The sequence below is a fragment of the Enterobacter hormaechei ATCC 49162 genome, from assembly GCF_001875655.1.
GTDB lineage: Bacteria > Pseudomonadota > Gammaproteobacteria > Enterobacterales > Enterobacteriaceae > Enterobacter > Enterobacter hormaechei.
Window position 1 is genome coordinate 3,383,757 of record NZ_MKEQ01000001.1, and the last position, 114,604, is coordinate 3,498,360.

Sequence of the window (114,604 nt, forward strand, 5' to 3'; positions counted from 1 at the left end):
CTGAACTCAGTGAGCAAATCCGCCAGCGCGTTCAACACTGACAAACTGCTGTGGCTGAACCATCACTACATCAATACCATGCAGCCAGAATATGTGGCGACTTATCTGCAATGGCACATTGAGCAGGCAAACATTGATACCCGTACGGGCCCGGAACTGGCAGATCTGGTGAAGCTGCTTGGCGAGCGTTGCAAAACGCTGAAAGAGATCGCCGAGAGCTGCCGCTACTTCTATGAAGAGTTTGACGCGTTCGATGCCGACGCGGCCAAGAAACACCTGCGTCCGGTTGCGCGTCAGCCGCTGGAAGTGGTGCGCGACAAACTTGACGCTATTACCGAATGGACGGCGGAAAATGTTCACCACGCGATTCAGGCTACTGCTGATGAGCTGGAAATTGGCATGGGTAAAGTCGGTATGCCGCTGCGCGTTGCGGTGACGGGTGCAGGCCAGTCACCGGCGCTGGACGTGACCGTTCATGCAATCGGCAAATCACGTAGCGTTGCGCGAATCAACAAGGCTCTGGGATTTATTGCTGAGCGCGAAAGCCAGCAGTAATGCTCGTGTAATATAAAAAACGGCAGGGTGACCTGCCGTTTTTTATGCCTGTTATTCAGCAATACCGAGACGCGTGAGAAAACCCTGCAAACCTTCACGAGCGAGCAATGTGCGCAAACGTTCCTGTTCGACAGTCGTCATGTTTTCAAGTGAGTCAATAATTTGTGGGAGCAAGCTGGATGAGGTTGCCACGCCGTAGTGGGAGGGGCTTTCCTCTACATGGTAAACAGCCCGACGGTTACGAATGGCGGGGAGACTTATGATGTGTTCCTTAACGTGCGCATCAATACATATCACCCTCGCTCTTCCGCCTTTTACGCCATTAATACCCTCCGTTTTCCATCCTTTTTGTCGTATCCAGCGATTAACGGTTTGTCGGGCTACACCCAGACTGTCCGCCAGCTCTTCCGTGGTCATTTTACTGCGTAATCTTTTCATATCAGCGTTGGTCGCGAATCCCTAGACGTTGTAACAAACCGGTAATCCCTTCCCGCAGTAACAGCGAAGTCATCTGCTTTTGCTCTTCCGGCGTCATTTCATTCGCCAGCGTCAGGAGCAGGGCGTGAAGTGAACCTTCCTGGTATGCCTTATCTGGCATTTCCGGCGACTCTGTTGCCCTGCGTGCGCTGCGAATAAAGTCGCGCACTTTTTCATTGACGTGTACCAGACGTGCCTTGCCACCCTGAACGCCTGGTTTTGGCGATGTAATCCAACCCTCTTTGCGTACCCATTTATTGATGGTCTGTCGGCTATAGCCAGTCAGCAGGGCTAACTCCTCTGGCGTCATTCGTTCCTTGATCATACAATTTCCTGAATATCTGTGGGGTTAATTAGTGGTTCATTTTATAGCACCGTTTTACGTGAAAACGTGACAAGCTTAACTCCTGGCTGCGAGCAGGCTCGCAAAGTGATTCATTTGCATGATTTTTCGGCGGTTGAAAGGGGGAGGCTGAATTTGCCGTTGACACTTTGCGGCGGAATTCATATTATGCCGCCCGTCAACATGACAGCTTTACGACGGGGCTATAGCTCAGCTGGGAGAGCGCCTGCATGGCATGCAGGAGGTCAGCGGTTCGATCCCGCTTAGCTCCACCAAACTCTGAACCCAACAGAGTGCGGTAGTAAAGTAACATGTGGGGCTATAGCTCAGCTGGGAGAGCGCTTGCATGGCATGCAAGAGGTCAGCGGTTCGATCCCGCTTAGCTCCACCAAAATTTAAACCCTCGTCGCAAGACGGGGGTTTTTTTATATCTTGTAAAATATTTAGACTGTTTTTGTTGCAATTAACGTCGTTTTCTACACCTCACCTCAATCCAAATCAATAAATAAGTCTATAAATAGACCTGAACTTGATTCGAGTAATTAATAAACCTATTATCCATCCGGTCAATGAGACGATGGTAAAATAGATTAACTGGATTAATGAATAGAAAACTTTACAATAATGTAAAAATATTTATGATTGCCCTGGCACTCAGCCTGATTGCAATACCTTTTTCTCGTTATATCTCTCCACGTGCCATCGTCAGCGAAAATGATGTTTATTTAGCGTGGTTGCCCTTAAGTGCCATGCTCGCCATCGTGTTGTTATTTGGACGGCAGGCAATCATTCCTTTGCTGTTAGCATTTAGCGTTACTAATATTTATAATCTTGATTTAGCACCGCTACAATCCGTCGTGTTATTATGCTGTCAGACGTTTTCCGTCTTCGCCGCCTGTGGCGTTATGCGTCTGGTGCTGGGCAAGCGCTGGCGGCACAGCATACCGAATAAGTATATTGGCATCCGTATTTTCTGGCTCGGATTTATGGTGCCTGTAGGCATCAAATTATCGATGTATCTGGCGGGATATTTATTTGATTTCCCGGTGACAATCTCCTCCTATTTCGGCGAAGGCTCTGCAATTTATAACGTTATCGATATTCAGAGTCTGATTTGTGCCGCCCTGATTTTCACCATGATGTTCTATTACCCGTTAAGAATGATGATTAATCCTCGCTATGCCCGAACATTCTGGCGGCGAAGCGTGAAGCCCCTCTTTTGTAAGAAAAAAGCGTTATTTATCGTTGTATGGCTGATGCTGTTGGTCTCGATGATCGCTATTCTATGCGCGCCTTTTGAGTCGCAGTTTATTGCCGGTTATTTGATGCCGATCGTTTTTATTCTTTTTACCCTGGGTATTGGTCGTCTGAGCTATGCGCTCATCTCTTTATTCTGGGCGGCGTCGGCGCTCATGCTGTTGACCTATAATTATAATTTTCTCAATGGCGTTGAATCGGGCCATTCGCTCTCCTTTATTCTGTCGGTACTCATCTCTTTCGCCATCTGCCTGCTTTACATGTCGCGGATCTACCAGAAGAGTGAATGGCTGAAACAGGGGTGGCAGGAGAGGGCGCTCACCGATCCGCTCACCGGTCTGCCTAACATTCGTGCGCTGGAAGTGTTTCTACAGCACCATCCTGAGGCCAAAGTGTGCTGCCTGCGCCTGGACAATCTGGAATTTCTGAGCCGCCACTACGGCATTCTCATGCGTGTGCACTGTAAAAAGATGATCACCGCGTCGCTGCAACCGTTATTGCAAAAAGACGAGAAGCTCTTCCAGCTGCCAGGCAGTGAGCTGGTGGTGGTCCTGCTGGGGCCGGGCACGGCTGAGCGTTTGCAATATATGGTTGACCATCTGAACAGCCGTAAGATTATCTGGAACAAGACTGAGCTCGACATTGAGTTTGGTGCCTCCTGGGGGGAAGTGCCGGACGGAGAAAGCCTGCATCACACGCTGGGTCAGTTGAGCTGGCTGTCCGAGCAGTCCTGTGCCGGGCATAACGTCCTGGCGTTAACCAACAGTCTGGATGATGTCTCCGGTCAGACGACGGACAGGGTGCTGATGCTGGCCCGCATAAAACGCGCCCTTGATATCGGTGGGCTTCACCTTTACGCCCAGCCAATCCATAACGCGCGGGGAGAAGGGTACTTTGAAATCCTTTCAAGGCTGGAAAGCGATGGCGAAATCATCACGCCTGACCGCTTTATTCCGCTGATTGCTCAGTTCAACCTGAGCCACCGATTTGACCTGAACGTGGTGGAAAAATTGCTGATGTGGATGCGCAGCCATCCGTCCGAACGTGCCGGAACGCGGTTCTCGGTGAATCTGATGCCGCTGACGCTGATGCAAAATGAGATCGCAGCTGAAATCATCGCGCTTTTTGAACGTTACGCCGTTTCGCCGGAGGATATCGTCATTGAGATTACCGAGGAACAGGCTTTCTCTGACTCGGGAAGCAGCATCAACAATATCCAGCAGCTACGGGATTACGGCTTCCGCATTGCTATCGATGACTTTGGCACTGGCTATGCCAACTTTGAGCGCCTGAAGCGGCTGGAAGCCGATATCATTAAGATTGATGGCTGCTTCGTGAAGGATATCTGCACCGACAGCATGGATGCGATGATCGTCCAGTCCATTTGCAACATGGCAAAAACGAAATCGCTTTGTGTGGTGGCTGAATATGTGGAATCGGCTGAACAACGCGAGATGTTGCTGCGATTCGGCGTGGATTATTTGCAGGGCTATTTGATTGGCAAACCACTGCCCCTGACGGCGCTGGAGACATAAAAAAACCGGGAGCGATGACTCCCGGTTTTTATTGCGCGGTATGAATTACAGAACCAGTGCTGCGATAGAGGCAGACAGGACGCTCACCAGCGTTGAACCGTAAACCAGCTTCAGGCCAAAGCGAGAAACGACGTTACCTTGCTCTTCGTTCAGGCCTTTAATCGCGCCAGCGATAATACCGATGGAAGAGAAGTTCGCGAAGGAGACCAGGAAGACGGACAGGATCCCTTCCGCACGCGGGGAGAGTGTGCTGGCAATCTTCTGGAGATCCATCATCGCCACGAACTCATTGGAAACCAGTTTCGTAGCCATAATACTGCCCACCTGCAACGCTTCGTGAGCGGGCACACCCATCACCCAGGCAATCGGGTAGAAGATGTAGCCGAGGATCCCCTGGAAGGAGATACCGAGTACGGCGGCAAACAGGGCGTTCAGCGCAGCGATCAGCGCGATAAAGCCAATCAGCATCGCGGCCACGATAATCGCAACCTTGAAACCCGCCAGAATGTATTCACCCAGCATTTCGAAGAAGCTCTGTCCTTCATGCAGGTTTGACATCTGAATGTTCTCTTCGCTGGCATCAACACGGTATGGGTTAATCAGCGAAAGCACGATAAAGGTGCTGAACATGTTCAGAACCAGCGCCGCAACCACATATTTTGGCTCCAGCATGGTCATATACGCCCCCACGATAGACATGGAAACGGTAGACATTGCGGTCGCCGCCATGGTGTACATGCGGTTACGGGACATTTTGCCGAGGATATCTTTATACGCAATGAAGTTCTCAGACTGACCCAGGATCAGCGAGCTGACTGCGTTAAAGGATTCCAGCTTGCCCATGCCGTTAACTTTCGATAACAGGAAGCCGATTGCACGGATAACCACCGGCAGAACGCGGATGTGCTGGAGGATACCGATCAGGGCAGAGATGAAGACGATAGGGCAGAGTACCTTCAGGAAGAAGAAGGCCAGACCCTGATCGTTCATGCTGCCAAAGACGAAGTTTGTCCCTTCGTTGGCAAATCCGAGCAGTTTTTCGAACATTTCGGAAAAGCCTTTCACGAAGCCGAGGCCTACGTTGGAGTTCAGGAAGAACCACGCAAGTAAAACTTCAATGACCAGCAGTTGGACAACATAGCGAATACGAATTTTTTTGCGGTCTGTGCTGACCAGCAATGCAAGTGCAGTAACGACAACGAGTGCCAGGACAAAATGAAGGACGCGGTCCATATTTGCTCCAAATATGAGGCAGGTTTAATTTCCGTGCACATTCTATGTAACAAGCACAAAGAAAACGAGATCAAGCCCACACTATAGTTACATCCTGTGACGAGTCTCAAAAATAGTGATCAACAATACATTTTTGTTATGTTAGGTAAATGAGTGAAAAGTTAAGTTTGTGTGCTACGCTTCACAAATGTCTGCGCATTTTCACATTCTGTGACCTTGCTCCACCTGCCTGTCTATCGTTCCTGGCTATCAGAGAAATCATGTTAACCGTTACAAATGAACTTGATAATCATTCTCATTTTGATAGCATTAAACATAGCAAAGGCTATATTTCCAGAGGCAGAAATGACGAATAGTCGCGTAGAGAGTAGCAGCGGCAGAGCGGCACGCAAGCTGCGGTTCGCATTAATGGGACCTGCATTCATTGCCGCGATTGGCTACATCGATCCGGGTAATTTTGCGACCAATATTCAGGCCGGGGCCAGTTTCGGCTATAAACTGCTGTGGGTTGTGGTTTGGGCCAATCTGATGGCGATGCTGATTCAGATGCTCTCCGCGAAACTCGGTATTGCCACCGGGAAAAACCTGGCAGAGCAAATCCGCGATCACTATCCGCGACCGGCAGTTTGGTTTTACTGGGTTCAGGCGGAAATCATCGCCATGGCCACCGATCTCGCCGAATTTATCGGGGCGGCGATCGGCTTTAAGCTTATTCTGGGCGTCTCTCTGCTTCAGGGAGCCGTGCTGACCGGGATCGCTACTTTCCTTATTCTGATGCTCCAGCGGCGGGGACAAAAACCGCTGGAGAAAGTCATCGGCGGCCTGCTGCTGTTCGTCGCCGCCGCCTATATCGTTGAACTGGTTTTCTCCCAGCCGAATCTGGTGCAGCTGACGAAAGGGATGGTGATCCCTTCGTTACCGACCTCTGAAGCCGTATTTCTGGCCGCCGGGGTGCTGGGGGCGACTATCATGCCGCACGTGATTTATCTGCACTCTTCGTTAACTCAGAATCTGCATGGCGGGACAAGCAAAGAGCGCTACTCCGCCTCGAAATGGGATGTGGCTATCGCGATGACCATTGCCGGATTTGTGAATCTGGCGATGATGGCGACCGCCGCCGCCGCGTTCCACTTTAACGGGCATACCGGGGTTGCCGATCTTGACCAGGCTTACCTGACGCTGGAGCCGCTGCTGAGCCATGCCGCTGCCACTATTTTTGGTTTAAGCCTGGTTGCTGCGGGTCTTTCATCTACGGTTGTGGGGACGCTGGCCGGGCAGGTGGTGATGCAGGGGTTCGTACGTTTCCATATTCCACTGTGGGTTCGCCGCTCGGTCACGATGCTGCCTTCCTTTATTGTGATTCTGATGGGGCTGGATCCGACCCGCATTCTGGTGATGAGTCAGGTGCTGCTGAGCTTCGGCATTGCGCTGGCGCTGGTGCCGCTGCTGATATTCACCAGCAACAAATCGCTGATGGGCGATCTGGTGAATTCGACGTGGGTGAAACGCGTCGGGTGGGCCATTGTGATGGTGGTGGTGGCGCTGAACCTGTGGCTGTTGGTCGGCACCGTTGCAGGACAATAAAAAAGGAGCCTCGCGGCTCCTTTGTGGTATTCATTATTAATGTCGGCCATGCCCGTGGCCGCCGCGGCCTTTGCCGTGGCCCCAGCCGCCGCGACGGTCATCGCGGTCATTCCAGCCTTCACGGTAGCCGCGTTCATACGCGTTGTTTTTATACCACCCGCGATGCAGACCATTATCATGCCTGCGCCAGCGGTCGCCACGCCATTCATAATGACGATGCCAATAATCACGGTCGCGCCAGTAGCCGCCGTCCCAGTATCTGCCGTAGTCATCACGATCGCCAATTTGTAATTTAATCGATGGCAACAGGGTGATTTCGCCAGCGTTGGCGACCAGCGGGGCCGAAGCCAGTAATACCGCTGCAAGAATCAGTGACCTGAACATACTCTTCTCCTTCACGATCGGGGCCGCTGTGCGACCTGTTAACGCAATTTTACGAGTTGGTAAACATTCGTTTCATCGCCTCAACTCCTAAATCATGAAGGAGAGCACTTTTTGCTAAAAGTGACGTTAATCTGAGCTGGACAGGATCGCGTCTATCGCCTTCAGCTCTTCTGCGGAGAACCGACAATTCTCCAGCATGCCCGCAGCATCATCAATTTGCCCGCTTTTGCTGGCGCCGATGAGCACGGATGTCACCGCATCGTGGCGCAGGATCCAGGCCAGTGCCATTTGCGAAAGTTTTTGCCCCCGTTTTTCCGCCAGCGCATTCAGCTTGCGTACCTTTTCCAGCTTTTTATCGGTGATCTGCTCCGGATTCAGGAACTTACTGCCGCTTGCTGCGCGAGAATCCGCCGGGATGCCGTTCAGGTAGCGATCGGTCAGTTGCCCACCTGCCAGCGGGGAGAAGGGGATGCATCCCACCCCTTTTTGCTGCAACACGTCCAGCAAACCCTCTTCTGGCGCACGTTCAAACATGGAGTACTTCGGCTGGTGGATCAGACATGGCGTGCCCAGATCCTCCAGTATCTCAATCGCCCGTCGTGCCACTTCTGCCGGGTAGTTGGACAGACCGATGTACAGCGCTTTGCCCTGACGCACTACATGGTCAAGCGCTTTCATGGTTTCACGAAGCGGCGTTTCTGGATCGGGACGGTGGTGATAGAAAATATCAACGTACTCCAGTCCCATACGCCTGAGGCTTTGATCCAGGCTGGAAATCAGATATTTACGCGATCCCCAGTCGCCGTAAGGCCCGTCCCACATGGTGTAGCCCGCTTTCGTGGAAATGATCAGCTCATCGCGCCAGGGCAGGAAATCCTCCTGCAAAATACGCCCGAAATTACGTTCGGCCGATCCAGGAGGCGGGCCGTAATTATTGGCAAGGTCAAAATGCGTAATACCCAAATCGAAAGCGCGCTGTAAAAGTTGACGGCTGTTTTCGAGCAGCGTCGCGTCACCAAAATTGTGCCATAGCCCCAGCGAGATGGCGGGAAGCTTGAGTCCGCTTTGCCCACAGCGGCGGTATTGCATTGTCTGGTAACGATTTTTGTCAGGCTGATAACCCATTGGCGAGACCTCTGGCGCTGGAAAGAAAAATCAGTGTATACGTTTACACTAACCTGAAGAAAATGAGCATAGCTCAGCTTTTTTCGTAAAGCATTCTTTCCAGAGCCTGATTGTCGCCAATTCTGGACACGCTTCACGCTTATTTAATACTCAGAGTGAGGTCAACGTCAGAAGGACACCTATAAAATGCGTACCCCCTATTGCGTCGCCGATTACCTGCTGGACCGACTAACAGATTGCGGTGCCGATCATCTGTTTGGCGTGCCGGGCGACTATAACCTGCAATTTCTCGACCATGTGATCGACAGCCCGGACATCTGCTGGGTGGGCTGTGCCAACGAATTAAACGCGTCTTACGCCGCTGACGGCTATGCCCGCTGTAAGGGCTTTGCCGCGCTCCTGACGACATTCGGCGTTGGGGAGTTAAGCGCCATGAACGGTGTGGCGGGCAGCTTTGCCGAACATGTCCCCGTGCTCCACATCGTGGGGGCACCGGGTATGGCGGCACAGCAACGTGGAGAGTTATTGCACCATACGTTAGGCGACGGCGAGTTCCGCCACTTCTATCATATGAGCGAACCCATCACCGTTGCACAGGCGGTGCTTACCGAACAAAACGCCTGTTATGAAATTGACAGAGTCCTGACCACCATGCTGCGGGAGCGTCGTCCGGGCTACCTGATGCTGCCCGCCGATGTGGCGAAAAAAGCCGCTACGCCTCCTGTAAGCGCTCTCACTTTGCACCCCGCGCCAGCCGATTCAGCCTGCTTGCAGGCGTTCCGTGAGGCTGCCGAAAAGCGTTTGTCCATGAGCAAACGCACTGCGCTGTTAGCGGACTTCCTCGTACTCCGCCACGGACTGCGTGCGGCCCTCCAGACGTGGGTGAAAGAGGTGCCGATGGCACACGCCACCATGCTGATGGGCAAGGGCATTTTTGACGAACGACAGCGCGGTTTTTACGGCACCTATAGCGGGTCGGCGAGCGCCGCGCCGGTCAAAGAGGCCATCGAGGGGGCTGATACGGTGCTGTGCATCGGTACCCGCTTTACCGATACGCTCACTGCCGGGTTTACCCACCAGCTGACGCCAGCCCAGACGATAGAGGTTCAGCCCCACGCGTCCCGCGTCGGTGACGTCTGGTTTACGGGTATACCGATGAGGGAGGCTATTGAAACGCTGACAGCGCTGTGTAAAACGCATGTTCGTGATACGCGCGCGCCATCGGATCACAGCGGCTTTGCCTTCCCGACTATCGAGGGGGCGCTGACCCAGGAGAGCTTCTGGCGTACCCTGCAAACGTTTATTCGCCCCGGAGATATTATTCTGGCTGACCAGGGGACGTCTGCTTTCGGCGCTATCGATCTGCGTTTACCGGCGGACGTGAACTTTATCGTCCAGCCGCTGTGGGGTTCAATTGGCTACACGCTGGCAGCGGCGTTTGGCGCACAAACGGCGTGTCCGAACCGACGCGTAATTGTCCTGACGGGTGACGGTGCCGCACAGTTGACCATTCAGGAGTTGGGATCGATGCTGCGCGACAAGCAGCGCCCGATTATTCTGGTGCTTAACAACGAAGGGTATACGGTCGAAAGGGCCATTCACGGGCCGGAGCAGCGCTATAACGATATTGCCCTCTGGAACTGGACGCAGATCCCGCAGGCGCTGAGCCTGGCGCCTCAGGCAGAGTGCTGGCGGGTCAGCGAAGCGGAGGCGCTGGCGGAGGTGCTGGATAAAGTGGCACACCATGAACGGCTTTCGCTGATCGAAGTGATGCTGCCGAAAGCCGATATTCCGCCGCTGTTGAGCGCGCTGACCAAAGCGCTGGAGGCGCGCAATAACGCCTGATTACCTGTCGTTTCGCCAACCCATCAGCATCGGTTTGCCCGCCAGCAGGAGCCAGGCGGGCAACATCACGATACAGAGCAGCGGCAGAAGCGTGGTATCCGGCACCACAACGGCCGCCATAAACAGGCTCAGCCACGCATCGCGCGTGACTACCAGTACCAGCCCCAGAATGGAACAGGAGACGGTAATCGCCGCAGGGACAGCATCGACATGCTCATGCAGCATCAGCCCCAGCGCGACACCAACAAACACCGCCGGGAAGATACGACCTCCCCGGAAGCCACAGGCCGAAGCGACCACCAGCGCCGCCAGTTTTACCAGCGCGAACAGCAAATAATCCGAGACGCTAAAGACCTGGCTGAAGGCCAGCTGCTGCATCTCGTCCAGACCTTTAAACAACGTAACCGTCCCGCCGATGGCGCCTAATACGCCCAGAATAAAACCGCCCATGCCCAGAATCAGCACCGGATGCTTCAGCCTGTGCATCAGGCGATGCAGACGCGGGAGACACCACACCGCAACCATCCCCAGCGCAATGGCGATCGCGACGACCACGGCACCGCTGAAAATATCTGTGAGATGCATCTGACCGTAATGGGGGATGGGCAGCGAAAAATGGGGATGGAAAAACAGGCTGGTGGTGAGAGCCCCCGCAGCGGCGGCCATCAGCGGCGCGAAAAGTTTATCCCACAGCGGCACCTCATGGTCACTGCTGAGCGTTTGCGAAAAGATGAGCGCAGCCGCGACCGGGGTGCCAAACAGCGCCCCGATGGTGCCTGCTGACGCCAGGATCGTCCAGTCCAGCGCGCCAACGCGCGGGAAAAGACGCCCCCCCAGAAAGACCGCCAACGCGATATTAACCGCCATAATGGGATGTTCAGGCCCGAGGCTTACGCCGCCCGCAAGCCCGACAATCAGCGCGATGATAAGCCCCGGCAGAGCAGAAGGAGAAACCGGCGCGCCAATCAAGGGCTCCAGCGCCGGGTCCGGCCCGGCATGGCCCGGGCTATAGCGGATCACCAGGCCGACGACAATCCCGGTCAGGGTCAGCATCATCATGATCCAGCCCGGCGAGTCAATGCTGATGCCGAGTTTTACCGGAAGCGCGGTCCATAAAATTGTTTGCAGCACCGCCGCCACTTTCATGACAACGATGAGCACCAGGCTCGACGCTACGCCAATAATCAGCGCCGGGACAGCCAATAACAGCATGGTTCTGGCTCGCGGATGGAGCATGATGATTTCCTTGTACAAAACGGCTTAACGTTACTTTGCACAATCAGCATTGTGGCAATAGTGCAAAAGGTGCTGAAACGGTAAAGTTATTATGTGACGAAGATCGATAATCCATGGGCAGTCACCTTCTGGTCGTTGTTGTTATCACGCCTTGAATTTACAGTGTCCCAAAGATTTATTCTGACTTTAGCGGAGCAGTAGAAGAATGACAAAGTATGCTTTGGTAGGTGATGTAGGCGGCACCAACGCGCGCCTTGCCCTGTGCGATGTAAACAGCGGTGAAATTTCTCAGGCGAAAACCTATTCAGGGCTGGATTACCCAAGCCTGGAAGCGGTGGTTCGCGTCTATCTGGAAGAGCATAAAGTGAGCGTGGAAGACGGTTGTATCGCCATCGCCTGTCCGATCACCGGCGACTGGGTGGCGATGACCAACCACACGTGGGCCTTCTCAATTGCCGAAATGCAGAAAAACCTCGGCTTCTCGCATCTGGAAATTATCAACGACTTCACTGCGGTTTCCATGGCTATCCCAATGCTTAAACCAGAGCATCTGATTCAGTTCGGCGGTACAGCGCCGGTTGAAGGCAAACCCATTGCCGTTTACGGTGCTGGCACCGGTCTGGGGGTGGCGCATCTGGTCCACGTCGACAGACGCTGGGTGAGCCTGCCGGGCGAGGGCGGTCACGTGGATTTTGCGCCGAACAGCGAAGAAGAGGGCATTATTCTTGAGGAGCTACGCGCCGAGATTGGACACGTGTCGGCCGAGCGCGTGCTTTCTGGCCCGGGTCTGGTGAACCTGTACCGGGCGATTGTGAAATCAGACGGTCGTCTGCCGGAAAATCTGCAACCAAAAGATGTGACCGAACGCGCGCTGGCCGATAGCTGTATTGACTGCCGCCGTGCTCTGTCGCTGTTCTGCGTCATCATGGGACGTTTCGGTGGCAACCTGGCGCTGAATCTTGGCACCTTTGGCGGAGTCTACATTGCGGGCGGGATCGTGCCGCGCTTCCTTGATTTCTTTACCGCCTCCGGCTTCCGTGGCGGCTTCGAAGACAAAGGCCGCTTCAAGAGCTATGTCCAGGACATTCCTGTTTACCTGATTGTCCACGACAACCCAGGCTTACTGGGCTCCGGCGCGCATCTGCGTCAGGTACTGGGTCAGATCCTCTGATGCCCGTCCCCCTCTCCTGCGGGAGAGGGAACGCACTACAGGTGCATGAGCTGGCGGAACTCTTTCACTCTGCTGCGGCTTACAGGTACCTGAAAATCCAGATCCTTCAGACGCAAAATATAGGTGTTATTAAACCAGGGTTCGATTTCGCGGATCTTGTTCAGATTGACGCAGAACGAGCGGTGGCAGCGGAAGAAGTGAGCGGCCGGGAGTTTATTGCAAAATTCGGTGATGTTCATTGCCATGACGTAGGATTCACGCCGCGTATAGACAAACGTCATTTTTTCGTGCGCTTCAGCATAGTAAATATCGTCGACAGGCGTGACGATGATCCGTTCGTCTTTCACCAGATTAATGGTGTCGTTTTCCCGCGCTACCGGGCTGGCGCTGGCGGGTAGTGTCTGCTGTTGCCACGCGGTTTCCAGCTTATGCAGCATGCTGATGATCCGCGACTCCTGGTACGGCTTCAGAATATAGTCAAAAGCTTCCAGCTCGAAGGCTTCCACGGCATGCTCTTTCCACGCGGTGACAAACACAATAAATGGCTTGTGGGCGAACTGATTAATATTTTGCGCCAGCAGGACGCCGTCCAGCGACGGAATATTAATATCGAGGAAAATCGCGTCGACCCGGTTATGCTGCAAAAATTTCAGCACGTCCAGACCATCCTCAAAACAGCCAACAATCTCCATCTGGCTGTGGGTTTTGATAAGCCAGCTCAACTCCTGTTGAGCCAGAATTTCATCTTCTACGATGATGACTTTCATCTGTTACTCCGGCCTACGGCAACAAGGGCAGGGGGGCATTAACGGGCGTTCGTTCATTCGGAACATAAAAAGCAATCTCGGTGCCCGGCTCAAGGCGGTGAATGTGCAGACCATCACCGTACAACAGCTTGACCCGATGGTGTACATTCAGCAGCCCAATCTTATTGCCCGGCATTTCGTTTGATTTGACGCGCTCGATGACTTTCGGATCGATGCCGTGCCCGGTGTCGCGCACGGCGATGCGCACGCGGTTACCGCTTTCCGTTACGCTAATTGTTACCACGCCTTTGCCCTTACACGGCTGAATACCGTGAACAATGGCGTTTTCTACCAGCGGCTGGATCAGCAGGCTTGGGATCACGCAGTTGACCTCTTCATCAATATCGTAAATGACCGTCAGCTTATCGCCAAAGCGTGCCTGCTCAATCGCGATGTAATCCTTGATTTGATACAGCTCTTTTTTGATGTCGATCTGCTCGTCGTCTTTTAACTCAATGTTGTAGCGCAGATAGCGCGACAGATTAAAAATTAACTGCCGGGCGGTATCCGGATTCAGACGGATAGAGGACGAAATAGCGTTCAGCGCGTTAAACAGAAAATGGGGATTGATTTTGCTTTGCAGGGCACGCAGCTCTGCCTTATTTGCCATCTCACGCAGTTGCTCCGCACGCGAAACTTCGAGTTGGGTGGAGATGATCTGCGACAGGCCAATCGCCATCTCCTGGAGGGTGGAGGTGATTTGGTGTGCATGGCAGTAGTAAATTTTCAGCGTGCCCGTGACCACGCCCTTTTCCCACAGCGGGATCACCAGCATCGAGTGGATCTCTGGCGTTCGATGGGCTTCATCATTGTTTTTAATGATGATTTTTCCGTAATTAATCGCCTGTCTGGTGGTCGGGCTGATGGTATCGTCGCTGTCGCGATAATTGTGCTCACCGACGCCAACGTAGGCCAGCACGTGGTCAATATTGGTGATGGCGACCGCATCGGCGTGAATATCCCGGCGGATGATATCGCAAACCTGACGTAAAGATTCGGCGTTAACGTGTCGGAAAAGCGGCAGCGTTTTGTTGGCAATATCGAGTGCCAGCTTGGCCTGACGCGCGGCGCTGGCCTCTTTTTCGCCTTCCACGCTTTGCACCAGCAGCACGATAAAACCGATACAGACGCTCCCGAGGATCATCGGAATACCGATCTTCGAGACGATATCCAGCCCCAGCGCGATGGTTGGCGCCCAGACGATAACCAGGATCATGGTCAGCGTTTCGCAGATCATCCCCGCGATAATCCCCGCACGCCAGTGCTGCTTTTTCGGGATTTTGCGGTTAATCCAGCCCGAAAGCAGCCCCGCAATAATACTGGTGATAAAGCAGGGGACGGCCGTCACGCCGCCAATATCAATCAGGTATCGATGGGTGCCAGCGATAATGCCTGTGATAATCCCGACCCAGGGGCCAAAGAGGATCCCGCCTGACATCACCGCAATGATGCGCACGTTCACCAGCGAGCCTTCTACCGGCACGCCGGACCAGGTGCTGAACAGGGCAAACATCGAAAAGATAAACGTGACGGCCAGCAGCTCTTTTGGCGAATGAGCAGATTTATGCAAAAGTTCGCGGAACAAGCGGATGCGGATGAGGAAAAAGAGACAGATCAGCATTAATGCCGCGCGGTCGAACACCGCCAGGAGCATATTGAAGATTTCGTGCACGGTCAGGCCTGGGAAAACGGGAAAAATCTATGATAGAAAACATGGGGCCTGATGACCAGCTATCCGTCAGATTTATCAAATGCGGAAAAACCATAATTCTCAAAGGGGATTGCTGGCGTTTGCCCGAAAGACGGTGCTTTTCCGTTCAGGGGGAAAAGTCAGGTAACAATACTGAAAATACCGTGTTAAATCGTAGCGCTAAAAACTGCCTGTTCGCGATAAGAGTTCCGCTTTTCACTACTATCGCATTCCCGTTTTAGCGCAATATCGTGTTTTGGCGTTATCCTCTCGACAGCGCCTTTTTCTTCAGGTTATTTTCTCAGCATGCCACACAGGTGGCAGCGTCGCTCGGACGGTCCGGGCGCTAACGTGACTCTGAGGAATCTATGGCTGAATTCAGTCCTGAACGCCGTTTTACGCGTATCGATCGTCTCCCCCCTTATGTTTTCAATATCACTGCTGAACTGAAAATGGCTGCGCGTCGGCGCGGCGAAGACATTATTGATTTCAGCATGGGTAACCCTGACGGCCCAACGCCGCCGCATATCGTTGAGAAACTCTGCACGGTGGCTCAGCGTCCTGATACGCACGGGTATTCAACCTCACGCGGCATTCCCCGGTTACGTCGGGCGATCTCTCGCTGGTATCAGGATCGTTATCAGGTGGATATCGACCCTGAAAGTGAAGCAATTGTCACCATCGGCTCCAAAGAGGGGCTGGCCCACCTGATGCTGGCGACGCTGGATCACGGCGATACCGTGCTGGTGCCGAATCCGAGCTACCCGATCCATATATATGGGGCGGTGATTGCCGGCGCGCAGGTTCGCTCTGTCCCCCTGGTGGAAGGCGTCGACTTCTTTAACGAGCTGGAACGAGCGATTCGTGAAAGCTATCCGAAGCCGAAAATGATGATCCTCGGTTTCCCGTCCAACCCAACGGCACAATGCGTCGAACTCGAATTTTTTGAGAAAGTGGTTGCGCTGGCTAAGCGTTACGACGTGCTGGTGGTACACGATCTCGCCTATGCCGATATCGTTTATGATGGCTGGAAAGCGCCGTCAATTATGCAGGTGCCGGGTGCCCGTGATGTGGCGGTTGAGTTTTTCACCCTGTCGAAAAGCTACAACATGGCGGGCTGGCGAATTGGTTTTATGGTGGGAAACAAAACGCTGGTGAGCGCCCTGGCGCGGATTAAAAGTTACCATGACTATGGCACCTTTACGCCGTTACAGGTTGCAGCCATCGCCGCGCTGGAAGGGGATCAGCAGTGCGTGCTTGATATTGCCGCCCAGTACAAACGCCGCCGTGACGTGCTGGTTAAAGGGCTTCATGAAGCTGGCTGGATGGTGGAAATGCCTAAAGCCTCCATGTACGTCTGGGCGAAAATCCCTGAGCCGTATGCGGCGATGGGGTCTCTGGAATTTGCCAAAAAACTGCTTCAGGACGCGAAGGTTTGCGTTTCTCCAGGCATTGGCTTTGGTGACTACGGTGATACGCACGTGCGTTTCGCGCTGATCGAAAACAGCGACCGTATCCGTCAGGCAGTGCGGGGGATTAAAAGTATGTTCCGCGCGGATGGCCTGCTTGCAGGGAAGAGCGTCGCGGAACAACCCGAGTCGTAACGGACACCAAAAAAAACAGGCGCCAACGGCGCCTGTTTTTTTGACTGCATTTTCTTAACTAGATCATCAGAGCAAACGTTCCGGCCCAAACTAAAACAATAACCGAAATGCCCATAAAGAAATATTTCACGTTTCATCGCTCCGCGTATCTTCCGGTACGCATTAAAAAAACAGAGTCCAACTGAGTATAGAGAGTTGAAATCATACGAAAGGGGAAATCGGAATTATCCCGTTACGTCGCTAACTTCAGCTCTGAATTCTGTGCTTTCCTGTCGCCAGACGGCGCTAATGTACGCCTAAATTTCAGGGGTGACAAGAGGCATTTTTTTAAATAATTTCCTATACTTACGGGTGTCGTGGAACGGCGACAGTTTGATTTCAGCACGCAATAAATGCCTGTTGAGCGACGGTTGATAAAAGCCGTGACGCACTGCGATTACAGGTGTTTGAAAAGGTTAGTTTCTTAGCGAAACTAACCTCCAGGAGGGGTCAGATATAGAGTGAGGCTTCGCCCAGTGGACGGGTTTTAAAGCGGCGGTGCATCCACAAATACTGCTCAGGTGCGCGCATAATCTCAAACTCAATGACCTTATTGATAAAGGTCGCGGCTTCACTCTCATCTTCAGGATAGTTCGCCATTTCTGGGGAGATGTGCAGGCGATAGCCTGACTTATCCGCTTTTCTGACCATGGTCACCGTTAACATGGCGGCGCCTGAGAGACGTGAAATCACAAAGGTGCCGTTCGTCGTAGCGACATCTTTAACCGCAAAGAAAGGAGCAAAGCTGCTGCCTTTAGGGCCGTAATCCTGATCCGGAGCAAACCAGACGGCTTCCCCTTTTTTCAGGGCGCCAACCATACCGCGCAAATTGTTACGGCTGATCATCGCCTTATTTGAACGCATGCGACCCCGCGTTTGTACCCATTCCATCAGCGCGCTGTTGTGCGGGCGATAGGTTGCCATCATTGGCTGACAAAGACCCATAACGCGGCCGCCCAGCTCAAGCGACATAAAATGCACACCCACAACCATCACACCGCGTTTTTGCAGCTGGGCACGTTTCAGGTTATCCAGACCTTCCACGTCGAACCATTTACGGACACGCTCGTCAGGCCAGAACCAGGCCATACCGGTTTCAAGCAGCGCCATACCAATAGATTTAAAGTTTTCCGCGATCAGCGTTTCACGCTGCTGCGCATTGTAATGCGGAAAGCAAAGTTCGAGATTTTTTCGGGCAATGGACTCACGACGCTTAAGGAAGTGACGCGATGCGCTGCCGAGCTTCGAACCCAGGAAACGGATCACGGGATAAGGAAGTTGAACCAGCAGCCAAAGCACGCCAAGGCCGAACCATGTAAACCAGTAGCGCGGGTGCAGAAACGCCCGCTGAAATTTGGATTGAGACAAAATAGTGGAACCTATGTGAAGCCTGTGAAGGTAGCGCAGACTTCGCGATACCACGTGCCATTGAGACCGTAGGACGAGGTCATGGTTGCAGGCTTTACCGTTCTTTACGACGTTGCCTGGCCATTGCTGACTTGGGTGGGCGGCATAATGTAGCACCGTTATACATTATGAGCTATCACTCGTTTTTGATTAAAAAAGCGGCAGTTACGGAGTGGGTTGATTTTGCTCAGGTAATAAATAATGAAGAACCACGCCACGGAAGAGGGGGAAGGCAATCGTAGCCGGAAGCAATGTGGGAATCGGCATGCTAAGGACTGGGTGAATCTGAATAGAGAAGTATAAGGATAAGCAGAAGTGTCCCCTGCAGGAATCGAACCTGCAACTAGCCCTTAGGAGGGGCTCGTTATATCCATTTAACTAAGGGGACGAAGCGGCAAGAGTATAGCGTTATTTACACTTTTCGTTAAGCGCATTGCCGCCTGACTGGTCAAAGAGTCACCGTTCACGCCGATTTTTCGGCTGTTTTATCCTTTTTTTCCTGCGCCTTAAGCTCGGCCTTCCGTTTGTTGGACATGTCATTACGGATTTGCGCATGGCTCAGTAGTGCAAAAATAAAGGTGCCGCCACAAATGTTGCCTGCGAGGGTAGGCAGGGCGAACGGCCAGAAAAAGTCGCTCCAGTGGAGTGTGCCGTTAAATACCAGATAAAGGATTTCAACGGTTCCGACAACAATGTGCGTGGTATCGGCGAGTGCGATAAGCCAGGTCATCAGGATAATCACCACGATTTTCGCGCTGCCCGCTGACGGGAACATCCAGACCATCGTGGCGATTATCCAGCCGGAGATAATGGCATTAGAGAACATTTCAACCGGCGTGTTTTTCATCACATCCATCCCAATCTTGACGAATGCATCACGGGTCGGTTCATCAAATATTGGCATATACTCGAAGGCCCAGGCAGCGATGCCCGTACCGATGAGGTTCCCCAGCAGTACGACGCTCCACAGGCGCATCAGTAAGCCGAAATTACCAAGGGTCGGATTTTGCATGACGGGCAGTACGGCAGTGACGGTGTTCTCCGTGAAAAGCTGCTGTCGCGCCATAATGACGATAATAAAGCCGAACGTGTAGCCTAAATTCTCCAGCAAAAAACCGCCCGGCACGCCTTCAAGCTGAACGTGAAATATCCCTTTTGCGAGCAGTGACGCGCCCATAGACAGACCGGCTGCGATGGCCGACCACAGCAGGGCCATTGCATCGCGCTCCATCTCTTTTTCACCGTCCTGACGAATATGCTCATGAATAGCCATGGCGCGCGACGGCAGGCGATCTTCATCGACTTCTATCTCTTCTCCCCGGTCTTTCTCCTCACTTTCAATCTCATGTTCCTCTTTGCTTTCGCCAATTTTCTCTTCGCTAATGTCTTTCATAACAACTCCTTCGGGGTAATCGCTCATTTAAGCGTAGCGGCTTTTAGCGCCTTGCCCGTGGGGATGCTCTTAAATTGCTGAAAATGGCAATAAAGGTGAGACATCGCTTTCAAAGCCAATATAAAATTGCCAGCGAAACGAATTCTTAAAGACAGGCTATGCTGAAATTAGCGTGATGACACGAGCGGGTCGTCATCGTCCTCGTAGACATCGGTAAGCGTGCTGTTACAATCACTTGCACGTTTCAGACGGAGCGTCACAGGCTCCGTCACAGATGGCATTCAACGATAGCCATATTGAACAGGGAGAAATTTATGAAGCTTCGGCTGTCGGCGCTTGCGCTGGGCGTAACAATGCTTGTGGGCTGCGCCAGCTCTGGCGAGCAAACGGGACGCTCCGATCCTCTCGAAGGATTTAACCGTTCAATGTACAGCTTTAACTATAATGTGCTGGATCCGTATCTGGTTCGTCCGGTTGCCGTGGCATGGCGTGACTACGTTCCGCAGCCAGCGCGTAACGGGCTGAGCAACTTTACCAGTAACCTGGAAGAGCCAGCGGTCATGGTGAACTACTTCCTCCAGGGCGACCCGTATCAGGGGATGGTGCATTTCACCCGCTTCTTCCTGAACTCCCTGCTGGGTATGGGCGGCTTAATTGACGTCGCAGGCATGGCAAACCCGAAACTACAGCGTGAACAGCCGCACCGTTTCGGCAGCACGCTGGGGCATTATGGCGTAGGCTATGGTCCGTATGTGCACCTGCCATTCTACGGCAGCTTCACCGTGCGTGATGATGGCGGCGACATGGTGGATACCCTCTATCCGGTGCTGTCATGGCTCACCTGGCCGCTGTCGATTGGTAAATGGACCGTGGAAGGAATTGAAACCCGTGCGCAATTGCTGGACTCTGACGGTCTGCTGCGCCAGTCTTCCGATCCTTACATCATGGTGCGCGAGGCCTACTTCCAGAACCATGACTTTATTGCCAACGGCGGTAAGCTGAAGCCGGAAGATAATCCGAACGCGAAAGCCATCGAGAATGAATTAAAAGATATCGATTCGGAATAAATAAAAAAGGTGAGCAACGCTCACCTTTTTTAATTGTGTCGGGATTAGAACGCGTAGTTGAAGTTGGTACCAAACAGCCAGGCTTTACCTTCAGAGGTAAACTCGTAAGGGCCTTCCTGGAAGGTCACTTTCTGTCCATGCATGTACGACACACCCGCGTCGATAGAAGCATTCTCGTTGAACGCGTAGGTTGCCCCCGCACTCACCCAGAAACGGTCCTGATCCGGAATCGAGATAGAACGTTTATCTGCCGGTACCGGACTGTCATCAAATGCTACGCCGGTACGGAACGTCCAGTTGTCATCCATATAATAGGTCGTACCGAGCGCGATACGGTAAGCATCATGGAAGCTTTCGTCTTTATAGAACAGCGTCTGGCCGTTGGTGCCGGTGGCTTTCAGCTCCTCGAACTGGCTCCAGCTGGTGTACGCCAGGCTGTAGTGAATTGCCCACTGCGGCGCAACGCGGTTGTAACCGGAGACTTCCCACATTTCTGGCAGATGCAGCGACAGTGAACCCGGTACGGTTTGATTCGAGGTACCCCATGGAATGGTGGTGCCTGCGCCCGGCACCATGCCGTTGACTGGGCTCAGGATGCCGCTTTTGTAATCGCCATCGAAATCAATTTTCACTTCTGAGCGATAGGTCAGACCCCAGCGGTTGTTTTTATCCAGTTCGTACAGGATACCGGCGTTCCAGCCGTAACCCCATTCATCACCTTTCAGGCTGGCAATTTTATTGCTGTTTTTCGGCAGTGCAGCGGTTTGCTCACCGGAATAACGCTCGATTTTGGCATCGGCGTAGACAGCATCAAAGCCCAGACCAAAGCTCCAGTTATCGTTCAGACGATAAGCGCCGCTCAGGTTAAGGTTCAGGGTGGTCAGGTCGGTTTTACCGCCGTATTCCCCGGCTGGATAGTTGTTATTGAACTCCGTTGCCAGGCCATAGTTAGAGGTAACAGAGGCACCCCAACCAAACTGTTCGTTAATCGGCGCAACAAAGTGCAGGTTAGGTACCCACGCCGTCGGCGCAATGTTATCCGCCTTCAGATCTGCGCCGGTGAACTGTGATTTGCCAGAAATGTTGACATCAGGATCGATGTAAACCGCACCGGCAGAGAAGGTAGGGCGATCAAACATCATGATCAGCGCCGGGTTACGACTCGCATTGCCTGCGTCATCGGCAATCGCACCTTCCCCGGAATACGCACGGCCAAGGCCAGAGGAAGAAAATTCGTTTAACTGGAAGCCCGCTGACCAGGCGGACGTTGAGACGATTGCCACTGCAACTGCTAAAGCAGTTTGTTTGAACAGGGTTTTCTGGCTCATGACCATAACCTCATTGAGTTATTTTTATTCAATAATTGTTACATACCGTAACAGGAGCGCGAAGTGTAGGGTCTGAGGTATGACATACAAATCAGACCAGTGGCGAGAGTATAGGTCTGACCAGCTGTGATGTTGCAAGTTTGTTTATTAATATTTTCAGATATGTTTCTTGAAACGAGATCTGGTTGGCAAAATTGTGACCAGTGCGATTCATCTGAAAAGGTGAATTTTGTTTTAGATCATTTTTTAGTGTGATATTGGTCACTTATCCGATTTTGCGCCATTAACGGCTGGAGGGGGCTCGCGAGGGGGCGTAAAATAGCTGCATCGTGTTTTTCTCGCGCCCTGCGCGAATACAGAGGAAATTGAGCTATGAGTAAATGCAGTGCTGATGAAACCCCGGTTTGCTGCTGTATGGATGTTGGCACCATCATGGACAACACCGATTGCACCGCTTCTTACAGCCGCGTATTCCCTAACCGCGCCGAAGCGGAAGAGACGCTGGCCGCGCTGAGCCAGCGCGCGCGTGAAGTTGAATCCGATCCGTGCGAAATCAAATCCACCTTCACGGAAGTGGATGGTGGCGTGCAGCTGGATATCGACTTTGTGTTCGCCTGCGAAGCGGAAACGCTGATTTTCCAGTTAGGCCTGCGTTAATTCCTGCGGCCTGGTGCCCTCACCCCAACCCTCTCCCACGGGAGAGGGCGCAAACACTAAAAACGGTAACCTACGGGTTACCGTTTTGCTTTTACCTCGGGGCATTTTCTTTTTCTTCTCTGTGCCTTAGCTCGCAATTTTTCGCTTCCCCGATTGGCTGAATGTAAAAAAATAGTTAAGACTATTATCAGGTCAGACCACTTAGTGTGCGCGCAAAATTTTTTTACAGGGGAGTGTTATGAGTCAGGCATTACCGCTTATCACCCGACACGGTGACCGCATTGCCATTGTCAGCGGGTTACGTACGCCGTTTGCGCGTCAGGCAACAGCCTTTCACGGTATACCGGCTGTCGATCTGGGAAAAATGGTGGTGGGGGAGATGCTGGCTCGCAGCGAGATCCCGCCAGAGGTTATTGAGCAACTGGTATTCGGCCAGGTGGTGCAAATGCCGGAAGCGCCCAATATCGCGCGTGAAATCGTGCTGGGCACAGGCATGAATGTTCACACCGATGCCTACAGCGTCAGCCGCGCCTGCGCCACCAGTTTCCAGGCAGTGGCGAACGTGGCGGAAAGCCTGATGGCGGGAACCATTCGCGCGGGGATCGCCGGAGGCGCGGATTCCTCATCCGTGCTGCCCATCGGCGTCAGCAAACAGCTGGCCCGCATCCTGGTGGATGCTAACAAAGCCCGCACTACCGGCGCGAAACTCAAACTCTTTTCGCGTTTACGCCTGCGCGATCTCATGCCCGTGCCACCTGCCGTTGCGGAATACTCCACCGGCCTGCGCATGGGGGATACCGCTGAACAGATGGCAAAAACCTACGGTATCACCCGAGAGCAGCAGGATGCGCTGGCGCATCGTTCACATCAGTTGGCAGCGAAAGCCTGGTCGGAAGGCAAACTGACCGACGAAGTGATGACCGCCTATGTGCCGCCTTACCGTGAACCACTCTCAGAAGATAACAACATTCGCGGCACCTCCACGCTGGCGGATTATGCGAAGCTGCGCCCGGCCTTTGACCGTAAACACGGTACAGTTACCGCAGCTAACAGTACGCCACTGACGGACGGCGCCGCCGCCGTGATCCTGATGACTGAATCCCGGGCGAAAGAACTGGGCATCACGCCGCTGGGCTATTTGCGCAGCTACGCCTTTACCGCCATTGATGTCTGGCAGGACATGCTGCTCGGTCCGGCCTGGTCCACGCCGCTGGCGCTGGATCGCGCAGGGCTAACGCTCTCCGATCTCACGCTGATTGATATGCACGAAGCCTTTGCCGCGCAAACGCTGGCAAACGTGCAGCTTATGGCGAGCGAGCGCTTTGCCCGCGACGTGCTGGGCCGCGCACATGCCACAGGTGAAGTGGATCAGAGTAAATTTAACGTGCTGGGTGGCTCCATTGCCTACGGTCATCCGTTTGCGGCAACCGGGGCGAGAATGATCACCCAGACTTTGCACGAGCTGCGTCGGCGTGGCGGCGGTTTTGGTCTCGTCACCGCGTGTGCGGCGGGCGGCCTGGGTGCAGCAATGGTTCTGGAGGCTGAATAATGGAAACGACATCTGCATTTAACCTGGCTGTTCGCCTCGATAACGTGGCCGTTATCACCATTGATGTGCCCGACGAAAAGATGAATACCCTGAAGGCCGAGTTCGGCGTTCAGGTGCGTGCGATGCTCAGACAGATCCGCGAAAACAAAGCCATTTGTGGTCTGGTGTTTATTTCGGGCAAGCCGGACAACTTTATTGCCGGGGCGGATATCAACATGATCGCCCGCGCGACAAGCGCTCAGGAAGCCGAAGATCTGGCGCGTCAGGGACAGCAGGTGATGGCGGAGATCCATGCGCTGTCGATACCCGTTGTCGCCGCGATCCACGGGGCCTGTCTGGGCGGCGGGCTTGAGCTGGCGCTGGCCTGCCACAGCCGCATTTGTACCGACGATGCGAAAACGGTGCTCGGACTGCCGGAAGTACAGCTTGGGTTGCTGCCCGGTTCTGGTGGAACGCAGCGCCTGCCGCGTCTGGTGGGCGTCAGTACGGCGCTGGAGATGATTTTAACCGGTAAACAGCTGCGCGCCCGTCAGGCGTTAAAGGCGGGTCTGGTTGATGAGGTCGTTCCGCACACAATCTTGCTTGAAGCCGCCGTTGAGCGGGCGCTGAAAGGTCGTCAGGCGAAACGTCCCCTGCCGGTGCGCGAGCGTATCCTCGCCGGGCCGCTGGGCCGCGCGCTGCTGTTCAATAGGGTGGGTAAAAAAACCGGGCAAAAAACCAAAGGGAACTATCCGGCAACGACGCGCATTCTGGAGGTGATTGAAACCGGTTTATCCCAGGGGAGCAGCAGCGGTTATGCCGCGGAAGCGAAAGCGTTTGGCGAGCTGGCGATGACGCCGCAGTCGCAGGCGTTGCGAAGTATTTTCTTTGCCAGCACAGAGGTGAAAAAAGATCCGGGCAGCGAAGCTGAACCGGCTCCGCTGCGCGCCGTTGGCGTTCTGGGTGGTGGGCTGATGGGCGGCGGCATCGCGTTTGTCACCGCCAGCAAAGGCAAATTGCCCGTACGTATCAAAGATATCAACCCTAAGGGCATCAACCACGCGTTGCAGTACAGCTGGCAGAACCTTGATCGCAAAGTGAAACGCCGCCATATCAAGGCCAGTGAACGCGATAAAACCCTCGCGATGATCACTGGCACTACCGATTACAGTGGGTTCGCACATCGCGATCTGGTTATTGAAGCCGTGTTCGAAGATCTGGCCCTTAAGCAGCAGATGGTGGCGGACGTTGAGCAGCACTGCGCGCCGCACACCATTTTCGCGTCAAACACCTCATCTTTACCGATCGGCGACATCGCGGCGAAAGCTGCGCGCCCGGAGCAGGTGATAGGGCTGCACTATTTCAGCCCTGTCGAAAAAATGCCGCTGGTGGAGGTGATCCCGCATGCCACAACCAGTCCACAAACTATTGCCACCGTGGTGAAGCTGGCGAAAAAGCAGGGCAAAACCCCCATTGTGGTCGCGGATAAAGCTGGCTTCTACGTTAACCGCATTCTGGCGCCGTACATTAACGAAGCGATGCGGTTGCTGACGGAAGGGGAGAAAATCGAGCACGTCGACGAGGCGCTCGTAAAGTTTGGCTTCCCCGTCGGTCCAATCCAACTTTTGGATGAGGTGGGAATAGACACCGGCACTAAAATTATACCTGTGCTGGAAGCCGCATATGGCGATCGTTTTGCGCCGCCTGCAAACGTTGTTTCTGCAATTTTGAAGGACGATCGCAAAGGCAGAAAAAATGAACGCGGTTTCTATCTTTACGCCGCGAAAGGGCGTAAAAGCAAGAAACAGATCGACCCTTCAGTTTATGCGCTTATTCCTGTTACGGGTCAGGGAAAACTGTCGGCGGTTCAGTGTGCTGAGCGCTGTGTGATGATGATGCTCAATGAAGCGGCGCGCTGCTTTGGTGAGCAGGTTATCAAAAGCGCGCGCGACGGCGACATCGGCGCCGTGTTTGGTATCGGTTTTCCGCCATTCCTTGGCGGCCCGTTCCGGTATATGGATACCCTCGGGGCGGGTGAAGTGGTTGCGATCCTGCAACGTCTGGCCTCGCAATACGGTCCACGGTTTACCCCGTGTGACGAATTATTGCAGATGGCGGAACGGGCTCAGACATTCTGGCCCGCAAGGGAAACTGATTGCGTAAACTGAAGTCAAAGAAGGGTAAATCCTGTGGTGAATGAACCTGTTCTGGCGAAATTGTAAACAGAGATTGACTATACTTACGCCATTGAGGTAAAAAACAGCGTTTCATTCACCGAATGGATCAGGCACAATGCCCGACCATCGGGTTTTCTACCTCAGAGCATTAATCGCGGGTAGTTAACGCCGGTGATTCTGGTTAACAAAAGCGGTGCAATATGCAAGTTTTTATCATGCGTCACGGCGACGCGGCACTCGATGCCGCCAGTGACTCAGTACGTCCTTTAACCGTCTGTGGCTGTGACGAATCCCGTCAGATGGCGACATGGCTTAAAGGTCAAAAAGTGGACATTGAACGCGTTCTGGTGAGTCCGTTCCTGCGGGCAGAACAGACGCTGGATGTGGTAGGGGAGTGTATGAACCTGCCTTCCAGTGTGGATGTTCTCCCTGAACTCACGCCGTGTGGCGATGTCGGTCTTGTCAGTGCTTATCTTCAGGCGCTGTGCAATGAAGGTGTCGCTTCCGCACTGGTCATTTCCCACCTGCCGCTGGTCGGCTATCTGGTATCTGAGCTGTGCCCGGGCGAAACGCCACCGATGTTCACGACGTCCGCCATTGCCAATGTCACCCTCGACGAAACCGGCAAAGGGGTCTTTAACTGGCAAATGAGTCCGTGCAACCTGAAGATGGCAAAAGCGATCTGACGTGACGTGCGATATGGCGGGGTGCGACGGCGCCTCCCGCCATCCTGTCAGGGCAATTCCGGCGGCTGCCACTCCTCCACTTCAATCAGTACCAGCAATGCGGCATCTCCGCCGTACTCTTTTGGCGCCTGATGAAAAGCCATGACGTGTGGATGCTGAGCCAGCCACAGCGGTGTCTGCTGCTTGAGAATATGTTTGCCGTGGCCGTGCATCACGCAGGCGCAAAAAACATGCTCGCGACGACATGCCGCGATCAGCGCCCCCAGCTCCTGTTTCGCCTGCATCTGGGTCAACCCATGCAGATCGAGGAACAGCTCCGGCGAATAATCTCCCCGGCGTAATTTTTTCAGTTCAAAATGGCTGACGTCTTCGCGCACGTATTTCACCGCACCCTGAGTATTAAGCAGCGGCTGAAACTCATCTGAAAAATAGTGGCTGTTATCGACCTGCTCCTGAAGCAACCGTTTGACCGGTACCTCGCTGACTTTTTTACGCTGCGGGCGATGGACAATGGTGTCGTGCGTGATTTGACGCGTCCCGGTCATCAGCTGACGGAAGAGAGCCTGATCCTCCTCGCTGAGCGATGTTTTCTTTTTCATTCGTCATTCTCATCTCGTATTTCCGATAGTGTACCCGACTAAACGCATTTTTTAACCTCAAGCGGTACGTGTCATTGCTGATTTATCGCCGTCTTCATGGCAAACTAGCCGCCGAAAATTATGCGAGCATGCCCTGGAGGAAAGAGTGGATAAAATTTTTGTCGATGAAGCAGTAAACGAGCTGCATACCATACAGGACATGTTGCGCTGGTCGGTTAGCCGCTTCAGCGCCGCCAATATCTGGTACGGTCACGGTACGGATAACCCGTGGGACGAAGCCGTTCAGCTGGTGCTGCCGTCTCTCTACCTGCCACTGGATATTCCGGAAGACATGCGCACCGCGCGCCTGACCTCCAGTGAAAAACACCGCATCGTTGAGCGCGTGATCCGTCGCGTGAACGAGCGTATTCCGGTAGCTTACCTGACCAACAAAGCCTGGTTCTGCGGCCACGAGTTCTATGTCGATGAACGCGTGCTGGTGCCGCGCTCGCCGATTGGTGAACTGATCAACAACCACTTTGAAGGCCTGATTAACCATCAGCCGCAGCACATTCTCGATATGTGCACCGGCAGCGGCTGCATCGCGATTGCCTGCGCGTACGCCTTCCCGGAAGCGGAAGTGGACGCCGTCGATATCTCCACCGACGCGCTGGCCGTCGCCGAACACAATATCGAAGAGCACGGGCTGATCCATCACGTCACGCCTATCCGCTCTGACCTGTTCCGCGACCTGCCGACGCTGCAATACGACCTGATCGTCACCAATCCGCCGTACGTGGATGCAGAAGACATGTCCGATCTGCCGAACGAGTACCGTCACGAGCCGGAGCTGGGCCTGGCGTCAGGTTCTGATGGCCTGAAGCTGACCCGTCGCATCCTGGCCTGCGCGCCGGATTATCTGACCGACGACGGCGTTCTGATTTGTGAAGTGGGCAACAGCATGGTACATCTGATAGAGCAGTACCCGGATGTGCCGTTCACCTGGCTTGAGTTCGACAACGGCGGTGACGGCGTCTTTATGCTGACTAAAGCGCAGCTGCTTGATGCACGCGAATACTTCAGCATTTACAAAGATTAATCCAGCGGGCTTCGGCCCGTTTCACAACGCTCAAACACAAACAACAACATCGGAGCCGTGATGGCAGGAAACAGTATTGGACAGGTATTCCGTGTGACCACCTTTGGCGAGTCGCACGGTCTGGCACTGGGTTGTATCGTTGATGGCGTCCCGCCAGGCATCGAACTGACCGAAGCCGATTTACAGCATGACCTCGATCGTCGTCGTCCCGGAACCTCTCGCTACACCACGCAGCGTCGCGAGCCGGACCAGGTCAAAATTCTCTCTGGCGTCTTTGAGGGCCGCACCACCGGCACCAGCATCGGTCTGCTGATTGAAAACACCGATCAGCGCTCTCAGGACTACGGTGCGATTAAAGACGTCTTCCGCCCGGGCCACGCCGATTACACCTACGAGCAAAAATATGGTTTTCGCGACTATCGCGGCGGCGGGCGCTCTTCCGCACGTGAAACCGCGATGCGCGTGGCGGCAGGGGCGATTGCCAAAAAATATCTCCAGCAGAAATGCGGCATCGTTATCCGCGGCTGTCTGACCCAGATGGGTGACATTCCACTGGCGATCAAAGACTGGGATCAGGTAGAACTTAACCCGTTCTTCTGCGCCGATGCGGATAAGCTGGACGCGCTGGACGAGCTGATGCGTGGCCTGAAAAAAGAGGGCGACTCCATTGGCGCGAAAGTCACCGTGGTAGCCGACGGCGTCCCGGCGGGCTGGGGCGAGCCGGTATTTGACCGCCTCGACGCCGATATCGCCCACGCGCTGATGAGCATCAATGCGGTGAAGGGCGTAGAGATTGGCGACGGCTTCGACGTGGTGGCGCTTCGCGGCAGCCAGAACCGCGACGAAATCACGAAGGCGGGTTTCCAGAGCAACCATGCGGGCGGTATTCTCGGCGGTATCAGCAGCGGACAGCAGATTATTGCCAATATTGCGCTGAAGCCAACCTCAAGCATTACCGTGCCGGGCCACACGATTAACCGCGCTGGCGAAGAAGTTGAGATGATCACCAAAGGGCGTCACGATCCGTGTGTGGGGATCCGCGCGGTGCCGATCGCCGAAGCGATGCTGGCGATCGTGCTGATGGATCACTTCCTGCGCCAGCGCGCGCAGAATGCGGATGTGACGACCACCCTTCCACGCTGGTAACTATGAAAAAAACCGCAATCGCGCTGCTGGCGCTGTTGGCCAGTGGAGCAAGCCAGGCCGCCACGCCGTGGCAGAAAATCACTCACCCGGTGGCGGGGAGCGCGCAGTCCATTGGCGCTTTCTCCAACGGGTGTATCGTCGGTGCGCAGGCGCTGCCGTTGCAGTCAGATAGGTATCAGGTGATGCGTACCGATCAGCGCCGTTATTTCGGTCATCCCGATCTGCTGCTGTTTATTCAGCGTCTTGGGAACCAGGTGCATAACCTGGGGCTGGGGACGATGCTGATTGGCGATATGGGGATGCCTGCCGGTGGTCGCTTCAACGGCGGTCACGCCAGCCACCAGACCGGACTGGATGTGGATATCTTCCTGCAATTGCCGAAAACGCGCTGGAGTTCGGCGCAGTTACTGAAACCGCAGGCGCTGGATCTGGTCTCGGCCGACGGTAAACGGGTCGTCGCCTCGCGATGGTCGCCGGAAATTTCCAGCATGATTAAGCTGGCGGCAGAGGATAACGACGTCACGCGGATCTTTGTTAACCCGGCTATCAAGCAGCAGCTTTGCCTCGATGCGGGAACGGATCGCGACTGGCTGCGTAAAGTGCGCCCGTGGTTCCAGCACCGGGCGCATATGCATGTTCGCCTGCGCTGCCCGGCGAACAGCCTGGAATGTGAAGATCAGCCGCTGCCACCGCCTGGCGATGGTTGCGGTTACGAACTGCAAAGCTGGTTTGAACCGGCTAAGCCTGGAACCTCTAAGCCTGAGAAGAAGACACCGCCTCCGTTGCCGCCTTCCTGCCAGGCGCTACTGGATGAGCATGTACTTTAATGGATAATTTCGTCGATCTGTTCATGGTGTCACCGCTGCTGCTGGCGGTGCTCTTTTTTGTTGCGATGTTAGCCGGATTTATCGATGCCCTGGCAGGCGGCGGCGGGTTGCTCACCGTGCCCGCGCTGCTGGCGGCAGGCATGAGTCCAGCCCAGGCGCTCGCCACCAACAAACTCCAGGCGTGTGGCGGCTCGCTCTCCTCCTCGCTCTATTTCATTCGGCGCAAAGTGGTGAATCTCGCCGATCAGAAGCTCAATATCCTGATGACGTTTATTGGCTCGACGGCGGGTGCGCTGCTGGTCCAGCACGTGCAGTCCGATATTTTGCGCCAGATCCTGCCGCTGCTGGTTATCTGTATCGGCCTCTATTTCTTACTGATGCCAAAGCTCGGGGAAGAAGATCGACAGCGTCGTCTTCACGGCCTGCCGTTTGCGCTGATTGCCGGTGGCTGCGTCGGTTTTTACGACGGATTCTTTGGCCCGGGGGCTGGCTCGTTTTATGCGCTGGCGTTCGTGACGCTGGCCGGGTTTAACCTCGCCAAATCCACCGCCCACGCTAAAGTTCTCAACGCGACCTCCAACGTTGGCGGTCTGCTGCTGTTTATCATTGGTGGCAAGGTTATCTGGGCGACCGGCTTTGTGATGATGGCAGGGCAGTTTTTGGGCGCGCGCGCAGGCTCGCGTCTGGTATTAAGCAAAGGGCAAAAGCTGATCCGTCCGATGATTGTTGTCGTCTCGGCGGTGATGAGCGCCAAACTTCTTTATGACAGCCATGGACAGGAGATCCTCACCTGGCTGGGGATGAACTAATGAACAGTACGCATAAATATGAACAGCTGATTGAGATTTTCGATAGCTGTTTTGCTGAAGATTTTAATACCCGTCTGATTAAAGGCGACGACGAACCGATCTATCTTCCTGCTGATGACGAGGTTCCGTATAACCGCATCATCTTTGCCCACGGCTTTTACGCCAGCGGTTTGCACGAAATTTCGCACTGGTGCATCGCGGGGAAAGCGCGTCGCGAGCTGGTGGACTTCGGTTACTGGTACTGCCCGGACGGTCGCGACGCCGCCACCCAGGGGCAGTTCGAAGATGTGGAGGTGAAACCCCAGGCGCTGGAATGGCTGTTCTGCGTGGCGGCGGGTTTCCCGTTCAATGTGAGTTGTGACAATCTCGAAGGCGACTTCGAGCCAGACCGTATCGTCTTCCAGCGCCGCGTTCATGCGCAGGTGATGGAATATCTTGAGAAAGGCATCCCGGAACGTCCGGCGCGCCTGATCGGGGCTTTACAGAATTATTACCACACGCCGGAGATCACGGCGGAATGCTTCCCTTGGCCGGAAGATCTTTAACAGAGGAAAGAAGATGATCGCAGAATTTGAATCACGCATTCTGGCGTTAATTGATGACATGGTGGAACACGCCAGTGACGATGAGCTGTTCGCCAGCGGTTATCTGCGTGGTCACCTGACGCTGGCGGTCGCCGCGCTGGAAGCCGGGGACGATCACTCTGCCGACGCCGTTCACGCGGAAGTCACTCGCAGCCTGGAAAACGCTATTCAGGCCGGGGAACTCTCTCCGCGCGACCAGTCTTTAGTGCTGGGCATGTGGGACAACTTGTTCCAGCAAGCCAAACGCTAAATCTTCCCTCTCCCCTTTGGGGAGAGGGTCAGGGTGAGGGGCACAAACCGCACCCTACTTAACCTTCTTCCCCTTCAGCAATTTACGTACCCACAGTCGGTTCGGATTCAGTCCTGCGAGCGTAACCCTGTCCAGTGGAATCGGCTCATCGCTCATTTGCGCGGCCAGCACTTCAGCCAGCAACGGCGCGGAACACAATCCCCGCGAGCCTAAGCCACCCAGCATAAACAGTTCTGGATAAACGGGCGCACTTACCGCCGTTTCTTTGTTGTCTGCAAGATCCTGATAGACTTCAAGCGTGGCGTCATAGTCCGGTACGTTTCCCGCCATCGGTAGATGATCGCGGGTCGCACAGCGCACGCCGCAGCGCGCCTGACCCTCGCTGACATCCACCTCTTTTGCCCACGCCGCATGCGGGAAACAATCAATCAGCCGCTGGCGGTTTTGCTGCTGATCCGCTTCGCTGTACTGCATATCTGTTTCACCGCGATGGTAGCTGGCACCGATGCAGTGATGGCCGTTGGACGGATTTTGCGGCGTCAGGTAGCCGTCGTAACACAGCACCTGGCGCAGCTTGCTCAGTTGGGGCGCGGCAGGGATATGGCTCACCTGGCCGCCGACTGGATAGACCGGCAATGTTTCGGTCTGCATAAACTGGCTGATGTTGTGCCCGTTTGCCAGCACAACGCTGGCATGCAGCGCCGCTTTGCCATCAGCAAAATGAAGCTCCCACCGCTCTGACCGGCTAAGTGATTCAACCTTGTGGCCATAGCGCACCGCCAGCCCGCGTGACTGGGCCAGGGCCATCACCGCAGCGGTCAGTTCAGCGGGGCACAGCCAGCCGCCGAGAGGATACTGAATGCCGCCACAGCCGGTGTCGACGCCAGTGGTCTCAGCAACCTGCTGCGCCGTCACGGCATGGGCGATGGCCTCCGGCAGACCCAGCGACAGCATTTGTGTGATCTTCTGCTGGCTCTTCTCATCCCAGCCGAGCTGCGTCACGCCGCACCAGTCGTGATCAAACTTAACCGGCAGGCTATCGTAAAGGCGACGAGCAAACGTAAACGCCGCCGGGAAGAACTGGAACAGGGCCGGATCGTGTGAACTTAATAAGGGATAAAGAGCGCCCTGGCGGTTGCCTGATGCACCCGTCGCTGGGGCCTCGTCAGCGCAGTAGAGCGTCACCTGCCAGCCACGGTGCAGCAGCGCCAGCGAGAGCAGGGCGCTGGCAATACCGCCGCCCACTATGGCGACCTCACGCGACGTGCTGGGGCGACGGGCAAACCAGGAGGCCTGCGCCGGGATCGCCAGATCCTGTTCCATCTCCCCGACCAGCATGTCGCGTTTGCGGCCAAAGCCTTTGGTTTTCCGCATGGTAAACCCCGCCTCCTGCAACCCACGGCGGACAAAGCCCGCGGAGGTGAAGGTGGCAAGCGTCGCGCCCGGGCGCGCCAGACGTGCCATGGCGCTGAACAGGTGTGGACTCCACATATCCGGGTTTTTGGCGGGCGCAAAACCGTCCAGGAACCAGGCGTCCACCTTCTGATTCATGGTGTCATCGAGCTTATCGGTCAGGTCGTTAATGTCGCCCAGCCACAGGTCGAGCGTGACGCGTCCGTCGTCCAGAACCAGACGATGACAGCCACCGATGTGAGACGGCCACTGGGCCTGAAGCTGTTCCGCCCAGTGGGCAAGCTCCGGCCAGCGCTGATGGGCACGCCGCAGATCGTGCGCGGTAAGCGGAAATTTTTCGAAACTGATGAAATGTAATCTTTGTAAGGTAGCCTCGGGGTGTGCAGCGCGAAACTGGTCGAACGCCTGCCAGAGTGTCAGAAAATTCAGTCCGGTGCCGAAACCGCTCTCCGCTACGACAAACAGGCTGCGCGGATGAACAGGGAAGCGGGTGCTGAGATGATTTCCTTCGAGGAAGACATAGCGCGTCTCTTCCAGTCCGTTATCATTAGAAAAGTAGACGTCATCAAAATCTCGGGAAACAGGTGTACCCTCAGCGTTGAATTCGAGGTTGGCAGGTTGTATGGCGTTTTGTTTCACGTAAGTTACTCGTCCGACAGGCAGTGGCACGATCTTAACGATGTGAGCCTGTCGGTGCAAATTTCCACAGAAAATGGCTGATCGGACTTGTTCGGCGTACAAGTGTACGCTATTGTGCGACTCGAAACTTTTTATAGTGCGACTTACAGAGGTATTGAATGAAACGTGCAGTGATTACTGGCCTGGGCATCGTTTCCAGCATCGGTAATAACCAGCAGGAAGTCCTGGCATCTCTGCGTGAAGGACGCTCCGGGATCACTTTCTCTGAAGAGTTTAAAGATTCTGGAATGCGTAGCCACGTATGGGGTAACGTTAAACTGGACACCACCGGTTTAATTGACCGTAAAGTGGTTCGTTTCATGAACGATGCCTCTATCTACGCCTATCTTTCCATGCAGGAAGCGATCAAGGATTCTGGTCTGAGCGAAGACGTTTACCAGAACAACCCACGCGTGGGCCTGATTGCAGGTTCCGGCGGTTCCTCTAAAGCGCAGGTGTTCGGTGCTGACGCTATGCGTAGCCCGCGCGGCCTGAAAGCGGTCGGTCCATACGTTGTGACCAAAGCGATGGGTTCTGCGGTATCTGCGTGCCTGGCAACGCCGTTCAAAATCCACGGCGTGAACTACTCCATCAGCTCCGCGTGTGCGACCTCCGCGCACTGTATCGGTAATGCGGTTGAGCAGATCCAGCTGGGCAAACAGGACATCGTCTTTGCTGGCGGCGGCGAAGAGCTGGGCTGGGAAATGGCCTGTGAGTTCGACGCAATGGGCGCACTGTCTACCAAATACAACGAAACGCCAGACAAAGCATCCCGTACCTATGACGCACACCGCGACGGTTTTGTTATCGCGGGCGGCGGCGGCATGGTCGTGGTTGAAGAGCTGGAACACGCGCTGGCGCGTGGCGCCCACATCTACGCTGAGATCGTGGGCTACGGCGCAACGTCTGACGGCGCTGACATGGTTGCTCCATCCGGCGAAGGCGCGGTGCGCTGCATGAAGATGGCGATGCACGGCGTTGATACCCCAATCGACTACCTGAACTCCCACGGTACCTCTACTCCGGTAGGCGACGTGAAAGAGCTGGGTGCGATCCGCGAAGTGTTCGGCGACAACAGCCCGGCTATCTCTGCCACCAAAGCCATGACCGGTCACTCTCTGGGTGCGGCGGGCGTGCAGGAAGCGATCTACTCTCTGCTGATGCTGGAAAACGGCTTTATCGCCCCGAGCATCAACATCGACGAGATGGACGAGCAGGCGGCTGGCCTGAACATCGTGACCGAAACCACCGAACGTGAGCTGACGACCGTTATGTCCAACAGCTTCGGCTTCGGCGGCACCAACGCCACGCTGGTGATGCGCAAGCTGAAAGCGTAAGCGTTTGAAGGTATAGTAGAAGGGAGCCGCGCGGCTCCCTTTTTTATGCCTGAACACGGAGTTATGCATGAAGGCTGCTACCCCTGAGAAGATCGCTCCTTCCGGGAACCTTTCCCTTTTCCGCATCGCCTTTGCGGTGTTTCTGACCTATATGACCGTTGGCCTGCCGCTGCCGGTGATCCCCTTGTTTGTTCACCAGGAGCTGGGCTATGGCAACACCATGGTCGGTATTGCGGTGGGCATTCAGTTTTTAGCGACGGTATTAACCCGGGGCTACGCCGGTCGCCTGGCGGATCAGCACGGTGCAAAACGCTCGGCGTTGCAGGGCATGTTTGCCTGCGGGCTGGCGGGGGGAGCCTGGCTGCTGGCGGCACTGTTACCGATTGAGGCAGCGTATAAATTCGCGCTGCTGGTGGCAGGGCGCCTGATCCTCGGCTTTGGCGAAAGCCAACTGCTGACCGGCACCCTGACCTGGGGAATGGGGCTGGTGGGGCCTGCACGTTCCGGTAAAGTGATGTCCTGGAACGGGATGGCGATATACGGCGCGCTGGCGGCAGGCGCACCACTGGGGCTGCTGATCCACAGCCAGTTTGGTTTTGCGGCGCTGGCAGGTACCACCATGGTATTGCCGCTGCTGGCGTGGGCATTTAACGGTTCGGTGCGTAAAGTGCCTGCCCATAAAGGCGAACGTCCTTCGCTGTGGAGCGTGGTGGGGCAAATCTGGCAGCCGGGGCTGGGGCTGGCGCTTCAGGGGGTGGGCTTCGCGGTTATTGGTACCTTCGTCTCCCTCTATTTCATGAGCCGCGGCTGGGCGATGGCGGGCTTTACGCTGACGGCCTTTGGCGGTGCGTTTGTGTTGATGCGCGCGCTGTTTGGCTGGATGCCGGATCGCTTTGGCGGCGTGAAGGTGGCCGTGGCGTCGCTGGTAATTGAAACCGTTGGACTGGTGCTGCTCTGGCAGGCGCCGTCCGCATCCGTTGCGCTGCTGGGCGCGGCGTTAACCGGCTGCGGCTGCTCGCTGATCTTCCCGGCGCTGGGCGTGGAGGTGGTAAAGCGCGTGGCTCCGCAGGTGCGTGGCACGGCGCTGGGCGGCTACGCGGCGTTTCAGGATATCTCCTACGGCGTCACCGGGCCGCTGGCCGGGCTGCTTGCAACGTCGTTTGGCTATCCTTCCGTATTCCTCGCCGGTGCAGTTTCTGCGGTGGTGGGGATTGTGGTGACGCTGGTGGCGTTTCGCAAGCGGTAGTATGTTGCCGGGTGGCGGCTACGCCTTACCCGGCCTACAACCGCGCGAACCGTAGGCCGGGTAAGGCGTAGCCGCCACCCGGCAGTTTTAAGCAACCAGCCAGAAAATCGCCAGCGCAATCACCAACGCGATAAACATCAATCCCGGACGGGCAGAAAGCGTTTTAAACGTGTCGACTACGGGGGCAAACAGCGGGTTGTAGATCGGCTGAATGTTTCGTACTTCCGGCACGCCGCCTTCCCGCTCGGCGCGGCGAACGAAGATCTGATTGAGCACATCCTGCACCTGCGCGGTGGTCAGCACCGTTTGCGGCGTAGCCTGCCAGTTCTGCTGAGCGTAATCCCGAATCATATCGAACTCGTGCGGTTCCAGCGGCTGTTTCAGCGCCGCCTGGACGCTGTGCAGGGTAGGGGCGCTCTGGGTGCTGAGCGTCTGACGCGCCTGGAGCCAGGTGACCAGATGGGTAAACTGTTTTGCCGGGATCATCTCGCCCGCTTTCACGCCGGAAAGTTCCAGCATGGATTGCCAGATGAGCTTTGTTGGTTCGCCGGTGGCGGCAGCCAGCTTAGTGACCATCTGCTTGAGCGTATTATGCTCCGCAGGCTGCAACGGACGCTCTGTCGACGGGCGCTGTTGCGGCTGTGGGATAGAAAGCTGATTGCTTTGCAGCAGGGTCAACACGGTTTTCAGCTGTTCCGGCGAAAGCTGGCTCAGGGCGGTATGACCGTACTGTTGACGGATAAAATCACTCACCGCCTGACGATTATTCCCCTGGCCCAACAGCTCGGTCAGCTGCGAGATAATCTGACGGGTAGTATGTTGCTGCTGTGCGCTGGCAAGACGCTGGTTCAGGTTTTGTTCAGCGGCAGGGAAATGGCGCGACTGTAGCGGCGCATCGTTTCTGACGCCCAAATCGTGCTTAACGCCCGCCCATACCTCTGCGTTTTGCTGTGAGGTCAACGCAATAAGGCGCGTGATCAGCCGCTCCAGTACGGTGCGTTGCTGCGTGGAGAGCGGTTGTTCGCCTGGGGTGTTGGGCGTTACGGGGCCTTCACCCGGAGGGCGCGGAGGCGTACCTGAAATGGGCTGCATCGTCAAAAATCCTTAAAGTCAAACTCTGCGTAACCGGGTGGAGATATATGCCCGGCGGCGAGATTATGGCACACTTGGCAGGTTTACTTCCTCTCAAACAGGTACTCAGACGTGAAAATCCTCGTTGATGAAAATATGCCTTACGCCCGTGAGCTGTTCAGCCGCCTGGGTGAGGTTAAGGCTGTCCCTGGTCGCCCGATCCCGGTCAGCGAACTGGACGATGCAGACGCCCTGATGGTGCGCTCGGTGACCAAAGTAAATGAGGCACTGCTCTCCGGCAAAGGGGTTAAATTTGTCGGGACGGCAACGGCCGGGACCGATCATGTGGATGACCAGTGGCTTAAGCAGGCAGGGATTGGTTTTTCCGCGGCGCCAGGCTGTAACGCCATTGCCGTCGTGGAATATGTCTTTTCCTCACTATTGATGCTGGCCGAGCGTGATGGATTTGCGCTGAAAGACCGCACCGTAGGAATTGTGGGGGTGGGCAACGTGGGTGGACGTCTGCAAAAGCGTCTTGAAGCCTGGGGTATTCGCACCCTGCTGTGCGATCCGCCGCGCAAGGATAACGGCGATGAAGGCGACTTCCGCGCGCTGGATGAGCTGGTCGACGAGTGCGATGTCATCACCTTCCACACGCCGCTCTTTAAAGAGGGACCGTACAAGACTCTGCACCTGGCCGATGAAAAACGGATCCGCCGTCTGAAGGCTGGCACTATTCTGATAAATGCCTGCCGGGGGCCGGTGGTGGACAACGCGGCGCTGCTGAAATGTCTCGACGCGGGACAAGATCTGAGCGTCGTGCTGGACGTCTGGGAGCCAGAGCCGGATCTTAACGTCGCGTTGCTGAATAAGGTGGACGTGGGTACCGCGCATATCGCGGGGTATACTCTCGAAGGCAAAGCGCGCGGCACAACCCAGGTGTTTGAGGCTTACAGCGCCTTTATCGGCCATCCGCAGCAGGTGGCGCTGGATACGCTGCTACCCGCGCCTGAATTTGGCCGCATCACCCTGCATGGCCCGCTCGATCAGGCAACGCTGAAAAGGCTGGTACATTTGGTGTATGATGTGCGCCGCGACGATGCGCTGCTGCGTAAAGTGGCGGGGATCCCGGGTGAGTTTGACAAGCTGCGCAAGCATTACGTTGAGCGCCGCGAGTGGTCTTCCCTGTATGTGATGTGCGATGACGCAGCGGCTGCGACGCTGCTGAAAGCGCTGGGTTTTAACGCCGTCCATCACCCGGCGCATTAATGTCTTCTTAATGCTCCCTGTCGGATACTCTGACAGGGACGCTTTTTTATTTCTGGAGTAAACCACCATGTCTGAAGGCTGGAACATTGCCATTTTGGGTGCCACTGGCGCCGTGGGCGAAGCCCTGCTTGAAACCCTTGCTGAGCGTCAGTTCCCGGTGGGTGAGATTTACGCGCTGGCGCGTACCGACAGCGCAGGAGAACATCTGCGTTTCGGCGGGAAATCCGTGATGGTGCAGGATGCCGCCGCGTTTGACTGGACGCAGGCTCAGCTGGCGTTTTTTGCCGCAGGAGCGGAAGCCACGGCGTCTTATATTGAAGAAGCGACCAATTCAGGCTGTCTGGTTATCGACCTGAGCGGCCTGTTCTCCCTGGAGCCGGATGTGCCGCTGGTGGTGCCGGACGTCAACCCATTTGTGCTGGCTGACTACCGCAATCGCAACGTCATTGCAGTACCGAACAGCCTCACCAGCCAGCTGCTGACCGCGCTGAAGCCGCTGATCGACGACGGTGGTCTGTCGCGTATTTCCGTGACCAGCCTGCTGTCTGCCTCCGCTAACGGCAAAAAGGCTGTTGATGCGCTGGCAGGGCAGAGTGCTAAGCTGCTGAACGGCGTCCCGATCGACGAAGATGATTTCTTTGGCCGCCAGCTGGCGTTTAACATGCTGCCGCTGCTGCCCGATCGTGAAGGTTCGGTGCGGGAAGAGCGTCGTATCGTCGATGAAGCGCGCAAAATTTTGCAGGATGACGGGCTGATGATCTCCGCGAGTGTCGTGCAGTCTCCGGTCTTTTACGGCCACGCGCAGATGGTCGGCTTTGAAGCCCTGCGTCCGCTGGCGGCTGAAGAAGCCCGCGACGCGTTTGGCCGCGGTGAGGACATTGTCCTTTCCGAAGAGAGCGAATTCCCGACCCAGGTGGGCGACGCCACCGGCAGCGCGCATCTCTCCGTGGGCTGTGTGCGTAACGATTACGGAATGCCGGAGCAGGTGCAGTTCTGGTCCGTTGCCGACAACGTGCGTTTTGGCGGCGCGCTGATGGCGGTCAAAATCGCGGAAAAACTGGTGCAGGAGTATCTGTACTGATGTCTGATGTGGAACAAAAGCCGGTCCACAGAATTGCCCTCGGCATTGAGTACGATGGCAGTAAATACTATGGCTGGCAGCGTCAGAATGAGGTGCGTAGCGTCCAGGAGAAGCTGGAGAAAGCGCTCTCTCAGGTGGCGAATGAACCGATAAGCGTCTTCTGCGCGGGCCGCACCGATGCCGGCGTTCACGGCACGGGGCAGGTGGTGCATTTTGACACCACCGCCGTGCGCAAAGACGCGGCCTGGACGCTGGGTGTAAATGCGAATTTGCCTGGTGACATTGCCGTGCGTTGGGTGAAAGCTGTGCCGGATGATTTTCACGCGCGATTCAGCGCGACGGCGCGGCGCTACCGTTATGTCATCTACAACCAGCGCCTGCGTCCGGCGGTGTTAAGCCAGGGCGTGACGCATTTTTATGAACCGCTCGATGCAGAACGTATGCAGCGTGCGGCGCAGTGCCTGATTGGAGAGAATGATTTTACGTCGTTTCGTGCGGTGCAGTGTCAGTCCCGTACGCCGTGGCGTAACGTCATGCACATTAACGTCAGTCGTTATGGCGCGTATGTGGTGGTGGATATCAAAGCCAATGCCTTTGTACATCATATGGTGCGGAATATTGTGGGCAGCCTGATGGAAGTGGGCGCCGGACACCAGCCGGAGAGCTGGATTGCAGAACTGCTGGCAGCGAAGGACAGAACGCTTGCGGCAGCAACGGCGAAAGCGGAAGGGCTGTATCTGGTTTCGGTGGATTATCCGGATCGGTTCGACCTGCCAAAACCGCCAATGGGCCCGCTGTTTTTAGCGGACTAAACAAAGGTGCAATTAGGGCTTAGACAATATGGACGTAATACGTTTTCTGATTGATTTCATCCTGCATATTGATGTTCACCTGGCGGAGCTGGTCGCGCAGTACGGCGTCTGGGTGTATGCCATTCTGTTCCTGATCCTGTTCTGTGAAACCGGTCTGGTGGTGACTCCGTTCCTGCCGGGCGATTCGCTGCTGTTTGTGGCGGGTGCGTTATCCGCGCTGCCAACGAATGATCTGAATGTCCACCTGATGGTCGTCCTGATGATCATCGCCGCTATTATCGGTGATGCGGTCAACTACACCATCGGGCGGGTATTTGGCGAGCGGTTGTTCAGTAATCCGGACTCGAAGATTTTCCGTCGCAGTTATTTAGATAAAACCCATGCGTTCTATGAGCGCCATGGCGGTAAGACCATTATCCTTGCCCGTTTTGTGCCTATTGTGCGTACATTTGCACCGTTTGTGGCGGGAATGGGCCACATGTCCTATCGTCATTTTGCAATGTATAACGTGGTGGGCGCACTGCTGTGGGTGCTGCTCTTTACCTATGCGGGCTACCTGTTTGGCGATCTGCCTGTGGTTCAGGAAAATCTTAAATTATTGATTGTAGCGATTATTGTGCTGTCCGTTCTGCCGGGGGTGATCGAAATCATTCGTCACAAACGCGCGGCGGCAAAACAAGCGAAGTAAATGCACGCTGGCGGTTCGACCACTTTTTTATCCAAAGTTTCGGGCTGTTATGTTTTAATGTGCAACATTCATGGTCTGTTGGAGGCAAAAATGGCATTATTCGCCTCTTACAGCAAAACTGGCATACGACCAGGTTCAGGCAGAAAGGTTATCAATGAGCTGGATTGAACGAATTAAAAGCAACATTACCCCGACGCGTAAAGCGAGCATTCCTGAAGGGGTATGGACGAAGTGTGATAGCTGCGGCCAGGTTCTGTATCGCGCAGAGCTGGAACGCAATCTTGAGGTGTGTCCGAAGTGTGACCACCACATGCGTATGTCGGCGCGCAACCGCCTGCATAGCCTGCTGGACGAAGGTTCTCTGGTAGAACTGGGTAGCGAACTGGAGCCAAAAGATGTGCTCAAGTTCCGCGACTCCAAAAAATACAAAGATCGTCTGGCCTCTGCACAGAAAGAGACCGGCGAGAAAGACGCGCTGATCGTCATGAAAGGCACCCTGCATGAGATGCCAGTGGTTGCCGCCGCGTTTGAGTTCTCCTTCATGGGCGGCTCAATGGGCTCTGTGGTGGGTGCGCGTTTCGTGCGTGCCGTTGAGCAGGCGCTGGAAGACAACTGCCCGCTGATCTGCTTCTCCGCCTCCGGTGGGGCACGTATGCAGGAAGCACTGATGTCCCTGATGCAGATGGCGAAAACCTCTGCGGCGCTGGCGAAAATGCAGGAGCGCGGTCTGCCGTACATTTCGGTACTGACCGACCCAACCATGGGTGGCGTCTCCGCAAGCTTCGCGATGCTGGGCGACCTGAACATCGCCGAGCCAAAAGCGCTGATCGGCTTTGCCGGTCCTCGCGTTATCGAGCAGACCGTGCGTGAAAAACTGCCGCCGGGCTTCCAGCGCAGTGAGTTCCTCATCGAGAAAGGCGCCATCGATATGATCGTCCGCCGTCCGGAAATGCGCCTCAAACTGGCCAGCATTCTGGCGAAGCTGATGAATCTGCCAGCGCCGAACCCGGACGAGCCGCGCGAAGGCGTGGTGGTACCGGATCAGGAACCCGAGGCCTGATAACTGAAAAGGGCAGGGCCGAATGGCGCTGCCCTTTTGCTTTCTAAACCGTTAATGACAACCGGGCATCATGGAAAATAAAAGCATTCCTCAAGCCACGTCGCCCCTGGCCGCGTGGCTTTCTTATCTGGAAAATCTGCACAGTAAAACTATCGACATGGGCCTTGAGCGCGTAAGCCAGGTTGCCGCGCGTCTTGACGTGCTGAAACCCGCGCCTTTCGTGTTTACCGTCGCCGGCACTAACGGTAAAGGCACCACCTGTCGCACCCTGGAATCTGTCCTGATGGCGGCGGGGTACAAGGTTGGCGTATACAGCTCGCCGCATCTGGTGCGCTATACCGAGCGCGTGAGGGTGCAGAACACCGAGCTGGCGGAATCGGCCCATACGGCGTCGTTTGCGGCTATTGAAGCTGCGCGCGGGGAAACCTCATTAACCTATTTTGAATACGGCACCCTGTCGGCGCTGTGGCTGTTTAAACAGGCGCAGCTGGACGTGGTGATCCTGGAAGTGGGGCTGGGCGGGCGTCTGGATGCCACCAATATGGTGGATGCGGATGTCGCCGTCGTCACCAGCATCGCGCTGGATCACACCGACTGGCTGGGTCCGGACCGCGAAAGCATTGGTCGCGAGAAGGCCGGTATTTTCCGCGCCAACAAGCCCGCCGTGGTCGGTGAGCCGGACATGCCGCACACCATTGCTGATGTCGCAAACGAGAAGGGCGCACATCTGCTGCGTCGCGGCGAAGACTGGCAATATGAGGTGCAGGACAACGGCTGGCGCTTTAGCGACGCCCACGGGGTGCTGGACAACCTGCCGCTGCCGCAGGTGCCACAGCCTAACGCGGCGACCGCGCTGGCGGCACTGCGCACCAGCGGATTAGCGGTAAGCGAGCAGGCGATCCGCGATGGCATTCAGAACGCACTGCTGCCGGGGCGTTTTCAGATTGTGAGCGAGTCGCCGCGTCTGATTCTGGACGTGGCGCATAACCCGCACGCGGCGGCGTACCTCGCAGGACGTCTCAAATCGTTACCAAAAACCGGGCGCGTGCTGGCGGTTATCGGTATGCTTCATGATAAAGATATTGGCGGTACGCTGGCCTGCATGGAGAGTGTGGTCGATAGCTGGTATTGTGCTCCTCTGGAAGGGCCGCGCGGCGCGACTGCTGAGCAGTTGATGGAACATCTCGGCAAAGGCGAAATCTACAGCAGTGTGGTTTCGGCCTGGCGTGCTGCGATGGCGGAGGCTAAACCAGAAGATACCGTGCTGGTGTGTGGATCATTCCACACGGTGGCACATGTCATGGAAGTGATGGACGCGGGGAGAACCGGTGGCGAGTAAGTTTCAGAACCGTTTAACAGGAACCATTGTGCTGGTCGCGCTCGGGGTGATTATTCTCCCGGGTCTGCTCGACGGGCAGAAAAAGCATTACCAGGATGAATTTGCGGCCATACCGCTGGTACCCAAGCCGGGCGATCGCGAGGAGCCCGACATGCTGCCAGCGGCAACGCAGGCGCTGCCTGCCCAGCCGCCGGAAGGCGCAGCGGAAGAGGTGCGCGCAGGTGATGCAGCCGCGCCGTCGCTCGATCCTTCGCGTCTGGCGACGAACAATAACATCGAGATTGATCCGGTGCCGGTAGAACAGCCTAAGCCTGTTGAGAAGCCGAAACCGGTGGAGAAGCCGCAGCCGAAACCGCAGCGGGATAAAGCGGCCGAGCAACTGGCAGCCGCCTCAGAAACGCCACCGCCAGCAAAACAAGACGCGGCACCGACCGGTAAAGCCTACGTTGTTCAGCTCGGTGCGTTGAAAAACGCTGATAAGGTCAATGAGATCGTGAGTAAACTGCGCGGCGCGGGATACCGTGTTTACACTTCACCCACCACACCGGTGCAGGGTAAAATCACCCGTATCCTTGTGGGGCCGGATGCGTCGAAGGATAAGCTCAAAGGTTCGCTGGGCGAGCTTAAGCAGATCTCCGGGTTGAGCGGTGTGGTGATGAACTACAGCGCGAACTGATAAGATCTACCCTCCTCACCCTAACCCTCTCCCCAGAGGGGCGAGGGAATGGTTTGCTCCCTCTCCCTTGAGGGAGAGGGCTGGGGTGAGGGGGAATGGCAGGCGTCCAAAGAGACGTAATAAGCCAACGGCGTTGAGCATTTTTTCAGCGCCTTTTTTATTTACGCGTGGGAAGGAAATCCCTACGCAAACGTTTTCTTTTTCTGTTAGAATTCGCCCCGAACTGGATGACAGGGCGTTAAATCGTGGGACACATATGGTCTGGATTGATTACGCCATCATTGCGGTGATTGGTTTTTCCTGTCTGGTTAGCCTGATCCGTGGCTTTGTTCGTGAAGCGTTATCGCTGGTAACCTGGGGTTGTGCTTTCTTTGTTGCCAGTCATTACTACACTTACCTGTCTGTCTGGTTCACGGGCTTTGAAGATGAACTGGTCCGAAACGGAATCGCCATCGCGGTGCTGTTTATCGCGACGCTGATTGTCGGCGCTATCGTCAATTACGTGATAGGTCAACTGGTCGAGAAAACCGGTCTGTCAGGAACGGACAGGGTGCTCGGCATCTGTTTCGGGGCGTTGCGAGGCGTGCTGATTGTGGCCGCGATCCTGTTCTTCCTGGATACCTTTACCGGGTTTTCCAAAAGTGAAGACTGGCAAAAATCGCAGCTCATTCCGGAGTTCAGCTTCATCATCAGATGGTTCTTTGACTATCTGCAAAGCTCGTCGAGTTTCTTGCCCAGGGCATAAACCCTGAGATGTGGCTTAACGAGGAAAAGACGAATGTGCGGTATTGTCGGTATCGCCGGTTTCATGCCGGTAAACCAGTCGATTTATGACGCGTTAACGGTGCTTCAGCACCGTGGGCAGGATGCTGCGGGTATCATCACCATTGATGCAAACAACTGCTTCCGTTTACGTAAGGCGAATGGCCTGGTAAACGATGTGTTTGAAGCCCGCCATATGCAGCGTCTGCAAGGTAATATGGGGATCGGTCACGTTCGTTATCCTACTGCTGGCAGTTCCAGCGCCTCTGAGGCTCAGCCTTTTTACGTTAACTCCCCGTATGGCATCACGCTTGCCCACAACGGCAACCTGACCAACGCCCACGAGCTGCGTAAAAAGCTGTTTGAAGAGAAACGTCGCCACATTAACACCACTTCTGATTCTGAAATCCTGCTCAATATCTTTGCCAGCGAGCTGGATAACTTCCGCCACTACCCGCTGGAAGCAGACAACATTTTTGCCGCCGTTGCCGCGACTAACCGCCTGATCCGTGGCGCGTACGCTTGCGTAGCGATGATCATCGGTCACGGTATGGTAGCCTTCCGCGATCCAAACGGCATCCGCCCGCTGGTGCTCGGCAAACGTGACCTCGGCGATGGACGTTCCGAGTATATGGTTGCCTCCGAAAGCGTGGCGCTGGATACCCTGGGCTTCGAATTCCTGCGTGATGTCGCACCAGGCGAAGCGGTCTACATCACTGAGAAGGGCCAGCTGTTTACCCGCCAGTGCGCCGACAACCCGGTGAGCAACCCGTGCCTGTTCGAATACGTTTACTTCGCGCGTCCGGACTCGTTCATCGACAAGATTTCCGTTTACAGCGCGCGCGTCAACATGGGCACGAAGCTGGGCGAGAAGATTGCCCGCGAGTGGGACGATCTCGACATCGACGTGGTGATCCCAATCCCTGAAACCTCCTGTGATATCGCGCTGGAGATTGCCCGCATTCTGGACAAGCCGTACCGTCAGGGCTTCGTAAAAAACCGCTACGTGGGCCGCACCTTTATCATGCCTGGCCAGCAGCTTCGTCGTAAATCCGTACGTCGTAAGCTGAACGCTAACCGCGCCGAGTTCCGCGACAAGAACGTGCTGCTGGTGGATGACTCCATCGTGCGCGGCACGACGTCTGAGCAGATCATCGAAATGGCGCGCGAGGCCGGGGCGAAGAAAGTGTATCTTGCCTCCGCAGCCCCAGAAATTCGCTTCCCGAACGTGTACGGCATTGATATGCCAACCGCTAACGAGCTGATTGCGCATGGTCGTGAAGTGGATGAGATTCGCCAGATCATCGGGGCCGACGGCCTGATTTTCCAGGATCTGAACGATCTGATCGACGCGGTGCGCGCCGAGAACCCGGATATTCAGCAGTTCGAATGCTCGGTGTTCAATGGGATCTACGTGACGAAAGACGTTGACCAGCAGTATCTCGACTACCTTGATTCGCTGCGTAACGACGATGCGAAAGCCGTCCAGCTGCAAAACGATCTCGAAAGTTTAGAGATGCACAACGAAGGTTGATGCGCATGCAGGTGAGGGCGCTCGCCCTCACTTGCAACTCCCCGTAAAATCCTGCACAGTCTGCCCTGAAATCAGCAAGGGCAAAAATCATGAAACGACTCATTGTAGGGATCAGCGGTGCCAGCGGCGCGATTTATGGCGTCCGGCTGTTACAGGTGCTGCGTAACGTTCCAGGCGTAGAAACCCATCTGGTGATGAGCCAGGCGGCGCGTCAGACCCTCTCTCTTGAAACCGATCTCTCGCTGCGCGACGTGCAGGCCCTGGCTGACGTTGTCCACGATGCCCGCGATATCGCCGCCAGCATCTCCTCAGGCTCGTTCAAAACGGCCGGTATGGTGATCCTGCCCTGTTCCATTAAAACCCTCTCCGGCATTGTGAACAGCTATACCGACACGCTGGTGACGCGCGCGGCGGATGTGGTGCTGAAAGAGCGTCGGCCGCTGGTGCTCTGCGTGCGGGAAACGCCGCTGCATCTTGGGCATCTGCGCCTGATGACCCAGGCCGCCGAACTGGGAGCCGTGATTATGCCGCCGGTCCCCGCGTTCTATCATCGCCCGCAGTCGCTGGATGATGTTCTTAACCAGACCGTTAACCGCGTGCTGGATCAGTTCGATATCGACCTGCCGGAAGATCTCTTTACCCGCTGGCAGGGGGCGTGAAACTGTGCACACACAAGGTGCATGAAAAGACAATTTGCCCTGTTTCAGGGCAAAACTGCAACCGCGATCATATCCTCGACATTTAATTCGCTTTTTCCCTTTTTCTCTTTCCGGTTCGTTCGGCAGACCTGCTATCTTTCACCATTAAGGCAGTATCGCAACGTTTTATTAACATATTTAACGTCGTAGTTTTTACCCGACGACAATGTGGCATAAGACCTGCAAGAGCAGCCTGCAACACAACACACAACATAAACCATAATAAAATCACGGTTCTTGAGGGTAAATGTATGAAGAAGACGGTTCTGGCTCTGTCTTTGCTCGTGGGCTTGAGTGCAGCAGCAGGCAGCTATGCAGCGCTTCCACAGACAGTTCGTATCGGTACAGACGCAACCTACGCGCCATTCTCATCCAAGGATGCGAAAGGCGATTTCGTAGGGTTTGATATCGATCTGGGAAATGAGATGTGCAAACGCATGGAAGTGAAATGCACATGGGTGGGCAGTGACTTTGACGCGCTGATCCCGTCGCTGAAAGCCAAGAAAATTGATGCCATTATCTCTTCTCTCTCCATCACGGAAAAACGTCAGCAGGAGATCGCCTTCTCTGAGAAGCTCTACGCTGCCGATTCACGTCTGATTGCCGCGAAAGGTTCCCCCATCCAGCCGACCATCGACTCGCTGAAAGGCAAGCATGTTGGTGTGCTTCAGGGCTCGACTCAGGAAGGTTACGCGAATGCCAACTGGCGCGAGAAGGGCGTCGATGTGGTTGCCTACCAGAATCAGGATTTGATCTATTCTGACCTGGCGGCAGGCCGTCTGGATGCCGCGTTCCAGGATGAAGTCGCCGCGAGCGAAGGCTTCCTGAAACAACCTGCGGGTAAAGAGTACGCCTTTGCTGGCCCGTCGGTAAAAGACAAAAAGTACTTTGGCGACGGCACCGGTATTGGCCTGCGTAAGGATGATACCGAGCTGAAAGCCGCCTTCGACAAAGCGTTTAATGAGCTGCGTAAAGACGGTACCTACGACAAACTGGCGAAGAAATACTTCGATTTTAACGTCTACGGTGATTAATGGCTGAATGATATGCACCGAATTGGTGCATATCAGGCGGAAATGTTCCAGTATGGTGCAGCACATGCACCATACTGGATCGTTGTGTGCATAGTTAAGCATTTAAAATGCAAAAATTCCCGTTCAGAGGCATTAATCTTTGCCTGAATGAGGGGATTAATGGCACATTAACACTACCCCGTCGTCGTAAAAATCTCGTATTAAGACAGTTTGTTGAGGACAGATATGAAAAAACTGGTGTTGTCACTTTCTCTGGTACTGGCCTTTTCCAGCGCCACCGCGGCATTCGCAGCCATTCCGCAAAAAATTCGTATTGGAACTGACCCAACCTATGCACCTTTCGAATCGAAGAATGCGAAGGGGGAACTGGTCGGTTTTGACATTGATCTGGCTAACGAGCTGTGCAAACGCATTAAAGCGCAATGTACCTACGTTGAAAACCCGCTGGATGCGCTGATCCCGTCTCTGAAAGCGAAAAAAATCGACGTGATCATGTCCTCCCTGTCCATCACAGAAAAACGCCAGCAGGAGATTGCCTTTACGGACAAACTCTACGCGGCAGATTCCCGTCTGGTGGTAGCGAAATCCTCTGACATTCAGCCAACCCTTGAATCTCTGAAAGGCAAACGCGTGGGCGTGTTGCAGGGGACTACGCAGGAAACCTACGGCAACGAGCACTGGGCACCTAAAGGGATTGAAATTGTCTCTTACCAGGGCCAGGAAAACATCTACGCAGACCTTACGGCAGGCCGTATTGACGCGGCATTCCAGGATGAAGTGGCGGCAAGCGAAGGCTTCCTGAAACAGCCTGTGGGTAAAGATTACAAATTCGGCGGTCCATCCATTAAGGATGAAAAACTCTTTGGCGTCGGCACCGGTATGGGCCTGCGTAAAGAAGACAATGAACTGCGTGAAGCCCTGAACAAAGCGTTCGCCGAAATGCGCGCGGACGGCACCTACGACAAGCTGGCGAAAAAGTACTTCGATTTTAATGTTTACGGCGGCTAATCGCCCCGTCTGATAACGTGCGGCCCCTCCCGTTTCGGGAGGGGAAAAGACACGGTTCCACCACTCACGAGACGACAGGGCACGCGGTATGCTGTACGGATTTTCTGGCGTTATTTTACAGGGCGCGCTTGTCACCCTTGAGCTGGCTATCAGCTCCGTGGTGCTGGCGGTGCTGATAGGCCTGGCGGGCGCGGGGGCAAAATTATCCGCCAACAGACCGCTGGCGCTGATATTTGAAGGCTATACCACGCTGATTCGCGGCGTTCCTGACCTGGTGCTGATGCTGCTGATCTTTTACGGTCTGCAAATCGCACTTAATGGCGTGACGGATGCCATCGGCATGGATCAGATCGATATCGACCCCATGGTGGCCGGTATTATTACCCTTGGCTTTATCTACGGCGCCTACTTTACAGAGACCTTCCGCGGCGCTTACATGGCCGTGCCAAAGGGGCACATTGAAGCGGCGACCGCCTACGGTTTTACCTCTTCACAAACGTTTCGCCGGATCATGTTCCCGGCCATGATGCGCTACGCGCTGCCGGGTATCGGTAACAACTGGCAGGTTATTCTCAAGGCAACGGCGCTGGTCTCTCTGCTGGGGCTGGAAGATGTGGTGAAGGCCACCCAACTGGCAGGTAAAAGCACCTGGGAACCGTTCTATTTTGCGGTGGTCTGCGGTGTGATCTATCTGGTCTTTACGACCGTCTCCAATGGTGTGCTGCTTCTGCTCGAACGTCGCTACTCCGTGGGTGTGAAGAGGGCTGACCTGTGATTGAGATTATTCAGGAGTACTGGAAATCCCTGCTGTGGACGGATGGCTACCGCTTCACCGGCGTGGCGATCACGCTGTGGCTGCTGATTTCCTCGGTGGTAATGGGCGGCATTCTGGCGGTGTTTCTCGCCATCGGTCGCGTGTCGAACAACAAATTTATCCAGTTCCCGATCTGGCTGTTCACCTACGTGTTTCGCGGTACGCCGCTGTATGTGCAGCTGCTGGTGTTCTATTCGGGGATGTACACGCTGGAGATCGTGAAAGGCACCGAGATGCTGAACGCGTTCTTCCGCAGCGGTCTGAACTGTACGGTGCTGGCGCTGACCCTCAATACCTGCGCCTACACCACTGAGATCTTCGCCGGGGCCATTCGTTCCGTGCCGCACGGTGAGATTGAGGCGGCGCGCGCGTACGGCTTCTCCTCCGTGAAGCTTTACCGCTGTATTATTCTGCCTTCAGCGCTGCGTATTGCACTGCCGGCGTACAGCAATGAAGTGATTTTAATGCTGCATTCCACGGCGCTGGCGTTTACCGCCACGGTACCGGATCTGTTAAAGATTGCCCGCGATATTAACTCTGCCACCTACCAGCCGTTTACGGCGTTTGGCATTGCGGCAGTGCTCTATTTGATCATTTCTTACGTTCTGATCAGCCTGTTCCGTAAGGCTGAAAAACGCTGGTTGCAGCATATAAAACCGTCGACGCACTGAGAATTTATGATGGCTGAGAACAAATTAAACGTAATTGATTTGCACAAGCGCTACGGCGAACATGAAGTGCTGAAAGGGGTGTCGCTGGAGGCTAACGCGGGCGACGTGATCAGTATTATCGGCTCATCAGGTTCGGGTAAAAGTACCTTCCTGCGCTGCATCAACTTCCTCGAAAAGCCGAGCGAAGGGTCGATTGTGGTGAGCGGACAGAACATTAACATGGTCCGTGATAAAGACGGTCAGCTTAAAGTGGCGGATAAAAACCAGCTGCGCCTCCTGCGCACACGCCTGACGATGGTGTTCCAGCACTTCAACCTCTGGAGCCACATGACGGTGCTGGAGAACGTGATGGAAGCGCCCATTCAGGTGCTCGGCTTAAGCAAGCAGGAAGCCCGTGAGCGTGCGGTGAAATATCTGGCGAAAGTGGGTATCGACGAGCGTCAGCAGATCAAATATCCGGTACACCTGTCAGGGGGTCAACAGCAGCGTGTTTCCATCGCCCGTGCGCTGGCGATGGAGCCGGAAGTGTTGCTGTTTGATGAACCGACCTCCGCGCTGGATCCTGAACTCGTTGGCGAAGTGCTGCGCATCATGCAGAAGCTGGCCGAAGAGGGCAAAACGATGGTCGTGGTGACGCACGAGATGGGCTTCGCCCGTAACGTTTCTAACCACGTTATCTTCCTGCATCAGGGCAAGATTGAGGAGCAGGGGCACCCGGATGAGGTGCTGGCGAACCCGCAAAGCCCGCGTTTGCAGCAGTTCCTGAAGGGCTCGTTGAAGTAGGTTTTGCCTTCCCCCCTCTCCCTGTGGGAGAGGGCCGGGGTGAGGGCATCACACCGCACCACACTCCAGCCGATACCCCCAGTCGTCATACCGCACGCCGTTAATCTCATACGCCTTTTCCAGTACCTGCGTACGTACAAAACCGGCTTTCTCCAGTACCCGCACCGACCCGCTGTTATCCGCCAGCACCCAGGCGTTAATCGCCTTTACGCCCGCCTGGTTAAAGGCGTAATCACACACCGCACGCAGCGCCTCGCTGGCAATGCCTTTGCCCTGCGCGGCAGGTACAACCGTGTAGCCAATATCCGCCTCTTCACGGTTTGCCGGGCTGATTTGCAGGCCGATATCGCCCAGCGGCGTATTGTCATCCCGAAAGCGGATCACGAAGACGTGCTCGGCCATCAGGCGTGCGGCAAATACGCGGCGCGTCTCTTTTTCCGGTGTGATTGCGGCCATGTAGCGCATGATGGTGGGGTCTTCACGCAGAGAGCGGAAGAATGCCCAGTCAGAAGGTTCGAAAGGGGTGAGATGGAGCCGGGGAGTGGTGATGGTTGCCATAGTTACGCCATATCATCCAGAGATGGCGTATAACTGTAACATATTCACTGCACCACATCCCCCAGCGCCTCTTCTAAGTCATACCAGCGGAACGTAAACCCGGCCGCTTCCAGCCGTTTTGGCAGCGCGCGCTGCCCGCCCAGCACCAGCACGGAAGACTCGCCCATCAGCAGCCGGATCGCTGTTGCAGGCACGCGCAGCACCGCCGGGCGATGCAGGGCATGACCCAGGGCGTGGGCAAACTGTTCATTACGTACCGGATAGGGAGATACCATGTTAAACGGCCCGCGCAGGTCGTTATCCAGCAGCCAGAGAATGCCGTTGACCATATCGTCGATATGGATCCACGCCAGATACTGACGGCCGTTGCCGATAGGCCCGCCAAGCCCCATTTTAAACGGCGGCAGCATTTTACCGAGAATACCGCCTTTTGGCGCAAGCACCACGCCGGTGCGCAGCAGGCAGACGCGGGTACGATTGCTCTGCGCCGCGCAGGCGATGCGTTCCCACTGGGCGCAAAGTTTATGGGTAAATTCGTTGTGCGGCGGCTCCTCTTCGGTCACCACCACTTCACCGAGATCGCCATAGTAGCCTGTAGCAGAGCCGGAAATCAGCACCGAGGGCGGCGTCTCGCTGTTACGAATCAGCTCCACAAGCTTTTCGGTCATGTTCCAGCGGCTGTTGCATAAACGCTGTTTTTGCTCTTCAGTCCAGCGTTTATCGGCGATAGGTTCACCTGCGAGGTTGATGACGGCGTCAAAACCGTTCAGATCCTGCCGTTCCGCCAGGCCTTTCCAGATCTCAACCCCAGCGCCCAGCACCTGACGGGCTTTCTCCGGGCTGCGCGTGACCACGGTAATATCGTGATGCAACGCCTGCAAGCGTGGAATGAGATGGCGACCAATCAGGCCCGTACCGCCGGTGAGCAGGATCTTCATACAACCTCCAGGTTTACGCCTGGCGCTGCCAGCTTAACGTCATCGAGACGGAGTCGGCGTAACGCAGGGCGTGAAGTTTATCGATCTCCACTTCAGCATAAGTGACCCAGTGGTGTTCGCGTGCGATGTCGAGCACATCCTGAGTTAATTTTTCCAGTAGCGCAAAACGGTTATTCTCAACGTACTGGATGATGCTTTTGGTGATCGTGCGATAGTTCAGCGCGTCATTGATGTCCTCGCTGGCGCGCGCCTTGTCTGCCGGGTAGTGGATCACCACATTCACCACGATGTCCTGGCGATTAGCGATCTCCTCCTCTTTGATACCAATGAACGTGCGTAAGCGTAAATTTTTTATACGAATAACAGCGTCATGCTGGGACATTGCAGGTCTTCTCCGTGTCAGTATTTTCGCCTCATCATACATGAGGAGAACACCTGCACCCAACGGGGCGCAGGCTCAAATCTGATGGATTTTTTGCATGGCGCGTTCGGTGGCCGGGCGGGTCCGGATGCGCTCAAACCAGTTGTTCACCGCCGGATAGGAGGCCAGATCGATCCGGTGACGTTCATGGGTGTTGATCCACGGCCAGCAGGCAATATCTGCGATGCTGTAATGTTCGCCTCCCAGCCACGGTGATTTTTCCAGCCGACGGTTCAGAACTCCGTACAGGCGCTGGGTCTCGACCTGATACCGCTCAATGGCGTAAGGGATCGTCTGCGGCGCATAGGCGGTAAAGTGGTGGTTCTGCCCCAGCATCGGCCCGAGGCCGCTCGACTGCCAGAATAACCATTGCAGCGTGTGATGACGTTCGCGCAACTCCCCGCTCAGCAGCTTGCCGGTTTTCTCCGCCAGATAGAGCAAAATCTCTCCGGACTCAAACAGGCTTAACGGTTTGCCGCCGTCGGAGGGCAGGTTATCAATGATGGCCGGAATTTTATTGTTGGGGGATATGGCCAGAAAAACGGGGCGGAACTGGTCGCCTTTACTGATATCCACGCGAATGATCCGGTAGTCCACTTCGGCTTCTTCGAGAAAGAGGGTGATCTTATGGCCATTAGGGGTGGGGGCATAATAGAGATCTATCATTCTCAACTCCTGTCAGTGCGAATAGTGTTGCCATGAAAAATCAGTATAGGTGCTTGGTGTAAATCGTGAGTTTTCATCAAGTGACAGCGAGGCAAAGAGATTATATGTTGAGTGAAAACCGATCAGCCGATGAGGATGTCATGAGCCAGCCTGTAATAACGTTGTGGTCCGATGCGAACTTCTTTTCTCCTTATGTCATGAGCGTTTATGTGGCGCTGGCAGAAAAGGGGCTTGCTTTTAGTCTGAAAACCGTTGACCTGGACAGCGGCGAACATCTGAAGCCCCAGTGGCAGGGCTACGCGCTCACCCGCCGTGTCCCTGTACTGGAGATAGACGGTTTTGAGTTGAGTGAATCCTCGGCGATTGACGAGTACCTTGAGGACCGTTTTGCCCCGCCAGAGTGGGAACGCATCTATCCTCACGATCTGCAAAAGCGCGCTCGCGCCCGTCAGATCCAGGCATGGCTGCGTAGCGACCTGGTGCCGATTCGTACCGAACGCTCTACGGACGTGGTGTTCGCTGGCGTCAAAAAGCCCGCCCTCAGCGAAGAAGGCTTATCCAGCGCCCGGAAGCTGATTGATACCGCGTCATCGCTGCTGGCGCAGGGTAACCCCAACCTGTTTGGCGAGTGGTGTATTGCCGATACCGATCTGGCGCTGATGCTCAATCGCCTGATCCTCAACGGCGATGCCGTCCCACAGCTGCTGGTGGATTACGCCACATTCCAGTGGCAACGCGCGTCGGTACAGCGCTATCTGGCACTCTCTGCTAAGCGCGCGGGCTGATAAGACGGGGCGCTTGAGGTATGATAGGGGCAGTCTGAATTCCCGAGGAGTAACTGATGAAACTGATGTTTGCGTCGGATATTCATGGATCGCTGCCCGCGACCGAACGCGTGCTTTCTCTGTTTGCCCAAAGCGGGGCGCAATGGCTGGTGATCCTGGGCGATGTGTTAAACCACGGCCCACGTAATGCGTTGCCGGAAGGCTATGCCCCCGCGCAGGTGGCGGAAAAACTCAATCCTTTTGCCTCGCGCATCATCGCCGTTCGCGGCAACTGTGACAGCGAAGTTGACCAGATGCTGCTGCATTTTCCCCTCACCGCTCCCTGGCAACAGGTGTTGATGGAAAACAGCCGTCTGTTCCTGACCCATGGGCACCTGTTCGGCCCGGATAACCTGCCATCACTCGCCGCTGGCGATGTCCTGGTTTATGGTCATACTCATATTCCGGTGGCGGAAAAACGTGGGGCGTTTTATCACTTTAACCCCGGGTCTGTCAGCATTCCTAAAGGCGGCAACCCGGCGAGCTACGGCATGTATGAAGACGGCACATTAAGCGTTATCGCACTTAATGATCAGCAAGTTATTGCGCAGATAGCGATTAATCCGTAAGTTACACCACAACTGCAAACGCGCCGAAAGAGCGCTTAGACGAGAAGGTTTCCCGATGGTGGAGCAGAATCATTTGGCAAGTACTGAATGGGTTGACATTGTCAGCGAAGAAAATGAAGTGATCGCGCAGGCCAGCCGCGAACAAATGCGTGCGGAGCGTCTGCGTCACCGCGCGACGTACATCGTTGTTCATGACGGCATGGGCAAGATCCTGGTCCAGCGTCGCACCGACACCAAAGATTTTCTTCCTGGTATGCTGGATGCCACAGCGGGTGGCGTCGTGCAGGCCGATGAAGTACTGCTGGATTCCGCACGTCGTGAAGCGGAAGAAGAGTTAGGCATTGCTGGCGTGCCGTTTGCCGAGCACGGGCAATTTTATTTCGAAGATGAACATTGTCGCGTCTGGGGCGGGCTGTTTAGCTGCGTTTCCCACGGACCTTTCGCCTTGCAGGAAGAGGAAGTGAGCGAAGTGTGCTGGATGACGCCGGAAGAGATCACCGCGCGTTGCGACGAGTTCACGCCAGATTCCCTGAAAGCACTGGCGCTGTGGATGACCCGCAACGCCAAAAACGAATCCGCTAAACCGGAAAATAAAGCCGAAAAAGAGGAAGAGGCTGAGTAAGCCTTAACAGCTTTCCCGCAGGCACAGGCTGGACGCGATGGGTTTATGGTCGCGCCAGTCTCCATCATTCAGACGTTCCAGTAACGCTTTCCCGGCTTCAATGCCAATCTTGCGATGCGGCACCGCCATCGTCGTCAGCGGCGGCTGACAGACGCGGCTCACGTCGCTATCGCCAAAGCCCACTACCGCTAAATCGTCAGGGACTTTAATGCGCCGACGCTGGCACTCATACAGCGCGCCGCAGGCCAGCTCATCTGAAACACACACCAGCGCATCCAGCTCCGGCCATGCCAGCAGGAACTCAGGCAGCTGTGCCGCGCCCGTCGAAAAGCTTGGCGTCATGGCCGCGTTGATCACCCGGTTCGGCGACAGATGGTGGCGCAGCATCGCTTTGTACCAGCCCTGCAAATGCTGCTGGAAAATCCACTGCTCCTGGTTGGCGCACAGCAGGCCGATATTCTGGTAGCCGCGCTGAATCACCATTTCTGTGAGTTCATACATGGCGGCGACGTTATCGATCCCAATATTCATATCAATCGGGTCGGCGCGCATGGCACCCATTTCCATCACCGGAATCGAGGCATTTTTCAGCCAGTGGCGAACGGTATCGGTGTGCTCGACGCTGAGCAAAATCGCGGCGGCGATATTTGACGCCAGCAGCGTTTCGAGCAGTTTCTCTTCCTGTTCAAGCCGATGCTGAGATTCCGCCAGCATGATCTGATATCCGGCTGGCTGGAGCACCTGCTGTAGCCCGGCGAACATCTCGGAACAGCCCGCTTCAGAAAGATTGGGAACAACCATCGCAATCGTCCATGACGACGCCGATGCCAGTGCGCTGGCGGCAAGATTGGGCATGTAACCCAGCTCCTGCACCGCGGCTTCAATTTTTTCACGCAGTTTATCGGAAACCTGTTCGGGCGTGCGGAGGGCACGGGAAACAGTCATCGTGCCGACTCCGGCAAGCTGTGCGACATCCGCGAGCGTTACTTTTCCGGTACTGCGCCGTTTTCGGGTTAAAGACATACATCTTCCTGCTGACAGGACGCGATTCAGTTTCATCCTTCATTTTACGTGACTGGCAGTATACGCCTTAAATCCCTTTTTTTGCTGTGATTTCACACCATGATAGCAATTTGATAGCGCTATCACAGTTCTGCATGTTAGTCGTTGGTAGCGCTATCTTTGTGATCGCGATCGCAGTCATTGATTGATGGGTTGAATAAAGTTTGCCCATGTCTGGTCTTTAGCGGGAGTGAAAAGTGCTCAAAAAATGGATATATGATACAACCATCACCCTACAGGATAGCGTTGTAAACTGGCCCCAGGCGCTGGAACTGTGCGCGAAACCGCTGCTGGATTTGCAGGTCATTGCGCCGGAATATGTCACGGCTATCATCGAGCAGCACCATACGTTAGGTCCCTACTATGTGCTGGCTCCGGGGCTGGCCATGCCACATGCGCGGCCGGAAGAAGGGGCGAAAGGACATGGCCTGTCATTATTAAAACTGAAACAGGGCGTCTCTTTTGGTGCCGGTGAGTTTGACCCCGTCGATGTGATTGTGATGCTGGCGGCGCCGGACAAACATAGCCATATCGAAATGATATCCGCCTTAGCAGAATTATTTTCCAGCGACGAAGATATGGCTGAATTACATCGGGCGAACACGCTGGAGGAGATAAAAACCGTCATCGACCGCTTCTGATTTAATTATTTAATCCGATTCATCTCAACATTACGCGTCAGCGTGATGGGGCGTACTCTACTCAAAAAAGGGGATAACAATGAAAATCATGGCTATTTGCGGCTCCGGTCTGGGCAGCAGTTTTATGGTTGAAATGAATATTAAAAAGGTGCTCAAAAAACTGGAGATTGAGGCCGAGGTTGAACACTCCGATCTCTCCTCGGCCACGCCGGGTGCGGCGGACCTGTTTGTGATGGCGAAAGACATTGCCGCCAGCGCCAGCGTGCCGGAAAGCCAGCTGGTGGTAATCAACAATATCATCGATATCAATGAACTCGAAGCGCAGCTGCGCGCCTGGTTCGAAAGACAATAATCCTGATAAGGCGAGGTGGATATGTTTATCCTTGAAACGCTGAATTTCGTTGTTGATATTTTAAAAGTCCCTTCAGTGCTGGTCGGGTTAATTGCCCTGATTGGTCTTGTGGCGCAGAAAAAAGCCTTTTCGGATGTGGTAAAAGGCACAATTAAAACCATTCTCGGCTTTATTGTGCTGGGCGGCGGCGCAACCGTGCTGGTGGGCTCTTTAAATCCCCTGGGCGGTATGTTTGAGCACGCTTTTAATATTCAGGGCATTATTCCCAATAATGAAGCTATTGTGTCGATTGCCCTGGAAAAATATGGCGCTTCCACCGCGCTCATTATGGCCTTCGGGATGGTGGCAAATATTATTGTCGCGCGCTTTACCCGCCTGAAGTACATCTTCCTCACCGGGCACCACACCTTCTACATGGCATGCATGATTGGCGTGATCCTGACGGTCGCAGGCTTCGAGGGGGTAGGGTTGGTCTTTACCGGTTCGCTGATCCTCGGCCTGATTATGGCCTTCTTCCCGGCGATTGCGCAGCGCTATATGAAGCGTATTACCGGCAACGATGAGATCGCCTTCGGTCATTTCGGTACGCTGGGCTACGTGCTCTCCGGCTGGATTGGCAGCAAGGTCGGGAAAGGTTCGCGCTCCACCGAAGAGATGAACCTGCCGAAGAACCTTAGCTTCCTGCGCGACAGCTCTATTTCCATCTCTCTGACCATGATGATTATCTATCTGATCATGGCGGTGAGCGCCGGACGTGAGTACGTGGAGGCCACATTCAGCGGCGGCCAGAACTACCTGGTGTACGCCATCATTATGGCCATCACCTTCGCGGCAGGCGTGTTCATCATCTTGCAGGGCGTGCGCCTGATTCTGGCGGAAATTGTCCCGGCCTTTACCGGCTTCTCGGAAAAACTGGTGCCCAATGCGCGACCTGCGCTGGACTGCCCGGTGGTCTACCCGTATGCGCCAAACGCGGTGCTGATTGGTTTTCTGTTCAGCTTCCTCGGCGGGATTGTGGGCTTGTTTATCTGCGGTCAGTTTAGCTGGGTGCTGATCCTGCCGGGCGTCGTGCCGCATTTCTTCACCGGTGCGACGGCGGGCGTATTTGGTAATGCCACCGGCGGACGTCGCGGGGCGATGATTGGCGCGTTTGCCAACGGCCTGCTGATTACCTTCCTGCCGGTCCTGCTGCTGCCTGTTCTGGGCGCGATTGGCTTTGCCAATACTACCTTCTCGGACGCTGATTTTGGTGCGGTCGGGATTGTGCTGGGCAACCTGGCACGCTTCCTCTCACCGCTTGCCATCACCGGACTGGTTGTTGTGTTGTTCGCGCTGCTGGTGGCCTACAACGTCTTCGCTAAAAACAAACCTGCGAACGGTAACGCGCAGGAAAACCCCGGAGCCAAATCATGAATGAGAATGAAATAACCGAGCTGGCACGTCAGATTCGCCTTGAGACCCTGAAATCCCTGACGCAGCTGGGCTTTGGCCACTACGGCGGCAGCATGTCAGTCGTTGAAACACTGGCCGTGCTGTATGGCGCAGTGATGAAAATTGACCCGGCCGATCCAGACTGGCCAGAGCGCGACTACTTTGTGCTGTCGAAAGGCCATGCTGGCCCGGCGCTGTACAGCACGCTGGCGATTAAGGGCTACTTCCCGACTGAAGAGCTGAGCACGCTGAACCAGAACGGGACGCGTCTGCCAAGTCACCCGGATCGCCTGAAAACGCGCGGCGTGGATGCCACCACCGGTTCGCTGGGGCAGGGGATCTCCATCGCTGGCGGCATGGCGCTGTCGCACAAGCTGGCAGGAAGGCCAAACCGGGTGTTTTGCATCGTTGGCGACGGGGAACTGAACGAAGGCCAGTGCTGGGAAGCCTTCCAGTTTATCGCTCACCATCGACTGAACAACCTGACGGTATTCGTAGACTGGAACAAACAGCAGCTCGACGGCGAGCTGGACGAAATTATCAGCGCCTTCGACCTGGAAGGGAAATTCCGCGCCTTTGGCTTTGACGTGGTGACGGTGAAAGGGGACGACATCCCGGCGCTGCTGGAAGTGACTGCGCCGATCCCTGCGGCCGATGCGCGTCCGCGGGTGGTGATCCTCGACAGCATCAAAGGGCAGGGAGTGCCTTACCTGGAACAGCTCAGTAATTCGCATCACCTGCGATTAACCGAGGAGAGCAAAGCCGCGCTCAACGAGACGATTCGCCAACTGGAGGCTTCACATGATTAAGGTTGCACCGACAGGACAGAAAGATGCCGTTGAGATGCGTAAGGTCTATGCGGGTTTTGTGGCAAAGCAGATTGAGGCCGGGAGCGAGATCATTGCCCTCGAAGCGGATCTGATGAGTTCAATGGCGATGGACGGCGTAGCGCGTGATTATCCACAGCACGTCATCAACTGCGGCATTATGGAGGCCAATGTCATCGGCACCGCGGCGGGGCTGTCGCTCACCGGCCGTAAGCCGTTCGTCCATACCTTTACCGCTTTTGCCAGCCGTCGCTGTTTTGACCAGCTGTTTATGTCCCTGGACTACCAACGCAATAACGTGAAGGTGATAGCTTCTGACGCGGGCGTGACGGCCTGCCACAACGGCGGAACGCATATGTCATTTGAGGATATGGGCATCGTGCGCGGTCTGGCGCATTCAGTGGTGCTGGAGGTGACCGACGCGGTGATGTTCGAAGATGTGCTGCGTCAGCTTATCGACCTGGAAGGCTTCTACTGGGTGCGCACCATCCGCAAGCAGGCGCCGAGTGTCTATGCCCCAGGGTCAACCTTTACCATTGGCAAGGGCAACGTGCTGCGTGAGGGAACCGATATTACCCTGATTGCTAACGGCATCATGGTGGCGGAGGCGCTGGAGGCGGCGCGCCAGCTTGAACAGGAGGGGGTAAGCGCAGCGGTCATCGACATGTTTACCCTGAAGCCCATCGATCGGATGCTGGTGAAAAACTATGCCGAGAAAACCGGACGCATCGTGACCTGCGAAAACCACAGCATTCACAACGGCCTCGGGTCAGCGGTGGCGGAAGTGCTGGTGGAAAGCTGCCCTGTGCCGATGCGGCGAGTGGGTGTGAAGGAACGGTATGGCCAGGTCGGGACGCAGGACTTCTTGCAGAAGGAGTATGGCCTGACGGCACATGATATTGTGTCGGCGGCGCGGGAGCTGCTGTAATAAAAAAGGCGACCGGTTAAGTGGTCGCCTCTCTTGCCGGATGGCGCTTCGCTTATCCGGCGTACAAAACCGTAGGCCCGGTAAGCGCTAGCGCCACCGGGCTTTTTAGCTTACTGCTGCTGCGAAGACTGGATCGCCGTCAGCGCGATGGTGTAGACGATATCGTCTACCAGCGCACCACGGGACAGATCGTTCACAGGTTTGCGCATACCTTGCAGCATAGGCCCGATGGAGATCAGGTCTGCTGAACGCTGTACCGCTTTATAGGTGGTGTTACCGGTGTTCAGATCCGGGAAGATGAACACGGTAGCGCGACCTGCAACCGGCGAGTTCGGCGCTTTGGATTTCGCCACGTCAGCCATGACGGCGGCATCGTACTGGAGCGGGCCGTCGATCATCAGATCAGGACGTTTTTCCTGCGCAATACGGGTCGCTTCACGCACTTTCTCTACGTCGCTGCCTGCACCAGAGGTACCGGTGGAGTAGGAGAGCATTGCGACGCGCGGTTCGATACCGAAGGCAATCGCGGAGTCCGCAGACTGGATTGCGATTTCAGCCAGCTGCTCTGCGGTTGGGTCCGGGTTGATCGCGCAGTCGCCGTAAACGTAAACCTGTTCAGGCAGCAGCATGAAGAACACGGAGGAGACCAGAGAGCTGCCCGGTGCGGTTTTGATCAGCTGCAACGGTGGACGGATGGTGTTCGCGGTGGTGTGAACCGCACCGGAAACCAGACCGTCAACTTCGTCCTGCTCCAGCATCAGCGTACCCAGTACAACGTTGTCTTCCAGCTGCTCGCGCGCAACGGCTTCGGTCATGCCTTTGTTCTTACGCAGCTCAACCAGACGGGCAACGTAGCTTTCGCGAACCACTTCAGGATCAACGATTTCGATGCCAGCGCCCAGCTCAACGCCCTGAGACGCCGCCACGCGGTTGATCTCGTCCGGATTACCCAGCAGCACGCAGGTCGCGATACCGCGCTCTGCACAGATGGCCGCCGCTTTAACGGTACGTGGTTCGTCGCCTTCTGGCAGAACCACGCGTTTGCCCGCTTTACGCGCCAGCTCGGTCAGCTGGTAACGGAAGGCTGGAGGAGACAGACGACGGCTGCGCTCGGAAGTTGCCGTCAGGGATTCGATCCAGTCTGCGTTGATGTAGCCTGCAACGTATTCCTGAACTTTCTCGATACGCTCGTGGTCATCAACCGGCACTTCGAGGTTGAAGCTTTGCAGGCTCAGGGAGGTCTGCCAGGTGTTGGTGTTCACCATGAAGACGGGCAGGCCAGTGGCGAACGCGCGCTCGCACAGCTTGCTCACGCGTGGGTCCATCTCATAGGCACCGGTCAGCAGGATCGCGCCGATCTCCACGCCGTTCATCGCGGCCAGACAGGCTGCAACCAGCACGTCCGGACGGTCTGCGGAGGTCACCAGCAGGGAACCTGCACGGAAGTGCTCCAGCATGTGTGGAATGCTACGTGCGCAGAAAGTGACGGACTTCACGCGGCGGGTGTTGATATCGCCTTCGTTAACGATGGTAGCGTTCAGGTGACGCGCCATATCGATTGCACGGGTAGCAATCAGATCGAAGCTCCACGGCACCGCGCCCAGAACAGGCAGCGGGCTGGAATCCTGCAACTTAGCCGGGTCAACTTTGATGACTTTCGCTTTGGAAGAGTCGTCGAAAATTTCGGACAGGTCAGGACGCGTACGGCCCTGTTCATCTACTGGTGCGTTCAGTTTGTTAACAATTACGCCAGTGATGCTGGTGTTTTTCGCACCGCCGAAGCTGCTGCGCGTCAGTTCGATACGCTCTTTCAGCTGCTCTGGGGTATCCGTGCCCTGAGACATCACGAAAACGATCTCTGCGTTCAGGGTTTTCGCGATTTCAAAGTTCAGAGACTGGGCAAACTGGTGTTTACGGGTCGGGACCAGGCCTTCAACTAGCACCACTTCCGCGTCCTGCGCGTTAGCGTGATAGTTGGCGATGATCTCTTCCATCAGCACGTCTTTCTGGTTGCTGGAGAGCAGAGACTCAACGTGGCTCATCTTCAGCGGTTCAGCCGCTGGCAGATTAGAGTTTTTACGCACGATGGTGGTGGTCTGGTCTGGCGCATCGCCACCGGCACGTGGCTGGGCGATAGGCTTAAAGACGCTCAGACGAACGCCTTTGCGTTCCATAGCGCGGATCACGCCGAGGCTGACGCTGGTCAGGCCGACGCTGGTTCCGGTAGGGATCAGCATAATAGTACGGGACACGGTTTATCCTCTTTCGTTACCGCCGCGACTGGGCGGGTTACAAAACAGCACCGCCAGCAATGCTGGCGGTGTGGAATCAGGCAGTCAGGCGGTGCGCGTCTTGCGCGATGACCAGCTCTTCGTTAGTTGGGATAACGATAGCAGGGCGGGTGCCTTCTTTGTTGATGAAGCCAGACTTGCCGAAGCGGGCAGCCAGGTTACGCTCGTGATCAACTTCGAAGCCCAGAACGCCCAGTTTGCCCAGGGACAGTTCACGCACCATCGCTGCGTTTTCACCGATACCACCGGTGAAGATCACCGCGTCCAGACGACCGTCCATCAGTGCAGTGTAGGAACCGATGTACTTCGCCAGACGGTGGCAGTAAACGTCCATTGCACGTTTAGCGTCAGCTTTCTCTGCGTAGTTGTCTTCAACATAGCGGCAGTCGCTGGTGACTTCGGTCAGACCCAGCAGGCCAGACTCTTTGGTCAGCATTTTGTTGATGTCATCAACGCTCATGCCCAGGGTGTCGTGCAGGTGGAAGATGATCGCCGGGTCGATGTCACCGGAACGGGTACCCATCACCAGACCTTCCAGTGGGGTCAGACCCATGGAGGTATCAACACATTTACCGTTGCGGATAGCGGAAACAGAACCACCGTTGCCCAGATGGCAGGTGATGATGTTCACTTCTTCAACCGGCTTGTTCAGAACTTTTGCGGCTTCCTGAGTCACATAGAAGTGGCTGGTGCCGTGTGCGCCGTAACGACGAACGCCGTGCTCTTTGTACAGGCTGTACGGCAGGGCATAGAGGTAAGACTCTTCCGGCATGGTCTGATGGAACGCAGTGTCGAACACAGCCACGTTTTTCTCTTTCAGATTCGGGAAGGACTTCAGTGCTTCAGCGATACCGATCAGGTGAGCCGGGTTGTGCAGCGGTGCGAAGGATGCAGAGTCTTTGATGCCCTGAATCACAGAGTCGTCGATCACGACGGAGCTGGTGTATTTTTCGCCGCCGTGGACGATACGGTGACCAATCGCAGTCAGCTGAGCAGACAGTTCTGGTTTTTGTGCCAGAATAGTGTTAACGATAAAGTTCAGCGCTTCACTGTGAGCGGCGCCTGCACCTAAAGCCGCTTCTTGTTTGCTGCCGTCCATCTTCCACTTGATACGTGCTTCAGGCAGATGGAAACATTCGGCCAAACCAGAGAGGTACTCGTCACCGTTGAGCGCATCGATGATGGCGAATTTCAGTGAGGAGCTACCGCAGTTTAGAACCAGTACTAACTTACTCGACATGGAAGTACCTATTATTGATACGTGGCTAAAAAAACGTCAGTGAGTCTAAAAGCGTAACGCATGCTGACCCAGACATTTATGATTAACATCATGCCAAACGAACATTCTGGCAGGATGGAAGAAATACCTATGATTTTAAGCCATTTTGAACATTTTTCAGACAATGGCATAATATGCGATAATTTGACGAGCTAACGCTTATCGTCTACGGCCCTATCAGGCTGGCACAGGATACCCGATACGGGGTAGCGATGACAAAATATTTTGAACGTTGTCATAGCCTGTTGTGGTTTTGCACGAAAATTTTAATTTTTATATGTGAAGTTGAGGTACAGCCATGTCGACACCCGAAATCCCGTCCGTGAACTTCTTCAGTCTGTTTCGCCGGGGGCAGCATTATTCAAAGACGTGGCCAATGGAAAAGCGCCTCGCGCCGATGTTTATTGAGAATCGCACTATCCGCGCCACGCGCTATGCGATTCGCTTTATGCCCCCGATTGCCGTTTTTACCCTGTGCTGGCAGATTGCGTTAGGTGGACAGCTTGGGCCTGCCGTCGCGACGGCGCTCTTTGCGTTAAGCCTGCCGATGCAGGGGTTATGGTGGTTAGGTAAACGCTCCGTCACGCCACTTCCTCCCTCTATTTTACACTGGTTTTATGAAGTGCGTGGAAAACTGGAGGAGGCCGGCCAGGCGCTTGCGCCGGTGGAAGGCAAGCCGGATTACCAGGCGCTGGCGGACACCCTCAAGCGCGCATTTAAACAGCTTGATAAAACATTCCTCGATGACTTGTGATTGATCATCGAAACGACGACCAAAAGAAGGCACAGTAACACACCGTTACCGTGTCTTTTTTTTACAGTGCAATGCGCTACAGGAGTCGAAAGATGGAAATGACCCATGCTCAACGTCTGATTTTGTCTAACCAGTACAAGATGATGACTATGCTTGATCCCGATAACGCTGCGCGCTACAGCCGCCTGCAAACCATTGTCGAACGCGGCTTTGGCTTGCAAATGCGCGAACTGGATCGCGAATTTGGCGAATTGAAAGAGGAAACCTGCCGTATCGTTATCGACATCATGGAGATGTACCATGCGCTGCATGTGTCCTGGACCAATCTGAAAGACCAGCAGACCATTGACGAGCGCCGCGTGACGTTCCTGGGCTTTGATGCCGCGACGGAAGCGCGCTATCTGAGCTATGTGCGCTTTATGGTGAATACCGAAGGGCGCTACACCCATTTTGATGCGGGTACGCACGGCTTCAACGCCCAGACCCCCATGTGGGATAAATATCAACGGATGCTGAGTGCGTGGCACGCCTGTCCGCGTCAGTACCATTTAAGCAGCAACGAAATTCAACAAATCATTAATGCCTGACGGAGGTGCGTGTGCAGTGTAAAGGTTTTCTGTTTGATCTGGACGGTACGCTGGTGGATTCACTGCCGGTGGTGGAGCGCTCGTGGTGCCATTGGGCCGACCGGCACGGTATTGACCATCAGGACGTACTGAATTTCATCCATGGCAAACAGGCCATTACCTCATTGCGACACTTCCTGGCGGGACGTTCTGAGGACGAGATTCAGGCGGAGTTCCGCTATCTTGAGCAGATTGAAGCCACCGACACCGAGGGTATCACTGCGCTGCCCGGTGCGCGCGAACTGCTGGAGCACCTGAATGAAGCGCAGATCCCGTGGGCTATCGTCACCTCCGGCTCGATTCCCGTCGCGCATGCCCGTCATAAGGCGGCAGGTTTACCGACGCCGGACGTGTTCATTACCGCTGAGCGCGTGAAGCGCGGCAAGCCTGAACCGGATGCGTTTCTGCTCGGCGCGGAACTGCTTGGCCTTGGGCCAGCGGCGTGCGTCGTGGTGGAAGACGCGGCGGCAGGCGTGCTGGCCGGGCTGAACGCGGGATGCCACGTCATCGCAGTAAACGTTCCGGCGGATTCCCCCCGACTGAATGAGGCGGATTTTGTGCTAAACACCCTGACCGCCCTCGACGTCTCGAAGGCTTCTGACGGCATTGTAACCGTCTCACTAAAAATGTAATCCCATGATATCGCCCCGTATTACCGGGGCTTTTTTATGGCAAAATTGCTTCTCCTCCACTGACAAGGACATGTTGTGAACGGTGAACTGATTTGGGTCCTGAGCCTGCTGTTAATCGCCATCATTCTTTTTGCCACGGGCAAGGTGCGCATGGATGCCGTCGCCCTGTTTGTGATTGTCGCTTTCGTTCTGAGCGGTACGCTTTCCCTGCCGGAAGCCTTTTCCGGGTTTAGCGATCCCAACGTTATTTTGATTGCCGCCCTGTTTATTATTGGCGACGGGCTGGTACGCACCGGCGTGGCGACGATGATGGGGTCGTGGCTGGTTAAGGTGGCGGGCAGCAGCGAAACCAAAATGCTGATTTACCTGATGCTGACGGTCGCCGGGCTGGGCGCGTTTATGAGCTCTACGGGCGTCGTGGCTATCTTTATTCCGGTGGTGCTTAGCGTCTGCATGAGAATGCAGATCTCCCCGTCGCGGCTGATGATGCCGTTGAGCTTTGCCGGGCTTATCAGCGGTATGATGACGCTGGTCGCGACGCCGCCGAACCTCGTTGTGAACAGCGAGCTGATCCGTGAAGGGCTTGAGGGGTTTAGCTTCTTTAGCGTGACGCCGATCGGGCTGGTGGTACTGGTGCTGGGCATTATCTATATGCTTTTGACCCGTTTCGCGCTGAAAGGGGAGAAGCAGGACAAAGCCAAAGAGGGCTGGAAGCGGCGCTCTTTTCGCGATCTGATTAAAGAGTACCATCTGACCGGGCGTGCCCGGCGTCTGGCTATCCGCCCGGGGTCGCCTATGGTGGGGCAGCGGCTGGATGACCTTAAGCTACGCGAACGCTATGGCGCGAACGTCATCGGGGTTGAGCGCTGGCGTCGTTTTCGTCGGGTGATCGTTAACGTAAACGGGGTGTCCGAGTTTCGCGCGCGTGACGTCCTGCTGATTGATATGTCCACGGCGGACGTGGATCTGCGCGAGTTTTGTAGCGAACAGCTGCTGGAGCCGATGGTGCTGCGCGGTGAGTATTTCTCCGACCAGGCGCTGGATGTGGGAATGGCCGAGGTGTCCCTGATCCCGGAATCGGAGTTATTGGGTAAAACCGTGCGTGAAATCGGCTTTCGTACCCGCTATGGCCTCAACGTGGTGGGCCTGAAACGCGATGGGGTCGCCCTTGAAGGGGCGGTGGTGGATGAGCCGATCCTGCTGGGGGATATTTTTCTGGTGGTCGGCAACTGGAAGCTGATTAGCCAGCTCGGGCAGAAAGGCCGTGACTTTGTGGTGCTGAATATGCCGATTGAAGAGAGCGATGCCTCACCGGCGCACAGTCAGGCGCCCCACGCGATATTTTGTCTGGTTTTGATGGTTGCCCTGATGCTGACGGACGAGATCCCTAACCCGGTGGCGGCGATCATCGCCTGTCTGTTAATGGGCAAATTCCGCTGTATCGACGCCGAAAGCGCCTACAAAGCGATTCACTGGCCGAGCATCATTCTTATTGTCGGGATGATGCCTTTTGCTCTGGCGCTACAGAAAACCGGCGGGGTGGATTTGATCGTGAAAGGCTTAATGGACGCGGGCGGGGGATATGGTCCGTACCTGATGATGGTTTGCCTGTTTGTCATGTGCGCCACCATTGGTTTGTTTATCTCCAATACCGCCACGGCGGTGCTGATGGCACCCATTGCGCTGGCGATGGCGAAATCCATGGGCGTCTCACCGTATCCATTTGCGATGATGGTTGCGATGGCGGCGTCCGCGGCATTTATGACGCCGGTCTCTTCCCCGGTGAATACGCTGGTGCTGGGGCCTGGGAATTACAAATTCAGTGATTTTGTGAAGCTGGGCGTGCCGTTCACCGTGCTGGTGATGCTGGTATGCGTGGTGTTGATTCCGGTGTTATTTCCGTTCTGAGAACTTCGCCGGGTGGCGGCTGCGCCTTACCCGGCCTACATAACTCGTAGGCTCTGCAAGCGCAGCGCCGCTGGGCGAACTGTTAAAGCGGCGAATCCTGGCTGATCTCATCCAGCGACAGATGGAAGCTCGGCACAAATACCTGCATGAAGTAATCCATCTCCTCGCTACGGCGGGCGTCCAGCGTTTTCTCCAGACGCGATTTCGCCAGCAGGAACTCGTTATTCCCGGCGGATAACTCTTCCAGGCACTTCAGGTAGGCGCACAGCGCATCGGCCTGCTTAACCAGGGATTTTTCCTCTTCCGTATACTGATGCTCGTCAATCAGCGGCTCAAAGATATCACGCAACTCTTCAGGCACCATGTCGATCAGCTTCTGTTGGGCAATCTTCTCAATGGCCTTATATTCCTGGGCAATCTGCGAGTTGAAATATTTCACCGGCGTCGGCAGATCCCCGGTCAGCACTTCCGATGCGTCGTGGTACATCGCCAGCAGGGCGATACGTTCGGCATTCACCTGCCCGTTGAATCTGCGGTTTTTAATCGCGGCCAGCGCATGAGCGACCATGGCAACCTGCAAACTGTGCTCAGACACATTTTCGGTGCGCACGTTGCGCATCAGCGGCCAGCGGTTGATGAGTTTCAGGCGGGAGAGGTGGGCAAAGAAATGACTCTGACTCATAGGTTACCTTATGTCTTCACTGCGACAGACTGCATTGTGCGGGGAGGGGAGGGAAGATGCAAATTTGTGGATTTTATAGGCCGGGTAAGCGCAGCGCCACCCGGCAGAAAGGCAAGGTTACTGATGATACCCGGAGAGGAAGCGCCCGAAGCGGCTGATGGCCATTTCGAGATCGTCTTCGCGCGGCAGGGTGACGATACGCACGTGATCCGGCCACGGCCAGTTAAACGCCGTCCCCTGAACCAGCAGCACTTTTTCCTGCAACAGGAAGTCGAGCACCATTTTCTGGTCGTCGTGAATATTGAAGCGCTTTGCGTCGATTTTCGGGAACATATACAGCGCGCCGTTAGGCTTCACGCAGGAGACGCCCGGAATATCGTTAATTAATTCCCATGCGCGGTTGCGCTGCTCATACAGTCGGCCACCTGGGACGATAAACTCGCTGATGCTTTGATAGCCTCCGAGCGCTGTCTGGATCGCATGTTGCGCCGGTACGTTGGCGCACAGACGCATGGATGCCAGCATCTCCAGCCCTTCAATGTAGCCTTTCGCATGTTTTTTCGGCCCGTTCAGTACCATCCAGCCCTGACGGAAACCAGCCACGCGGTAAGTTTTAGACAGTCCGTTAAAGGTGACCGTCAGCAGGTCGGGCGCCAGCGCGGCGATAGAGTGGTGCTGCGCCGCGTCGTACAGGATCTTGTCGTAAATCTCATCGGCAAAGATGATCAGGTTGTGCTGGCGGGCGATCTCGACGATCTCCATCAGCAGCTCTTTTGAGTAGACCGCGCCCGTCGGGTTATTCGGGTTAATAATCACGATACCCCGGGTGCGTGGGGTGATTTTGGCGCGAATATCATCCAGATCCGGGAACCAGTCAGACGATTCGTCGCACAGGTAGTGCACCGCTTTACCACTGGATAAGGACACCGCGGCCGTCCACAACGGATAGTCCGGGGCAGGAACCAGCATTTCATCACCGCTGTTGAGCAGCGCCTGCATCGCCTGAACGATCAGTTCCGAGACACCGTTGCCAATGTAGATATCTTCAACGGTGACGTCGCGCATGCCGCGAGCCTGATAGTGCTGCATAATGGCTTTACGGGCAGAGTAAAGCCCTTTTGAATCGCAGTAGCCTTGTGCAGTGGGCAGGTTACGGATCACATCCACCAGGATCTCATCCGGCGCTTCAAAACCAAATGGCGCGGGGTTGCCGATGTTGAGTTTCAGAACCTTATTGCCTTCCTCTTCAAGGCGTTTTGCCTCTTTGAGTACCGGGCCACGGATGTCGTAACAGACGTTGTCGAGCTTGCTGGATTTTTCGATAGGGGACATGAACCTTTAACCTTTTCGCTATTATTGCAACTTCCTGCCGTGGAAGTGAGCACGGAACAATGTACTCCCACCGCGCTTCGTTTTGAAGGGTGCACAGAAGAAGATTTTGTACAACCGGGCAGCACCGCTGTGATCGCTTAATCTAACGAGGGAGTGATTTTGTGCCTGAACTTACCGTAATAAAGGGAATTGCTGGGTTGTTTATGCTGAAAATTTCATATAATGATGAATATTATTCTGGGGTAAATAAAAAGACGATCCTGACTGAAGGGTTCGTACCCCTGAGTAATCATTCGTAAAACCTGAATGCTGAGATACCGATTGCCATATTAGCGAAGCCAGGTTAAAAGTTACTCATGTGAAATTAATGTTAAGGGGTATTAATGAATGGCCTGAATCTAAATTAAACTTTATTTATTATTAACGACGAAAATGCAACTTTCGTTAATTTTAATAAAATGAGTGTAGTTGCTTATCATTGGCGGTAAATCCTTAATATTGCAATAAGACTTATAAATATAGTGGATTTGGGTTAAGATGTGTTTCGGGAATGCAGCATAGCGATAGGCCTGTTACGTATAACGCGGTCTGCTTTCCTGTATTAATCGATTGTTATTGTTAAAGTTATCTCTGGCTGATTGGGTAAGTCACATCTTGCTACGTTAGCAACGCTGCGATATAGATGGCAGAAAACATGTCTTACTCTTAATGGTATTTACATCGACCTGCAAACAACGAAATATCCTGAATGCAAGAGAATAAAAATAACGTCATGAAACGTGATTTCTGACTGTTGATATACCGCAGTACAATAACTATCTGTCAGGCAGTCTGCCGGGCCGGGATGCGAGGGAAACTCTTCAGAAGGAATTGCTTAACTGTTACACACAGCTTCAACCCGGGCAGCTCCGCACGAGCAACCTGAAAGTGAAAAGATATGATAAATGCAAATCGTCCGATAATGAATCTCGACCTCGATCTGCTGAGAACGTTTGTTGCGGTCGCCGATCTCAACACTTTTGCAGCAGCTGCTGCCGCCGTTTGCCGTACCCAGTCCGCCGTGAGTCAGCAAATGCAGCGGCTGGAACAACTGGTTGGTAAAGAGCTTTTTGCGCGTCATGGGCGTAATAAGCTTTTAACAGAACATGGTATTCAGCTTCTGGGTTATGCCAGAAAGATACTGCGCTTTAATGATGAAGCCTGTATGTCATTAATGTTTAGCAACCTTCAGGGGGTGTTAACATTAGGGGCGTCAGATGAATCAGCAGATACCATTTTACCCTTCCTTCTCAACCGAATTAGCTCGGTTTATCCGAAGCTTGCCCTGGACGTTAGCGTTAAACGCAATGCCTTCATGGTTGAGATGCTGAAAGAAAACGAGGTTGACCTGGTGGTCACCACGCATCGACCCGGCCAGTTTGACTGCCTGACGCTGCGTACCTCTCCTACGCACTGGTACTGTGCCGCGGAGTATGTATTGCAAAAAGGTGAGCCAATACCCCTGGTCCTGCTGGACGATCCCAGTCCGTTCCGCGATATGGTGCTAGCTGCGCTCAACGAAGCCAGTATCCCATGGCGTCTGGCGTATGTGGCGTCAACGTTGCCCGCGGTACGAGCGGCAGTGAAGGCCGGGCTTGGCGTAACGGCCCGTCCGGTGGAGATGATGAGTCCCGACCTGCGTGTGCTGGGTCACTCTGAGGGACTCCCGTCGTTGCCGGATACGGAGTACCTGCTGTGCCATAACGCCGCCAGCAATAACGAGCTGGCGAAAGTGGTATTCGAGGCAATGGAAAACTACCACAATCCATGGCAGTACGCGGCTGTTACTCCCGAAGGAGGGGATGACTCCCTGATCGTGGAAGGGGATTTTGAGTGATCACTCTCTCAAAATTCTCGTAACAAAATGTAAGTGCAAAAAAGAGCCACTCGCATGATTTTTTCCTGCGAGTGGTTTTTTTTGCTATTCATAACCGCGAGTTGAGAAGGGATAAAGAAAATACTGCTTATTTATCAACGTGGAAAATGTTTATGGTTAAGATGTGAACAATAGCTGTTCTAACTTCCCTCATCCCCCGCCGATGTTAAAAAAAGAGGAAATATGTTGCTGTTTTTTTGATTGAATTAACAAAAGCGTGTCTCAGATCAAGAAAATACTCCTATTTGGGGGGAGGAATCGTTGGCAAATCCTGTCAAAATAGGAGGGTTATTTTTTTTACTTCCAAAACGGACACGATTCAACAAGATGCATTTGACGGAAAGTCATGTACCCACCAGGGTTAAAGGGCACCAAATGTTAATGAGAATCGCACGTTGTAATTTAATGTGAAGAAACCTTTGTTAAAGTTGACAAAAGGTTATAGAAAGGAGTAAAAAACCCCATCATTTTGCTGTCTATGTCTCATTTCTGACAGTTAGTGTAAGGTTATTTTGTTCCTCCCCATGAATCGATGTGATGCCCATCTGCCAGCAAGAGCAGTGTCGTTGGTATCACTTTTGATGAGTAAGCAATGAGTATGTCAACATCCACAGAAGTCATCGCTCATCACTGGGCATTCGCAATCTTTCTTATTGTAGCCATTGGCCTGTGCTGCCTGATGTTAGTCGGCGGCTGGTTCCTGGGCGGTCGCGCCCGCGCAAGGCACAAAAACACACCTTTCGAATCAGGTATTGATTCAGTAGGTACCGCTCGCTTACGCCTGTCTGCCAAGTTCTACCTGGTGGCCATGTTCTTCGTCATTTTCGACGTGGAAGCGCTTTACCTCTTCGCGTGGTCTACCTCCATTCGCGAAAGTGGTTGGGTGGGCTTTGTCGAGGCCGCAATTTTCATTTTAGTGTTACTGGCCGGTCTGGTTTATCTGGTGCGTATTGGCGCGCTGGACTGGACACCTGTGCGTTCACGCCGTGAACACATCAACCCGGAAAACAGTATCTCTAATCGTCAGCAGTAACAGCGAGGCAATAAGATGGATTATACGCTCACCCGCATAGATCCTAACGGTGAGAATGACCGTTACCCCCTGCAAAAACAGGAGATCGTAACCGACCCCCTGGAGCAAGAAGTCAACAAAAGCGTGTACATGGGCAAGCTCGAACATGCCATGCACGATATGGTCAACTGGGGTCGTAAGAACTCCATCTGGCCATACAACTTTGGCCTTTCTTGCTGCTACGTTGAAATGGTGACGTCATTCACTGCGGTGCATGACGTTGCGCGTTTTGGGGCCGAGGTACTGCGTGCTTCTCCACGTCAGGCTGACCTGATGGTGGTGGCCGGGACCTGCTTTACCAAAATGGCACCGGTTATTCAGCGTCTTTATGACCAGATGCTGGAGCCAAAATGGGTTATCTCCATGGGCGCATGTGCAAACTCCGGCGGTATGTACGACATTTATTCCGTTGTGCAGGGCGTTGATAAGTTCATTCCGGTGGATGTGTACATCCCGGGCTGCCCGCCGCGTCCAGAGGCCTATATGCAGGCGCTGATGCTGCTTCAGGAGTCAATTGGTAAAGAACGCCGCCCACTCTCCTGGGTTGTTGGCGATCAGGGTGTCTATCGCGCGAACATGCAGTCTGAGCGCGAGCGTAAACGTGGTGAACGTATTGCTGTCACCAACCTGCGTACGCCTGACGAAATTTAATTTGCGCCTGTGGGCCTGGAGAACACCTTCGCATATCACTACTCAAATAGCGCGAAGCCAGGCTTAACAGTCACCACGGACCATTTGCAATGGTGAACAATATGACCGACTTAACCGCGCAAGAAGCCGCCTGGCAGACCCGGGATCATCTCGATGACCCCGTCATTGGCGAACTGCGCAACCGTTTTGGGCCGGATGCCTTTACTGTTCAGGCCACCCGCACCGGGGTACCCGTTGTTTGGGTGAAGCGTGAGCAATTACTGGAAGTTGTCGATTTCCTCAAGAAATTGCCAAAACCTTACGTCATGCTGTTTGACTTACACGGCATGGACGAACGTCTGAGAACGCACCGCCAGGGTCTCCCTGCTGCGGATTTTTCCGTTTTCTACCACCTGATCTCAATAGACCGCAACACGGATATCATGCTCAAGGTGGCATTGTCTGAAAACGACATGCATCTGCCGACGATCACCAAACTTTTCCCGAACGCCAACTGGTACGAGCGTGAAACCTGGGAAATGTTCGGCATGACCTTCGACGGCCACCCGCATCTGACGCGCATCATGATGCCGCAGACCTGGACCGGCCACCCGCTGCGTAAAGACTACCCGGCACGTGCCACCGAATTCGATCCGTTTGAGCTGACCAAAGCCAAGCAGGATCTGGAGATGGAAGCGCTGACCTTCAAGCCGGAAGACTGGGGCATGAAGCGCGGTACCGAAAACGAGGACTTCATGTTCCTCAACCTCGGTCCAAACCACCCGTCTGCGCACGGTGCATTCCGTATTATTCTTCAGCTTGACGGCGAAGAGATTGTCGACTGCGTACCTGACATCGGCTACCACCACCGTGGTGCAGAGAAGATGGGCGAGCGTCAGTCCTGGCACAGCTACATTCCGTATACTGACCGTATCGAATACCTCGGCGGCTGCGTAAACGAAATGCCATACGTGCTGGCCGTTGAGAAACTGGCAGGTATCACCGTCCCGGATCGCGTCAACGTGATTCGCGTGATGCTGTCAGAGCTGTTCCGTATTAACAGCCACCTGCTGTACATCTCCACGTTCATTCAGGACGTTGGCGCGATGACGCCGGTCTTCTTCGCCTTTACCGACCGTCAGAAAATCTACGATCTGGTGGAAGCGATTACCGGTTTCCGTATGCACCCGGCCTGGTTCCGCATCGGCGGCGTGGCACACGACCTGCCGCGCGGCTGGGACCGTCTGCTGCGTGAATTCCTGGACTGGATGCCGAAACGTCTGGCGTCTTACGAGAAAGCCGCGCTGCGTAACTCCATCCTGAAAGGCCGTTCTCAGGGCGTTGCTGCCTACGGCGCGAAAGAAGCGCTGGAGTGGGGAACCACAGGTGCAGGTCTGCGTGCGACGGGTATTGATTTCGACGTGCGTAAAGCCCGTCCTTACTCTGGTTACGAGAACTTCGACTTTGAAGTCCCGGTTGGCGGCGGCGTATCCGACTGCTATACCCGCGTGATGCTGAAAGTGGAAGAGCTGCGCCAGAGCCTGCGCATCCTTGAGCAGTGCCTCAACAACATGCCGGAAGGCCCGTTCAAGGCGGATCACCCGCTGACGACGCCGCCACCGAAAGAGCGCACGCTGCAACATATCGAAACCCTGATCACCCACTTCCTGCAAGTTTCCTGGGGTCCGGTCATGCCGGCACAAGAATCCTTCCAGATGATTGAAGCGACCAAGGGTATCAACAGCTACTACCTCACCAGCGACGGCAGCACCATGAGCTACCGCACCCGCGTGCGTACGCCAAGCTTCGCGCACTTGCAGCAGATCCCGGCCGCCATTCGCGGCAGTCTGGTCTCCGACCTGATTGTGTATCTGGGTAGTATCGATTTTGTTATGTCAGATGTGGACCGCTAATTATGCACGAGAATCAACAACCACAAACCGAGGCTTTTGAGCTGAGTGAAGCAGAGCGTGCCGCCATTGAGCACGAGATGCACCACTACGAAGACCCGCGTGCGGCGTCCATTGAAGCGCTGAAAATCGTACAGAAACAGCGTGGTTGGGTGCCGGATGGGGCGATCTATGAGATCGCAAAAGTGCTGGGCATTCCGGCAAGTGACGTAGAAGGCGTAGCCACGTTCTACAGCCAGATCTTCCGTCAGCCGGTTGGCCGCCATGTGATCCGCTACTGTGACAGCGTGGTCTGCCACATTACCGGTTATCAGGGCATTCAGGCTGCGATTGAGAAGAAACTCAATATCAAGCCGGGCCAGACCACGTTCGACGGACGCTTTACTCTGCTGCCAACCTGCTGCCTGGGTAACTGCGACAAGGGGCCGACCATGATGATTGATGAGGACACTCACAGCCATCTGACGCCGGAAGCGATTCCTGACCTGCTGGAGCAGTACAAATGAAAACTGTAATTCGTACTGCTGAGACGCATCCGCTGACCTGGCGTCTGCGCGATGACAAACAGCCCGTCTGGCTCGACGAATACCAGAGCAAAAACGGCTATGCCGGGGCGCGTAAAGCCCTCGGCGGCATGGCGCCGGATGACATCGTGAATGCGGTAAAAGACTCCGGCCTGAAAGGCCGCGGCGGCGCGGGCTTCTCCACCGGTCTGAAGTGGAGCCTGATGCCGAAAGACGAATCCATGAACATCCGTTATCTGCTGTGTAACGCCGATGAAATGGAGCCGGGCACCTATAAAGACCGCCTGCTGATGGAGCAGCTGCCACACCTGCTGGTGGAAGGCATGCTGATCTCCGCGTTTGCGCTGAAAGCGTACCGTGGCTACATCTTCCTGCGCGGTGAATACATCGAAGCGGCAGAAAACCTGCGTCGCGCGATTGCCGAAGCGACAGAAGCGGGTCTGCTGGGCAAAAACATCCTGGGCACCGGGTTTGACTTCGAACTGTTCGTGCACACCGGGGCCGGGCGTTATATCTGCGGTGAAGAAACCGCGCTGATTAACTCTCTGGAAGGCCGCCGCGCGAACCCGCGTTCCAAGCCACCGTTCCCGGCAAGCTCCGGCGTATGGGGTAAACCGACCTGTGTGAACAACGTCGAAACCCTGTGTAACGTCCCGGCGATCCTCGCGAACGGCGTGGAGTGGTATCAGGGCATCTCCTCAAGTAAAGATGCCGGTACCAAGCTGATGGGCTTCTCCGGTCGCGTGAAGAACCCTGGCGTCTGGGAGCTGCCGTTCGGCACCACCGCACGTGAAATTCTTGAAGACTACGCGGGCGGCATGCGCGATGGCCTGAAATTCAAAGCCTGGCAGCCGGGTGGGGCAGGGACAGACTTCCTGACCGAAGCCCACCTTGACCTGCCAATGGAGTTCGAAAGCATTGGTAAAGCAGGCAGCCGTCTGGGTACGGCGCTGGCGATGGCCGTCGACCACGAGATCGGCATGGTATCCCTGGTACGTAACCTGGAAGAGTTCTTCGCCCGTGAGTCCTGCGGCTGGTGTACACCGTGCCGTGATGGTCTGCCGTGGAGCGTGAAGATCCTGCGTGCTATCGAGCGTGGCGAAGGCCAGCCTGGCGATATCGAGACACTTGAGCAACTGTGTCGATTCTTAGGGCCAGGCAAAACCTTCTGTGCCCACGCACCGGGTGCCGTCGAGCCACTGCAAAGCGCGATTAAATATTTCCGCGACGAATTCGAAGCAGGCATCAAGCAGCCGTTCAGCAATACTCATTCAATCAATGGTATTCAGCCGAACCTGCTGAAAGCGCGCTGGTAAAAACAGAATTTTGATTAACGCTCGGTTTCGACCGAGACAACTGGAAGCATGCTAATGGCTACGATTCATGTAGACGGCAAAGAATACGAAGTCAACGGGGCGGACAACCTGCTGGAAGCTTGTCTGTCTCTTGGCCTCGATATTCCGTACTTTTGCTGGCATCCGGCGCTGGGCAGCGTCGGTGCTTGCCGCCAGTGTGCGGTGAAGCAATATCAAAACGCGGAAGACACGCGTGGTCGCCTGGTGATGTCCTGTATGACGCCAGCCGCCGAAGGCACCTTTATTTCGATTGATGACGAAGAAGCCAAACAGTTCCGCGAAAGCGTGGTGGAGTGGTTGATGACCAACCACCCGCACGACTGTCCGGTGTGTGAAGAGGGCGGAAACTGCCACCTTCAGGACATGACCGTTATGACCGGTCACAGCTTCCGTCGCTATCGCTTTACCAAGCGTACCCACCGTAACCAGGATCTGGGGCCGTTCATCTCTCACGAAATGAACCGCTGCATCGCCTGCTACCGCTGCGTGCGTTACTACAAAGACTACGCAGACGGTCAGGATCTGGGCGTGTACGGCGCACATGACAACGTCTACTTCGGTCGTCCGGAAGACGGTACGCTTGAAAGCGAATTCTCCGGTAACCTGGTAGAAATCTGCCCGACCGGCGTATTCACGGATAAAACCCACTCCGAGCGCTACAACCGTAAATGGGACATGCAGTTTGCACCAAGCATCTGCCAGCAGTGCTCCCTCGGCTGTAACACCAGCCCGGGTGAACGTTACGGCGAACTGCGTCGTATCGAAAACCGTTACAACGGTACCGTTAACCACTACTTCCTCTGCGACCGCGGTCGTTTCGGCTATGGCTATGTAAATCTGAAAGACCGTCCGCGTCAGCCGGTTCAGCGCCGTGGCGACGATTTCATTACCCTGAACGCTGAACAGGCGATGCAGGGCGCGGCAGATATTCTGCGTCAGTCGAAGAAAGTGATCGGCATCGGCTCCCCGCGCGCCAGCATCGAAAGCAACTTCGCGCTGCGCGAGCTGGTTGGGGCGGAAAACTTCTACACCGGTATCGCCCAGGGCGAGCAGGAACGTCTCCAGCTGGTACTGAAAGTGCTGCGTGAAGGCGGTATCCATACGCCTGCGCTGCGCGAAATCGAATCCTATGATGCGGTTCTGGTGCTGGGTGAAGACCTCACGCAGACCGGCGCACGTGCAGCTCTGGCGGTACGTCAGGCGGTGAAAGGTAAAGCACGTGAAATGGCAGCGGCGCAGAAAGTGGCTGACTGGCAGATTGCGGCAATCCTCAACATCGGTCAGCGCGCGAAGCATCCTCTGTTTGTGACAAACGTCGACAATACCCGTCTGGACGACATCGCCGCGTGGACCTACTGCGCGCCGGTTGAAGATCAGGCGCGCCTCGGCTTTGCGATTGCCCACGCGCTGGACAACAACTCTCCGGCCGTTGAGCTGGATCGCGACCTGCAAAACAAGGTCGACGTGATTGTTCAGGCCCTGGCGGGTGCGAAAAAACCACTGATTATTTCCGGTACCAACGCCGGAAGCGCTGAGATCATTCAGGCCGCAGCGAACGTTGCGAAAGCCCTGAAAGGCCGCGGTGCCGACGTCGGTGTGACCATGATTGCCCGTGCGGTGAACAGCATCGGTCTGGGGATGATTGGTGGTGGCTCGCTGGAAGAAGCGTTAAGCGAACTGGAATCCGGTGCCGCTGACGCCGTTGTGGTGCTGGAAAACGACCTGCATCGCCATGCTTCTGCCGCTCGCGTTGACGCTGCGCTCTCCAAAGCGCCGCTGGTGATGGTGATTGACCATCAGCGCACCGCCATCATGGACAAAGCGCACCTGGTGCTCTCTGCGGCAAGTTTTGCAGAAAGCGACGGGACGGTGATCAACAACGAAGGCCGCGCACAGCGCTTCTTCCAGGTTTACGACCCGGCGTACTACGACAGCAACACCGTGATGCTGGAAAGCTGGCGCTGGCTGCACTCCCTGCACAGCACCGTGCAGAGCCGTGAAGTGGACTGGACGCAGCTCGACCACGTTATCGACGCGGTAGTGGAAAAACTGCCTCATCTGGCGGGCATCAAAGATGCGGCGCCTGAAGCCAGCTTCCGCATTCGCGGTCAAAAACTGGCGCGTGAACCGCACCGCTACAGTGGCCGTACCGCGATGCGCGCCAACATCAGCGTGCACGAACCGCGTCAGCCGCAGGATAAAGACACCATGTTCGCCTTCTCCATGGAAGGGAACAACCAGCCGTCTGCGCCGCGTTCGCAAATCCCGTTCGCATGGGCGCCGGGCTGGAACTCCCCGCAGGCATGGAACAAGTTCCAGGCTGAAGTGGGCGGCTCCCTGCGCCACGGCGATCCGGGCGTACGTCTGATTGAAGCCTCCGACAGCGGTCTGGACTTCTTCACCACCGTTCCGGCGAGCTTCCAGGCGCAGGAAGGTCACTGGCGTATTGCGCCGTACTACCATCTGTTCGGTAGCGACGAGCTGTCCCAGCGTTCACCGGTCTTCCAGACCCGTATGCCGCAGCCGTACATTAAGCTCAACCCGGCAGACGCCGCGAAGCTTGGCGTTAACGCGGGTGCGAACATTGCCTTTAGCTATGACGGCCAGACCATCAGCCTGCCGCTGATTATTTCTGAACGTCTGTCAGCAGGGCAGGTGGGTCTGCCGATGGGTATGCCTGGCATCGCGCCGGTTCTGGCGGGTGCGCATCTTGATAACCTTCAGGAGGCAAAAGCATGAGTTGGTTAACGCCGGATCTTATCGACATCCTGCTGAGCATTCTGAAAGCGGTTGTGATTCTGCTGGTGGTCGTCACCTGCGGCGCGTTCATGAGCTTTGGTGAACGTCGTCTGCTCGGTCTGTTCCAGAACCGTTACGGACCGAACCGCGTGGGCTGGGGTGGTTCACTCCAGCTGGTGGCGGACATGATCAAGATGTTCTTTAAAGAGGACTGGGTTCCGCGCTTCTCGGACCGCGTGATCTTTACGCTGGCCCCGATGATCGCCTTCACCTCGCTGCTGCTGGCATTTGCTATCGTTCCCGTCAGCCCGACCTGGGTGGTCGCTGACCTGAACATCGGCATTCTGTTCTTCCTGATGATGGCAGGCCTCGCGGTTTACGCGGTGCTGTTCGCAGGCTGGTCCAGTAACAACAAATACTCCCTGCTGGGTGCGATGCGTGCTTCCGCGCAGACGCTGAGCTACGAAGTGTTCCTGGGTCTCTCCCTGATGGGCGTGGTGGCGCAGGCCGGTTCATTTAACATGACCGACATCGTCAACAACCAGGCCGACATCTGGAACGTTATCCCGCAGTTCTTTGGGTTTATTACCTTTGCTATCGCGGGCGTGGCGGTGTGTCACCGTCATCCGTTTGACCAGCCAGAAGCCGAACAGGAACTGGCCGACGGTTACCACATTGAATATTCCGGTATGAAGTTCGGTCTGTTCTTCGTGGGCGAGTACATCGGTATCGTCACCATTTCCGCGTTGATGGTAACGCTGTTCTTTGGTGGCTGGCATGGCCCGTTCTTACCGCCGTTCATCTGGTTCGCGCTGAAAACCGCGTTCTTCATGATGATGTTCATTTTGATTCGCGCAGCGTTACCGCGTCCGCGTTATGACCAGGTAATGTCCTTCGGCTGGAAAGTGTGCCTGCCGCTGACGCTCGTCAACTTGTTGGTAACGGCGGCTGTCATTCTCTGGCAGCAGCCATAAGGGGCTTTGAGATCATGACCTTAAAAGAATTATTGGTAGGTTTCGGCACCCAGGTACGCAGTATCTGGATGATCGGCCTGCACGCGTTTGCCAAACGCGAAACCCGGATGTATCCGGAAGAGCCGGTATATCTGCCGCCGCGCTACCGTGGACGTATCGTGCTGACGCGCGACCCGGACGGTTCCGAGCGCTGCGTTGCCTGTAACCTGTGTGCGGTAGCGTGTCCGGTGGGCTGTATCTCTCTGCAAAAAGCCGAGACGGTAGACGGTCGCTGGTATCCTGAGTTTTTCCGCATTAACTTCTCACGCTGCATTTTCTGCGGTCTGTGTGAAGAAGCGTGCCCAACCACGGCGATTCAGCTGACTCCAGACTTCGAGCTGGGTGAGTACAAGCGTCAGGATCTGGTGTACGAGAAAGAGGATCTGCTGATTTCCGGTCCGGGCAAATACCCGGAATATAACTTCTACCGGATGGCGGGTATGGCAATCGACGGCAAAGATAAAGGCGAAGCAGAGAACGAAGCTAAGCCTATCGACGTCAAGAGCCTGTTACCGTAAGGAGAGGGCAATGGAATTCGCTTTTTATATCTGTGGCCTTATCGCCATCCTGGCTACGCTGCGAGTGATCACGCACACCAATCCGGTGCATGCGCTGCTGTATTTAATCATCTCGCTGCTGGCTATTTCCGGGGTGTTCTTTGCGCTGGGCGCGCACTTCGCCGGTGCGCTGGAAATCATCGTCTACGCCGGGGCCATCATGGTGCTGTTTGTGTTCGTGGTGATGATGCTCAACCTGGGCGGCTCTGAAATTGAGCAGGAACGTCAGTGGTTAAAACCGCAGGTGTGGATTGGTCCGGCCATTTTGTCGGCCATCATGCTGGCGGTGATTGTTTACGCCATTCTGGGCGTCAACGACCAGGGTATCGACGGGACGCCAATCAGCGCGAAAGCCGTGGGTATCACCCTGTTTGGTCCGTACGTTCTGGCGGTTGAGCTGGCCTCAATGCTACTGCTGGCGGGTCTGGTTGTGGCCTTCCACGTTGGCCGCGAAGAGCGTGCTGGCGAGGTGCTGAGCAACCGCACTGACGACCGCGCGAAAAGAAAAACGGAGGAACGCGCATGATCCCCTTAACACATGGACTGATCCTCGCTGCGATTTTATTCGTTCTGGGCTTAACCGGTCTGGTTATCCGCCGCAATCTGCTGTTTATGCTGATCGGTCTGGAAATCATGATTAACGCTTCCGCGCTGGCCTTCGTGGTCGCCGGTAGCTACTGGGGCCAGACCGATGGTCAGGTGATGTACATTCTCGCCATCAGCCTCGCGGCTGCTGAAGCGAGTATTGGCCTGGCGCTGTTGCTACAGCTCCATCGTCGCCGCCAGAACCTGAACATCGATTCAGTAAGTGAGTTGCGTGGATGAACATGCTTGCCTTAACCATTATTTTTCCGCTGATTGGCTTCGTGCTGCTGGCGTTTTCTCGCGGCCGCTGGTCTGAGAATCTGTCTGCCACCGTTGGCATGGGATCTGTCGGCCTGGCTGCGCTGGTGACAGCGTATGCGGGTATCGACTTCTTTAACAATGGACGTCAGGCCTACAGCGTACCGCTGTGGAACTGGATGTCGGTCGGTAACTTCAACATCGGTTTCAACCTGGTGCTGGATGGTCTGTCTCTGACCATGCTCTCCGTCGTCACCGGCGTGGGCTTCCTGATCCACATGTTCGCCTCCTGGTACATGCGCGGTGAAGAGGGATACTCCCGCTTCTTCGCCTACACCAACCTGTTTATCGCCAGCATGGTTGTTCTGGTGCTGGCCGATAACCTGCTGCTGATGTATCTGGGCTGGGAAGGCGTGGGTCTGTGCTCTTACCTGCTGATCGGTTTCTACTACACCGATCCGAAGAATAGCGCAGCGGCCATGAAAGCGTTCGTCGTGACCCGTGTGGGTGACGTGTTCCTCGCGTTCGCGCTGTTCATTCTCTACAACGAACTGGGCACGCTGAACTTCCGCGAAATGGTGGAACTGGCACCGGCGCACTTCGAAGCAGGCAACAACATGCTGTGGTGGGCAACGCTGATGCTGCTGGGTGGTGCTGTGGGTAAATCCGCACAGCTGCCGTTGCAGACGTGGCTGGCCGACGCGATGGCGGGTCCAACCCCTGTCTCCGCGCTGATCCACGCCGCGACCATGGTTACCGCCGGTGTTTACCTGATTGCGCGTACTCATGGCCTGTTCCTGATGACTCCGGAAATTCTGCATCTGGTGGGTATCGTTGGTGCGGTCACGCTGGTGCTGGCAGGCTTTGCCGCGCTGGTGCAGACCGACATCAAACGCGTTCTCGCGTACTCCACCATGAGCCAGATTGGTTACATGTTCCTGGCGCTGGGCGTTCAGGCGTGGGACGCAGCCATTTTCCACCTGATGACGCACGCGTTCTTTAAAGCGCTGCTGTTCCTCTCGTCCGGTTCCGTCATTCTGGCCTGCCACCACGAGCAGAACATCTTCAAAATGGGCGGACTGCGTAAGTCTATCCCGCTGGTCTATGTCTGCTTCCTGGTGGGCGGCGCGGCGCTGGCGGCACTGCCGCTGATCACCGCGGGCTTCTTCAGTAAGGACGAAATCCTTGCGGGTGCCATGGCGAATGGTCATATCAATCTGATGGTTGCGGGTCTGGTCGGTGCGTTCATGACCTCCCTGTATACCTTCCGTATGATTTTCATCGTATTCCACGGTAAAGAACAAATTCACGCTCACGCAGGGAAGGGGATTACCCACCACCTGCCGCTGATTGTGCTGCTGGTCCTCTCCACCTTCGTTGGCGCGATGATTGTGCCACCGTTGCAGGGCGTGCTGCCGGCGACAACCGAGCTTGAGCACGGTCGCGTTCTGACGCTTGAAATCACCTCTGGCGTTGTGGCTATCGCGGGCATCCTGATCGCCGCATGGCTGTGGCTGGGCAAACGTACGCTGGTGACCGCCGTTGCCAACAGTGCGCCGGGCCGTCTGCTGGGCACCTGGTGGTACAACGCATGGGGCTTCGACTGGCTGTACGACATGATCTTCGTCAAGCCGTTCCTGGGCATCGCGTGGCTGCTGAAGCGCGACCCACTGAACAGCCTGATGAACATCCCGGCGATCCTCTCTCGCTTTGCAGGTAAAGGTCTGCTGTTCAGCGAGAACGGTTATCTGCGCTGGTATGTGGCGTCCATGAGCATCGGTGCGGTTGTCGTACTGGCGCTGCTGATGGTGTTGCGTTGATTTGAGCTGTGTGGTTGTCGGGTGGCGCTAGCGCTTACCCGACCTACGGACTGTAGGCCCGGTAAGCGAAGCGCCACCGGGCAAAAAGGCCCCGCACTCAAACGTGAATGTAGTCGAATTCGTTGAAAATCGGTCCCTTAGGGACTTTAACAAGGAATAAAAATCGCCATGTTATTACCCTGGCTAATATTAATTCCCTTCATCGGCGGCTTCCTGTGCTGGCAGACTGAACGCTTCGGCGTGAAGATGCCGCGCTGGATCGCGCTGATCACCATGGGATTGACGCTCGCGCTTGGCCTGCAACTGTGGTTGCAGGGTGGCTACTCACTGACCCAGTCTGCGGGCCTTCCGCAGTGGCAGTCTGAGTTTATCCTGCCGTGGATCCCGCGTTTTGGCATTACGATCCACCTGGCGATTGACGGTCTGTCGCTGCTGATGGTGGTGCTGACCGGTCTGCTCGGCGTTCTGGCGGTACTCTGCTCCTGGCGAGAAATCGAAAAATACCAGGGCTTCTTCCACCTGAACCTGATGTGGATCCTGGGCGGCGTAATCGGCGTGTTCCTTGCCATCGATATGTTCCTGTTCTTCTTCTTCTGGGAGATGATGCTGGTGCCGATGTACTTCCTGATCGCGCTGTGGGGCCACAAGGCCTCCGACGGTAAAACGCGTATCACGGCGGCCACCAAGTTCTTCATCTACACCCAGGCGAGTGGTCTGGTGATGTTGATTGCGATTCTGGCGCTGGTGTTTGTGCATTACAATGCCACCGGCGTCTGGACCTTCAACTATGAAGATCTGCTGAAGACCCCGATGTCCCACGGCGTGGAATACCTGCTGATGCTGGGCTTCTTCATCGCCTTCGCGGTGAAAATGCCGGTCGTACCGCTGCACGGCTGGCTGCCAGACGCGCACTCACAGGCACCTACGGCGGGTTCCGTCGACCTGGCGGGTATCTTGCTGAAAACGGCGGCCTACGGTCTGCTGCGTTTCTCCCTGCCGCTGTTCCCGAACGCCTCCGCTGAGTTCGCGCCGATTGCCATGTGGCTGGGTGTGATCGGTATCTTCTACGGTGCGTGGATGGCCTTCACGCAGTACGACATCAAACGTCTGATTGCTTACACCTCCGTTTCCCACATGGGCTTCGTGCTGATTGCCATCTACACCGGCAGCCAGCTGGCGTACCAGGGGGCGGTGATCCAGATGATTGCGCACGGCCTGTCCGCGGCTGGTCTCTTCATCCTGTGTGGTCAGCTGTATGAACGTCTGCACACCCGCGACATGCGTATGATGGGCGGCCTGTGGGGCAAAATGAAATGGCTGCCAGCGCTCTCCATGTTCTTCGCGGTGGCGACCCTGGGTATGCCGGGTACCGGTAACTTCGTCGGCGAGTTTATGATCCTGTTCGGCAGCTTCAACGTGGTACCGACGATCACCGTCATTTCCACCTTTGGTCTGGTGTTCGCGTCCGTGTACTCACTGGCGATGCTGCACCGCGCTTACTTCGGTAAAGCGAAGAGTGAAATTGCTGCACAAGAACTGCCGGGGATGTCGCTGCGTGAGCTGTTCATCATCCTGCTGCTGGTCGTACTGCTGGTGCTGTTGGGCTTCTATCCGCAGCCGATTCTGGATACCTCGCACTCCGCGATGGGTAACATCCAGCAGTGGTTTGTTAATTCTGCTTCTACTACAAGGCCGTAATTCGCCATGACAATAACTCCACAACAACTGATCGCGCTGCTACCGCTGCTGATCGTCGGATTGACGGTGGTGGTTGTGATGCTCTCCATTGCGTGGCGACGCAATCACTTCCTGAATGCGACCCTGTCCGTTCTGGGTCTGAACGCTGCGTTAGTCTCCCTCTGGTTTGTTGGCCAGGCGGGAGCGATGGACGTCACGCCGCTGATGCGCGTTGACGGCTACGCCATGCTTTACACCGGTCTGGTGCTGCTGGCGAGCCTGGCAACCTGTACCTTTGCGTACCCGTGGCTTGAAGGGTACAACGACAACAAAGAAGAGTTTTACCTGCTGGTACTGATTGCCGCACTGGGCGGCATTCTGCTGGCGAACGCGAACCACCTGGCCGCGCTGTTCCTCGGTATTGAGCTGATCTCACTGCCGCTGTTCGGCCTGATTGGTTATGCCTTCCGTCAGAAGCGCTCTCTGGAAGCGAGTATCAAGTACACAATTCTGTCTGCGGCCGCGTCGTCGTTCCTGCTGTTCGGTATCGCGCTGCTGTACGCACAGACGGGTAACCTCTCCTTCATGGCGCTCGGCAAGAGCCTTGGCGATGGCATGATGCATGAGCCGCTGCTGCTGGCGGGTCTGGGCATGATGATTGTTGGCCTTGGCTTTAAACTCTCTCTGGTGCCGTTCCACCTGTGGACGCCAGACGTATACCAGGGTGCGCCTGCACCGGTCTCTACCTTCCTGGCGACGGCGAGCAAAATCGCTATCTTCGGGGTGGTCATGCGTCTGTTCCTGTACGCACCGGTGGGTGACAGTGAAGCGGTCCGCGTGGTGCTGGGCATCATCGCGTTCGTCTCCATCATCTTCGGTAACCTGATGGCGCTGAGCCAGACCAACATCAAGCGTCTGCTGGGCTACTCCTCTATCTCTCATCTGGGCTACCTGCTGGTGGCGCTGATTGCGCTGCAAAGCGGTGAGATGTCGATGGAAACCGTGGGTGTGTATCTGGCCGGTTACCTGTTCAGCAGCCTCGGCGCGTTCGGCGTGGTGAGCCTGATGTCCAGCCCGTACCGTGGCCCGGATGCAGATTCCCTGTTCTCCTACCGTGGTCTGTTCTGGCACCGTCCGATCCTCTCTGCGGTAATGACCGTGATGATGCTCTCGCTGGCGGGTATCCCGATGACGCTGGGCTTTATCGGCAAGTTCTACGTGCTGGCCGTCGGTGTGCAGGCGGGTCTGTGGTGGCTGACTGCCGGTGTCGTTATCGGCTCCGCGATTGGTCTCTACTACTATCTGCGCGTCGCGGTGAGCCTGTACCTGAGCGCGCCGCAGCAGCTCAACCGTGATGCACCAACCAACTGGCAGTACAGCGCCGGGGGTATCGTGGTGCTGATCTCCGCGCTGCTGGTGCTGATCTTCGGTGTCTATCCGCAGCCGCTGATTGAGATTGTGCAGCGCGCGATGCCGCTGATGTAAGGTGAAAGCAAAAAACCCGCCTCGGCGGGTTTTTTATTGCCGGGTGGCGCTGCGCTTACCCGGCCTACAGGACCGTAGGCCCGTGCAAGCGTAGCGCCGCCGGGCAAAGCAACCGGCGACTAAGCCAACTGCTTCCTGCTTATAAGCGGCCCCTCAATCTTCTTCATCGAGCGGTCCAGCACCTCTTCAATTACCGACGACAGCTCGTTCAGCTCAAACTTCGCCACATAGCCGTCCGCCTTCACTTTGCGAATATGATCTTCATTCGCATTGCCGGAAAGAGACGAGTGGATCACCACCGGAATATCTTTCAGTACCGGGTCGGTTTTGATTTTGCGCGTCAGCGTAAAGCCATCCATCTCCGGCATTTCGAGGTCGGTTAATACCAGGGCAATCTTATCGGTAACGGGAACGCCCTCAGCCTGAGCCTGCGCGGCCAGCTGAGTGATTTTCTCCCACGCGTCTTTGCCGGTGATATGCAGCTGAGCCGGGATCTCCATCGCCTGCAATCCCTTCTCCAGCATTGATCGCGCCACTTTCGAGTCTTCTGCAACAATCGCGACAGAGCCTGGCTTGATGTTGAATTTGGTGGTTTCCAGATGGGTGGCGTGCAGATCGTGATTCGCCGGGGTGATGTCATACAGGATCTGCTCCACGTCCAGCACCATCGCCAGATCGTTGGTATCGGTCTTCTCATCCAGACAGGCAATGCTGGTGATGTAGCGACCGCTGACGGCGGTTTCCGCGGCGTGCACCTGCTTCCAGTCCAGACGCATGATGTTTTCCACCGATTCCACGGCAAACGCCTGCACGCTGCGGGCATATTCGGTGATCAGCAGGATGTTCAGCCCGGTGGCTGGCTTGCAGCCAGCGACAGCGGCCAGATCGATCACCGGGATCACCTGGTCGCGAATGTTCACCATCCCCATCAGCGGAGACTTCATTCCCGCCGGTTTGGTGAAGGTCGGCATCGGCACAATTTCGCGCAGTTTGAACACGTTGATGCCGAACAGCTCGGATTTATTTTCGTTCAGAGAGGTGCCAAGACGGAACAGCAACAGTTCAAAACGGTTGGACAGGGTCAGGTTCGCCCTGTCATCAATATCTTTCTGGAAATTATCCATTCTACCCTCAAGTGAAATGCTGGCCTTTTAATCGTTATCGGCACGCTGAGGGAAAAATGAAGGACTAAACGCTGACCTGAGCGAAATCTTCCGCCAGCTCGCATGCGGGGAACACCTCCCGGCACTCTGCCAGCAGGCTTTCGCAGCCGCGGACGTCATAGCGTGAACTGACGTGCGTGACAATCAGTTTCCCAACGCCAGCCTCACGCGCCAGCTGTGCCGCCTGACACGTTGAGCTGTGCCCCCGGCTGTTGGCTTTCTCTTCCATCGCCGCTTCCAGCGTCGCCTCATGCACCATCACATCCACGCCCTCAGCAAGCCTGCGCGCTGAAGGGCAGGGGGCGGTATCCCCAAAGATAGCCAGTTTTTTGCCCGGTTGCGGCGGTGCGAGGTACTCCTGACCGTTGATAACGCGCCCGTCTTCCAGCGTGACGGTCTCACCCTGCTTCAGACGGTGGAACAACGGGCCAGGCTTCACCCCATCGGCCTGTAACGCAGCGGCGTTCAGCGCGCCGGGCTTATCATGCTCCTGGACACGATAGCCGTAGCATTCCACCGGATGGTTAAGCGGGTAAGCGCGCACCTGATAATCCCCGTCGTCGAACACCAGACCTTCGCCGATCTCCACCACCTCCAGCGGATAATCGGTCCATGAGCCGCTCAGGCGCAGCGTGGTTTCAACGAATTCCTGAATACCCACAGGGCCATAAATGGTCAGCGGGTTAGCGTTACCAGCCATCGAACGGCTACACAGCAGGCCCGGCAGGCCAAACAGGTGATCGCCATGCAGATGGGTGATAAAGATTTTGTCCAGCTTGCCGGGGTGATACGCGGTATGCAGCAGCTGATGCTGCGTGCCTTCACCGCAGTCAAAAAGCCACAGCCCGCCGCGGGTGGGGTGCTTAAGATCCAGCAGAATTGCCGTCACGTTTCGTGAGCGGGTTGGCACGCCAGCGGACGTACCCAGAAAAATCAGTTCCATAACGCAATCAGCCCTTTGCCGAATGGGAAGGGGTTTAGTATAACGTGATGAACCCCAGGAAGGAGAAACACATGATCCAGTGGCAAGATCTGCACCACAGCGAGCTGACCATTCAGTCGCTCTACGCTTTGCTCAAACTGCGCTGCGAAGTTTTTGTGGTTGAGCAAACCTGCCCGTATCAGGATATCGACGGCGATGACCTGGTTGGCGAGAACCGGCACATCCTCGGCTGGCGTGATAACGAGCTGGTGGCGTATGCGAGGATTCTGAAAAGCGAAGACGATTTTGCCCCGGTCGTTATTGGCCGCGTCATTATCAGCGGCCGCGCGCGCGGTGAAAAGCTGGGCTATCAGCTGATGGAAAAAACGCTGGACGCATGTCAGAAACAGTGGCCGGACAAGGCGTTATACCTGGGGGCGCAGGCGCATTTGCAATCATTCTATGGCCATTTTGGTTTTACCCCGGTCACGGACATTTACGACGAAGACGGGATCCCACACATCGGCATGGCGCGCGAAGCGAAACAGGCGCAATAGCAAGACGTTGTCTATAGTTACCGGACTGGTGTACTAACATGGAGAAAAATATGTCATTTCAATCCTGGGATACCCGAGTCGACGACGACCTGACGCTACTAAGCGAAACGCTGGAAGAAGTGCTGCGATCTTCAGGCGATCCCGCCGATCAGAAGTACATTGAGCTGAAAGCCCGCGCCGAGCAGGCGCTGCATGACGTGAAAAACCGCGTCAGTAATGCCTCCGACAATTACTACTACCGCGCAAAACAGGCGGTTTATCGTGCCGATGATTATGTGCATGAAAAACCGTGGCAGGGCATTGGGGTCGGTGCGGCCGTAGGGCTGGTGCTGGGTCTGCTGTTAGCCCGTCGTTAAGCCGGTAAACCACTCCCTACACGTGGGTACTGCTATTTATCGTCAGTACCCCGTATAATATAAGGCTTTAACAGGGAGAGGTCCGCGTGCACTCGATTTTCCTCGCGCTGCAAAGCCTGCGCACTCAGCTTGCGCAAGCGTTGCCTGCTACACCCGGTTTACGCCATTTCGATGTCTCTTTCCCGTTAAACGACGCCTTCGATCCCCTGGCCTGGCTGGGTGTCCAGCGGTGCTATCCCCAGTTTTACTGGCAACAGCGCAGCGGTGATGAAGAACTTGCCGCGCTCGGAAGTCTCGCCCGGTTTGATTCTCTGGCCTCGGCCTCACGGTTTTTGCACACCCATGACGTGGCACATGACACCCGTATCTGCGGCCTGAACGCTTTCAACCCGGCGCAGGGAGTGCTGTTTTTACCGCGCCTTCTCTGGCGACGGTCTGCCGGGGTCGCCACGCTGCGACTGCAACTGTGGAGCGAAACGTCGCTGTGTGAAGATGCCCGTGAAGCCCTGAATTTTATCGACAACCTGCGCGACGCCGCGCCAATCCGCCCGTTGTCTGTTCAGATTGTGCAGGAAACCCATCATCCGGAAAAACCGGAATGGCTGGCGTTGATCCGTCAGGCGACAGAAACCCTTGCCCGCGGCGATTTTGAGAAAGTGGTGCTCGCACGTGCCACCGATGTGCAGTGTCAGCAGCCCGTGAACGCCATCGCGCTGATGGCCGCCAGCCGCGCGCTGAACCTTAACTGCTATCATTTTTGTATGGTCTTTGACGCCAGCAACGCGTTCCTCGGCTCGACGCCCGAGCGGCTGTGGCGGCGACGCGGCACGCTGCTGCGCACGGAAGCGCTGGCTGGCACCGTCGCCAGCCATTCTGACGATAAGCAGGCCCAGCGTCTGGGCGACTGGCTGATGAACGACGACAAAAATCAGCGGGAAAATATGCTGGTGGTGGAAGATATCTGCCAGCGTCTTCAGCACTATACCCGGACGCTGGAAGTCCTGCCTGCGCAGGTGCTGCGTCTGCGCAAGGTGCAGCATTTACGCCGCTGTATCTGGACCGAACTTATACAGCCTGACGACGAGCAGTGTTTGCATATTCTGCAACCGACGGCAGCGGTGGCCGGACTGCCACGTCAGGCTGCGCGAGAATTTATTGCGAACGTGGAGCCGTTTGACCGGGAGTGGTACGCCGGATCGGCGGGTTATTTATCGCCCGATCAAAGTGAATTCTGCGTGGCATTACGCTCCGCTCGTGTTCGCGATGACGCGCTGCGTCTTTATGCCGGGGCGGGCATCGTCAGTGGCTCCGATCCGGAGCAGGAGTGGCAGGAGATTGAAAACAAAGCCGCCGGGCTGCGTTCCCTTCTCCTGAGGGATTAATACTGATTCGTGCAATCCCGATTCATATCAAAATTCTGACTTTTTCTATTATTTATACTGTGTCGCATTCTTGATACTGGACAATCTCATGTCAGTAAGTTCTTTTAACCGACGCTGGGCGACGGTGATCCTTGAAGCCCTGACCCGTCATGGTGTCAGGCATGTGTGTATTGCCCCAGGCTCTCGCTCCACGCCGCTCACCCTTGCGGCGGCGGAAAACCGGGCTTTTATTCATCACACCCATTTTGATGAGCGTGGTCTGGGCCATCTGGCGCTCGGGCTGGCGAAAGTCAGTAAAGCGCCCGTGGCGGTAATAGTCACCTCCGGCACGGCGGTGGCGAACCTCTATCCGGCCCTGATTGAAGCGGGATTAACCGGCGAAAAGCTGATCTTACTCACCGCCGACCGTCCCCCGGAACTTATTGACTGCGGTGCAAACCAGGCGATTCGTCAGCCTGGCATTTTTGCCTCGCATCCTGCACAGACGGTCTCGTTGCCGCGCCCCACCCAGGATATTCCCGCCAGCTGGCTGGTCTCCACCCTCGATCACGCCATGAATGCACTGCGCAGCGGCGGGCTGCACATTAACTGCCCGTTTGCCGAGCCATTGTACGGCGAAATGAACGAGACCGGTCTCGCCTGGCAACAGCAGCTGGGCGACTGGTGGGAGAGCGAAAAACCCTGGCTGCGCGAGCAGACGCATCTGGAAAGCGCTAAACAGCGCGACTGGTTCTTCTGGCGCCAGAAGCGCGGGGTGGTGATTGCCGGGCGGATGAGTGCGGCGGAAGGCAAGCTGGCGGCGGAGTGGGCACAAACGCTTGGCTGGCCGCTGATTGGTGATGTGCTTTCCCAGACGGGCCAGCCGTTGCCCTGCGCCGACCTCTGGCTGGGGAACGCGAAAGCGGTCACCGAGCTGGCGCAGGCGCAAATCGTCGTCCAGCTGGGATCGAGCCTGACGGGTAAACGTCTGCTCCAGTGGCAGGCCACCTGTACGCCCGAAGAGTACTGGCTGGTGGATCCGCTCGAAGGACGCCTTGACCCGGCGCACCATCGCGGCCGCCGCCTGGTGAGCGACATTGACAGCTGGCTGGAATTGCATCCGGCGGAAAAACGCCAGCCCTGGGCGGTGGCGATCCCGGCGCTGGCACGTCAGGCGTGGGAACTGACCACAGCACAGTGCGAGGCATTCAGTGAAGCCGGGCTGGCGCACCGTATACGTAACTATCTTCCCGCGCAGGGACAACTTTTTGTCGGAAACAGCCTGGTGGTGCGCCTGATTGACGCCTTCTCGAAGCTGCCAGCGGGTTATCCGGTGTACAGCAACCGGGGCGCGAGCGGCATTGACGGCCTGATCTCCACCGCGGCTGGCGTACAGCGGGCCAGCGCGAAATCCACGCTGGCGATTGTGGGGGATCTCTCCGCCCTCTACGATCTGAACGCGCTGGCGCTCCTGCGTCAGGCGTCGGCCCCGTTCGTGCTGATTGTCGTTAACAATAACGGCGGGCAGATTTTCTCCCTGCTGCCGACGCCGCAAAGCGAGCGTGAGCGCTTCTATCTGATGCCGCAAAACGTGCAGTTCGAACACGCCGCCGCCATGTTCAGCCTGAAGTACCATCGCCCGGAAAACTGGGAGGCGCTGGAAACGGCATTGAACACCGCCTGGCGGCAGCCTGGCGCGACGCTGATAGAGCTGGTGGTAAACGATTCTGACGGCGCGCAGAAGCTGCAACATCTGCTGGCGCAGGTGAGCCACCTGTGATCCTCGCAGGCGTCTCCCGGCCAGGAAAACCAGGCTACCCCTGGCTGGTTTTCCTGCACGGTTTTTCCGGCGACTGTCGCGAGTGGCAGGCTGTCGGGGCGTCGCTGCATGACTACCCCCGGCTCTACCTTGACCTGCCCGGGCACGGTGGTTCAGCGGATACGGGCGTGACGGGGTTTGCAGAGGTAAGTGAGTTGCTCTCGCATACCCTTGTTAGTTACAACATACTAAGATACTGGCTAGTGGGGTACTCCCTCGGCGGCCGCATTGCGATGTTCCATGCCTGTCAGCATCCTGCGGGGTTAGACGGGGTGATTGTGGAAGGTGGACACCCGGGCCTGCAAGACGCCGATGCGCGCCAGGCCCGGCTGATCTCTGACCGCCGCTGGGCGTCACGGTTTCGCAGTGAGCCGCTGGAGGCCGTCTTTGCCGACTGGTATCAACAGCCGGTCTTTGCCTCACTTACGGATGATCAGCGCAGGGCGCTGATCGCGCTGCGCAGCCGGAACAACGGCCCGAGGCTGGCAGAGATGCTGGAGGCCACCTCGCTTGCCGTTCAGCCTGATTTACGTCCCGCGCTCATCGCGCGTGATTTTTCTTTTGACTATCTCTATGGCGAACGTGACGGGAAGTTTGCAGCTATCGCCGCTGAACTTAACGCCACGCGTCATGCTATCCCTCACGCCGGACACAACGCCCACCGGGACACCCCGGAAGCTGTTGCCGCGAGTCTGGCTCAGATACTGCGTTATCGAACAAAGGACACGCTATGATCTATCCTGATGAACACATGCTTTACGCGCCGGTTGAATGGCAGGACTGCTCCGAAGGCTACACCGACATTCGTTACCACAAATCCGCTGATGGTATCGCCAAAATCACCATCAACCGTCCACAGGTGCGCAACGCGTTTCGTCCGCTGACCGTAAAAGAGATGATCCAGGCGCTGGCGGATGCCCGCTACGATGACACTATCGGCGTCATCATCCTCACCGGGGAAGGGGAGAAAGCCTTCTGCTCCGGCGGCGATCAGAAAGTCCGCGGTGACTACGGCGGATACCAGGATGATGCGGGCACACACCACCTGAACGTGCTGGATTTCCAGCGCCAGATCCGCACCTGTCCAAAACCGGTGGTCGCGATGGTGGCAGGGTATTCCATCGGCGGCGGTCACGTGCTGCACATGATGTGTGACCTGACGATCGCGGCGGAAAATGCCATTTTCGGTCAGACTGGCCCGAAAGTCGGCTCTTTCGACGGCGGCTGGGGCGCGTCCTATATGGCGCGCATTGTCGGTCAGAAAAAAGCCCGCGAAATCTGGTTCCTGTGCCGTCAGTACAACGCCCAGGAAGCGCTGGATATGGGGCTGGTTAACACCGTGGTGCCGATCGCCGATCTGGAAAAAGAGACCGTGCGCTGGTGTCGCGAAATGCTGCAAAACAGCCCAATGGCGCTGCGCTGCCTGAAAGCGGCCCTCAACGCCGATTGTGACGGTCAGGCGGGCCTTCAGGAGCTGGCAGGTAACGCCACCATGCTGTTCTATATGACCGAAGAGGGTCAGGAAGGGCGCAACGCGTTCAACGAAAAACGCCAGCCAGACTTCAGCAAATACAAACGGAACCCGTAATGCGTTGCGCGCAGGTTTACCGCTGGCAGATACCGATGGACGCGGGCGTGGTGCTGCGTGAACGGCGGTTAAAAACCCGTGACGGCTTTTGCGTGCATCTCCGGCAGGGCGAGCGGGAAGGGTGGGGCGAAATCGCCCCGCTTCCGGGTTTTAGCCTGGAAACGCTGGACGAGGCGCAGGCTGCGCTGATGGCCTGGACGTACGAATGGCGTGAGGGGGCAGCTCCGGCGCTGCCGGACATGCCTTCCGCCGCATTCGGCATCAGCTGTGCGCTGGCAGAGCTGGACGGCAGTTTGCCGGACGCGGCGAACTATCGCGCCGCGCCGCTCTGTACCGGCGATCCGGATGAACTTTTCGCGCTCCTTTCCGCGATGCCTGGCGAGAAGGTGGCGAAAATAAAGGTTGGCCTGTACGAAGCAGTGCGCGACGGAATGGTGGTTAACCTGTTACTGGAAGCCATTCCCGATCTGCACCTGCGCCTGGACGCCAACCGCGCCTGGACGCCGCTCAGGGCGCAACAGTTCGCGAAGTACGTCAACCCGGCGTACCGCAGCCGCATCGCGTTTCTCGAAGAGCCGTGCAAAACGCGCGACGACTCGCGCGCCTTCGCCCGGGAAACCGGCATTGCCATTGCCTGGGATGAGAGCCTGCGCGAAGCCGATTTCGCGTTTGCCGCCGAGCCGGGCATCAGGGCCGTGGTGATTAAGCCAACGCTGACCGGCAGCCTCGACAAGGTGCGCGAGCAGGTTGCGGCGGCCCATGCCGCAGGGCTGACGGCGGTGATCAGTTCATCCATCGAATCCAGCCTCGGCCTGACGCAGCTGGCGCGCATCGCTGCATGGTTAACGCCGGACACCGTTCCCGGTCTCGATACGCTAAACCTGATGCAGGCCCAGCTGATTCGTCAGTGGCCTGGCAGCACCTTGCCGTGCCTCGACGTCGGGGCGCTGGAGCCATTGCGATGAGTTTTACCGACTGGCCGTGGCGGCACTGGCGCACCCGGAGTGCCAATAAACCCGCGCTGCGTTTAGACGATATAACGCTCAGCTGGTCTCAGCTGGGCGAGCGTATCGATCGTCTCGCAGCCGGTTTTCAGTCTCAGGGCGTTACGGACGGTGATGGCGTCATGCTGCTCGCCCACAACCACCCGCAGACCCTGCTGGCCTGGCTGGCGCTGCTTCAGTGCGGCGCCCGCATTTTGCCGGTGAACCCTCAGCTTCCCCGTCCGCTGCTGGACGTCCTCCTGCCGCAGATGACCCTGCGCTTTGCGCTGGTGCTTAACGGTGAGTATGACGGTCTGCCCGGTCTGGTATTAAGAGAGGGCGAGGGGCAGGGCGGCGTCACGTGGCGGGCAGAACGGCTGGCCTCAATGACGCTCACCTCTGGCTCCACCGGCTTGCCGAAAGCGGCGGTGCACACCTGTGCCGCCCACCTTGCCAGCGCAAAGGGCGTGCTGGCGCTGATGCCTTACGGCGGTAGCGATGACTGGCTGCTCTCTCTGCCGCTATTTCACGTCTCCGGTCAGGGGATTTTGTGGCGCTGGTTGCAGGGCGGAGGCCGTCTCACCGTGCGTGAAAAACAGCCGCTGGAGCAGGCGCTACAGGGCTGTACCCACGCCTCGCTGGTGCCAACGCAGCTGTGGCGGCTGCTTAATTCACACCATCCCGTCGCGCTGAAAGCCGTGCTGCTCGGCGGGGCGGAAATCCCCGTTGCGCTGACCGAACAGGCGCGCGAGCAGGGGATCCGTACGTTCTGCGGCTACGGTCTGACCGAGTTCGCCTCCACCGTCTGCGCCAAAGAGGCCGACGGCGCGCCGGACGTGGGCAGCGCGCTGCCGGGCAGAGACGTTCAGGTGGTGAACGGTGAAGTCTGGATCCGGGCGGAAAGCATGGCGGCGGGCTACTGGCGAGACGGCGCATTATTGCCGCTGGTCAATGAGCAGGGCTGGTTCGCCACCCGCGATCGCGGCGAGTGGCATGACGGACGCCTGACCATTCTGGGCCGAATGGACAATCTCTTTTTCAGCGGCGGAGAAGGGATCCAGCCCGAAGCGCTGGAGCGCGTTATCGCCACGCATCCGCAGGTAAGCCAGGCGTTTGTCGTTCCGCTGGATGATGCCGAGTATGGGCAACGTCCGGTGGCGGTAGTGGAATGCGAGCCGGGCACGGATATCACGCTGCTGCCGGAGTGGGTTCAGGGCAGGCTGGCGCGCTTTGAGCAGCCGGTACACTGGCTGGCGCTGCCGTCAGAACTGAAAAATGGCGGGATTAAAATCTCCCGCCAGGCGTTAAAGCAGTGGGTCAATGCCCTGTTGAGGGGCTAATCAACCGATATCCGGCTGCGGTTTGTGCTGGCGTCGGCGGACCCAGCGCAGCACCGGCGGCACGACAATCACCATAATCGCCATTGCCAGCAGGATCTTCGTCACGCTGCTCTCCCACAGGATCCCCATGTTGCCATTGCTGATGGAGAGGGCGCGGCGCAGGTTCTGCTCCAGCATTTCCCCCAGCACAAACCCTAAAATCAGCGGCGACATCGGGAAGTGCATCTTGCGCAGAATGTAGCCCAGCACGCCGAGCAGCACCATCAACACCAGGTCGAAGGTGGTGCTGTGCACCGCGTACACCCCAACCGCAGAGACGGCGGCGATGGCCGGGACCAGGAACCACAGGGGAATGGTCAGCATGCGGGTGAACAGGCCGATCAGCGGGATGTTCATTACCAGCAACATCACGTTGGCGATCAGCAGGGCGGCAATTAAACCCCAGACGATATCGGGCTGCTCGGTAAACATCGCCGGACCCGGGGTGATGTTATAGAGCGTCAGCGCGCCCATCATTACCGCCGTGGTGCCGGAGCCCGGCACGCCGAGGGTCAGCATCGGGATAAACGAGCCGCAGGCCGAGGCGTTATTCGCCGCCTCCGGCGCCGCCACGCCGCGGATATCGCCTTTGCCGAAGCTGTCGCTGTTACCGCTCAGCTTTTTCTCGGTCATGTAGGTGATAGCGCTGGCGATAGTAGCCCCCGCGCCGGGCAGAATGCCGACGAAGAAACCGATCACCGACGAACGCAGGGTGGCGCCAATACACTGCGCCCCCTCTTTGGCATTAAAGAGCATACGTCCGGTTTTACGCACCAGCGTCTGCCCGCTGCTGGTATGCTCCAGCATCAGTAAGATTTCTGAGACAGAGAACAGACCAATCACCACGACGATAAACTGCACGCCGTCGGAGAGATGAACGCTGTCGAAGGTAAAACGATAAACCCCGGTGTTGGCATCCACGCCGACGGTCGCCAGACTGAGGCCAATCAACGCAGACAAAAACGACTTCAGCGGATTCTGCGCCATCATGCTGCCGAGACAGGCGATGGCGAACACCATCAGGGCAAAATACTCGGCCGGACCAAACGCCAGCGACCACTGGGCCAGCGCCGGGGCGAAGAGGATGATGCCGCCAATGGCGATCATGGAGCCAAAGAACGAGCTGACGGCAGAAATAGAGAGCGCCACGCCGCCGCGCCCCTGCTGCGCCATCGGGTAGCCATCCAGCGCGGTCATAATGGCGGCGGCATCGCCGGGCACGTTAAGCAGAATCGAGGAAATACGCCCCCCGTATTCGCAGCCGATATAGACCGTCGCCAGCAGGATCAGCGCCGATTCCGCAGGCAGGTGCAGCGCAAAGGCCAGCGGCAGTAAAATCGCCACGCCGTTGATAGGGCCAAGGCCCGGCAGCAGGCCGACGATGGTCCCGACGAAACAGCCGATCAGGGCGATCACCAGGTTTTCCGGGGTCATCGCTACCGCGAACCCCTGAGAGAGATAGATCCAGGTATCCATAGCGTGCTCCGTTAGTTAAACCATGCGCCGAGCGGCAGGGTCACGTCCAGCAGGCGGTCGAAGGCGTACCAGAGTAAAATGCCCAGTACGACCCCGGAGATCCCCGCCGCAGGCAGCGAGGCGTTAAACAGTATGCCAATCACCATCGTCAGCAGGGCGGTGGCAATCGGGAAGCCGAGCCACTCAAAGCCCCACGCATACATCAGCAGGACAATTACCATTACCAGCAGACGTTGCAGCGTACGGCGTGGCGGCCACTCCACGGTATCCGGATGGCGCAGCAGCAGCGCCACCGAGCAGAGCAGCATCAGGCCGACAATGCCGACGGGGAAGGGGCGTGGCCCCACGGGTTCATAGCTGTATTCGCTGTGGATCTGCCAGGCGACGAACATGCCGCCAATGCAGAGCAGCAGCCATATCCCGGCAAAAATGCGATCGCTCATAGCGCCTCCGGTTATTTCGCCAGACCAAAGGCTTTCGCCTGTTCGCGGTAGTCATTCACCTGTTTTTTGACATACTCGTCCAGCTGCTTGCCGTTCAGGTTGAACTCAAACAGCCCGCGCAGATCGCGCTGTTTTTTGAACTCCTCGGTTTGCTGAAGTTTTGCGAAGGTATCCACCCACCACTGGTACTCGGCGTCGGTCACTTTTGGCCCGACGAAGAAGCCGCGGATGATCGGCCAGACCAGGTTATAACCCTGCTCTTTAGCGGTTGGGACGTCTGCCAGCTGGCCCGGCAGACGGTTTTCCGAGAAGACCGCCAGCACGCGGATCTTATCCCCGCTCAGGTAGGGCACCATTTCGCTGAGATCGCCCGATACCGCCTGGACGTGATTGCCCATCAGCGCCGTCACCGGCTCGCCGCCGCCTTCAAAGGCCACGTAACGCATCTTGTGCGGATCCACTTTGGCCTGCTGCGCCAGCAGCGCGGCTTTCATCCAGTCCTGGCTGCCGATAGAGGCGCCCGCGCCAATGACCACGCTGTTCGGATCTTTTTCCATGGCGGTCAGCAGATCTTTCAGGGATTTCCACGGGGAGTCCGCGCGCACGGCGATCATGCCGTAATCGGTGCCTACGGTGGCGAGCCAGCGCACGTCATTCACGTCATAACGACCAAATTTCCCCTGCGACAGGTTCAGCAGCGAACCGCCGGAGAAGGCCACCACGGTGCCCGCTTCGGCAGGGCGCTGCGCGACGATGGCGTTATAGGCTACCGCGCCCACGCCGCCGGGCATGTAGGTGACGCGCATCGGTTTCTCGATGGCCTTCGTCTCCAGCAGGCTGACCTGAATCAGCTTACAGGTCAGGTCGAAGCCGCCGCCGGGTTTGGCCGGGGCGATACATTCGGTACGGGATGGCGCGTCTTGCGCCTGGACGACAGAGGCACTCAACAGCAATACGCTTGCAGCAAGGGTAGAAAGTAATTGTTTTTTCATCGTTTATCCTCACGCCGGAGAACCGGGAGTACGGGTACGGGTGTATTTTTTCTGATTATGTGAACCACCTTGTAGCGGTTCCGTTGCGTGATTGTTAAAACAATAACCTTTCATTTCCCTTTCACTGCGACACCAACTTTACAGGATGTGATATGCGTCTCTTACTGGCGGAAGATAATCGTGAGCTGGCTCACTGGCTGGAAAAAGCGCTGGTACAAAACGGATTTGCCGTGGATTGCGTCAACGATGGACGGGCGGCCGATCATCTTTTGCAGGGAGAAAACTATGCCGTCGCGATCCTTGATATCGGCATGCCCGGCTTCGACGGGCTGGAGGTGGTGCATCGCCTGAGAAAACGCGGGCAGACGCTGCCGGTGCTGTTTCTTACCGCCCGCAGCAACGTGGCAGACAGGGTGAAGGGGTTGAATGCCGGGGCGGATGACTACCTGCCGAAACCGTTCGAGCTGGAGGAGCTTGATGCCCGCCTGCGCGCGCTGCTGCGCCGCAGCGAAGGACGAACCCAGGAGCGCCAGCGGCTGGGAGAGCTGGAGTACGATGATGAAGGCTTTTTTCTGCTGCGCGATGAACCCCTTTCCCTCACGCCGCGCGAACTCTCTTTGCTGAAGGTGCTGATGCACCGCCGGACCCGTCCCGTCTCCCGGCAACAGCTTTTCGACCAGGTATTCAGCCTGAACGACGACGTCAGCCCCGAGAGCATCGATCTCTATATTCACCGCCTGCGTAAGAAGCTGACCGGCAGCGGGGTGCGGATCATTACCCTCCGGGGGCTGGGCTACGTGCTGGAGTGCGGCGATGAGGTGGGTTAAGCCGCAGTCGCTTTACCTGCAACTTTTGCTTTTTCTGGGTTTGCCGCTGCTGCTGTTATGGGGGCTGTCAGCCTTTAACAGCTACGTTAGCGCGTTACAGGCGGCGACGCAGGCCTATGACCGCACGCTGTTATCCTCGGCGCGCACGGTGTCAGAGCGGCTGGTGGTGCACAACGGTAAACTCCAGGTGAACGTGCCCTGGGTCGTGCTCGACAGCTTCGAGCTGAACATGAACGATCGCCTCTATTACAAGGTCGTGGACCCTGACGGGCGGACGATCTCCGGCTACGACGATCTGCCGAATATGCCTCCCTCCACGTCGCGCACTACACACTATCCGGCGCTGGCTTGGTTTTATCATACCGAGTATCGCGGGCAGGCGATCCGCGTGGCGAAGCTGCTCCAGCCGGTTAACGAGGACAGTGTGTTCGGGATGGCGGAGATCTACGTCGCCGAAACGTTGCAGTCGCGGCGCTATCTGGCCACTCAGCTGCTGTTTTCCTCGCTCGTGTCGCAGGGGCTGCTGGTGCTGCTGACGCTGGTCCTGACCGCGTGGCTGCTGCGTCGCGTGCTGCGCCCGATGCGGCAGCTCTCGTCCCTGATGGTGCGCCGTGAGCCGGGGCTGCTGGCTCCGCTGCCGGAGCTGCTGCCCTGGTCGGAAACGCGGCTGCTGATTGTGGCATTTAACCGCTATATCGACAGGTTGCGCGGCGTACTTTCGCGGCAGGCGCGCTTTAACGCCGACGCCTCACACCAGCTCAAAACGCCGCTGGCGGTGCTGAAAACCCAGGTATCGGTTGCCCTGACGCGAAACGATCCGGCGCTGTGGCAGGAGAGTTTACGGGCGATGAACGTCACGCTGGATAACACCATCGTGCTGACCGAGAGGCTGTTACAGCTGTCAGCGGTGAAGCGGAAAGAGCAGGGGGAGCGACAGTTTGCCCCTGTCGATCTGGTACAGGTGGTGCAAAACTGCTGCTTTTCCCGGCTCACGCAGGCGCGAAGTAAAGGTATTGATCTCGGTTATGACGGCGTACAGCAGCCGGTAATGATTGAGGGGGATGACGTGCTGCTGGGCGAACTGTGCGCGAACCTGCTGGAGAACGCGATCAAATACACGCCGGAGCAGGGGATCGTGACGGTGTACTTGCGCACGGATAACGATGCCGTTGAACTGAGCGTGGAGGACAGCGGCCCGGGCATTGCTGAAGACCAGATTTCCCAGGCCATGCTGCCGTTTCATCGGCTGGATAACGTGGGCGACGCCGCCGGGTCCGGCATTGGCCTGGCGCTGGCCAACGATATCGCCCGCATGCACCGCAGCCATCTTCAGCTGATGCCCAGTGAAAATCTGGGTGGTCTGCGCGTAAAAATGCGCTTTCTGATGTTGGTATAAATGCCGATATTATCAAATCGTTACAAACTAATTGACCGCCGCACGCGGAGTCCATTGATCCCACAGACAGTCAGGTTAAAATCTCGCGGTTTTTGGACATTTCTGAATAAATGGTGCGGGATCACGACAATGAAAAAAGTGGCATTAATGGGCTTAGGCCTGATGTTTGTATCGGCAGCAGCCAACGCTATTTCCTTCAACGGCTCGGCGGGCGAAGATTATACTCACCTGGGCTTTGGTCTTGGCACGGATAGCGCAGGCCTGGCGATGACCGGCGGCTGGACGCATAACGACGACGATGGTGATGCGGCAAGCCTGGGCCTTGGCTTTAACGTACCGCTTGGTCCTTTCCTGGCGACCATCGGCGGTAAAGGCATTTACACCAACCCGAACGACGGCGACGAAGGCTACGCGGCGGCAGTGGGCGGCGGCTTGCAGTGGAAAATTGGCGACAGCTTTGGCCTGTTCGGTGAGTACTACTACTCTCCGGACTCCCTCTCCAGCGGTATCGACAGCTATCAGGAAGCCAATGCTGGCGCGCGCTGGACCATCATGCGCCCGATCACCATCGAAGCGGGTTATCGCTATCTGAACCTGGCCGGTAAAGACGGCAACCGCGACAACGCCCTGGCCGACGGCCCGTACGTTGGCGTGAGCGCCGGTTTCTAATCCTTTCGGCGCGGCGTTCAGTCGCGCCAGTTTCTCTCTTCCCCCGCTCTTCGATTGCGCTATAGTGTTTTGACCATTGAAATGGGAGAACACAATGATAAACGTGGAAATGTTATCCACTGGCGACGAAGTGCTGCATGGGCAAATCATTGATACCAATGCCGCCTGGCTCGCCGATCTCTTCTTTGAGCAAGGATTACCGTTAACGCGCCGCAACACCGTAGGTGACAATCTTGAGTCGCTGGTCAACGTTCTGCGCGAGCGTAGCGAACACTGCGACGTGCTGATTGTGAACGGCGGGCTGGGGCCAACCAGCGACGATCTCAGCGCACTGGCTGCCGCTACGGCCAAAGGCGAAGGCCTGGTTCTGCACGAGGCGTGGCTGGCGCAGATGGAACGCTTTTTCTCCGAACGTGGCCGCGTGATGGCGCCCAGCAACCGCAAGCAGGCTGAAATTCCCGCCAGCGCGGAGCTGATTGATAACCCGGTCGGCACCGCCTGCGGGTTTGCCGTTCAGCTGAACCGCTGCCTGATGTTCTTCACTCCGGGCGTGCCGTCGGAATTTAAGGTGATGGTCGAACAGCAGATCCTGCCGCGCCTGCGCGCGCGCTTCACGCTGCCTGAACCACCCCTGTGTCTGCGTCTGACCACGTTTGGCCGCTCGGAAAGCGATCTGGCCCAGAGCCTCGATCACCTGCAACTGCCTCCCGGCGTGTCGATGGGCTATCGCTCCTCCATGCCGATTATTGAACTGAAGCTGACCGGACCGGCGTCAGAGAAAGCCGCCATGCTGGCGCTGTGGCCGGAAGTGCAGCGCGTTGCCGGGGAAAGCCTGATTTTCGAAGGCACGGAAGGGTTGCCCGCGCAGATCGCCGCGCATTTGCAGTCCCGCCAGCTGAGCGTGACGTTAAGCGAGCAGTTTACCGGTGGGCTTCTGGCGCTTCAGCTTACCCGGGCGGGTGCGCCGCTGCTGGCCAGTGAAGTGGTGCCGTTCCAGCAGGAGTCGCTGGCGCAGACGTCGCGCTGGGCGTCCGAGCGAAGAGTGAAGCATTTCGCCGGGCTGGCGCTGTTTGTGGGTGGACTGGATGAGGAGCACCTTAACTTCGCCCTGGCAACGCCGGAAGGGACGCACGCCCTGCGGGTGAAGATGAGTATCACCCGCCACAGCCTGGCCGTGCGTCAGGAGGTATGTGCGATGATGGCGCTGAACATGCTGCGCCGCTGGCTGAACGGGAAAGAGGTCGCCAGCGAGCACGGCTGGATCAACGTAGTGGAATCGCTGTTCGTGGAGTGAGAACGTGCCGGGGCAGCGGCCCCGGCAAGGGTTACGCCAGCGCTTTTGCCAGCAAGGTAATGGGATGTTCGCAGCGTTTGCTGGTGGACATCTCGATCTGCCATTTACAGGTTTCGCAGTCCGTCACCACCATATCCGCACCGCTCTCTTCAATCTGCCGGAACAGCGGCGCACCAATGGCCTGTGACGTTGGATAATTTTCGCGCTTGAAGCCATAGGTGCCTGCGATGCCGCAGCAGCGAGAGTCCAGCACCGTCAGCTCCAGCCCCGGGATCAGCCGCAGCAGTTCAAGCGTATAAAGCGACCAGCCCATCTTCTCCATATGACATGGGGTGTGATACACCACCTTCAGCGGCAATTTGCCCAGCGGTAACGTCTGCCCGCTGTCCAGTTTGCGCCAGAGAAAACGGGTCGCCAGCTCAATGTGCTCGCGCAGGCCAGTGTTATCCACATCCAGCAGATGGGGATATTCATCGCGCAGGGTGAAGGTACAGGTTGACGATGTCGCCAGGACCGGTATGCCTTTGCCGACGATCGCCTCGCGTAAAGAGGTGACGTTGCTTCTCGCCTGCTTGCGCGCTTTGTCGGTGAAACCGTTGGCAATCAGCGGAACGCCGCAGCACTTCTCTTTGCTCAAAAGCTGAACCCCCGTTCCCATAGCGTTCAGCACTTTCAGCAGGTCTTTCCCCAACTGCGGATGGTTGTAGTTCACGTAGCAGCCGTGGAAGAAAGCGACCTGCTCAGCGAACTGCGCCTGTTCTGCCGCCACGGATTTATACCAGCGGCGGAAGGTGCCGTGAGAATATTTCGGCAGACTGCGGTGGTGGTCGATTTTGAGCGTCGCATCCAGCAGCCTGCGTACCGGCTTCAGGGCGGTGGCGGCATTGACGACCGGTGCGAAAGGCGTCGAAAGGCTGCCCATCAGATCGGTGTGGCTCAGTATCGCGTCACGCAGCGTCGGTTTTTGCGAACTGTAGCGGGCGCGGGCGCGCTGGATGATATCGCCAATTTTCACGTCCGACGGACAGGCGACTTCGCAGCGTTTGCAGTTGATACAGTATTTCAGCGCCTCGTCGTAGAGCGCGCCGTCCTTCAGGCGCAGACGCTCCCCGTCGGGACCCGCCTGTTTCGGGCCAGGATAGCGCGGATCGACGCCGCTGACCGGGCAAACCGTGGTACAGACCGTGCATTTGATACAGCTTTCAAATCGGGTGTCATTCATTTTGCTCCCTCCCGGCGCTGGATAATCTGCTCCGCGACATGCAGTGCGGTAACGGCGCAGACGCCGCCACCGCAGCCCTGCGCCACGGGATCGTACCCACCCAGAACCGAGCCGATGGCGTAAAGATTTTCAACCGGTACCCCGTTCAACTGCGGGCGTAGCTGACTGTCGACGATCACGCCGAACTGCTGCCAGGGCTGTGGGGTGAAGAAATCGCTCTGATACCAGTCCGCGCGGGAGGCGCTTTGTCGGACGTCCAGCCCGAGGATCGCCTCACGCACGCCATCCCGGCTGCTCAGCAGACCGTTGCTGAAGAAACTGCCGCTTGCCAGCACCGTATAGCGTGCGCGAAGCGGGATGTGGCCGTGGTTGCGGGTCCAGATTTCGCTTACCGCGCCTTCTGTCAGGGTGATTTTTTTGACCTCGTCGCCCGCCATCCAGATGCCACCCTGCGCCACAAACCGGCGCTGAAGCTGGGTATGCAGACGAATGCCGGGCACGGAAGGGGGAAGCGTCGGCAGTAAACCGAGCGTACAGGGCAGGCGCGCCGAGAGCCAGCGCCAGAGACGGTTGTCCGTTAAGCCAAAACAGGCGGGCATAAACAGGGCGTCGCAGGTCTCGCCGAGCGGCCGAAGCGCCGCGTACAGCTGCGGCCAGTAGCGTTCATTATCCAGCAGGCGGGCAATGTTCACCGCACGAAACTCGCTGGGGTTTTCACGCAGCACATCGAGTTCGGGGAGATCAATCTCCGCTGTATCCACCTGAACACCCTGCTGTCTGAGTGACGCGGCGGCCAGATGCGGCTGGAAATCGAGGAAACCGCTGATCCCCACCACCCGCACACGCTCGGCAGCGATGGGGGCGACAGGCACCTCTTCCGGGCTAAGCCAGGCGGCACGCAGGGTGCCGAGCGGCGTGACGCGCTGATGATTTTGCTCGGCGTCACCCTGCATGCATGCGCCGCAGGCGGTGAGCAGGTGTTCGGTTTCACAGGCAAAGCGGGCCATATTCTCTGCGCCCGTCAGGCGGTAGGGATGTTCAGGCGGCAGATCGGCGAACGAGAGCGCGCCCAGTAAATCCAGCGAGCCGGAGGAGAAGTGCAGGGCACTCTGACCGCGAGTGACAATGGCGCAGCGCAGACCCCGCTGCGTCAGTTTGAGGCCGCACAGCAGGCCCGCCAGCCCCCCACCGACAATCACAGTATCAAATTTCATGGTTGTGCTCCTTCTCCAGACCGCAAAGCCCCTGATAGACCCAGCGGGTAAACTCGCTTTCGCGCAGGGCATCCCCCCACGCGACGGGCTGTATGCCTTTCCAGCGCTCGTTTAAAAAATCGCTGAGCTGTGCAAGCGACTGGGTTGACGTCGTGGCGTGAAAACGTTGCAGCAATCCGGCGGCACGGCAGGCGCACAGCTCCCCCTGACAGGTGCCCATCCCGACGCGCGTGCGGCGGCGTAAATCGAGCAGGTTGTTCACCGTCAGGTTTTCCACGGCATATTGCACCTCGCCTGCGGTCACGGCTTCGCATTCGCACACCAGGCTGCGGCTGAGTCGGCCTTCACCGAGCCAGGTTGGCGTGCGGTCGCCGTGGCGGTAAATAGCTGAACCGCGAAGCGGGGCAGGAAGTGAAATGATTTTGTGCAGCGTTTTTTCTGTCGATTGCTGCGAACCGGGCAGGGCCTTGTCCGCCGTCACGCACGGCGTGGTGTTGCCGAGCTTACGGCAGACGGCATCGGTGGCCCACTGGGCCATCAGCCGGTAGGTCATCAGCTTGCCGCCGGTGATGGTGATAAATCCGTCCATGCCGTCGCGCTCGGCGTGATCGAGCAGCACGATGCCGCGGCTGACGTTACGCCCGCTCGGGTCGTTGTCGCTGGCGACGAGGGGACGCACGCCCGCGTAGGCACGCAGAATACGCGTCTGCGCCATCACCGGGGCCAGCTTTTCCCCTTCGCGCAGCAGAATGTCGACCTCTTCGGCGGTGACCCGGTTAACGTCAATATCGCTGTAGTCAACGTGCATTGACGTGGTGCCAATCAGAGAAATGGTGTCGCCCGGTACCAGGATGTCGGCATCGGACGGTTTGCGGCAGCGGTTGATAACATGGTTATTGATGCGGTGATCGAGGATCAGCAGCGAGCCTTTCGCCGGGAACATGCGGATGGATAAATCGGCATATTCCGCGATGCGCTGGCCCCAGATCCCTGCCGCATTGACCACGACGGCGGCATACAGCTCGCGGTGTTCGTTGTACTGCGCATCAAACACGCGCACCCCGCGCACCGTATTACCTTCACGAATAAGCCCGGTGACGTGATGCCCGGTCAGGATCTGTGCGCCATGTTCCCGCGCGTCGAGCATATTGGCGGCGGTCAGGCGGAAGGGATCAACGGTGCCGTCAGGCACTTTCACCGCGCCCAGTAACGCCGGGTTTACCGAGGGTTCAAGACGGCGTGCCTGCACAGGATCGATCGCTTCAGCCTGAATGCCTGCCGCCGTACAGGCGGTGATAAAGGTTTGCTGAAAGGCGAGGTCATCTTCGGGAAGGGTAATAAACAGGCCGTTGGTGGGTTCAACGCAGTGGCGGGCGATGCGTCTGAGGATCTGGTTTTCAGCGATACACTCGCGCGCGGATTCCGCATCAGTGACCGCATAGCGCGCACCGCTGTGCAGCAGGCCGTGATTACGCCCCGTTGCGCCGGTGGCGATATCGTGGCGCTCCAGAAGCGTGACGCTCAATCCCCGCAGGGCGCAGTCGCGTGCGATGCCGGCACCCGTTGCGCCACCGCCAATGATAATCACATCGCTGAAGCGTGGATCGTGAATTGTCATTGCCTTTCCTCTATGTTCGTTTTTTAGCATTTAGCCACATTGATCGTGTGGTTTGTTTGATTTCGAACATAAACGCGCGAAATTCGAAAGTGAAACGTGATTTCATGCGCTTTTTTGCGCATTCTGTCATATTTCTGTAACAATCTGTGCGTTGATTCACAGTAACATTCACCGTGATTTCTTAACATCGCCGCCTCTGTAGCCGGGCGCGAGATGCCCGGCCATTTTTGAAAGGCCACGGAGGCTGTTATGCTCAGTATCTTTAAACCTGCGCCACACCGGGCGCGACTGCCAGAGGCAGAGATTGATCCTCTCTACCGCCGTCTGCGTTGGCAAATCTTCCTCGGGATCTTCTTCGGGTATGCGGCGTACTATCTGGTACGTAAAAACTTTGCGCTCGCCATGCCGTACCTGGTGGAACAGGGCTTCTCTCGCGGCGATCTGGGGTTCGCGCTGTCGGGGATCTCCATCGCGTACGGTTTTTCGAAGTTCATTATGGGGTCGGTGTCGGATCGTTCGAATCCGCGCGTGTTCCTCCCTGCCGGTCTGATCCTCGCGGCAGCGGTGATGCTGTTCATGGGCTTTGTGCCGTGGGCAACCTCCAGCATTGCCATTATGTTCGTGCTGCTGTTCCTCTGCGGCTGGTTCCAGGGGATGGGGTGGCCGCCATGCGGACGCACCATGGTCCACTGGTGGTCACAGAAAGAGCGTGGCGGCATTGTATCGGTCTGGAACTGCGCGCATAACGTCGGGGGCGGGCTGCCGCCGCTGCTGTTCCTGCTGGGGATGGCCTGGTTTAACGACTGGCATGCCGCGCTCTATATGCCAGCCTTTGGCGCCATTCTGGTGGCGATTATCGCCTTCGCCCTGATGCGTGACACCCCGCAGTCCTGCGGTCTTCCGCCGATTGAAGAGTACAAAAACGACTACCCGGATGATTACAGCGAGAAGCACGAAGAAGAGCTGACGGCAAAGCAGATCTTCATGAAGTACGTGCTGCCAAACAAGCTGCTGTGGTACATCGCGGTGGCGAACGTGTTCGTTTACCTGCTGCGCTACGGCATCCTCGACTGGTCCCCAACCTACCTGAAAGAGGTGAAGCACTTCGCGCTGGATAAATCCTCCTGGGCCTACTTCCTGTATGAATACGCGGGCATTCCGGGCACGCTGATCTGCGGCAGGATGTCGGATAAAGTGTTTAAGGGTAACCGTGGGGCAACGGGCGTGTTCTTCATGACGCTGGTGACCATCGCGACGGTCGTTTACTGGCTCAACCCGCCGGGCAATCCGGGTGTGGATATGGCCTGTATGATCGTCATCGGCTTCCTGATTTACGGTCCGGTAATGCTGATCGGTCTGCACGCGCTGGAGCTGGCGCCGAAGAAAGCGGCAGGCACGGCGGCAGGCTTTACCGGTCTGTTTGGCTACCTTGGCGGTTCAGTGGCGGCGAGTGCAATCGTCGGTTACACCGTCGACTTCTTCGGCTGGGACGGCGGCTTTATGGTGATGATTGGCGGCAGCGTGCTGGCGGTTCTGCTGCTGATTGTTGTGATGATCGGTGAAAAACGTCACCACGCCGAAGTGCTGGCGCGTCGTCAGTAAGGAGCATTGCGATGAAATTAAATCAGTTAGCGACAGGCCTGCTGCTGGCGGGCCTGATGACAGGCTCCGCGCTGGCGGCGGATAAAATCGTGATCGCCCACCGCGGCGCCAGCGGCTATCTGCCGGAGCATACGCTGCCGGCGAAGGCAATGGCCTATGCCCAGGGCGCGGATTATCTGGAGCAGGATCTGGTGATGACGAAGGACGACCAGCTGGTCGTCCTGCATGACCACTATCTTGACCGCGTCACGGACGTGGCGGAACGCTTCCCGGATCGCGCCCGTAAAGATGGCCGCTATTACGCCATCGACTTCACGCTGGCGGAGATCCGTTCGCTGAAGTTTACCGAGGGCTTCGAGATTGAAAACGGCAAGAAGGTGCAGGTCTATCCGGGACGCTTCCCGATGGGCAAATCTGATTTCCGCATTCATACCTTCCAGGAAGAGATCGAGTTTGTTCAGGGACTGAACCACTCGACCGGGAAAAATATCGGTATCTACCCGGAAATCAAAGCACCGTGGTTCCACCATCAGGAAGGGAAGGACATTGCCGCGAAGACGCTGGAGGTACTGAAACAGTACGGCTACACCAGCAAGAAGGACAAAGTTTACCTGCAATGTTTTGATGCGGCGGAGCTGAAGCGCATCAAAACCGAGCTGGAGCCGAAGATGGGGATGGATCTCAATCTGGTACAGCTGATTGCCTATACCGACTGGAACGAAACCCAGGAGAAGCAGCCGGACGGGAAGTGGGTGAACTACAACTACGACTGGATGTTTAAGCCGGGCGCGATGAAGCAGATTGCGCAGTATGCCGACGGCATCGGGCCGGATTACCACATGCTGGTGGCGGAAGGCTCAACGCCGGGCCACGTAAAGCTGACGGCGATGGTGAAAGAGGCGCATGCCAGCAGGATGCAGGTGCATCCGTATACCGTTCGTGCAGACCAGTTGCCGGAGTATGCGACGGACGTGAATCAGCTTTACGAGGTGTTGTATAACCAGGCGGACGTAGACGGGTTGTTTACGGATTTCCCGGATAAAGCGGTGAGCTTTTTGAAGGATAAACGCTGAAATTGCCGGGTGGCGGCTGTGCTTTACCCGGCCTACGAACTGCGGTTTTGTAGGTCGGGTAAGCGAAGCGCCACCCGACATAATTACATCTCGATCTCAATATCGCCTTTTGCCCGACAGCAGCAGGGCAAAATTTCCCCTTCACTGATAAAGGCCAGCGGTTCGGTCAGCCAGTCCACCTGGCCTGCGACCAAACGGCAGCGGCAGGAGCCGCAATAGCCTTCGCGACACTGGTACTCTACCTCCACCTGATGCGCTTCCAGCGCCACCAGCAGGGAAGGGTGCTCTTCCTGGCACAGCACTTCGGTGCCAGAAAGACTCAGCGTTACGCGGCTCATCAGAGCTGGAAGTCGCTCAGGTCGTCGGTGTTGACTTCAGAATCAATCTGACCGACCAGATAAGAACTCACTTCCACTTCCTGCGGCGCAACCTGCACGTTATCGGACACCAGCCAGGTGTTGATCCACGGGATTGGGTTAGAGCGCGTCTGGAACGGCAGATCGAGACCCACCGCCTGCATGCGGATGTTAGTGATGTACTCCACGTACTGGCACAGGATGTCTTTGTTCAGGCCAATCATGGAACCGTCGCGGAACAGGTAGTCTGCCCACTCTTTCTCCTGCTGGGCGGCCTGCACGAACAGGTCGTAGCACTCCTGTTTGCACTCTTCAGCGATTTCCGCCATTTCCGGATCGTCCGTACCGCTGCGCAACAGGTTCAGCATATGCTGGGTGCCGGTCAGGTGCAGGGCTTCATCACGGGCGATCAGGCGGATGATTTTGGCGTTGCCTTCCATCAGCTTGCGCTCGGCAAAGGCGAAGGAGCAGGCGAAACTCACGTAGAAGCGGATTGCTTCCAGCGCGTTAACGCTCATCAGGCACAGGTACAGCTGCTTTTTCAGGGTCCGCAGGTTTACGGTAACGGTTTTGCCGTTCACGTTGTGTGTGCCTTCGCCCAGCAGATGCCAGTAGCTGGTCATCTCGATCAGCTCGTCATAGTAGTGCGCAATGCCTTCGGCGCGCTTCTGGATCTGTTCGTTGGTGACGATATCGTCAAACACCACCGCCGGATCGTTCACGATGTTGCGGATGATGTGGGTGTAAGAGCGGGAGTGGATCGTCTCGGAGAACGCCCAGGTCTCTACCCAGGTTTCCAGCTCGGGAATGGAGATCAGCGGCAGCAGCGCCACGTTCGGACTACGACCCTGAATAGAGTCCAGCAGCGTCTGGTATTTCAGGTTGCTGAGGAAGATATGCTTTTCGTGTTCCGGCAGTGCCTGGAAATCGATACGGTCGCGTGAAACGTCAACTTCTTCCGGACGCCAGAAGAAGGAGAGTTGCTTTTCAATCAGCTTTTCGAAGATGTCATATTTT

General features: G+C 56.3%; 108 protein-coding genes and 3 tRNA genes (2 of these 111 only partly in view). 76 read left to right on the forward strand and 35 right to left on the reverse strand.

Going from position 1 to position 114,604, the window contains the following annotated elements; all coding sequences use genetic code 11:
- On the forward strand, positions 1-555 hold the final stretch of the coding sequence (gene gltX, locus BH712_RS16825) for a glutamate--tRNA ligase (RefSeq protein ID WP_006811444.1). 861 nt of this gene lie to the left of the window's left edge; the window shows 555 of its 1,416 coding nt (coding positions 862-1,416); its start codon lies beyond the left edge, outside the window; it ends in the stop codon at positions 553-555.
- Positions 556-606: 51 nt separating this feature from the next.
- Here the strand turns inward: gltX and BH712_RS16830 are convergent, their stop codons facing one another.
- Positions 607-993, reverse strand: coding sequence for a YfeC-like transcriptional regulator (locus tag BH712_RS16830; RefSeq protein ID WP_195765243.1), 387 nt, complete (start codon positions 991-993; stop codon positions 607-609).
- 1 nt (position 994) lies between these two features.
- Positions 995-1,357 (reverse strand): YfeC-like transcriptional regulator, encoded by a 363-nt coding sequence (locus BH712_RS16835; protein ID WP_006811442.1) that lies wholly within the window; start codon positions 1,355-1,357, stop codon positions 995-997.
- A gap of 217 nt (positions 1,358-1,574) precedes the next feature.
- On the opposite strand from BH712_RS16835, the gene BH712_RS16840 reads away from it, so the two are divergent.
- From BH712_RS16840 to BH712_RS16850, 3 genes are all read left to right on the forward strand, one after another.
- Positions 1,575-1,650: transfer RNA gene (locus BH712_RS16840), tRNA-Ala, on the forward strand.
- A gap of 40 nt (positions 1,651-1,690) precedes the next feature.
- Positions 1,691-1,766: transfer RNA gene (locus BH712_RS16845), tRNA-Ala, on the forward strand.
- A 211-nt stretch (positions 1,767-1,977) separates the two neighbouring features.
- The gene (locus BH712_RS16850) at positions 1,978-4,167 is read left to right on the forward strand and encodes a sensor domain-containing phosphodiesterase (RefSeq protein WP_006811441.1); all 2,190 of its coding nucleotides are present in this window, start codon (positions 1,978-1,980) and stop codon (positions 4,165-4,167) included.
- A 45-nt stretch (positions 4,168-4,212) separates the two neighbouring features.
- Here BH712_RS16850 and nupC read toward each other — a convergent pair whose 3' ends face one another.
- The gene (gene nupC, locus BH712_RS16855) at positions 4,213-5,400 is read right to left on the reverse strand and encodes a nucleoside permease NupC (RefSeq protein WP_006811440.1); all 1,188 of its coding nucleotides are present in this window, start codon (positions 5,398-5,400) and stop codon (positions 4,213-4,215) included.
- A gap of 345 nt (positions 5,401-5,745) precedes the next feature.
- Between nupC and BH712_RS16860 the strand changes: the two genes are divergently transcribed.
- Positions 5,746-6,984: an Nramp family divalent metal transporter gene (locus BH712_RS16860; protein WP_071850058.1), complete on the forward strand. Its 1,239-nt coding sequence runs from the start codon at positions 5,746-5,748 to the stop codon at positions 6,982-6,984.
- Positions 6,985-7,020: 36 nt separating this feature from the next.
- Here BH712_RS16860 and BH712_RS16865 read toward each other — a convergent pair whose 3' ends face one another.
- On the reverse strand, positions 7,021-7,368 hold the full coding sequence (locus tag BH712_RS16865) for a DUF2502 domain-containing protein (RefSeq protein WP_006811438.1): 348 nt from the start codon (positions 7,366-7,368) through the stop codon (positions 7,021-7,023).
- 126 nt (positions 7,369-7,494) lie between these two features.
- Positions 7,495-8,493, reverse strand: coding sequence for an L-glyceraldehyde 3-phosphate reductase (mgrA, locus tag BH712_RS16870; RefSeq protein WP_006811437.1), 999 nt, complete (start codon positions 8,491-8,493; stop codon positions 7,495-7,497).
- A gap of 186 nt (positions 8,494-8,679) precedes the next feature.
- Between mgrA and ipdC the strand changes: the two genes are divergently transcribed.
- Complete coding sequence (gene ipdC / locus BH712_RS16875; RefSeq protein WP_006811435.1) at positions 8,680-10,338, forward strand: indolepyruvate decarboxylase; 1,659 nt, start codon at positions 8,680-8,682, stop codon at positions 10,336-10,338.
- Here ipdC and BH712_RS16880 read toward each other — a convergent pair whose 3' ends face one another.
- Positions 10,339-11,574, reverse strand: a complete 1,236-nt coding sequence (locus BH712_RS16880; RefSeq protein ID WP_032673982.1) for an ion channel protein — start codon at positions 11,572-11,574, stop codon at positions 10,339-10,341.
- 205 nt (positions 11,575-11,779) lie between these two features.
- On the opposite strand from BH712_RS16880, the gene glk reads away from it, so the two are divergent.
- Positions 11,780-12,745: a glucokinase gene (gene glk, locus BH712_RS16885; RefSeq protein ID WP_006811433.1), complete on the forward strand. Its 966-nt coding sequence runs from the start codon at positions 11,780-11,782 to the stop codon at positions 12,743-12,745.
- A 35-nt stretch (positions 12,746-12,780) separates the two neighbouring features.
- Here glk and BH712_RS16890 read toward each other — a convergent pair whose 3' ends face one another.
- Together BH712_RS16890 and BH712_RS16895 are read right to left on the reverse strand one after the other, a co-directional pair.
- Positions 12,781-13,512: a LytR/AlgR family response regulator transcription factor gene (locus BH712_RS16890; protein WP_006811432.1), complete on the reverse strand. Its 732-nt coding sequence runs from the start codon at positions 13,510-13,512 to the stop codon at positions 12,781-12,783.
- A 13-nt stretch (positions 13,513-13,525) separates the two neighbouring features.
- On the reverse strand, positions 13,526-15,223 hold the full coding sequence (locus tag BH712_RS16895; protein WP_006811431.1) for a sensor histidine kinase: 1,698 nt from the start codon (positions 15,221-15,223) through the stop codon (positions 13,526-13,528).
- A 386-nt stretch (positions 15,224-15,609) separates the two neighbouring features.
- On the opposite strand from BH712_RS16895, the gene alaC reads away from it, so the two are divergent.
- A complete protein-coding gene (gene alaC, locus BH712_RS16900) occupies positions 15,610-16,845 on the forward strand; it encodes an alanine transaminase (RefSeq protein ID WP_006811430.1) in 1,236 nt (411 codons plus the stop codon).
- Between the two features lie 58 nt (positions 16,846-16,903).
- On the opposite strand, the gene ypdK is transcribed toward alaC, so the two are convergent.
- The 4 genes from ypdK to BH712_RS16920 form a co-directional block, all read right to left on the reverse strand.
- The gene (gene ypdK, locus BH712_RS24705; RefSeq protein ID WP_099458937.1) at positions 16,904-16,975 is read right to left on the reverse strand and encodes a membrane protein YpdK; all 72 of its coding nucleotides are present in this window, start codon (positions 16,973-16,975) and stop codon (positions 16,904-16,906) included.
- A gap of 359 nt (positions 16,976-17,334) precedes the next feature.
- Positions 17,335-18,255 carry a kdo(2)-lipid IV(A) palmitoleoyltransferase gene (gene lpxP, locus BH712_RS16910; RefSeq protein ID WP_139237277.1) on the reverse strand — a complete coding sequence of 307 codons (921 nt, stop codon included), beginning with the start codon at positions 18,253-18,255 and terminating at the stop codon, positions 17,335-17,337.
- A 352-nt stretch (positions 18,256-18,607) separates the two neighbouring features.
- Positions 18,608-18,679 (reverse strand) — tRNA-Arg (locus BH712_RS16915).
- A 75-nt stretch (positions 18,680-18,754) separates the two neighbouring features.
- A complete protein-coding gene (locus BH712_RS16920) occupies positions 18,755-19,684 on the reverse strand; it encodes a formate/nitrite transporter family protein (RefSeq protein ID WP_017383457.1) in 930 nt (309 codons plus the stop codon).
- A gap of 314 nt (positions 19,685-19,998) precedes the next feature.
- Between BH712_RS16920 and mlaA the strand changes: the two genes are divergently transcribed.
- Complete coding sequence (mlaA, locus tag BH712_RS16925; RefSeq protein WP_003861365.1) at positions 19,999-20,751, forward strand: phospholipid-binding lipoprotein MlaA; 753 nt, start codon at positions 19,999-20,001, stop codon at positions 20,749-20,751.
- Positions 20,752-20,795: 44 nt separating this feature from the next.
- Here mlaA and fadL read toward each other — a convergent pair whose 3' ends face one another.
- Positions 20,796-22,079 (reverse strand): long-chain fatty acid transporter FadL, encoded by a 1,284-nt coding sequence (gene fadL / locus BH712_RS16930; protein WP_032673980.1) that lies wholly within the window; start codon positions 22,077-22,079, stop codon positions 20,796-20,798.
- A 372-nt stretch (positions 22,080-22,451) separates the two neighbouring features.
- On the opposite strand from fadL, the gene BH712_RS16940 reads away from it, so the two are divergent.
- The 4 genes from BH712_RS16940 to sixA all read left to right on the forward strand — a co-directional run bounded on the left by BH712_RS16940 (position 22,452) and on the right by sixA (position 27,127).
- Complete coding sequence (locus BH712_RS16940) at positions 22,452-22,736, forward strand: YfcZ/YiiS family protein (RefSeq protein WP_006811426.1); 285 nt, start codon at positions 22,452-22,454, stop codon at positions 22,734-22,736.
- 238 nt (positions 22,737-22,974) lie between these two features.
- Entirely contained in the window at positions 22,975-24,285 is a 1,311-nt protein-coding gene (fadI, locus tag BH712_RS16945; protein WP_006811425.1) for an acetyl-CoA C-acyltransferase FadI, read from the forward strand.
- Positions 24,285-26,432 (forward strand): fatty acid oxidation complex subunit alpha FadJ, encoded by a 2,148-nt coding sequence (gene fadJ / locus BH712_RS16950; RefSeq protein ID WP_006811423.1) that lies wholly within the window; start codon positions 24,285-24,287, stop codon positions 26,430-26,432. The genes fadI and fadJ overlap by 1 nt, the downstream gene beginning before the upstream one ends.
- Positions 26,433-26,641: 209 nt before the next feature.
- Positions 26,642-27,127, forward strand: a complete 486-nt coding sequence (gene sixA, locus BH712_RS16955) for a phosphohistidine phosphatase SixA (RefSeq protein WP_003861375.1) — start codon at positions 26,642-26,644, stop codon at positions 27,125-27,127.
- Positions 27,128-27,174: 47 nt separating this feature from the next.
- Here the strand turns inward: sixA and smrB are convergent, their stop codons facing one another.
- Positions 27,175-27,726, reverse strand: coding sequence for an endonuclease SmrB (gene smrB / locus BH712_RS16960; RefSeq protein ID WP_006811422.1), 552 nt, complete (start codon positions 27,724-27,726; stop codon positions 27,175-27,177).
- A 145-nt stretch (positions 27,727-27,871) separates the two neighbouring features.
- Between smrB and prmB the strand changes: the two genes are divergently transcribed.
- Genes prmB through BH712_RS16990 form a run of 6 tightly spaced genes read left to right on the forward strand, consistent with a single transcriptional unit; the run spans position 27,872 to position 32,420 of the window.
- On the forward strand, positions 27,872-28,804 hold the full coding sequence (gene prmB, locus BH712_RS16965; protein WP_006811421.1) for a 50S ribosomal protein L3 N(5)-glutamine methyltransferase: 933 nt from the start codon (positions 27,872-27,874) through the stop codon (positions 28,802-28,804).
- 60 nt (positions 28,805-28,864) lie between these two features.
- Positions 28,865-29,950 carry a chorismate synthase gene (aroC, locus tag BH712_RS16970; protein ID WP_006811420.1) on the forward strand — a complete coding sequence of 362 codons (1,086 nt, stop codon included), beginning with the start codon at positions 28,865-28,867 and terminating at the stop codon, positions 29,948-29,950.
- Between the two features lie 2 nt (positions 29,951-29,952).
- A complete protein-coding gene (gene mepA, locus BH712_RS16975) occupies positions 29,953-30,777 on the forward strand; it encodes a penicillin-insensitive murein endopeptidase (protein WP_006811419.1) in 825 nt (274 codons plus the stop codon).
- Positions 30,777-31,586, forward strand: coding sequence for a sulfite exporter TauE/SafE family protein (locus tag BH712_RS16980; protein ID WP_003861386.1), 810 nt, complete (start codon positions 30,777-30,779; stop codon positions 31,584-31,586). Before mepA ends, BH712_RS16980 begins: the two co-directional genes overlap by 1 nt.
- Positions 31,586-32,131, forward strand: a complete 546-nt coding sequence (locus BH712_RS16985; protein ID WP_006811418.1) for an elongation factor P hydroxylase — start codon at positions 31,586-31,588, stop codon at positions 32,129-32,131. The genes BH712_RS16980 and BH712_RS16985 overlap by 1 nt, the downstream gene beginning before the upstream one ends.
- A gap of 13 nt (positions 32,132-32,144) precedes the next feature.
- Positions 32,145-32,420, forward strand: coding sequence for a YfcL family protein (locus tag BH712_RS16990; protein WP_006811417.1), 276 nt, complete (start codon positions 32,145-32,147; stop codon positions 32,418-32,420).
- Positions 32,421-32,474: 54 nt separating this feature from the next.
- Here BH712_RS16990 and mnmC read toward each other — a convergent pair whose 3' ends face one another.
- The gene (gene mnmC / locus BH712_RS16995) at positions 32,475-34,472 is read right to left on the reverse strand and encodes a bifunctional tRNA (5-methylaminomethyl-2-thiouridine)(34)-methyltransferase MnmC2/FAD-dependent 5-carboxymethylaminomethyl-2-thiouridine(34) oxidoreductase MnmC1 (RefSeq protein ID WP_032673979.1); all 1,998 of its coding nucleotides are present in this window, start codon (positions 34,470-34,472) and stop codon (positions 32,475-32,477) included.
- 158 nt (positions 34,473-34,630) lie between these two features.
- Between mnmC and fabB the strand changes: the two genes are divergently transcribed.
- Both fabB and BH712_RS17005 read left to right on the forward strand, forming a co-directional pair.
- A complete protein-coding gene (fabB, locus tag BH712_RS17000) occupies positions 34,631-35,848 on the forward strand; it encodes a beta-ketoacyl-ACP synthase I (RefSeq protein ID WP_006811415.1) in 1,218 nt (405 codons plus the stop codon).
- Between the two features lie 67 nt (positions 35,849-35,915).
- Positions 35,916-37,094, forward strand: a complete 1,179-nt coding sequence (locus BH712_RS17005; RefSeq protein ID WP_006811414.1) for an MFS transporter — start codon at positions 35,916-35,918, stop codon at positions 37,092-37,094.
- 87 nt (positions 37,095-37,181) lie between these two features.
- Here BH712_RS17005 and flk read toward each other — a convergent pair whose 3' ends face one another.
- A complete protein-coding gene (gene flk, locus BH712_RS17010; protein ID WP_006811413.1) occupies positions 37,182-38,186 on the reverse strand; it encodes a flagella biosynthesis regulator Flk in 1,005 nt (334 codons plus the stop codon).
- A gap of 111 nt (positions 38,187-38,297) precedes the next feature.
- On the opposite strand from flk, the gene pdxB reads away from it, so the two are divergent.
- From pdxB to hisP, 15 genes are all read left to right on the forward strand, one after another.
- The gene (gene pdxB / locus BH712_RS17015; protein ID WP_006811412.1) at positions 38,298-39,434 is read left to right on the forward strand and encodes a 4-phosphoerythronate dehydrogenase PdxB; all 1,137 of its coding nucleotides are present in this window, start codon (positions 38,298-38,300) and stop codon (positions 39,432-39,434) included.
- A 67-nt stretch (positions 39,435-39,501) separates the two neighbouring features.
- The gene (locus BH712_RS17020) at positions 39,502-40,515 is read left to right on the forward strand and encodes an aspartate-semialdehyde dehydrogenase (RefSeq protein WP_006811411.1); all 1,014 of its coding nucleotides are present in this window, start codon (positions 39,502-39,504) and stop codon (positions 40,513-40,515) included.
- Positions 40,515-41,327 (forward strand): tRNA pseudouridine(38-40) synthase TruA, encoded by an 813-nt coding sequence (gene truA / locus BH712_RS17025; protein ID WP_001286071.1) that lies wholly within the window; start codon positions 40,515-40,517, stop codon positions 41,325-41,327. The genes BH712_RS17020 and truA overlap by 1 nt, the downstream gene beginning before the upstream one ends.
- Positions 41,328-41,355: 28 nt before the next feature.
- Positions 41,356-42,015 carry a DedA family protein gene (locus tag BH712_RS17030; protein ID WP_006811410.1) on the forward strand — a complete coding sequence of 220 codons (660 nt, stop codon included), beginning with the start codon at positions 41,356-41,358 and terminating at the stop codon, positions 42,013-42,015.
- Between the two features lie 154 nt (positions 42,016-42,169).
- Positions 42,170-43,075, forward strand: a complete 906-nt coding sequence (gene accD / locus BH712_RS17035; protein WP_003861408.1) for an acetyl-CoA carboxylase, carboxyltransferase subunit beta — start codon at positions 42,170-42,172, stop codon at positions 43,073-43,075.
- 70 nt (positions 43,076-43,145) lie between these two features.
- On the forward strand, positions 43,146-44,414 hold the full coding sequence (folC, locus tag BH712_RS17040) for a bifunctional tetrahydrofolate synthase/dihydrofolate synthase (protein ID WP_006811409.1): 1,269 nt from the start codon (positions 43,146-43,148) through the stop codon (positions 44,412-44,414).
- Positions 44,404-45,090 (forward strand): cell division protein DedD, encoded by a 687-nt coding sequence (gene dedD, locus BH712_RS17045; protein ID WP_006811408.1) that lies wholly within the window; start codon positions 44,404-44,406, stop codon positions 45,088-45,090. The genes folC and dedD overlap by 11 nt, the downstream gene beginning before the upstream one ends.
- 256 nt (positions 45,091-45,346) lie before the next feature.
- A complete protein-coding gene (cvpA, locus tag BH712_RS17050; RefSeq protein ID WP_000262116.1) occupies positions 45,347-45,835 on the forward strand; it encodes a colicin V production protein in 489 nt (162 codons plus the stop codon).
- Between the two features lie 33 nt (positions 45,836-45,868).
- Positions 45,869-47,386: an amidophosphoribosyltransferase gene (gene purF, locus BH712_RS17055; protein WP_006811407.1), complete on the forward strand. Its 1,518-nt coding sequence runs from the start codon at positions 45,869-45,871 to the stop codon at positions 47,384-47,386.
- An 89-nt stretch (positions 47,387-47,475) separates the two neighbouring features.
- Positions 47,476-48,045: a UbiX family flavin prenyltransferase gene (locus BH712_RS17060; protein WP_006811406.1), complete on the forward strand. Its 570-nt coding sequence runs from the start codon at positions 47,476-47,478 to the stop codon at positions 48,043-48,045.
- Positions 48,046-48,335: 290 nt separating this feature from the next.
- The gene (gene argT / locus BH712_RS17065) at positions 48,336-49,118 is read left to right on the forward strand and encodes a lysine/arginine/ornithine ABC transporter substrate-binding protein ArgT (RefSeq protein WP_006811405.1); all 783 of its coding nucleotides are present in this window, start codon (positions 48,336-48,338) and stop codon (positions 49,116-49,118) included.
- A 225-nt stretch (positions 49,119-49,343) separates the two neighbouring features.
- The gene (gene hisJ, locus BH712_RS17070; RefSeq protein ID WP_003861421.1) at positions 49,344-50,126 is read left to right on the forward strand and encodes a histidine ABC transporter substrate-binding protein HisJ; all 783 of its coding nucleotides are present in this window, start codon (positions 49,344-49,346) and stop codon (positions 50,124-50,126) included.
- An 88-nt stretch (positions 50,127-50,214) separates the two neighbouring features.
- On the forward strand, positions 50,215-50,901 hold the full coding sequence (locus BH712_RS17075) for a histidine ABC transporter permease HisQ (protein WP_006811404.1): 687 nt from the start codon (positions 50,215-50,217) through the stop codon (positions 50,899-50,901).
- On the forward strand, positions 50,898-51,611 hold the full coding sequence (locus BH712_RS17080) for an ABC transporter permease (RefSeq protein ID WP_003861424.1): 714 nt from the start codon (positions 50,898-50,900) through the stop codon (positions 51,609-51,611). Before BH712_RS17075 ends, BH712_RS17080 begins: the two co-directional genes overlap by 4 nt.
- Positions 51,612-51,620: 9 nt before the next feature.
- Entirely contained in the window at positions 51,621-52,394 is a 774-nt protein-coding gene (gene hisP, locus BH712_RS17085) for a histidine ABC transporter ATP-binding protein HisP (RefSeq protein WP_032673977.1), read from the forward strand.
- Positions 52,395-52,442: 48 nt separating this feature from the next.
- Here hisP and BH712_RS17090 read toward each other — a convergent pair whose 3' ends face one another.
- The 4 genes from BH712_RS17090 to yfcG form a co-directional block, all read right to left on the reverse strand.
- The gene (locus tag BH712_RS17090) at positions 52,443-52,952 is read right to left on the reverse strand and encodes a GNAT family N-acetyltransferase (protein WP_006811402.1); all 510 of its coding nucleotides are present in this window, start codon (positions 52,950-52,952) and stop codon (positions 52,443-52,445) included.
- 44 nt (positions 52,953-52,996) lie between these two features.
- Entirely contained in the window at positions 52,997-53,890 is an 894-nt protein-coding gene (locus BH712_RS17095) for a TIGR01777 family oxidoreductase (protein ID WP_006811401.1), read from the reverse strand.
- A gap of 13 nt (positions 53,891-53,903) precedes the next feature.
- Positions 53,904-54,272: a dihydroneopterin triphosphate 2'-epimerase gene (folX, locus tag BH712_RS17100; RefSeq protein ID WP_032673976.1), complete on the reverse strand. Its 369-nt coding sequence runs from the start codon at positions 54,270-54,272 to the stop codon at positions 53,904-53,906.
- 75 nt (positions 54,273-54,347) lie between these two features.
- Complete coding sequence (yfcG, locus tag BH712_RS17105; RefSeq protein ID WP_006811399.1) at positions 54,348-54,977, reverse strand: GSH-dependent disulfide bond oxidoreductase; 630 nt, start codon at positions 54,975-54,977, stop codon at positions 54,348-54,350.
- A gap of 140 nt (positions 54,978-55,117) precedes the next feature.
- Between yfcG and yfcF the strand changes: the two genes are divergently transcribed.
- The 3 genes from yfcF to yfcD are packed head-to-tail and all read left to right on the forward strand — an operon-like array spanning position 55,118 to position 56,992.
- Positions 55,118-55,762, forward strand: a complete 645-nt coding sequence (gene yfcF / locus BH712_RS17110) for a glutathione transferase (RefSeq protein ID WP_032673974.1) — start codon at positions 55,118-55,120, stop codon at positions 55,760-55,762.
- A 56-nt stretch (positions 55,763-55,818) separates the two neighbouring features.
- Positions 55,819-56,370 carry a phosphodiesterase gene (gene yfcE / locus BH712_RS17115; protein ID WP_006811397.1) on the forward strand — a complete coding sequence of 184 codons (552 nt, stop codon included), beginning with the start codon at positions 55,819-55,821 and terminating at the stop codon, positions 56,368-56,370.
- A gap of 55 nt (positions 56,371-56,425) precedes the next feature.
- Positions 56,426-56,992 (forward strand): NUDIX hydrolase YfcD, encoded by a 567-nt coding sequence (yfcD, locus tag BH712_RS17120; RefSeq protein WP_006811396.1) that lies wholly within the window; start codon positions 56,426-56,428, stop codon positions 56,990-56,992.
- Positions 56,993-56,995: 3 nt separating this feature from the next.
- On the opposite strand, the gene BH712_RS17125 is transcribed toward yfcD, so the two are convergent.
- Entirely contained in the window at positions 56,996-58,015 is a 1,020-nt protein-coding gene (locus BH712_RS17125) for a LacI family DNA-binding transcriptional regulator (RefSeq protein WP_006811395.1), read from the reverse strand.
- Positions 58,016-58,251: 236 nt separating this feature from the next.
- On the opposite strand from BH712_RS17125, the gene BH712_RS17130 reads away from it, so the two are divergent.
- The 5 genes from BH712_RS17130 (at position 58,252) to BH712_RS17150 (ending at position 62,233) form a co-directional block, all read left to right on the forward strand.
- Complete coding sequence (locus tag BH712_RS17130; protein WP_006811394.1) at positions 58,252-58,695, forward strand: PTS sugar transporter subunit IIA; 444 nt, start codon at positions 58,252-58,254, stop codon at positions 58,693-58,695.
- A gap of 79 nt (positions 58,696-58,774) precedes the next feature.
- Positions 58,775-59,047 carry a PTS sugar transporter subunit IIB gene (locus tag BH712_RS17135; protein WP_003861447.1) on the forward strand — a complete coding sequence of 91 codons (273 nt, stop codon included), beginning with the start codon at positions 58,775-58,777 and terminating at the stop codon, positions 59,045-59,047.
- A gap of 21 nt (positions 59,048-59,068) precedes the next feature.
- Positions 59,069-60,460, forward strand: coding sequence for a PTS ascorbate transporter subunit IIC (locus tag BH712_RS17140; protein WP_006811393.1), 1,392 nt, complete (start codon positions 59,069-59,071; stop codon positions 60,458-60,460).
- The gene (locus tag BH712_RS17145; protein ID WP_006811392.1) at positions 60,457-61,287 is read left to right on the forward strand and encodes a transketolase; all 831 of its coding nucleotides are present in this window, start codon (positions 60,457-60,459) and stop codon (positions 61,285-61,287) included. Before BH712_RS17140 ends, BH712_RS17145 begins: the two co-directional genes overlap by 4 nt.
- A complete protein-coding gene (locus BH712_RS17150; protein WP_006811391.1) occupies positions 61,280-62,233 on the forward strand; it encodes a transketolase family protein in 954 nt (317 codons plus the stop codon). The genes BH712_RS17145 and BH712_RS17150 overlap by 8 nt, the downstream gene beginning before the upstream one ends.
- A gap of 110 nt (positions 62,234-62,343) precedes the next feature.
- On the opposite strand, the gene pta is transcribed toward BH712_RS17150, so the two are convergent.
- Positions 62,344-64,485: a phosphate acetyltransferase gene (pta, locus tag BH712_RS17155; protein WP_006811390.1), complete on the reverse strand. Its 2,142-nt coding sequence runs from the start codon at positions 64,483-64,485 to the stop codon at positions 62,344-62,346.
- A gap of 76 nt (positions 64,486-64,561) precedes the next feature.
- Positions 64,562-65,764, reverse strand: a complete 1,203-nt coding sequence (ackA, locus tag BH712_RS17160) for an acetate kinase (RefSeq protein ID WP_006811389.1) — start codon at positions 65,762-65,764, stop codon at positions 64,562-64,564.
- A 337-nt stretch (positions 65,765-66,101) separates the two neighbouring features.
- Between ackA and yfbV the strand changes: the two genes are divergently transcribed.
- From yfbV to BH712_RS17180, 4 genes are all read left to right on the forward strand, one after another.
- Complete coding sequence (gene yfbV, locus BH712_RS17165; protein ID WP_006811387.1) at positions 66,102-66,557, forward strand: terminus macrodomain insulation protein YfbV; 456 nt, start codon at positions 66,102-66,104, stop codon at positions 66,555-66,557.
- 92 nt (positions 66,558-66,649) lie between these two features.
- Positions 66,650-67,144 (forward strand): YfbU family protein, encoded by a 495-nt coding sequence (locus tag BH712_RS17170; RefSeq protein WP_003861461.1) that lies wholly within the window; start codon positions 66,650-66,652, stop codon positions 67,142-67,144.
- An 11-nt stretch (positions 67,145-67,155) separates the two neighbouring features.
- Complete coding sequence (locus tag BH712_RS17175; RefSeq protein WP_006811386.1) at positions 67,156-67,815, forward strand: sugar phosphatase; 660 nt, start codon at positions 67,156-67,158, stop codon at positions 67,813-67,815.
- Positions 67,816-67,890: 75 nt separating this feature from the next.
- Positions 67,891-69,723 carry an SLC13 family permease gene (locus BH712_RS17180; protein ID WP_006811385.1) on the forward strand — a complete coding sequence of 611 codons (1,833 nt, stop codon included), beginning with the start codon at positions 67,891-67,893 and terminating at the stop codon, positions 69,721-69,723.
- Between the two features lie 82 nt (positions 69,724-69,805).
- Here BH712_RS17180 and yfbR read toward each other — a convergent pair whose 3' ends face one another.
- Positions 69,806-70,405 (reverse strand): 5'-deoxynucleotidase, encoded by a 600-nt coding sequence (gene yfbR / locus BH712_RS17185; RefSeq protein WP_006811384.1) that lies wholly within the window; start codon positions 70,403-70,405, stop codon positions 69,806-69,808.
- A gap of 117 nt (positions 70,406-70,522) precedes the next feature.
- A complete protein-coding gene (gene alaA / locus BH712_RS17190) occupies positions 70,523-71,737 on the reverse strand; it encodes an alanine transaminase AlaA (protein ID WP_003861471.1) in 1,215 nt (404 codons plus the stop codon).
- A gap of 937 nt (positions 71,738-72,674) precedes the next feature.
- Between alaA and lrhA the strand changes: the two genes are divergently transcribed.
- The 14 genes from lrhA to nuoN all read left to right on the forward strand — a co-directional run bounded on the left by lrhA (position 72,675) and on the right by nuoN (position 89,277).
- Positions 72,675-73,613, forward strand: coding sequence for a transcriptional regulator LrhA (gene lrhA / locus BH712_RS17195; RefSeq protein ID WP_032673973.1), 939 nt, complete (start codon positions 72,675-72,677; stop codon positions 73,611-73,613).
- Between the two features lie 631 nt (positions 73,614-74,244).
- The gene (nuoA, locus tag BH712_RS17200) at positions 74,245-74,685 is read left to right on the forward strand and encodes an NADH-quinone oxidoreductase subunit NuoA (RefSeq protein ID WP_003861475.1); all 441 of its coding nucleotides are present in this window, start codon (positions 74,245-74,247) and stop codon (positions 74,683-74,685) included.
- Between the two features lie 15 nt (positions 74,686-74,700).
- A complete protein-coding gene (gene nuoB / locus BH712_RS17205; protein WP_003861482.1) occupies positions 74,701-75,375 on the forward strand; it encodes an NADH-quinone oxidoreductase subunit NuoB in 675 nt (224 codons plus the stop codon).
- Between the two features lie 89 nt (positions 75,376-75,464).
- Positions 75,465-77,267: an NADH-quinone oxidoreductase subunit C/D gene (gene nuoC / locus BH712_RS17210; RefSeq protein WP_003861484.1), complete on the forward strand. Its 1,803-nt coding sequence runs from the start codon at positions 75,465-75,467 to the stop codon at positions 77,265-77,267.
- A gap of 2 nt (positions 77,268-77,269) precedes the next feature.
- A complete protein-coding gene (gene nuoE / locus BH712_RS17215; protein ID WP_006176513.1) occupies positions 77,270-77,770 on the forward strand; it encodes an NADH-quinone oxidoreductase subunit NuoE in 501 nt (166 codons plus the stop codon).
- Positions 77,767-79,104 carry an NADH-quinone oxidoreductase subunit NuoF gene (nuoF, locus tag BH712_RS17220; RefSeq protein ID WP_006811381.1) on the forward strand — a complete coding sequence of 446 codons (1,338 nt, stop codon included), beginning with the start codon at positions 77,767-77,769 and terminating at the stop codon, positions 79,102-79,104. Before nuoE ends, nuoF begins: the two co-directional genes overlap by 4 nt.
- Positions 79,105-79,158: 54 nt before the next feature.
- Positions 79,159-81,882, forward strand: a complete 2,724-nt coding sequence (gene nuoG / locus BH712_RS17225) for an NADH-quinone oxidoreductase subunit NuoG (RefSeq protein ID WP_032673972.1) — start codon at positions 79,159-79,161, stop codon at positions 81,880-81,882.
- Positions 81,879-82,856, forward strand: a complete 978-nt coding sequence (gene nuoH, locus BH712_RS17230; protein ID WP_003861490.1) for an NADH-quinone oxidoreductase subunit NuoH — start codon at positions 81,879-81,881, stop codon at positions 82,854-82,856. The genes nuoG and nuoH overlap by 4 nt, the downstream gene beginning before the upstream one ends.
- A gap of 14 nt (positions 82,857-82,870) precedes the next feature.
- Positions 82,871-83,413 carry an NADH-quinone oxidoreductase subunit NuoI gene (nuoI, locus tag BH712_RS17235; RefSeq protein WP_003861491.1) on the forward strand — a complete coding sequence of 181 codons (543 nt, stop codon included), beginning with the start codon at positions 82,871-82,873 and terminating at the stop codon, positions 83,411-83,413.
- A gap of 10 nt (positions 83,414-83,423) precedes the next feature.
- Positions 83,424-83,978, forward strand: coding sequence for an NADH-quinone oxidoreductase subunit J (gene nuoJ, locus BH712_RS17240; RefSeq protein WP_006811379.1), 555 nt, complete (start codon positions 83,424-83,426; stop codon positions 83,976-83,978).
- Entirely contained in the window at positions 83,975-84,277 is a 303-nt protein-coding gene (nuoK, locus tag BH712_RS17245) for an NADH-quinone oxidoreductase subunit NuoK (protein ID WP_003861496.1), read from the forward strand. The genes nuoJ and nuoK overlap by 4 nt, the downstream gene beginning before the upstream one ends.
- The gene (gene nuoL / locus BH712_RS17250) at positions 84,274-86,115 is read left to right on the forward strand and encodes an NADH-quinone oxidoreductase subunit L (protein ID WP_006811378.1); all 1,842 of its coding nucleotides are present in this window, start codon (positions 84,274-84,276) and stop codon (positions 86,113-86,115) included. Before nuoK ends, nuoL begins: the two co-directional genes overlap by 4 nt.
- 168 nt (positions 86,116-86,283) lie before the next feature.
- Entirely contained in the window at positions 86,284-87,813 is a 1,530-nt protein-coding gene (gene nuoM, locus BH712_RS17255) for an NADH-quinone oxidoreductase subunit M (RefSeq protein WP_003861498.1), read from the forward strand.
- Positions 87,814-87,819: 6 nt separating this feature from the next.
- A complete protein-coding gene (nuoN, locus tag BH712_RS17260) occupies positions 87,820-89,277 on the forward strand; it encodes an NADH-quinone oxidoreductase subunit NuoN (protein WP_006811377.1) in 1,458 nt (485 codons plus the stop codon).
- Between the two features lie 119 nt (positions 89,278-89,396).
- Here the strand turns inward: nuoN and BH712_RS17265 are convergent, their stop codons facing one another.
- Together BH712_RS17265 and rbn are read right to left on the reverse strand one after the other, a co-directional pair.
- The gene (locus BH712_RS17265) at positions 89,397-90,401 is read right to left on the reverse strand and encodes a chemotaxis protein (RefSeq protein WP_003859465.1); all 1,005 of its coding nucleotides are present in this window, start codon (positions 90,399-90,401) and stop codon (positions 89,397-89,399) included.
- A 64-nt stretch (positions 90,402-90,465) separates the two neighbouring features.
- A complete protein-coding gene (gene rbn, locus BH712_RS17270; RefSeq protein ID WP_006811376.1) occupies positions 90,466-91,383 on the reverse strand; it encodes a ribonuclease BN in 918 nt (305 codons plus the stop codon).
- A gap of 71 nt (positions 91,384-91,454) precedes the next feature.
- Between rbn and BH712_RS17275 the strand changes: the two genes are divergently transcribed.
- The 8 genes from BH712_RS17275 to menE all read left to right on the forward strand — a co-directional run bounded on the left by BH712_RS17275 (position 91,455) and on the right by menE (position 99,366).
- Positions 91,455-91,919 carry a GNAT family N-acetyltransferase gene (locus BH712_RS17275; protein ID WP_032673971.1) on the forward strand — a complete coding sequence of 155 codons (465 nt, stop codon included), beginning with the start codon at positions 91,455-91,457 and terminating at the stop codon, positions 91,917-91,919.
- A 50-nt stretch (positions 91,920-91,969) separates the two neighbouring features.
- Positions 91,970-92,275 carry a stress response protein ElaB gene (gene elaB, locus BH712_RS17280; protein ID WP_017693006.1) on the forward strand — a complete coding sequence of 102 codons (306 nt, stop codon included), beginning with the start codon at positions 91,970-91,972 and terminating at the stop codon, positions 92,273-92,275.
- An 86-nt stretch (positions 92,276-92,361) separates the two neighbouring features.
- Complete coding sequence (menF, locus tag BH712_RS17285; protein WP_006811373.1) at positions 92,362-93,657, forward strand: isochorismate synthase MenF; 1,296 nt, start codon at positions 92,362-92,364, stop codon at positions 93,655-93,657.
- Between the two features lie 88 nt (positions 93,658-93,745).
- Positions 93,746-95,416, forward strand: coding sequence for a 2-succinyl-5-enolpyruvyl-6-hydroxy-3-cyclohexene-1-carboxylic-acid synthase (gene menD / locus BH712_RS17290; protein WP_006811372.1), 1,671 nt, complete (start codon positions 93,746-93,748; stop codon positions 95,414-95,416).
- Positions 95,413-96,189: a 2-succinyl-6-hydroxy-2,4-cyclohexadiene-1-carboxylate synthase gene (gene menH / locus BH712_RS17295; protein ID WP_032673970.1), complete on the forward strand. Its 777-nt coding sequence runs from the start codon at positions 95,413-95,415 to the stop codon at positions 96,187-96,189. Before menD ends, menH begins: the two co-directional genes overlap by 4 nt.
- Positions 96,186-97,043 carry a 1,4-dihydroxy-2-naphthoyl-CoA synthase gene (gene menB / locus BH712_RS17300; protein WP_003859452.1) on the forward strand — a complete coding sequence of 286 codons (858 nt, stop codon included), beginning with the start codon at positions 96,186-96,188 and terminating at the stop codon, positions 97,041-97,043. Before menH ends, menB begins: the two co-directional genes overlap by 4 nt.
- Entirely contained in the window at positions 97,043-98,008 is a 966-nt protein-coding gene (gene menC / locus BH712_RS17305) for an o-succinylbenzoate synthase (protein ID WP_006811369.1), read from the forward strand. Before menB ends, menC begins: the two co-directional genes overlap by 1 nt.
- Positions 98,005-99,366: an o-succinylbenzoate--CoA ligase gene (gene menE, locus BH712_RS17310; RefSeq protein WP_032654327.1), complete on the forward strand. Its 1,362-nt coding sequence runs from the start codon at positions 98,005-98,007 to the stop codon at positions 99,364-99,366. The genes menC and menE overlap by 4 nt, the downstream gene beginning before the upstream one ends.
- On the opposite strand, the gene BH712_RS17315 is transcribed toward menE, so the two are convergent.
- From BH712_RS17315 to BH712_RS17325, 3 genes are read right to left on the reverse strand one after another with little or no spacing between them, the layout of a single operon-like run.
- A complete protein-coding gene (locus tag BH712_RS17315) occupies positions 99,367-100,881 on the reverse strand; it encodes a tripartite tricarboxylate transporter permease (protein ID WP_006811365.1) in 1,515 nt (504 codons plus the stop codon).
- An 11-nt stretch (positions 100,882-100,892) separates the two neighbouring features.
- Positions 100,893-101,324 (reverse strand): tripartite tricarboxylate transporter TctB family protein, encoded by a 432-nt coding sequence (locus tag BH712_RS17320; RefSeq protein ID WP_003859443.1) that lies wholly within the window; start codon positions 101,322-101,324, stop codon positions 100,893-100,895.
- A gap of 11 nt (positions 101,325-101,335) precedes the next feature.
- Entirely contained in the window at positions 101,336-102,316 is a 981-nt protein-coding gene (locus BH712_RS17325; RefSeq protein ID WP_006811363.1) for a Bug family tripartite tricarboxylate transporter substrate binding protein, read from the reverse strand.
- Between the two features lie 152 nt (positions 102,317-102,468).
- On the opposite strand from BH712_RS17325, the gene tctD reads away from it, so the two are divergent.
- From tctD to BH712_RS17345, 4 genes are all read left to right on the forward strand, one after another.
- Positions 102,469-103,143 (forward strand): transcriptional regulator TctD, encoded by a 675-nt coding sequence (tctD, locus tag BH712_RS17330; protein ID WP_006811361.1) that lies wholly within the window; start codon positions 102,469-102,471, stop codon positions 103,141-103,143.
- Positions 103,130-104,539, forward strand: coding sequence for a sensor histidine kinase (locus tag BH712_RS17335; RefSeq protein WP_006811360.1), 1,410 nt, complete (start codon positions 103,130-103,132; stop codon positions 104,537-104,539). Before tctD ends, BH712_RS17335 begins: the two co-directional genes overlap by 14 nt.
- 129 nt (positions 104,540-104,668) lie before the next feature.
- Positions 104,669-105,208 (forward strand): YfaZ family outer membrane protein, encoded by a 540-nt coding sequence (locus BH712_RS17340; RefSeq protein ID WP_000754769.1) that lies wholly within the window; start codon positions 104,669-104,671, stop codon positions 105,206-105,208.
- A gap of 94 nt (positions 105,209-105,302) precedes the next feature.
- Positions 105,303-106,502 carry a nicotinamide mononucleotide deamidase-related protein YfaY gene (locus BH712_RS17345; RefSeq protein ID WP_006811357.1) on the forward strand — a complete coding sequence of 400 codons (1,200 nt, stop codon included), beginning with the start codon at positions 105,303-105,305 and terminating at the stop codon, positions 106,500-106,502.
- 31 nt (positions 106,503-106,533) lie between these two features.
- Here BH712_RS17345 and glpC read toward each other — a convergent pair whose 3' ends face one another.
- The 3 genes from glpC to glpA are packed head-to-tail and all read right to left on the reverse strand — an operon-like array spanning position 106,534 to position 110,556.
- Positions 106,534-107,724, reverse strand: coding sequence for an anaerobic glycerol-3-phosphate dehydrogenase subunit GlpC (gene glpC / locus BH712_RS17350; RefSeq protein WP_006811355.1), 1,191 nt, complete (start codon positions 107,722-107,724; stop codon positions 106,534-106,536).
- Positions 107,721-108,938 (reverse strand): glycerol-3-phosphate dehydrogenase subunit GlpB, encoded by a 1,218-nt coding sequence (gene glpB / locus BH712_RS17355; RefSeq protein ID WP_006811353.1) that lies wholly within the window; start codon positions 108,936-108,938, stop codon positions 107,721-107,723. The genes glpC and glpB overlap by 4 nt, the downstream gene beginning before the upstream one ends.
- Positions 108,928-110,556 (reverse strand): anaerobic glycerol-3-phosphate dehydrogenase subunit A, encoded by a 1,629-nt coding sequence (gene glpA, locus BH712_RS17360; protein WP_032673969.1) that lies wholly within the window; start codon positions 110,554-110,556, stop codon positions 108,928-108,930. The genes glpB and glpA overlap by 11 nt, the downstream gene beginning before the upstream one ends.
- Positions 110,557-110,805: 249 nt before the next feature.
- Here glpA and glpT point away from each other — a divergent pair, with 249 nt between their 5' ends.
- Both glpT and glpQ read left to right on the forward strand, forming a co-directional pair.
- Entirely contained in the window at positions 110,806-112,158 is a 1,353-nt protein-coding gene (gene glpT, locus BH712_RS17365) for a glycerol-3-phosphate transporter (RefSeq protein WP_006811349.1), read from the forward strand.
- Positions 112,159-112,169: 11 nt separating this feature from the next.
- Positions 112,170-113,231: a glycerophosphodiester phosphodiesterase gene (glpQ, locus tag BH712_RS17370; RefSeq protein WP_006811348.1), complete on the forward strand. Its 1,062-nt coding sequence runs from the start codon at positions 112,170-112,172 to the stop codon at positions 113,229-113,231.
- An 83-nt stretch (positions 113,232-113,314) separates the two neighbouring features.
- Here the strand turns inward: glpQ and yfaE are convergent, their stop codons facing one another.
- Positions 113,315-113,569: a class I ribonucleotide reductase maintenance protein YfaE gene (gene yfaE / locus BH712_RS17375; protein ID WP_003859419.1), complete on the reverse strand. Its 255-nt coding sequence runs from the start codon at positions 113,567-113,569 to the stop codon at positions 113,315-113,317.
- Positions 113,569-114,604 carry the 3' portion of a class Ia ribonucleoside-diphosphate reductase subunit beta gene (nrdB, locus tag BH712_RS17380; RefSeq protein ID WP_006811347.1) on the reverse strand. Its footprint extends 95 nt past the window's final position, so the window shows 1,036 of its 1,131 coding nt (coding positions 96-1,131); its start codon lies off the right edge, out of view; it ends in the stop codon at positions 113,569-113,571. The genes yfaE and nrdB overlap by 1 nt, the downstream gene beginning before the upstream one ends.

Bases quoted from the DNA above. Each gene is read 5' to 3' on its own strand.
- BH712_RS16830 (WP_195765243.1), bottom strand. From the start codon at position 993: ATGAAAAGATTACGCAGTAAAATGACCACGGAAGAGCTGGCGGACAGT.
- BH712_RS16835 (WP_006811442.1), bottom strand. From the start codon at position 1,357: ATGATCAAGGAACGAATGACGCCAGAGGAGTTAGCCCTGCTGACTGGC.
- BH712_RS16850 (WP_006811441.1), top strand. From the start codon at position 1,978: ATGAATAGAAAACTTTACAATAATGTAAAAATATTTATGATTGCCCTG.
- nupC (WP_006811440.1), bottom strand. From the start codon at position 5,400: ATGGACCGCGTCCTTCATTTTGTCCTGGCACTCGTTGTCGTTACTGCA.
- BH712_RS16860 (WP_071850058.1), top strand. From the start codon at position 5,746: ATGACGAATAGTCGCGTAGAGAGTAGCAGCGGCAGAGCGGCACGCAAG.
- BH712_RS16865 (WP_006811438.1), bottom strand. From the start codon at position 7,368: ATGTTCAGGTCACTGATTCTTGCAGCGGTATTACTGGCTTCGGCCCCG.
- mgrA (WP_006811437.1), bottom strand. From the start codon at position 8,493: ATGGGTTATCAGCCTGACAAAAATCGTTACCAGACAATGCAATACCGC.
- ipdC (WP_006811435.1), top strand. From the start codon at position 8,680: ATGCGTACCCCCTATTGCGTCGCCGATTACCTGCTGGACCGACTAACA.
- BH712_RS16880 (WP_032673982.1), bottom strand. From the start codon at position 11,574: ATGCTCCATCCGCGAGCCAGAACCATGCTGTTATTGGCTGTCCCGGCG.
- glk (WP_006811433.1), top strand. From the start codon at position 11,780: ATGACAAAGTATGCTTTGGTAGGTGATGTAGGCGGCACCAACGCGCGC.
- BH712_RS16890 (WP_006811432.1), bottom strand. From the start codon at position 13,512: ATGAAAGTCATCATCGTAGAAGATGAAATTCTGGCTCAACAGGAGTTG.
- alaC (WP_006811430.1), top strand. From the start codon at position 15,610: ATGGCTGAATTCAGTCCTGAACGCCGTTTTACGCGTATCGATCGTCTC.
- BH712_RS16920 (WP_017383457.1), bottom strand. From the start codon at position 19,684: ATGAAAGACATTAGCGAAGAGAAAATTGGCGAAAGCAAAGAGGAACAT.
- mlaA (WP_003861365.1), top strand. From the start codon at position 19,999: ATGAAGCTTCGGCTGTCGGCGCTTGCGCTGGGCGTAACAATGCTTGTG.
- fadL (WP_032673980.1), bottom strand. From the start codon at position 22,079: ATGAGCCAGAAAACCCTGTTCAAACAAACTGCTTTAGCAGTTGCAGTG.
- BH712_RS16940 (WP_006811426.1), top strand. From the start codon at position 22,452: ATGAGTAAATGCAGTGCTGATGAAACCCCGGTTTGCTGCTGTATGGAT.
- fadI (WP_006811425.1), top strand. From the start codon at position 22,975: ATGAGTCAGGCATTACCGCTTATCACCCGACACGGTGACCGCATTGCC.
- fadJ (WP_006811423.1), top strand. From the start codon at position 24,285: ATGGAAACGACATCTGCATTTAACCTGGCTGTTCGCCTCGATAACGTG.
- sixA (WP_003861375.1), top strand. From the start codon at position 26,642: ATGCAAGTTTTTATCATGCGTCACGGCGACGCGGCACTCGATGCCGCC.
- smrB (WP_006811422.1), bottom strand. From the start codon at position 27,726: ATGAAAAAGAAAACATCGCTCAGCGAGGAGGATCAGGCTCTCTTCCGT.
- aroC (WP_006811420.1), top strand. From the start codon at position 28,865: ATGGCAGGAAACAGTATTGGACAGGTATTCCGTGTGACCACCTTTGGC.
- mepA (WP_006811419.1), top strand. From the start codon at position 29,953: ATGAAAAAAACCGCAATCGCGCTGCTGGCGCTGTTGGCCAGTGGAGCA.
- BH712_RS16980 (WP_003861386.1), top strand. From the start codon at position 30,777: ATGGATAATTTCGTCGATCTGTTCATGGTGTCACCGCTGCTGCTGGCG.
- BH712_RS16985 (WP_006811418.1), top strand. From the start codon at position 31,586: ATGAACAGTACGCATAAATATGAACAGCTGATTGAGATTTTCGATAGC.
- BH712_RS16990 (WP_006811417.1), top strand. From the start codon at position 32,145: ATGATCGCAGAATTTGAATCACGCATTCTGGCGTTAATTGATGACATG.
- fabB (WP_006811415.1), top strand. From the start codon at position 34,631: ATGAAACGTGCAGTGATTACTGGCCTGGGCATCGTTTCCAGCATCGGT.
- BH712_RS17005 (WP_006811414.1), top strand. From the start codon at position 35,916: ATGAAGGCTGCTACCCCTGAGAAGATCGCTCCTTCCGGGAACCTTTCC.
- flk (WP_006811413.1), bottom strand. From the start codon at position 38,186: ATGCAGCCCATTTCAGGTACGCCTCCGCGCCCTCCGGGTGAAGGCCCC.
- BH712_RS17020 (WP_006811411.1), top strand. From the start codon at position 39,502: ATGTCTGAAGGCTGGAACATTGCCATTTTGGGTGCCACTGGCGCCGTG.
- truA (WP_001286071.1), top strand. From the start codon at position 40,515: ATGTCTGATGTGGAACAAAAGCCGGTCCACAGAATTGCCCTCGGCATT.
- BH712_RS17030 (WP_006811410.1), top strand. From the start codon at position 41,356: ATGGACGTAATACGTTTTCTGATTGATTTCATCCTGCATATTGATGTT.
- accD (WP_003861408.1), top strand. From the start codon at position 42,170: ATGAGCTGGATTGAACGAATTAAAAGCAACATTACCCCGACGCGTAAA.
- folC (WP_006811409.1), top strand. From the start codon at position 43,146: ATGGAAAATAAAAGCATTCCTCAAGCCACGTCGCCCCTGGCCGCGTGG.
- cvpA (WP_000262116.1), top strand. From the start codon at position 45,347: ATGGTCTGGATTGATTACGCCATCATTGCGGTGATTGGTTTTTCCTGT.
- purF (WP_006811407.1), top strand. From the start codon at position 45,869: ATGTGCGGTATTGTCGGTATCGCCGGTTTCATGCCGGTAAACCAGTCG.
- BH712_RS17060 (WP_006811406.1), top strand. From the start codon at position 47,476: ATGAAACGACTCATTGTAGGGATCAGCGGTGCCAGCGGCGCGATTTAT.
- argT (WP_006811405.1), top strand. From the start codon at position 48,336: ATGAAGAAGACGGTTCTGGCTCTGTCTTTGCTCGTGGGCTTGAGTGCA.
- hisJ (WP_003861421.1), top strand. From the start codon at position 49,344: ATGAAAAAACTGGTGTTGTCACTTTCTCTGGTACTGGCCTTTTCCAGC.
- BH712_RS17075 (WP_006811404.1), top strand. From the start codon at position 50,215: ATGCTGTACGGATTTTCTGGCGTTATTTTACAGGGCGCGCTTGTCACC.
- hisP (WP_032673977.1), top strand. From the start codon at position 51,621: ATGGCTGAGAACAAATTAAACGTAATTGATTTGCACAAGCGCTACGGC.
- BH712_RS17090 (WP_006811402.1), bottom strand. From the start codon at position 52,952: ATGGCAACCATCACCACTCCCCGGCTCCATCTCACCCCTTTCGAACCT.
- BH712_RS17095 (WP_006811401.1), bottom strand. From the start codon at position 53,890: ATGAAGATCCTGCTCACCGGCGGTACGGGCCTGATTGGTCGCCATCTC.
- folX (WP_032673976.1), bottom strand. From the start codon at position 54,272: ATGTCCCAGCATGACGCTGTTATTCGTATAAAAAATTTACGCTTACGC.
- yfcG (WP_006811399.1), bottom strand. From the start codon at position 54,977: ATGATAGATCTCTATTATGCCCCCACCCCTAATGGCCATAAGATCACC.
- yfcF (WP_032673974.1), top strand. From the start codon at position 55,118: ATGAGCCAGCCTGTAATAACGTTGTGGTCCGATGCGAACTTCTTTTCT.
- yfcE (WP_006811397.1), top strand. From the start codon at position 55,819: ATGAAACTGATGTTTGCGTCGGATATTCATGGATCGCTGCCCGCGACC.
- yfcD (WP_006811396.1), top strand. From the start codon at position 56,426: ATGGTGGAGCAGAATCATTTGGCAAGTACTGAATGGGTTGACATTGTC.
- BH712_RS17125 (WP_006811395.1), bottom strand. From the start codon at position 58,015: ATGTCTTTAACCCGAAAACGGCGCAGTACCGGAAAAGTAACGCTCGCG.
- BH712_RS17135 (WP_003861447.1), top strand. From the start codon at position 58,775: ATGAAAATCATGGCTATTTGCGGCTCCGGTCTGGGCAGCAGTTTTATG.
- BH712_RS17140 (WP_006811393.1), top strand. From the start codon at position 59,069: ATGTTTATCCTTGAAACGCTGAATTTCGTTGTTGATATTTTAAAAGTC.
- BH712_RS17145 (WP_006811392.1), top strand. From the start codon at position 60,457: ATGAATGAGAATGAAATAACCGAGCTGGCACGTCAGATTCGCCTTGAG.
- BH712_RS17150 (WP_006811391.1), top strand. From the start codon at position 61,280: ATGATTAAGGTTGCACCGACAGGACAGAAAGATGCCGTTGAGATGCGT.
- ackA (WP_006811389.1), bottom strand. From the start codon at position 65,764: ATGTCGAGTAAGTTAGTACTGGTTCTAAACTGCGGTAGCTCCTCACTG.
- yfbV (WP_006811387.1), top strand. From the start codon at position 66,102: ATGTCGACACCCGAAATCCCGTCCGTGAACTTCTTCAGTCTGTTTCGC.
- BH712_RS17170 (WP_003861461.1), top strand. From the start codon at position 66,650: ATGGAAATGACCCATGCTCAACGTCTGATTTTGTCTAACCAGTACAAG.
- yfbR (WP_006811384.1), bottom strand. From the start codon at position 70,405: ATGAGTCAGAGTCATTTCTTTGCCCACCTCTCCCGCCTGAAACTCATC.
- alaA (WP_003861471.1), bottom strand. From the start codon at position 71,737: ATGTCCCCTATCGAAAAATCCAGCAAGCTCGACAACGTCTGTTACGAC.
- lrhA (WP_032673973.1), top strand. From the start codon at position 72,675: ATGATAAATGCAAATCGTCCGATAATGAATCTCGACCTCGATCTGCTG.
- nuoA (WP_003861475.1), top strand. From the start codon at position 74,245: ATGAGTATGTCAACATCCACAGAAGTCATCGCTCATCACTGGGCATTC.
- nuoB (WP_003861482.1), top strand. From the start codon at position 74,701: ATGGATTATACGCTCACCCGCATAGATCCTAACGGTGAGAATGACCGT.
- nuoC (WP_003861484.1), top strand. From the start codon at position 75,465: ATGGTGAACAATATGACCGACTTAACCGCGCAAGAAGCCGCCTGGCAG.
- nuoE (WP_006176513.1), top strand. From the start codon at position 77,270: ATGCACGAGAATCAACAACCACAAACCGAGGCTTTTGAGCTGAGTGAA.
- nuoF (WP_006811381.1), top strand. From the start codon at position 77,767: ATGAAAACTGTAATTCGTACTGCTGAGACGCATCCGCTGACCTGGCGT.
- nuoG (WP_032673972.1), top strand. From the start codon at position 79,159: ATGGCTACGATTCATGTAGACGGCAAAGAATACGAAGTCAACGGGGCG.
- nuoH (WP_003861490.1), top strand. From the start codon at position 81,879: ATGAGTTGGTTAACGCCGGATCTTATCGACATCCTGCTGAGCATTCTG.
- nuoI (WP_003861491.1), top strand. From the start codon at position 82,871: ATGACCTTAAAAGAATTATTGGTAGGTTTCGGCACCCAGGTACGCAGT.
- nuoJ (WP_006811379.1), top strand. From the start codon at position 83,424: ATGGAATTCGCTTTTTATATCTGTGGCCTTATCGCCATCCTGGCTACG.
- nuoK (WP_003861496.1), top strand. From the start codon at position 83,975: ATGATCCCCTTAACACATGGACTGATCCTCGCTGCGATTTTATTCGTT.
- nuoL (WP_006811378.1), top strand. From the start codon at position 84,274: ATGAACATGCTTGCCTTAACCATTATTTTTCCGCTGATTGGCTTCGTG.
- nuoM (WP_003861498.1), top strand. From the start codon at position 86,284: ATGTTATTACCCTGGCTAATATTAATTCCCTTCATCGGCGGCTTCCTG.
- nuoN (WP_006811377.1), top strand. From the start codon at position 87,820: ATGACAATAACTCCACAACAACTGATCGCGCTGCTACCGCTGCTGATC.
- BH712_RS17265 (WP_003859465.1), bottom strand. From the start codon at position 90,401: ATGGATAATTTCCAGAAAGATATTGATGACAGGGCGAACCTGACCCTG.
- rbn (WP_006811376.1), bottom strand. From the start codon at position 91,383: ATGGAACTGATTTTTCTGGGTACGTCCGCTGGCGTGCCAACCCGCTCA.
- BH712_RS17275 (WP_032673971.1), top strand. From the start codon at position 91,455: ATGATCCAGTGGCAAGATCTGCACCACAGCGAGCTGACCATTCAGTCG.
- elaB (WP_017693006.1), top strand. From the start codon at position 91,970: ATGTCATTTCAATCCTGGGATACCCGAGTCGACGACGACCTGACGCTA.
- menD (WP_006811372.1), top strand. From the start codon at position 93,746: ATGTCAGTAAGTTCTTTTAACCGACGCTGGGCGACGGTGATCCTTGAA.
- menB (WP_003859452.1), top strand. From the start codon at position 96,186: ATGATCTATCCTGATGAACACATGCTTTACGCGCCGGTTGAATGGCAG.
- menC (WP_006811369.1), top strand. From the start codon at position 97,043: ATGCGTTGCGCGCAGGTTTACCGCTGGCAGATACCGATGGACGCGGGC.
- menE (WP_032654327.1), top strand. From the start codon at position 98,005: ATGAGTTTTACCGACTGGCCGTGGCGGCACTGGCGCACCCGGAGTGCC.
- BH712_RS17315 (WP_006811365.1), bottom strand. From the start codon at position 100,881: ATGGATACCTGGATCTATCTCTCTCAGGGGTTCGCGGTAGCGATGACC.
- BH712_RS17320 (WP_003859443.1), bottom strand. From the start codon at position 101,324: ATGAGCGATCGCATTTTTGCCGGGATATGGCTGCTGCTCTGCATTGGC.
- BH712_RS17325 (WP_006811363.1), bottom strand. From the start codon at position 102,316: ATGAAAAAACAATTACTTTCTACCCTTGCTGCAAGCGTATTGCTGTTG.
- tctD (WP_006811361.1), top strand. From the start codon at position 102,469: ATGCGTCTCTTACTGGCGGAAGATAATCGTGAGCTGGCTCACTGGCTG.
- BH712_RS17335 (WP_006811360.1), top strand. From the start codon at position 103,130: ATGAGGTGGGTTAAGCCGCAGTCGCTTTACCTGCAACTTTTGCTTTTT.
- BH712_RS17340 (WP_000754769.1), top strand. From the start codon at position 104,669: ATGAAAAAAGTGGCATTAATGGGCTTAGGCCTGATGTTTGTATCGGCA.
- BH712_RS17345 (WP_006811357.1), top strand. From the start codon at position 105,303: ATGATAAACGTGGAAATGTTATCCACTGGCGACGAAGTGCTGCATGGG.
- glpC (WP_006811355.1), bottom strand. From the start codon at position 107,724: ATGAATGACACCCGATTTGAAAGCTGTATCAAATGCACGGTCTGTACC.
- glpB (WP_006811353.1), bottom strand. From the start codon at position 108,938: ATGAAATTTGATACTGTGATTGTCGGTGGGGGGCTGGCGGGCCTGCTG.
- glpA (WP_032673969.1), bottom strand. From the start codon at position 110,556: ATGACAATTCACGATCCACGCTTCAGCGATGTGATTATCATTGGCGGT.
- glpT (WP_006811349.1), top strand. From the start codon at position 110,806: ATGCTCAGTATCTTTAAACCTGCGCCACACCGGGCGCGACTGCCAGAG.
- glpQ (WP_006811348.1), top strand. From the start codon at position 112,170: ATGAAATTAAATCAGTTAGCGACAGGCCTGCTGCTGGCGGGCCTGATG.
- yfaE (WP_003859419.1), bottom strand. From the start codon at position 113,569: ATGAGCCGCGTAACGCTGAGTCTTTCTGGCACCGAAGTGCTGTGCCAG.